The sequence below is a fragment of the Paenibacillus sp. FSL R7-0312 genome (genome assembly GCF_038004445.1).
In the GTDB taxonomy this organism is placed as follows: domain Bacteria; phylum Bacillota; class Bacilli; order Paenibacillales; family Paenibacillaceae; genus Paenibacillus_AQ.
Map to the genome: position 1 here is coordinate 6,512,168 of NZ_JBBORE010000001.1, position 115,343 is coordinate 6,627,510.

The 115,343-nt window shown below is 52.3% G+C and carries 92 protein-coding genes, 3 tRNA genes and 1 riboswitch (2 of these 96 running past the window's edge); of the genes, 18 read left to right on the plus strand and 77 right to left on the minus strand.

Going from position 1 to position 115,343, the window contains the following annotated elements; genetic code table 11:
- The 3 genes from MKX70_RS28385 to MKX70_RS28395 all read right to left on the minus strand — a co-directional run.
- Positions 1 to 309, minus strand: the 5' portion of a protein-coding gene (locus MKX70_RS28385) for a hypothetical protein (RefSeq protein WP_042135502.1). Its footprint begins 135 nt before the window's first position; only the first 309 of its 444 coding nucleotides appear in the window; the start codon lies at positions 307 to 309; its stop codon lies beyond the left edge, outside the window.
- Positions 310 to 362: 53 nt separating this feature from the next.
- On the minus strand, positions 363 to 800 hold the full coding sequence (locus tag MKX70_RS28390) for a LytTR family DNA-binding domain-containing protein (RefSeq protein WP_042234785.1): 438 nt from the start codon (positions 798 to 800) through the stop codon (positions 363 to 365).
- A gap of 230 nt (positions 801 to 1,030) precedes the next feature.
- Positions 1,031 to 2,092, minus strand: a complete 1,062-nt coding sequence (locus MKX70_RS28395) for an alpha/beta fold hydrolase (protein ID WP_340841336.1) — start codon at positions 2,090 to 2,092, stop codon at positions 1,031 to 1,033.
- A 320-nt stretch (positions 2,093 to 2,412) separates the two neighbouring features.
- Between MKX70_RS28395 and MKX70_RS28400 the strand changes: the two genes are divergently transcribed.
- Complete coding sequence (locus MKX70_RS28400) at positions 2,413 to 3,060, plus strand: hypothetical protein (RefSeq protein ID WP_042234781.1); 648 nt, start codon at positions 2,413 to 2,415, stop codon at positions 3,058 to 3,060.
- Positions 3,061 to 3,567: 507 nt separating this feature from the next.
- On the opposite strand, the gene MKX70_RS28405 is transcribed toward MKX70_RS28400, so the two are convergent.
- Together MKX70_RS28405 and MKX70_RS28410 are read right to left on the minus strand one after the other, a co-directional pair.
- Positions 3,568 to 4,470, minus strand: a complete 903-nt coding sequence (locus MKX70_RS28405; protein WP_340788573.1) for a GNAT family N-acetyltransferase — start codon at positions 4,468 to 4,470, stop codon at positions 3,568 to 3,570.
- Between the two features lie 107 nt (positions 4,471 to 4,577).
- Positions 4,578 to 4,853 carry a CD3324 family protein gene (locus tag MKX70_RS28410; RefSeq protein WP_340841337.1) on the minus strand — a complete coding sequence of 92 codons (276 nt, stop codon included), beginning with the start codon at positions 4,851 to 4,853 and terminating at the stop codon, positions 4,578 to 4,580.
- Between the two features lie 407 nt (positions 4,854 to 5,260).
- On the opposite strand from MKX70_RS28410, the gene MKX70_RS28415 reads away from it, so the two are divergent.
- The gene (locus MKX70_RS28415; RefSeq protein WP_340841339.1) at positions 5,261 to 6,952 is read left to right on the plus strand and encodes a M3 family oligoendopeptidase; all 1,692 of its coding nucleotides are present in this window, start codon (positions 5,261 to 5,263) and stop codon (positions 6,950 to 6,952) included.
- A gap of 269 nt (positions 6,953 to 7,221) precedes the next feature.
- On the opposite strand, the gene MKX70_RS28420 is transcribed toward MKX70_RS28415, so the two are convergent.
- The 5 genes from MKX70_RS28420 to MKX70_RS28440 all read right to left on the minus strand — a co-directional run bounded on the left by MKX70_RS28420 (position 7,222) and on the right by MKX70_RS28440 (position 12,144).
- On the minus strand, positions 7,222 to 7,611 hold the full coding sequence (locus tag MKX70_RS28420; RefSeq protein ID WP_340788579.1) for an iron chaperone: 390 nt from the start codon (positions 7,609 to 7,611) through the stop codon (positions 7,222 to 7,224).
- A gap of 16 nt (positions 7,612 to 7,627) precedes the next feature.
- Positions 7,628 to 8,605 carry a phosphotransferase enzyme family protein gene (locus tag MKX70_RS28425; protein ID WP_340841340.1) on the minus strand — a complete coding sequence of 326 codons (978 nt, stop codon included), beginning with the start codon at positions 8,603 to 8,605 and terminating at the stop codon, positions 7,628 to 7,630.
- Between the two features lie 56 nt (positions 8,606 to 8,661).
- Positions 8,662 to 9,573, minus strand: coding sequence for an alpha/beta hydrolase (locus MKX70_RS28430; RefSeq protein WP_340841341.1), 912 nt, complete (start codon positions 9,571 to 9,573; stop codon positions 8,662 to 8,664).
- A 370-nt stretch (positions 9,574 to 9,943) separates the two neighbouring features.
- Positions 9,944 to 11,185 (minus strand): RICIN domain-containing protein, encoded by a 1,242-nt coding sequence (locus MKX70_RS28435; protein ID WP_042234769.1) that lies wholly within the window; start codon positions 11,183 to 11,185, stop codon positions 9,944 to 9,946.
- Positions 11,186 to 11,484: 299 nt separating this feature from the next.
- On the minus strand, positions 11,485 to 12,144 hold the full coding sequence (locus MKX70_RS28440) for a hypothetical protein (protein ID WP_042234767.1): 660 nt from the start codon (positions 12,142 to 12,144) through the stop codon (positions 11,485 to 11,487).
- 173 nt (positions 12,145 to 12,317) lie between these two features.
- On the opposite strand from MKX70_RS28440, the gene MKX70_RS28445 reads away from it, so the two are divergent.
- Positions 12,318 to 13,205, plus strand: coding sequence for a fructose bisphosphate aldolase (locus tag MKX70_RS28445; RefSeq protein ID WP_340841342.1), 888 nt, complete (start codon positions 12,318 to 12,320; stop codon positions 13,203 to 13,205).
- A 394-nt stretch (positions 13,206 to 13,599) separates the two neighbouring features.
- Here the strand turns inward: MKX70_RS28445 and MKX70_RS28450 are convergent, their stop codons facing one another.
- From MKX70_RS28450 to MKX70_RS28540, 19 genes are all read right to left on the minus strand, one after another.
- Entirely contained in the window at positions 13,600 to 14,649 is a 1,050-nt protein-coding gene (locus MKX70_RS28450) for an Atu2307/SP_0267 family LLM class monooxygenase (RefSeq protein WP_340788587.1), read from the minus strand.
- A gap of 133 nt (positions 14,650 to 14,782) precedes the next feature.
- Positions 14,783 to 17,713 carry an insulinase family protein gene (locus MKX70_RS28455; RefSeq protein WP_340841343.1) on the minus strand — a complete coding sequence of 977 codons (2,931 nt, stop codon included), beginning with the start codon at positions 17,711 to 17,713 and terminating at the stop codon, positions 14,783 to 14,785.
- Positions 17,714 to 17,806: 93 nt separating this feature from the next.
- Positions 17,807 to 18,877 (minus strand): dihydrodipicolinate synthase family protein, encoded by a 1,071-nt coding sequence (locus MKX70_RS28460; protein WP_340841344.1) that lies wholly within the window; start codon positions 18,875 to 18,877, stop codon positions 17,807 to 17,809.
- Positions 18,877 to 19,893: an NAD-dependent epimerase/dehydratase family protein gene (locus tag MKX70_RS28465; RefSeq protein ID WP_340790223.1), complete on the minus strand. Its 1,017-nt coding sequence runs from the start codon at positions 19,891 to 19,893 to the stop codon at positions 18,877 to 18,879. The genes MKX70_RS28460 and MKX70_RS28465 overlap by 1 nt, the downstream gene beginning before the upstream one ends.
- A 57-nt stretch (positions 19,894 to 19,950) precedes the next feature.
- Positions 19,951 to 21,813 (minus strand): IlvD/Edd family dehydratase, encoded by a 1,863-nt coding sequence (locus MKX70_RS28470; RefSeq protein WP_340788594.1) that lies wholly within the window; start codon positions 21,811 to 21,813, stop codon positions 19,951 to 19,953.
- On the minus strand, positions 21,764 to 22,603 hold the full coding sequence (locus MKX70_RS28475; RefSeq protein WP_052416209.1) for an amidohydrolase family protein: 840 nt from the start codon (positions 22,601 to 22,603) through the stop codon (positions 21,764 to 21,766). The genes MKX70_RS28470 and MKX70_RS28475 overlap by 50 nt, the downstream gene beginning before the upstream one ends.
- Before the next feature lie 18 nt (positions 22,604 to 22,621).
- Positions 22,622 to 23,383, minus strand: coding sequence for an SDR family NAD(P)-dependent oxidoreductase (locus tag MKX70_RS28480; protein WP_042234758.1), 762 nt, complete (start codon positions 23,381 to 23,383; stop codon positions 22,622 to 22,624).
- 25 nt (positions 23,384 to 23,408) lie between these two features.
- Positions 23,409 to 24,065, minus strand: coding sequence for an RraA family protein (locus MKX70_RS28485; RefSeq protein WP_042234756.1), 657 nt, complete (start codon positions 24,063 to 24,065; stop codon positions 23,409 to 23,411).
- A gap of 48 nt (positions 24,066 to 24,113) precedes the next feature.
- The gene (locus MKX70_RS28490) at positions 24,114 to 25,118 is read right to left on the minus strand and encodes a Gfo/Idh/MocA family protein (RefSeq protein ID WP_340841345.1); all 1,005 of its coding nucleotides are present in this window, start codon (positions 25,116 to 25,118) and stop codon (positions 24,114 to 24,116) included.
- Complete coding sequence (locus MKX70_RS28495; RefSeq protein WP_340841346.1) at positions 25,115 to 26,116, minus strand: Gfo/Idh/MocA family protein; 1,002 nt, start codon at positions 26,114 to 26,116, stop codon at positions 25,115 to 25,117. Before MKX70_RS28495 ends, MKX70_RS28490 begins: the two co-directional genes overlap by 4 nt.
- A gap of 79 nt (positions 26,117 to 26,195) precedes the next feature.
- Positions 26,196 to 27,101 (minus strand): Gfo/Idh/MocA family protein, encoded by a 906-nt coding sequence (locus tag MKX70_RS28500; protein WP_340841347.1) that lies wholly within the window; start codon positions 27,099 to 27,101, stop codon positions 26,196 to 26,198.
- Between the two features lie 354 nt (positions 27,102 to 27,455).
- A complete protein-coding gene (locus MKX70_RS28505) occupies positions 27,456 to 28,520 on the minus strand; it encodes a glycosyltransferase family 4 protein (RefSeq protein ID WP_042234747.1) in 1,065 nt (354 codons plus the stop codon).
- Complete coding sequence (locus tag MKX70_RS28510; protein ID WP_340841348.1) at positions 28,517 to 30,409, minus strand: WD40 repeat domain-containing protein; 1,893 nt, start codon at positions 30,407 to 30,409, stop codon at positions 28,517 to 28,519. The genes MKX70_RS28505 and MKX70_RS28510 overlap by 4 nt, the downstream gene beginning before the upstream one ends.
- Before the next feature lie 2 nt (positions 30,410 to 30,411).
- A complete protein-coding gene (locus tag MKX70_RS28515; protein WP_042234744.1) occupies positions 30,412 to 31,467 on the minus strand; it encodes a zinc-dependent alcohol dehydrogenase in 1,056 nt (351 codons plus the stop codon).
- An 89-nt stretch (positions 31,468 to 31,556) separates the two neighbouring features.
- Positions 31,557 to 32,435 (minus strand): carbohydrate ABC transporter permease, encoded by an 879-nt coding sequence (locus tag MKX70_RS28520; protein ID WP_042234742.1) that lies wholly within the window; start codon positions 32,433 to 32,435, stop codon positions 31,557 to 31,559.
- An 83-nt stretch (positions 32,436 to 32,518) separates the two neighbouring features.
- Positions 32,519 to 33,484, minus strand: a complete 966-nt coding sequence (locus MKX70_RS28525; protein WP_445323686.1) for an ABC transporter permease — start codon at positions 33,482 to 33,484, stop codon at positions 32,519 to 32,521.
- 103 nt (positions 33,485 to 33,587) lie between these two features.
- A complete protein-coding gene (locus tag MKX70_RS28530) occupies positions 33,588 to 35,252 on the minus strand; it encodes an extracellular solute-binding protein (protein ID WP_042234740.1) in 1,665 nt (554 codons plus the stop codon).
- A gap of 531 nt (positions 35,253 to 35,783) precedes the next feature.
- Complete coding sequence (locus MKX70_RS28535; RefSeq protein WP_340841349.1) at positions 35,784 to 37,211, minus strand: extracellular solute-binding protein; 1,428 nt, start codon at positions 37,209 to 37,211, stop codon at positions 35,784 to 35,786.
- A 97-nt stretch (positions 37,212 to 37,308) separates the two neighbouring features.
- Positions 37,309 to 37,674, minus strand: coding sequence for a DUF4180 domain-containing protein (locus MKX70_RS28540; protein ID WP_340841708.1), 366 nt, complete (start codon positions 37,672 to 37,674; stop codon positions 37,309 to 37,311).
- A gap of 126 nt (positions 37,675 to 37,800) precedes the next feature.
- On the opposite strand from MKX70_RS28540, the gene MKX70_RS28545 reads away from it, so the two are divergent.
- Complete coding sequence (locus MKX70_RS28545; RefSeq protein WP_340788621.1) at positions 37,801 to 38,166, plus strand: VOC family protein; 366 nt, start codon at positions 37,801 to 37,803, stop codon at positions 38,164 to 38,166.
- 168 nt (positions 38,167 to 38,334) lie between these two features.
- On the opposite strand, the gene MKX70_RS28550 is transcribed toward MKX70_RS28545, so the two are convergent.
- The 6 genes from MKX70_RS28550 to MKX70_RS28575 all read right to left on the minus strand — a co-directional run bounded on the left by MKX70_RS28550 (position 38,335) and on the right by MKX70_RS28575 (position 47,032).
- Entirely contained in the window at positions 38,335 to 41,790 is a 3,456-nt protein-coding gene (locus tag MKX70_RS28550) for a glycosyl hydrolase 53 family protein (protein ID WP_340841350.1), read from the minus strand.
- Positions 41,791 to 42,069: 279 nt separating this feature from the next.
- Positions 42,070 to 42,142 (minus strand) — tRNA-Lys (locus MKX70_RS28555).
- A gap of 225 nt (positions 42,143 to 42,367) precedes the next feature.
- A complete protein-coding gene (locus tag MKX70_RS28560; protein WP_340841351.1) occupies positions 42,368 to 43,687 on the minus strand; it encodes an APC family permease in 1,320 nt (439 codons plus the stop codon).
- A 50-nt stretch (positions 43,688 to 43,737) separates the two neighbouring features.
- Positions 43,738 to 44,211, minus strand: coding sequence for a GNAT family N-acetyltransferase (locus MKX70_RS28565; protein WP_340788630.1), 474 nt, complete (start codon positions 44,209 to 44,211; stop codon positions 43,738 to 43,740).
- Between the two features lie 132 nt (positions 44,212 to 44,343).
- Positions 44,344 to 46,452 carry a serine hydrolase gene (locus MKX70_RS28570; RefSeq protein ID WP_340841352.1) on the minus strand — a complete coding sequence of 703 codons (2,109 nt, stop codon included), beginning with the start codon at positions 46,450 to 46,452 and terminating at the stop codon, positions 44,344 to 44,346.
- A 160-nt stretch (positions 46,453 to 46,612) separates the two neighbouring features.
- Positions 46,613 to 47,032, minus strand: a complete 420-nt coding sequence (locus tag MKX70_RS28575; protein ID WP_340841353.1) for a DUF1801 domain-containing protein — start codon at positions 47,030 to 47,032, stop codon at positions 46,613 to 46,615.
- 255 nt (positions 47,033 to 47,287) lie between these two features.
- Here MKX70_RS28575 and MKX70_RS28580 point away from each other — a divergent pair, with 255 nt between their 5' ends.
- Genes MKX70_RS28580 through MKX70_RS28595 form a run of 4 tightly spaced genes read left to right on the plus strand, consistent with a single transcriptional unit; the run spans position 47,288 to position 51,111 of the window.
- Entirely contained in the window at positions 47,288 to 48,481 is a 1,194-nt protein-coding gene (locus tag MKX70_RS28580) for a serine hydrolase domain-containing protein (RefSeq protein WP_340841354.1), read from the plus strand.
- The gene (locus tag MKX70_RS28585; protein ID WP_042234729.1) at positions 48,481 to 49,299 is read left to right on the plus strand and encodes an ABC transporter permease; all 819 of its coding nucleotides are present in this window, start codon (positions 48,481 to 48,483) and stop codon (positions 49,297 to 49,299) included. Before MKX70_RS28580 ends, MKX70_RS28585 begins: the two co-directional genes overlap by 1 nt.
- A 28-nt stretch (positions 49,300 to 49,327) precedes the next feature.
- Positions 49,328 to 50,110, plus strand: coding sequence for an ABC transporter permease (locus MKX70_RS28590; protein ID WP_042234727.1), 783 nt, complete (start codon positions 49,328 to 49,330; stop codon positions 50,108 to 50,110).
- The gene (locus tag MKX70_RS28595; RefSeq protein WP_340841355.1) at positions 50,110 to 51,111 is read left to right on the plus strand and encodes an ABC transporter ATP-binding protein; all 1,002 of its coding nucleotides are present in this window, start codon (positions 50,110 to 50,112) and stop codon (positions 51,109 to 51,111) included. The genes MKX70_RS28590 and MKX70_RS28595 overlap by 1 nt, the downstream gene beginning before the upstream one ends.
- 131 nt (positions 51,112 to 51,242) lie before the next feature.
- Here the strand turns inward: MKX70_RS28595 and MKX70_RS28600 are convergent, their stop codons facing one another.
- The 7 genes from MKX70_RS28600 to MKX70_RS28630 all read right to left on the minus strand — a co-directional run bounded on the left by MKX70_RS28600 (position 51,243) and on the right by MKX70_RS28630 (position 64,654).
- Positions 51,243 to 56,843, minus strand: coding sequence for an Ig-like domain-containing protein (locus MKX70_RS28600; RefSeq protein WP_340841709.1), 5,601 nt, complete (start codon positions 56,841 to 56,843; stop codon positions 51,243 to 51,245).
- 376 nt (positions 56,844 to 57,219) lie between these two features.
- On the minus strand, positions 57,220 to 58,050 hold the full coding sequence (locus MKX70_RS28605) for a response regulator transcription factor (RefSeq protein ID WP_340788645.1): 831 nt from the start codon (positions 58,048 to 58,050) through the stop codon (positions 57,220 to 57,222).
- A complete protein-coding gene (locus MKX70_RS28610; RefSeq protein ID WP_340841356.1) occupies positions 58,022 to 59,737 on the minus strand; it encodes a sensor histidine kinase in 1,716 nt (571 codons plus the stop codon). The genes MKX70_RS28605 and MKX70_RS28610 overlap by 29 nt, the downstream gene beginning before the upstream one ends.
- Positions 59,738 to 59,862: 125 nt before the next feature.
- A complete protein-coding gene (locus MKX70_RS28615; RefSeq protein ID WP_042234717.1) occupies positions 59,863 to 61,518 on the minus strand; it encodes an ABC transporter permease in 1,656 nt (551 codons plus the stop codon).
- Entirely contained in the window at positions 61,515 to 62,621 is a 1,107-nt protein-coding gene (locus tag MKX70_RS28620; protein WP_042234715.1) for an ABC transporter ATP-binding protein, read from the minus strand. The genes MKX70_RS28615 and MKX70_RS28620 overlap by 4 nt, the downstream gene beginning before the upstream one ends.
- Positions 62,622 to 62,665: 44 nt before the next feature.
- Complete coding sequence (locus MKX70_RS28625) at positions 62,666 to 63,703, minus strand: ABC transporter substrate-binding protein (RefSeq protein ID WP_340841357.1); 1,038 nt, start codon at positions 63,701 to 63,703, stop codon at positions 62,666 to 62,668.
- Positions 63,704 to 64,177: 474 nt separating this feature from the next.
- Positions 64,178 to 64,654, minus strand: coding sequence for an IS1096 element passenger TnpR family protein (locus tag MKX70_RS28630; protein ID WP_052416203.1), 477 nt, complete (start codon positions 64,652 to 64,654; stop codon positions 64,178 to 64,180).
- A 127-nt stretch (positions 64,655 to 64,781) separates the two neighbouring features.
- On the opposite strand from MKX70_RS28630, the gene MKX70_RS28635 reads away from it, so the two are divergent.
- Positions 64,782 to 65,345 carry a hypothetical protein gene (locus tag MKX70_RS28635; protein WP_042234710.1) on the plus strand — a complete coding sequence of 188 codons (564 nt, stop codon included), beginning with the start codon at positions 64,782 to 64,784 and terminating at the stop codon, positions 65,343 to 65,345.
- 52 nt (positions 65,346 to 65,397) lie between these two features.
- Complete coding sequence (locus MKX70_RS28640) at positions 65,398 to 66,726, plus strand: TerD family protein (RefSeq protein WP_340841358.1); 1,329 nt, start codon at positions 65,398 to 65,400, stop codon at positions 66,724 to 66,726.
- Between the two features lie 113 nt (positions 66,727 to 66,839).
- Here MKX70_RS28640 and MKX70_RS28645 read toward each other — a convergent pair whose 3' ends face one another.
- From MKX70_RS28645 to nrdR, 4 genes are all read right to left on the minus strand, one after another.
- Entirely contained in the window at positions 66,840 to 67,388 is a 549-nt protein-coding gene (locus MKX70_RS28645; protein WP_340841359.1) for a GNAT family N-acetyltransferase, read from the minus strand.
- Positions 67,389 to 67,590: 202 nt separating this feature from the next.
- Positions 67,591 to 67,663: transfer RNA gene (locus MKX70_RS28650), tRNA-Lys, on the minus strand.
- Between the two features lie 6 nt (positions 67,664 to 67,669).
- Positions 67,670 to 67,745 (minus strand) — tRNA-Ala (locus tag MKX70_RS28655).
- Between the two features lie 246 nt (positions 67,746 to 67,991).
- On the minus strand, positions 67,992 to 68,468 hold the full coding sequence (gene nrdR, locus MKX70_RS28660; protein WP_039305242.1) for a transcriptional regulator NrdR: 477 nt from the start codon (positions 68,466 to 68,468) through the stop codon (positions 67,992 to 67,994).
- 164 nt (positions 68,469 to 68,632) lie between these two features.
- Between nrdR and MKX70_RS28665 the strand changes: the two genes are divergently transcribed.
- Positions 68,633 to 68,851, plus strand: a complete 219-nt coding sequence (locus MKX70_RS28665; RefSeq protein WP_039305013.1) for an alpha/beta-type small acid-soluble spore protein — start codon at positions 68,633 to 68,635, stop codon at positions 68,849 to 68,851.
- A 99-nt stretch (positions 68,852 to 68,950) separates the two neighbouring features.
- On the opposite strand, the gene MKX70_RS28670 is transcribed toward MKX70_RS28665, so the two are convergent.
- The 12 genes from MKX70_RS28670 to MKX70_RS28725 form a co-directional block, all read right to left on the minus strand.
- Positions 68,951 to 69,514: a lytic transglycosylase domain-containing protein gene (locus tag MKX70_RS28670; RefSeq protein ID WP_340841710.1), complete on the minus strand. Its 564-nt coding sequence runs from the start codon at positions 69,512 to 69,514 to the stop codon at positions 68,951 to 68,953.
- Positions 69,514 to 70,110 (minus strand): dephospho-CoA kinase, encoded by a 597-nt coding sequence (gene coaE / locus MKX70_RS28675; RefSeq protein WP_042234685.1) that lies wholly within the window; start codon positions 70,108 to 70,110, stop codon positions 69,514 to 69,516. The genes MKX70_RS28670 and coaE overlap by 1 nt, the downstream gene beginning before the upstream one ends.
- A gap of 9 nt (positions 70,111 to 70,119) precedes the next feature.
- The gene (locus MKX70_RS28680) at positions 70,120 to 70,845 is read right to left on the minus strand and encodes a manganese efflux pump (protein ID WP_042234684.1); all 726 of its coding nucleotides are present in this window, start codon (positions 70,843 to 70,845) and stop codon (positions 70,120 to 70,122) included.
- 195 nt (positions 70,846 to 71,040) lie between these two features.
- Entirely contained in the window at positions 71,041 to 71,883 is an 843-nt protein-coding gene (gene mutM, locus MKX70_RS28685) for a DNA-formamidopyrimidine glycosylase (protein ID WP_042234682.1), read from the minus strand.
- A 51-nt stretch (positions 71,884 to 71,934) separates the two neighbouring features.
- Positions 71,935 to 74,607: a DNA polymerase I gene (gene polA, locus MKX70_RS28690; protein WP_042234680.1), complete on the minus strand. Its 2,673-nt coding sequence runs from the start codon at positions 74,605 to 74,607 to the stop codon at positions 71,935 to 71,937.
- A gap of 228 nt (positions 74,608 to 74,835) precedes the next feature.
- On the minus strand, positions 74,836 to 75,495 hold the full coding sequence (phoU, locus tag MKX70_RS28695; RefSeq protein ID WP_039304983.1) for a phosphate signaling complex protein PhoU: 660 nt from the start codon (positions 75,493 to 75,495) through the stop codon (positions 74,836 to 74,838).
- A 123-nt stretch (positions 75,496 to 75,618) separates the two neighbouring features.
- On the minus strand, positions 75,619 to 76,374 hold the full coding sequence (gene pstB / locus MKX70_RS28700; protein ID WP_039304980.1) for a phosphate ABC transporter ATP-binding protein PstB: 756 nt from the start codon (positions 76,372 to 76,374) through the stop codon (positions 75,619 to 75,621).
- 139 nt (positions 76,375 to 76,513) lie between these two features.
- Positions 76,514 to 77,242, minus strand: a complete 729-nt coding sequence (locus tag MKX70_RS28705) for a response regulator transcription factor (RefSeq protein ID WP_039304977.1) — start codon at positions 77,240 to 77,242, stop codon at positions 76,514 to 76,516.
- Between the two features lie 195 nt (positions 77,243 to 77,437).
- Positions 77,438 to 79,231: a two-component system histidine kinase PnpS gene (gene pnpS / locus MKX70_RS28710; RefSeq protein ID WP_042234678.1), complete on the minus strand. Its 1,794-nt coding sequence runs from the start codon at positions 79,229 to 79,231 to the stop codon at positions 77,438 to 77,440.
- A gap of 1,193 nt (positions 79,232 to 80,424) precedes the next feature.
- Positions 80,425 to 84,240: a carbohydrate binding domain-containing protein gene (locus MKX70_RS28715; protein WP_445323687.1), complete on the minus strand. Its 3,816-nt coding sequence runs from the start codon at positions 84,238 to 84,240 to the stop codon at positions 80,425 to 80,427.
- 88 nt (positions 84,241 to 84,328) lie between these two features.
- A complete protein-coding gene (locus tag MKX70_RS28720) occupies positions 84,329 to 87,310 on the minus strand; it encodes a carbohydrate binding domain-containing protein (RefSeq protein WP_340788676.1) in 2,982 nt (993 codons plus the stop codon).
- 398 nt (positions 87,311 to 87,708) lie between these two features.
- Positions 87,709 to 89,400 carry a fumarate hydratase gene (locus MKX70_RS28725; protein WP_340841360.1) on the minus strand — a complete coding sequence of 564 codons (1,692 nt, stop codon included), beginning with the start codon at positions 89,398 to 89,400 and terminating at the stop codon, positions 87,709 to 87,711.
- Positions 89,401 to 89,504: 104 nt separating this feature from the next.
- Here MKX70_RS28725 and yfbR point away from each other — a divergent pair, with 104 nt between their 5' ends.
- Positions 89,505 to 90,131 (plus strand): 5'-deoxynucleotidase, encoded by a 627-nt coding sequence (gene yfbR / locus MKX70_RS28730; RefSeq protein WP_081956451.1) that lies wholly within the window; start codon positions 89,505 to 89,507, stop codon positions 90,129 to 90,131.
- A 98-nt stretch (positions 90,132 to 90,229) separates the two neighbouring features.
- Here the strand turns inward: yfbR and thiH are convergent, their stop codons facing one another.
- From thiH to MKX70_RS28755, 5 genes are all read right to left on the minus strand, one after another.
- Positions 90,230 to 91,351: a 2-iminoacetate synthase ThiH gene (gene thiH / locus MKX70_RS28735; protein ID WP_042234670.1), complete on the minus strand. Its 1,122-nt coding sequence runs from the start codon at positions 91,349 to 91,351 to the stop codon at positions 90,230 to 90,232.
- Positions 91,352 to 91,382: 31 nt separating this feature from the next.
- Entirely contained in the window at positions 91,383 to 92,147 is a 765-nt protein-coding gene (locus MKX70_RS28740) for a thiazole synthase (protein ID WP_042234667.1), read from the minus strand.
- 83 nt (positions 92,148 to 92,230) lie between these two features.
- Positions 92,231 to 92,434: a sulfur carrier protein ThiS gene (thiS, locus tag MKX70_RS28745; RefSeq protein WP_042234665.1), complete on the minus strand. Its 204-nt coding sequence runs from the start codon at positions 92,432 to 92,434 to the stop codon at positions 92,231 to 92,233.
- Complete coding sequence (locus MKX70_RS28750; protein WP_340788680.1) at positions 92,431 to 93,093, minus strand: thiamine phosphate synthase; 663 nt, start codon at positions 93,091 to 93,093, stop codon at positions 92,431 to 92,433. Before MKX70_RS28750 ends, thiS begins: the two co-directional genes overlap by 4 nt.
- A gap of 113 nt (positions 93,094 to 93,206) precedes the next feature.
- Positions 93,207 to 93,309, minus strand: a riboswitch (TPP riboswitch).
- A 195-nt stretch (positions 93,310 to 93,504) separates the two neighbouring features.
- The gene (locus MKX70_RS28755) at positions 93,505 to 94,377 is read right to left on the minus strand and encodes an SDR family oxidoreductase (protein WP_042234663.1); all 873 of its coding nucleotides are present in this window, start codon (positions 94,375 to 94,377) and stop codon (positions 93,505 to 93,507) included.
- A gap of 208 nt (positions 94,378 to 94,585) precedes the next feature.
- Here MKX70_RS28755 and MKX70_RS28760 point away from each other — a divergent pair, with 208 nt between their 5' ends.
- Complete coding sequence (locus MKX70_RS28760) at positions 94,586 to 95,014, plus strand: NUDIX hydrolase (protein ID WP_042234659.1); 429 nt, start codon at positions 94,586 to 94,588, stop codon at positions 95,012 to 95,014.
- A gap of 103 nt (positions 95,015 to 95,117) precedes the next feature.
- The gene (locus MKX70_RS28765; RefSeq protein WP_042234657.1) at positions 95,118 to 96,272 is read left to right on the plus strand and encodes an amidohydrolase family protein; all 1,155 of its coding nucleotides are present in this window, start codon (positions 95,118 to 95,120) and stop codon (positions 96,270 to 96,272) included.
- A gap of 50 nt (positions 96,273 to 96,322) precedes the next feature.
- Here the strand turns inward: MKX70_RS28765 and MKX70_RS28770 are convergent, their stop codons facing one another.
- From MKX70_RS28770 to MKX70_RS28790, 5 genes are all read right to left on the minus strand, one after another.
- Positions 96,323 to 96,496 carry a hypothetical protein gene (locus tag MKX70_RS28770; protein ID WP_156123062.1) on the minus strand — a complete coding sequence of 58 codons (174 nt, stop codon included), beginning with the start codon at positions 96,494 to 96,496 and terminating at the stop codon, positions 96,323 to 96,325.
- A 176-nt stretch (positions 96,497 to 96,672) separates the two neighbouring features.
- The gene (locus tag MKX70_RS28775) at positions 96,673 to 97,098 is read right to left on the minus strand and encodes a hypothetical protein (protein ID WP_042234652.1); all 426 of its coding nucleotides are present in this window, start codon (positions 97,096 to 97,098) and stop codon (positions 96,673 to 96,675) included.
- A gap of 95 nt (positions 97,099 to 97,193) precedes the next feature.
- Positions 97,194 to 98,135 (minus strand): malate dehydrogenase, encoded by a 942-nt coding sequence (mdh, locus tag MKX70_RS28780; RefSeq protein WP_042234650.1) that lies wholly within the window; start codon positions 98,133 to 98,135, stop codon positions 97,194 to 97,196.
- A gap of 165 nt (positions 98,136 to 98,300) precedes the next feature.
- Positions 98,301 to 99,596: an NADP-dependent isocitrate dehydrogenase gene (gene icd / locus MKX70_RS28785; RefSeq protein ID WP_340841361.1), complete on the minus strand. Its 1,296-nt coding sequence runs from the start codon at positions 99,594 to 99,596 to the stop codon at positions 98,301 to 98,303.
- Positions 99,597 to 99,711: 115 nt separating this feature from the next.
- Positions 99,712 to 100,824 (minus strand): citrate/2-methylcitrate synthase, encoded by a 1,113-nt coding sequence (locus tag MKX70_RS28790; RefSeq protein ID WP_042234646.1) that lies wholly within the window; start codon positions 100,822 to 100,824, stop codon positions 99,712 to 99,714.
- A gap of 389 nt (positions 100,825 to 101,213) precedes the next feature.
- Here MKX70_RS28790 and ytvI point away from each other — a divergent pair, with 389 nt between their 5' ends.
- Positions 101,214 to 102,329 carry a sporulation integral membrane protein YtvI gene (ytvI, locus tag MKX70_RS28795; RefSeq protein WP_042234643.1) on the plus strand — a complete coding sequence of 372 codons (1,116 nt, stop codon included), beginning with the start codon at positions 101,214 to 101,216 and terminating at the stop codon, positions 102,327 to 102,329.
- Positions 102,330 to 103,004: 675 nt separating this feature from the next.
- Here the strand turns inward: ytvI and MKX70_RS28800 are convergent.
- Genes MKX70_RS28800 through MKX70_RS28810 form a run of 3 tightly spaced genes read right to left on the minus strand, consistent with a single transcriptional unit; the run spans position 103,005 to position 105,155 of the window.
- Positions 103,005 to 103,403, minus strand: a complete 399-nt coding sequence (locus tag MKX70_RS28800; protein WP_042234641.1) for an FxsA family protein — start codon at positions 103,401 to 103,403, stop codon at positions 103,005 to 103,007.
- On the minus strand, positions 103,400 to 103,939 hold the full coding sequence (locus MKX70_RS28805) for an acyl-CoA thioesterase (protein WP_042234639.1): 540 nt from the start codon (positions 103,937 to 103,939) through the stop codon (positions 103,400 to 103,402). Before MKX70_RS28805 ends, MKX70_RS28800 begins: the two co-directional genes overlap by 4 nt.
- Positions 103,940 to 103,973: 34 nt before the next feature.
- Positions 103,974 to 105,155 (minus strand): MFS transporter, encoded by a 1,182-nt coding sequence (locus tag MKX70_RS28810; RefSeq protein ID WP_042135415.1) that lies wholly within the window; start codon positions 105,153 to 105,155, stop codon positions 103,974 to 103,976.
- 102 nt (positions 105,156 to 105,257) lie between these two features.
- Between MKX70_RS28810 and MKX70_RS28815 the strand changes: the two genes are divergently transcribed.
- Entirely contained in the window at positions 105,258 to 106,001 is a 744-nt protein-coding gene (locus MKX70_RS28815) for a G1 family glutamic endopeptidase (protein WP_231637818.1), read from the plus strand.
- A 167-nt stretch (positions 106,002 to 106,168) separates the two neighbouring features.
- Here the strand turns inward: MKX70_RS28815 and pyk are convergent, their stop codons facing one another.
- From pyk to MKX70_RS28845, 6 genes are all read right to left on the minus strand, one after another.
- The gene (gene pyk, locus MKX70_RS28820; protein WP_042234638.1) at positions 106,169 to 107,593 is read right to left on the minus strand and encodes a pyruvate kinase; all 1,425 of its coding nucleotides are present in this window, start codon (positions 107,591 to 107,593) and stop codon (positions 106,169 to 106,171) included.
- Between the two features lie 340 nt (positions 107,594 to 107,933).
- Positions 107,934 to 108,935 carry an acetyl-CoA carboxylase carboxyltransferase subunit alpha gene (locus tag MKX70_RS28825; RefSeq protein ID WP_042234636.1) on the minus strand — a complete coding sequence of 334 codons (1,002 nt, stop codon included), beginning with the start codon at positions 108,933 to 108,935 and terminating at the stop codon, positions 107,934 to 107,936.
- Position 108,936: 1 nt separating this feature from the next.
- Entirely contained in the window at positions 108,937 to 109,830 is an 894-nt protein-coding gene (accD, locus tag MKX70_RS28830; protein WP_039307665.1) for an acetyl-CoA carboxylase, carboxyltransferase subunit beta, read from the minus strand.
- 84 nt (positions 109,831 to 109,914) lie between these two features.
- Positions 109,915 to 110,103 (minus strand): hypothetical protein, encoded by a 189-nt coding sequence (locus tag MKX70_RS28835; RefSeq protein ID WP_036700684.1) that lies wholly within the window; start codon positions 110,101 to 110,103, stop codon positions 109,915 to 109,917.
- A 148-nt stretch (positions 110,104 to 110,251) separates the two neighbouring features.
- Positions 110,252 to 110,752 carry a phosphatidylglycerophosphatase A family protein gene (locus tag MKX70_RS28840; RefSeq protein ID WP_039307658.1) on the minus strand — a complete coding sequence of 167 codons (501 nt, stop codon included), beginning with the start codon at positions 110,750 to 110,752 and terminating at the stop codon, positions 110,252 to 110,254.
- Positions 110,753 to 110,872: 120 nt separating this feature from the next.
- Positions 110,873 to 114,592 (minus strand): DNA polymerase III subunit alpha, encoded by a 3,720-nt coding sequence (locus MKX70_RS28845; protein ID WP_445323688.1) that lies wholly within the window; start codon positions 114,590 to 114,592, stop codon positions 110,873 to 110,875.
- A gap of 146 nt (positions 114,593 to 114,738) precedes the next feature.
- On the opposite strand from MKX70_RS28845, the gene MKX70_RS28850 reads away from it, so the two are divergent.
- Together MKX70_RS28850 and MKX70_RS28855 are read left to right on the plus strand one after the other, a co-directional pair.
- Positions 114,739 to 115,059, plus strand: a complete 321-nt coding sequence (locus tag MKX70_RS28850) for a YtrH family sporulation protein (protein WP_039309559.1) — start codon at positions 114,739 to 114,741, stop codon at positions 115,057 to 115,059.
- 64 nt (positions 115,060 to 115,123) lie between these two features.
- Positions 115,124 to 115,343 carry the 5' portion of a hypothetical protein gene (locus MKX70_RS28855; protein ID WP_042234632.1) on the plus strand. Its footprint extends 284 nt past the window's final position, so the window shows 220 of its 504 coding nt (coding positions 1–220); it begins with the start codon at positions 115,124 to 115,126; its stop codon lies off the right edge, out of view.

Sequence of the window (115,343 nt, forward strand, 5' to 3'; positions counted from 1 at the left end):
TCCGTTATCGAGCAGCCGGGGACCTGTAGCGAACAGCCACAGCCATAGAATCACAAAAACATCGGCGAGGATAAAACAAATGTAGAAGCTGATTGTCTGTACTTTTTTATCAACCTCATAGGTATTCACCAGTGCATAGCGGAAGCAAGTAAATGCCAAGGCCCCCAGGAACAGCTGCATAAACAGCGAGCCGTTGATCGTCTCCGTAGAACTCAGAGCCAGCACAACCGCCGCAAGTACCGTCAAAAAGCCGCAGGCCGTTAACAGATCTTTCACGAAAAAAGATATATATTTACCGGTTGTAATCATGATATTCCCTCCCGAATATTAAGCATCTCATTTCTTCCAGCACGAATCATCTGCTACAGCCCTAATTTTTGTTTAAGCACAGGAACATACTGTCTGGAGATATAGACCTTTTCACCGTTTTGCAGCAGCGCTTCGTATCTGCCATAGAGTACCGGACTCAGTGATTTGATTTTGGCAATATTCAGGATGGTCGATTTGGATGCTCTGAAAAAGTCGCCATGCTCGAAATCCATTTCCAGCTCATACAGCTTAAGACGGGATTCATACACCTTCTCGTGGCAATAAATGAACACCTTATGATCCACCGCCTCGAAGTAATACACATCCCTTGGACTAATGATATGCAGCTGCAACTCGGTCATCCCGATCAGCTTTCTGGAGCTGGAGTTCACGGAGTAGATTAACCTGAGCAAAGATTCATCCGGGTCGTTGCACCTTAGAATAATTTCAGGCTCACCGCCCTCCGGAACGTTCTCAATTGTAATTTTCATCGCCCATCGCCTCCTGCGCTTCTCCTTACAGTTACAGTATATTTTTGCCAAAAGACTTATACAATGGCCTTTGCGCAAGCTGCGCTACAGCGGCTTCAAGCTGCAATTTCAGCAGGTCAGGATACTGTATACAAAAAGAAACGGCAGCACCGTCCTTTGGATTAGGATAGTACGCCGTTTTCTTCTCAGCTTCCGCTGCAATCGCTAGTGTGCCGCCCAGAGAACGTGCGCTATTGCGGTAATTTAGCCCATGTCTCGTTCAGCCACTGTGCAAACTTCTCTTTCTCTTCGAACTGCGGATAATGCGCCGACTGGTCGAACACCACGAACTCCTTATGCGGCGCCTCCAGCTCGTCCAGGTATTTACGAGCTTCATTCACCGAGGTCATCAGATCGAATTGCCCCATCACGAAATATACGGGAATATCAATCTGATCCACCAGCTCCGTGATATCATGCTCTGTTAACTCTGCCTGCAGGTTAAGCTCCGACATCGAATTCCCCTTGAAGTATCGAATGGCATCAAGCAAATTATACTCTGTACCGAACAGCAATCCCTGGAAGATATCCGCATTATCGTTAATCAGCCTTGCTGAACCGCCGTATTCGCGGATTTTATCCCGGGGGGTAATCTGTCCTCCTTCAGTAATCGGTTCCCTTAGCAGCTCCAGTTCTTCCGCCTCTGCGTCATTACCGGCAAGCCCCGCCTGAGCAATCATGAATTGCAGACTCTCCAGCTCGCTGTTAACCCAATTGGCCGTCTGGCCGATTCCGATATAGGCACTGAACTTGTCCGGTGCCTTGCTTGCCGCCTGTGTGGCTATGTATGTACCATAGGAGTGGCCGATCAGCAGCACTTTCTTCTGGTTGAACTCCTGCTCAAGATAATCCGTCAGCGCCAATAAATCATCTGCCAGCATTTCTGACGACAGATTCGAATAGTCTTCTGAGAAATGATAGGACTTCCCGCTGCCCCTCTGGTCATACTGAACTACGGTGAAATTCTGCTCCAGCAGATCCTGATATTTCCGTACATACGGAGTCTCAGGGACCCCTGGCCCGCCATGCACAAAAATCACCAGCGGATTGCTCCGGTCCTTCCCCCGGATCATCACTTCCTGCTTCGTGCCGTTAATAGTTATCTGCTTAAGGATGCTTACGCTGTTGCCGCCTTTGATGCCTGGAGTCCATGTCGGGAAGACTAATCCGCCTCCTATGAGCAGGACGATTAGCAGCAGGCCAAACCATAATATCCGCAAAGCTATTCTTCGCTTACCTCTGTGTTTCTTCAATCTTGAATCCTCCTCAGTATTTACCAAGCCCTGATTTCCCACCTTATCACATCAATGGCAGATCAATTATGATCCAAGTCGCTTTCTGGCCTGAATATGGGGAGTGTTTCGATGTGAAATAAGATACCCTTGCTGTGCGGTAATACGGTATAATAACCGGTATAGGTCGTGAAGCACACGCCGCCGCAATAGAACGTTTGTCTGGAGCTAACCTTCCAGATACGTTGTATTGCGGCGGCTTTTCTTGTATCGGGATTGGATTGGATCGGATCGTATCAGGTCAGCTCAAGGGTCAAACTACTCGCAAGGGAGATGCGGCAATGTCGAGATTTGAACAGTACTATGATGAATGGCTGCAGGAACAGATTCATGCGGAGACAGGTGCAATTCGCTTGGAGCTGCTCCAAAAAGGTCTAGGGCACGGAACCAGAGAATTTCTTCGCTCTGTCTGGTTTCCCGCTATCGGAAATTTCAATCATCTCTTTCCGGAATGGGAGGTCCGGGATTTCAATAACGGCTACCGCTATTTGGATCTGGCGTATATGCCCGGTGGAGCAAAAGGCGGAATCGAGATCCAGGGCTTCGGCCCTCATGCCAGAGATCTGGATGTCAGAAGATTCAAAGACTTGTGCAGACGGCATTGTTTACTCGCACTGGATGGCTGGACCTTTCTGCCGATCGCTTACCCGTCCATCACGGAAGAACCTCAGCTATGCCAGCAGCTGGTGCTCGCTTTTATTGGCAGATTCATAGCCACGGACGTATCTGCATCCTTATCCTGGCTGGAGGCAGAGACCGTCCGCCTGGCCCGGCGTATGCTGCGGCCGCTGACTCCGCTGGAGCTTGCCCGGCACCTCAAGATATGCGACCGTCAGTCCAGACGCATTCTTCATGATCTCGTTGATCTGCAGATCCTGGATGTCGCGAGTGGTTCCCATCGGGCGCGGACTTACAAGCTTCGGCTGTAACGGAGTGAATCACCTGCAAGCGCAGGAGAGCACCGAGCCGCAATGGATACGACTATGCAATGGGTACAACTAGTAGTAACTAGTAGTAACTAGGGTATCTAGTAATGAGGTAACACTCGAGTAATAGGCAAGAAATTCCCGAGCCGCAATCGAATAACTGTTGAGCAGCGCCTGCACTTTAGGTACACCACTCCAATGAAGCGGACTGAGATGCGCTTATTTTGCTGAAAGTGGGGCTTTTCCAATGGCTCGCGGACTGAGATTCCTCTATTTGCTCCTAAATCACTCCAAAACACCCCTCCGAGCAGAAATAACGGATTTTCAGTCCGCGAACTATCCAAAACCGTCCATAAATCCAAAATAACCGAATCTCAGTCCGCGACTCTCCGCGGCTTTCCGCCATTGTACAAATTCAACTACCGTACTCTCTATATATGAGGAGAGTCCACACTATTCTCCCTAATTTCAATCCTGTATTTTCATTCCCGCTATTTCATTCCCGCATTTTCACCCGCGTTCTTTCTCCCAGATGGTCATCTCTGCCTCCTGCGCAAAGCCAATCCTCCGGTAAAAGGGCTGCATAGGACCCGTATAAGCTTTGACCATGCCCAGCGTCCGCAGGCGGTTCAGGCCTTCATATATCACGGCCCTGCCCAGCCCCTGTCTTCTGTAATTCACATGTGTTCCAACCGGTTCGAGCATGCCGATCCTATTGGCTTCATCCACAAAAATATTGCAGAAGGCCACGACCTCTCCCGCAGCGTTCACCAGCGACAGATCCAGCCCGGGGCGGTACCCCGGTGCTTCACGAAGTCCGCCATAATGCTGCAGCGTCTGCTCTGCTTTCTTCGTGCCTGCATAGTCAAAAGCCATAATATGCCCCTGCGCCTTCGCATGGTCACTGACTTCATCCCCGCAGCAAAGGGTGAATCCATGGGGAAGGTCTGCCCGGAATTCCTGATCCAGCACGACCGAAATGATAGTATCACTTTCATTGCGCAGCAGCTTATATCCCCGGCGGCGCGCCATCGCTTCCAGCGCGGGCATGAATTTCGGAATGGCCAGCTTAGGGCTGTGCGGACTGGAACTCTTTTCTATGAATCCGAACATTTCGCCCAGCAACTCCTCCTGCGGCTCCAGCGTATCCAGCTGAAAATAGTAGTCCCCGTCACGGCAGACAACGGCGGCCAGCTCACCCCCCTCATCTTCCCACAATCCTATATGCTGCTCCCAGCCGGGCAACATGCCCGCTCTCTTCTGAATAAAGAATATTTCAAATTCCCAGCGGGCAATGGACCAGCTGTTCGGCCGTTTCAGCCTGGAGTAGACCCGCGAAATATACTCCCGCACCTTCATCATATCTTGCGGAGTATAGGGTCTATATTCTGCTCTACCTGCTCTCTTAGTCATTTCATCCTCCAGAGGCTCTGTCATACCTTCATTCTACGGAACAGGCAGAGGACATTATATACCAAGCTTTTCTAGAATTGTTTTATCTCACAGCAAGAACCCGCAGATCAGCTCTGCGGGTTCTTGGAATATACAATTTTACGGATGCTGTCTATGGATAATCCATATTGCTCACACAACTGGTTCATGTCCGCACCATCATGGAAACATTTGCGTATCTCATTGTTCCGGAGTCTGTAGAACCCTCTTGCCCCGGAGCTTTCGCCCCATTTTCTGCGGCTGCTCGTACGGGTGGGGATATACAAGGCTTCCCCGTGAATATATTGCTGAATCTCCTTCAGCAGGTGGTCTGGCAATAACGCCGCTGCATTTACACATTTCATCTTTGGCCCGCTCCTTAAAATAAATTGATCTTTTAAGGGCAAAGCCTGTATGAATAACTGTACCTATCTGTTACTACAGGCGAATACTATCCGCTCCATGCCAAGCTTTCGCCTTAGTTATTCCACAGGCTTTGCATGGAGCGTGCCGTTCACATACTGATTCATTCTAAACATGGTCCTTCACCTCCCAGGGCAGCGCTGACCGCCGCCGTATACAGTTACATTTTATGGATGCAGATCATTACTATTCTAAAATAATACTAGCCGCAACACAACGTGGAAGTTTCACTGTCCTTTCGCCTTGAGAAATTAAGTATAATTAAACTTTACTGTCTAAAAGTTGGTTTTTTGCGGGAGTCGATTATATAATGGGGTTTATATGGTAAAGAAAGGGTGCTGATAATCCAATGAAATTCTCAGAATACCGTTATGAACGTCCAGATGTGGAGCAATTTAAGACCGATTTCACAACCTTGCTGAAAGGCCTGGAGAATGGCAGTCTGGAGGAGCAGAAGGCCGCGGTTGCCGCCATGAATGAGCTCCGCAGCAAATTCGGTACGATGGAGACACTGGTCAGCGTCCGCCACTCGATTAATACCGAGGATGAGTTCTACAAGGCTGAACAGGATTACATGGACGAGGTCGGTCCGGTGGTCCAGGAGTACATAACGGATTATTACAGAGCCCTTGTAAATTCCAAGTACAGAGCCGAGTTTGAACAGGAATGGGGAACGCAGCTGCTAAGCTTGGCCGAAATTTCCTTGCGTACCTTCAGCCCTGAAGTTATCGGAGACTTACAGCTTGAGAACAAGCTGTCCTCCGAATACGCCCAATTGATCGCCTCAGCCAAAATTAGATTTGACGGTGAAGAGCGTACCCTGGCCCAGCTGATCCCCTATGATTCATCGACTGACCGTTCTGTGCGCCAGGGAGCTTTTGAAGCCAGATATGCCTTCATGTCAGAGCATGAACCGGAGCTCGACCGGATTTATGATGAGCTCGTTAAGGTACGGGCCAGCATAGCTGCCAAGCTTGGATACAGCAGCTTTGTGGAGCTGGGGTATGAGCGGATGATGCGTACGGATTACAATGCCGGGATGGTTGCTAATTTCCGCAAGCAGGTGCTTGAGAATATCGTTCCTCTTGCAACGAAGCTGAAGCAGCGCCAGAAGGAGCGTCTGGGTCTGGATGAATTGAAATTTTACGATGAGGGCATTAGCTTCAATTCCGGGAATGCTACACCCAAGGGCGATGCTGACTGGATTGTGGCTAACGGAGCGAAGATGTACAAGGAGCTGTCACCGGAAACCGATGAGTTCTTCACCTTCATGCTGGACAACGGGCTGATGGATCTGGTCAGCAAGAAGGGCAAGCAATTCGGCGGTTACTGTACCTACTTCAGCGACTATCAGGCACCGTTTATTTTCTCCAATTTCAATGGAACCTCAGCGGATATTGATGTGCTGACCCATGAAGTGGGACACGCCTTCCAGGTATATTCCAGCCGCAACTCCGGCGTTCCGGAATATGCCTTCCCAACCTTTGAAGCTGCAGAAATCCACTCGATGAGTATGGAATTCTTCGCTTGGCCGTGGATGGACCAGTTCTTCGAACAGGATGCGGACAAATACCGCTTCAACCACCTGGCAGAGAGTCTGTTGTTTATTCCTTATGGTGTCTCTGTCGATGAATTCCAGCATTTTGTCTATGAGCACCCGGAGGCGACTCCGGCTGAACGTAAGCAGGCCTGGCGGGAAATTGAGCAGAAATATCTGCCCCACCGCGATTATGACGGCAACGTCTATCTGGAGCAGGGCGGCTTCTGGCAAAAGCAGGCGCATATCTACCGGTCTCCGTTCTACTATATTGACTATACGCTGGCCCAGCTCTGCGCCTTCCAGTTCTGGAAACGCTCGAATGAGGATTTCACATCCGCATGGTCGGATTATCTGCGCCTCTGCCAGGCTGGAGGAAGCCAGTCCTTCACGAAGCTGGTAGAGCTTGCCGGACTGATCTCACCGTTCGAGGACGGCTGCGTCAGCTCCGTCATCGGGGATATTGAGAGCTGGCTGAACAGCATTGATGATAAGTCGCTGTAAGCAGAGAATCCCCTATGACAGCAAGGCTACTGAACAATTAACTTAAATAAAAGATGCTAAAAACGAGCCTCTGGAATCACTTCCAAGGCTCGTTGTGCATTCCCGGAAAATACAAATCCCCGATGTTTCAGCGGGCCCGGACTTTACTTTACCAGTTCGTATAGGATAATTATTCTGTTCGGTCCATGAAGAGCCTGTTCCTCCTGCAGCTGATTGTGGTAATAAACATAGCTTGCTAACCTCTCTGCCTCCCGGTCTGCCATAAGCACTTATTTCTTCTTCTTCGCCTTACCCGCTGCCTGCTGCTGATTCTCTTCCACTCTGAATTTAACGATCCTCGTAATGAGTTCATAGGGAAGCGGCTCATGAATCGGAAATTGCACAGAGCCTTTGGCCCCTTTATATTTCGCAAGTTCCTCTTTGAACGCTTCAATTCCCTGCGGTGCCGGATAGAATCCAATGTGATTCTTGAATGCGGCGAAATGCACCAGATTCTTATGCAGGAAGAAGGTCGGCATCTGATAGCTGATCTTCTCTTCTGCCTCTGGCGCTGCCTCCCGGATGACCTTGCGCAAGGTCTGCAGAATCTCCTGGACCTCTGGTGCATAGGCCGAAATATATTGATCGACAGATTCATAGGTGACTTTATTCTCTTCCATCGGGGCCCAACTCCTTCTATTTCATACTTAAGTTCGTAAGCCATTGCAGGCAAAGCGGAATGAACGCGTCGTAATCCTTCAGCGCTTGCAGCGTAGGCAGCACCTGGCTTGTCCCAAGCTCCCGCTCCGCTTCATCCGGGCCTTCCAGCCCCAGCGACCGCCGGATGCTGTAATCCATCCAGCCCAGCTTCCCGTGGTAACCGCTGTTTAGCACCTCCGGCCAGGGGTCACGTGTCCCTCCCCCATGATTACGGTAAGCCTGAATCAGCGCACAGAAGGCCTCCTTGCGGATGTGACCACTCTCAAAGTCTGACCAATAGAGTGCCACTTCAACCAGCTCCTGCGCCGGGTTGATCCAGCCCGCAGCCTCCCAGTCAATAATAACGGGCCGGCCGTCATGATCCCACAGCACATTCTTCAGGTCCAGATCCCGGTGGCTGATAATCCTGTTGCCATTAAGGATCGGCATAGCAGCATTCACCAGCTCCTCATAGCGGTAGAGCTTGTCCAGAGCAGCCATAAGGGAAGCGGACCATGGAAGATCCATCGCCTGACCTTGTACGGCATACCCTTTCCAATCGGTCTGCAATTGTTCCGCTGTGCTATCCCTATGGAGCTCATTATGGAGCGGTGAGAAGTCCGTGGCATGTATAGCCGCGAGAGCTTCCCCCATAGTAACGCAGTGCTCCAGCCCCGCGTTGCCTGCAGATATAGAGCGGCCTTCAATCCATGGAAACAGCAGATAATACTGCCCGTCCACTTCATGCATACAGCTCCCCTCATGCAGCAGAGCCGGGAGAGCATTTATTCCATGTCTGCTTGCGAGCTCCGCGGCCTTCTCGGCGGCTATCAGGTTGTTCATCACTGATTCCCGGAGCATAATCTGCGGATTCAGCGCTTTCACTGCGTACTCTGCCTGATCCGTGGTCATCCGGTACATCCGGTGCAGGAACCCGCCGAAGATCCGCTCCGGCTCAGTGCGCAGTGACCCCAAGTTATATGTAGCACATAGCTTTTCAAAATTCAATTTATAATTCGTAAGCATCATCGTCAGTTAGTCCTTCCGTCATAAAAAATCAAGTACTCATCCAAGTGGGCTCTCCAGTACTCCCCGTCATGTTCCCCTGCTCTCAGGTGATATTCAACCGGCACCCCCTTATCCTTAAGCAGTGTATATAATTGCTCTGCACCTTCATAGAACCGGTAGTTGTCCTCTTCCCCGCAATCCAGGTATACTGCCAGATCCCTTAACTCCCTATCCTTCGCCAAAATAAGCGGATCACGCTCCTGCCGCTCTGCTTCTGTCGGATACAGGAATCTGATCAGGCCGTATTCACCGCCGACCGAAGACCAGTCATCCAGAAACAGCGCCGGACTATGCCCGCCTGCCCTGCTGAAGACATCGCTGTGCAGCAGCGCGGCATGCAGGCTTACAAAGCCGCCCATTGAGATGCCGCCAATATAACGCGAATCCCGCTCGGCTAACGTGCTGAAATGCGAATCCACATAATTCACAACATCCTTCACTAGATAATCTTCATACATCCCGTTAGAGGTCGTCAGGGGGTCACCAGGATCATTCGGTGCATATGCAGGAGAAGAATTCAGCCCATAGCTGTTATCCATCTGCGGGGAGACGATAATGAGCGGATTGATCTGACCTGCTTCAATCAGCCTGTCTGCACTGAGATGCAGCCCCAGCCCGGCGATCATATCCGTTTCTTTGCCGCCGTAGCCGTGGATGAAATAGAGGACCGGGTAATGCTGCTTCGCACTGTAGCCTTCGGGCAGGTAAATACTGAGCCGCATCTCCCGATCCAGCGCCTCACTGTGGAACGTTAAATTTTGAATTCCGGGGCTCTGCTGCGGTGCTGCTGACGCAGTCCCTTCAGTTGCGGCTGCGGACGCTTCCGGGGAAGCTGTCTGGACAGCCGCTGAATCTGTACCGGAAGAACAACTCACAAGGGACATACAGCATATTAGCATGATTAGTATTATCAGCATCATTAGGTTAGACCTGGCATTTCCGCGGCTTTGCATAAATCGCCTCCAATATTCCATTTATCCCACCATATAATAACGCTTACAATAAGCATTATCACATCAAAGAATATTTAGGGTATGACTATTCTGCCGGCTGAAGCTGGATCAAGCTGGAACCCAGTCCGCTTCAGCAAGAACATCCGCTTTGAATAATATTATTCTAATATAAGCACGTACAAGCACGAAAGACCGCAGCTTCCGCGGTCTTTCGTCCCTATCTATAAACAATCCCATTCGCATCCCGGTCTGATGAGCGGGAAGATGCTATTAGAGTTAGAGTGAGGCTTCCCTAGTTAATCTTGGTGAGCAGCCACTTCTGGGCATCTGTTCCGTTGTCGGTCCATTGCTGCACTACCGCACCATCCGCTGTAGAGGACGAGGAGACATCCATAGCCAGCCCGCTCGCTTTGGATATAAGCTTATAGTAACCGCCACCTACATCGATGATGCTCCAGCGCTGGGCATTGCTGCCATTGTCATTGGCCTGCTGCAGCTGGACGCCGCTTGCAGTGGAGGCATTCGGAACATCCAGCACCTTACCGCTATGCATCGCAGTAAGCTTGTAGAAGCCATCCCCTGTGCTCTCCACTCTGAACTGCTGGTTGCTGGCAGTATAATTAGTCCACTGGTGCATTTTGGCCCCGTCTGCCGTGGAGACATCCTTCACATCCAGCACTTTGCCGCTTACTTTGGACATTAATGTGTATACTCCGCCGCTGACAATACCGGTCGATGGAGCGCCTGCCTGATACACACGCACATAGTCAACCAGCATTTGTGCCGGGAAGCTGGTAGCACTGTTCGGTGCGCCCGGCCAATTGCCGCCTACCGCAAGGTTCAGCAGCAGGAAGAACGGTTTCTGGAATTCCTCTGTATTGCCTGTTCCGTTCTCAATATAGAATTGATTGAACTGGTTGCCGTCAACGAACCACTTGATATATTTCGAATCCCACTCCACGCTGTACACATGATACTGGGAGAAATCCAGACTTCCGGACACCTGCCCGTATTCGGCATGCCCGCCTGCATCCCAATGCACTGTACCGTTGACGAAGGCGTTATTATTCACCCGTTCCATAATATCCGTTTCCCCGGAGGCCGGCCAGCCGGCCGTGGTGATATTGGAGCCCAGCATCCAGAATGCAGGCCATAACCCCTGACCGGAAGGCAGCTTGATTCTGGCTTCTATTTTGCCATAGGTGAAATTCTTGAGGCCCTGCGTCTTGATCCGTGCTGAGGTATAATTCATGCCGCCATAGGATTCCTTCTGCGCTGTGATTACAAGATTGCCGCCGGTAACCTGCAGATTCTGTGTCCGGTTCGTATAATATTGCAATTCATTGTTTCCCCAGCCGCCGCTACCGGTGCCGGTCTCGGCAGTCCAGTTGGCGGTATTCAGGGAAGAGCCGTCGAACTCATCGCTCCAGGCCAGATTCCAGGTTGATGCTGCGCTGGAATTCCCCGCAGGCACCAGTGCGATCAAAAGCGTGAACAGCAGAAACAAACTTAAGACTTTTCCTCTTCTCAACATCGTTGTCCTCCTCTTTGCTATTCAAGGTTGCCCATCCTATTTCAATGCACGTGTACGTTCGTGCAGTTGAAACCTAACCCAACCGGTTTCGGAAAATGGCATTTGAGAACGTCTTCATCCGCTACACCCCATATATATCGTTTTTACTCCCGGTAAGAACTGTAATTTTGACAATTCAGCGAACCCGGCAGAAACGGAAGGAGAAGTGACCGTATGGACCTATGTACTTTTATCTTTGCAGCAAAAGACCGCTTCCATAGAGGAGCGGCCTGTGCTTATCTTACTCTTTTACCTGCATTTTACTCCATTCCGTGTTCTTCACGGATTTTGTACAAGCCCTGCAGCAGCAGCTCCGAAGGATCGCGGTTCAGCTGTAAATGCGTCAGCAACAGATGAAGCGGAATCGCGCATACGTTGTTCCCGTCAGTGATTGCAGGGAATCCTGCTTCAAAGACCGGTCCGTGCTCCGGGTTAAAGGCCAGGCCTGCATGAACCTGCTCCGGTGCGAATTCTTCACGGACAGCGGCGATGCACATGGGAACCAGTACATTATCAACAACGGCCTTGGCTTCCTCTTCACTCGGAAGAGGCTTAGGCAAGGAGTTGCCTCCCTTGGTCTTCATCAATTCGTGGAAGAAGGAGGCCATCCAGATTTCCGGACTGCTTCCGGACTGGAATCTGCCGGCCAACTCACGAAGGAAGAACCCGCAGTAATAATCATCGTTGGCACTGTCCTTGACACGATACACAAACACCGGGCCGTAAGTATCCAAATTCAGAACCTGGCCTTCCACTTCACTGAAACTCATTTTTAGAGCTACAATGCCGTTATGAAAAACAGCCTTCAGCAGCTCGTTCCATTTCTCTTCGGTCATGACCTTCTCGGCAGCTTCTGCTTCCCCGTTTGTTGCCTCATTGGCGGTCTCATTGGCTGTCTCATTGGTTGTTTCATTTGTCATAATTATTTTCACCCCTCTTCCTATCATACCATCCTATTGAACAAGGTAACATACCATATCTCTCAACTCAAATGGAAAGCTCTGCCGGCTCAAATGTATGTCCCTAATCAAAAGTGCTATACTAAACAGATGGAGTCACCATTTCATTTCGTAGAAGGGAAGGACAAATATCCATGAATACGAAACAATTGGACAGAATTCACACAGGCCAAGGCTTTATAGCTGCTCTGGATCAGAGCGGGGGAAGCACACCCAAAGCGCTGCTGCAATACGGCATTAAGGAGGACCGCTACTCCGGTGACGAAGAGATGTACGCGATGGTCCACGGGATGAGAACACGCATTATTCAGAGTCCCGCATTTAATTCGGAGCATATCCTCGGCGCTATTCTTTTTGAGAACACGATGGACCGTTTCATAGACGGACAATTAACCGCCGATTATTTATGGGAAGAGAAAGGCATCGTGCCTTTTTTGAAAATCGATCAGGGACTGGCCACGCAGGAAAATGGGGTTCAGCTCATGAAGCCCATTCCCGGTCTGGATGACCTGCTGGAACGGGCGGTCAAGAGGAACATCTTCGGCACCAAGATGCGCTCAGTGATCCATGAAGCTAACGCGGAGGGTATCCGGCAAGTCGTAGAACAGCAGTTTGCTGTCGCGGAGCAAATCGCCGGTTACGGGTTGGTTCCGATCATCGAACCGGAAGTAGACATTCTCAGCCCGGACAAAGCAGCGTCCGAGCAGCTGCTGAAGCGGGAACTGGCCGCCCAATTATCCACTCTGGAAGAGGGCGTCAAGGTCATGCTGAAGCTGTCACTTCCGACCGAAGATAATCTGTACAGCGAACTCGCTGCAGACCCGCATGTAGTCCGCATCGTGGCATTATCCGGGGGCTATACCCAGGCAGAAGCGAATGAGAAGCTGGCCCGCCAGCACGGACTCATTGCCAGCTTCTCGCGCGCCCTGTCCCAGGGACTCAGCGATCAGCAGAGTGATGATGAATTTAATAGCATACTTGCTGCGTCCACCCTTGCGATCTACGAGGCTTCCATAACTTGAAGCCTCGCCGCTCTGCCTTTTCTCTTAAGTTTCCACCCAATCTATAGAGTTGCTTGATTAGCAGACGAAGACCCCGGGACTAATGTCCCGGGGTTTCTTGGTTAAATAAGCCAAACATAAGACTAATCCCAAAGCAGTAACCGCCCCATTGCTAAAGGTCCATCGGAACGGAATAATCTAAAATGTTGTAAGGATTGCAACTTGAGTCTGAGATGCCTGGGGCTACGGGTGAATTGTTGTATGAAATACAGGAATTCTCCCGCTAAACCGCTTGGAGAAGGAGTAATGCTGTATTTCATACAACATATTCCATATTAGCACCGGTTAGTGAAGAAAATGTTGTGCTTTTTGCAGGATTTTGCGACCAACGAGAAGTTTCTCGCGGCAACAGCAGCTATACGTTCTTCAAACGCGCGGCTTCCGCCCGCACAATTGGCGCCACTTCAGTTCCGAAGAGGCGGATCGCCTCCATAACCTCCGCATGCGGCATGGAGCCGTGTGGCACATGCAGCAGGAACCGCGTAATCCCCACGTGCTGGTATAGGTGGATGATTTTGCGGGCAACCGTCTCCGGACCGCCGACATATAACGCTCCGTCAAAGCTGCTCGCCGCATCATAATCCGCACGGTGATAAGGCGGCAGCCCCTTCTCCACCGCCCGGACATTCGTCCGCGCGTGAGTGGACGGGAAGAACTTCTCTAGCGCCAGCTCATTGCTCTTCGCAATGAAGCCATGCGAGTGCGAGGCAATCGGCAGCTGTGACACATCATGCCCGGCCTTGGCCGCTGCTTCCTTGTACAGCCGTACATGCGTAGCATAATCCGAAGGATTCACATTGCCGATAATCGCCAGGGCAAACGGCAAGCCCAGTGTGCCGGCACGGACCGCAGACTCCGGACTTCCCGCACTCGCAATCCAGACAGGCAGGGGATTCTGCTCCGGACGCGGATAAATCCCCAGATTATGTATCGCTGGACGGTGCTTCCCGCTCCAGCTCACCTTCTCCGACTCGCGGAGCTTCAGCAATAAATCCAGCTTCTCGTCGAACAGTGCTTCATAATCCTTCAGATCATAGCCGAATAACGGAAACGACTCCACAAACGAGCCACGGCCCACCATAATCTCGGCACGGCCGTTCGAAATCCCGTCCAGTGTGGCGAAATCCTGAAATACACGCACCGGATCAGCTGACGAGAGAATCATGACTGCACTGGTCAGGCGGATTCTGTTCGTCAGCGGTGCAGCAGCAGCCATTAGAACCGCAGGCGATGAAGCTGCAAAATCAGGCCGGTGATGCTCACCTACGCCGTATACATCCAGTCCCACCTGATCCGCGAGCACGATTTCCTCCACCACTTCACGCAGCCGCTGCGCGTGGCTCAGGGTCTCACCGGTATTCACATCAGGCGTTGTCTCGACAAAGGTGCTTATTCCAAGTTCCACTTGTTGTTCCTCCTAAAAGTTATGTTAGCATCTGCTCCATGGGAGTCCCATTCGCAAAACTTGCTTCGAAAGCATACGCCTAGTCGTAATCCTTATATTTTAAATCTAAATAGTTAAATATTCAAAAACTAAATTACTTCACCAGTTCCTCCAGGCTGCCGAAAAGATCCCGGACTGATTTCAGCTTCGACTCGTTACCGACCACACAGAAGTAATTCTGCTGCGTCACTGCCTGTAGTAGGCCGGCATATTGCCTGATATCTTCGGAGGTTGTTGATAGAATTTCATTCCGTTCCTGCTGCAGAGCTGCACCGGTAATCTGCTCGAAATAATACCGGTCCGCCTGCCGGCCCTGTGCGCCGGGACTCAGCGGCTGGTCAACCATCGCCAGCGTGCCGATGATCGCCTTCGTCATCTCCTCTTCATCTGCTGCAAATTCTCCGGCAAACAAATATGCCCGGTCATAAATCTCCAGCGTCTCCTGCAAATTCGGATCACGGTAAGAAGTAAACAGGAGCACACCGTCTCTGCGCAGAACGAGATTGCCGCCATAAGCTCCGCCCTTGACCCGGACAGCATTCCACAGATAGGTCAGGCTGAGGATTCTTTTGAGCACCTGCAGCTTGCCGGAATAAGCAAACCCCAGCTTCGTGAAGTCATATCCTTTGACCACATACTGCACCTGGCTGGCAGACATGAACCCTTCGTTGCCCGCCTGGTCCAGCGCAGGCAGCAGCGGCAAGAACTTAACCTGCTGGTCCCGCAGATCCAGCTGCGCCAGGTGTGCAGTGAATTCCGCATACGTATCCAGCGTTCCGGTTACGGACAGTGTTACATTCTGTGTATTAAACAGAACCCCGCAGATTCCCTTCAGAATATCCGCCAGCTGATCAGCCTCCTGGTCAATCCGGCCGGCCAGCTCTTTGATGAAGCGGTAATAGGCCATACCGCCGAGCTGCTCCTCATACATCCCTCTATCTGTGAAATAAGAGAGCACCCGGCCGGCTGCAATTTCATTGCCTTTCTGGTTCAGCATTGCTTCCATGCCGGAGGCTTCCCGGCGGACAATCTCCTGCAGCTTGGATAAATTATTCAAGCTGCTATTGTAGAGCAGCTCGTGCAGCAGCTTCAGGGAACCGCCGATGTTGCCTTGCATGACCTTGATGCGGGCGCTGAATTTGGGCTGGTAGCTTCCTTCGTCAGCTTTGCCGGCCCCAAATATCTCATTCTGAAACCGGATGCCGCCGGTTGTGATCCCGATTTCACTGGTCAGCTCTTCAATGCTGTAAGCCGCAGTCTCCAGTTGCCCCAGCACCCTCGCCAGCAGTTCCAGATAAGGTATCTGTTCTGCCGCCAGAACCCTGGTGTCCCAATACAGCTTAATATAGGCGATGGTTCCCGCAGCCGCTTCATGATGCAGCACTGTGATTCCATCCAGTCTATGCTCCTGGGTAGCCACCCCTGGCGGAGCGCTGCGGTCAATGTCCTGAAGGGACAGCTTCGGAAGCTTCTGCAGATCCTCCACGGCATCCGGACGGTTCTGCCGGGCCAGCAGCTTCTGCGTATTCAGCACCAGCTCTTCGAGCTGTACCGGCGTCAACGAGGCTTTATATGCAGTCAAACGGCTACGGGCCGCCGCCTCCTTGTCTGCCGCAAGGGTCTGGGAAGGCTTCAGGACAACGACGCTGCAGTGGTCGCTATTCAGCAGGTAGGTCTCGATCAGCCGCTCGAAATACCGGTTTGCACTTTGTTCGCGGATAGCCGCAATTGCAGCTTCATACTCCAGATACGTGGACGGCAAGCCGTCATACAGCCAGGCCTTCATCACTTCCATATTATAGGTCAGGCCCTTCGGGTACTGGTTGAAGTCTGCTTCCCGCAGTTCAAATTCCTTGCTGTTCACCGCGGCCAGCACCAGCTTCTCATCCAGGCCGTCCGCGGCAAGGCGGCTTAACGTCGTTCTGACCAGATTCACGAAGGCCTCTTTGGCGGAGGGATTAGAATGAGTCAAGGCAATGCCAAGCATAGGCTGGACCATACTGTCGGAATAGAAAGAGACCACATCCTTGCCGAGTCCGCTCTCCAGCAGAGCCTGTTTCAGCGGAGCGGCGTTGCTGTCCATCAGCATGCTTTTCAGAATGGCAAAGGCCAGATTTAGCTCCCGGTCCAGGGAGGTTCCGATTACATAGTTCAAACTCACGTATGTCTTATCAGCGGCGGTTTCGGACTCCAGAATGGGATACTCCGCCGTAAGCTCGGTTATTCCTGTCGGCTGCTGCAGGGCAATCCCCGTATCGATATCCTTGCGTTTATAGCGGCTGAGATATTCCTCGTGGATGAATTGCAGCCTCGCTTCGATATTCAAGTCTCCATAGAGATAGAAATAACTGTTGGACGGGTGGTAATAACGGCTGTGCGCCTCCAGGAACTGCTCATAGGTCAACGCAGGGATATGTTCCGGATCTCCGCCGGAGGAATGACGGTATACCGTATCCGGGTAGAGCGACTTTTTGATCCGGTCGATTAATACCGTGACAGGTGAGGAATAAGAGCCTTTCATCTCGTTGTAGACGACACCCTTATAGATCAGCTCATCCCCGGAACGCGGCAGCTCGTAATGCCAGCCCTCCTGCTCAAAAATCTCCCGCTGGCTGTAAATGTTCGGCTGGAACACGCTGTCCAGATAAACCTCCATTAAGTTGGCAAAGTCCTGTTCATTCCGGCTGGCCACCGGATACATCGTCTTGTCGCCAAAGGTAAAGGCGTTCAGAAATGTTTTCATCGAGCCCTTCAGCAGCTCTACAAACGGTTCCTTTACCGGATACTTATCCGAGCCGCACAGGACCGAATGCTCCAGAATATGAAACACTCCCGTGCTGTCCGCAGGCGGAGTCCGAAAAGTGACACTGAACACCTTGTTATCATCCTGATTCTGTACGTATAGCAGCCGCGCGCCGCTCTGCTGATGCTCCATCGTATATACCGAGGATTCGATTTCCCGGATATACTCCTGACGCATGACTTGAAACCCGGAATAGACTTGGCCTGTGATTAAGCTGCTCATAGATTTCCCTCCTTGGTTCAGGACTGGCCTGATGCCATGAGCTTATCATATCCGGGCTTTCGGGTTCCACTGGGGAATGTGCGGACGCCTCTTTTACCGGAGCCATTCCTCCAAATGCGCTGCCACGAATTCATCATCCGTGAGATGGGGATAATCCCTCGTGACTCTGCTGATCTCCTCCAGCTGCCCGGGTGAGAGCTGCTCCTCCGGATTCAGGCACCATAAGCCTTCAAGCAGCCCCTGGCGGCGCAGCGCCTCATGAATGCCCGGAATACAGCCGTGAAATTGATGGGCCGGATCAAACAAAGCCGCGTTGCTGTCGGTCACCTCAATGCCAAGGGTCAGCCAGCTGGATGACAGGGTAGCCTCATTGCGGATTTTTCGGATCGTATCCAGAAGGTGAACCGCTTTGCTTGTCCAGACCGCCCAGTGACCAAGAAGCCCGCCGACAATTTTCTTCTCCATGGGTTCCCCGTTAACCTTGAAGCGGTAGGTGGTGAGCAGATCCGTGACGATATTATCGTCATTGCCGGTATAGAGAGCGATTTCGCTGCTGCGGCTGGACTCCATCACCGCCCGGACCACATCGAGGCTCTGATAACGGTTGAACGGTGCCATTTTGATCGCGATAACGCCTTCAATCTCTGCAAAGCTCCGCCAAAAGTTAACGCTTAAGATCCGGCCGCCTACAGAAGGCTGCAGATAGAAGCCGAAGACAGGAATCACATCCGCCACTCTCCTTGTGCGTTCCAGCAGCTGCGCCTCGCTCCAGTCCTGCAGTCCGCCCATGCTGAGAAGTCCCGCCTCATAGCCCAGACCTGCCGCGAGCTGCGCTTCCCGGACAGCCTGCTCCGTGTCTCCGCATATGCCTGCCACCTTCAGGAAAGGACGGGTAAGGCCGGCACGCTCCACTTCTTCCGCAGCCAGCCTAAGCACCGGCTCCAGCAGCCCGATCCCGGGGTCCCTGATTTCGAACTGCGTGGAATGCACGGCCACAGCAACTCCGCCTGCCCCGGAGGCGATATAATAACGGGTCAATGCCCGCTGGCGGCGCTCATCCAGCTTGCGTTCTGCCGTAAGGGCCAGAGGATGCGCCGGAATCGCCAGACCTTCATGCAGCGCTTCATAGAGCTCCGGAGTTAACGGTTGTCTGCTCGCTCCCATTAATAGTTGCCCTCCCGTTCCTGAAAATGTGTCGGCTTGTTCCAGGTCTCGCTGCCCGCAGCCACCCAGTCCGCGACCCAATCGATCATCTGTGCCAGCGATACCCGGGGATATCCGAAGGAAGCCGCTGCCTTCGCAGCATTGCTCAGCAGGGCTTCCGGGGCTTCTGCACCCGTGAAGACAGGCTCAGTCCCCAGCCTGCGGCCGATTTCCGCGGCCGCCCAGCGCAGCGACACCGTCTCCGGTCCGGTGATGTTCATGACATTCGGCGGCGAGCTGCAGCGGAGCAAGGCGCGCAGGGCAAGCTCATTGGCATCTCCCTGCCAGATGACATTGGCGTGCCCCATCGTCAGATCGATGGGCCGCTGCTCCTTGACGGATCGGGCAAGCTCCAGCAGAACGCCATAGCGCAAGTCTATGGCATAATTGAGCCGGTAGATGAACATCGGCGTATTGTTCTTATGCGAGAAATGCTCGAAGATCCGCTCTCGCCCCAGACAGGACTGTCCATACTCGCCGTTCGCATTCGGTGAGGTGCGTTCCGTTGCTCCGCCTTGGCCCACCGGCGTGAACGGGTAGACATTGCCTGTCGAGAAGACGACAATCCGCGAATCGCGGAAGCGCTCCGCCACACGCCCAGGCAGATAAGCGTTCATCATCCAGGTGAAATGCTCATTGCCTGTTGTGCCGAATTTATTGCCGGCCATGTACAGGATATTCTTCGTGTCAGGCAGTGCCCGCAGCGCGCTGTCGTCAGACAAATCCGCCGCGATCACCTCCACTCCGGCTTCAATTAATTCTTGCTTCAATGCCTCATTCGAGAAGCGGGAGACGCCAATTACCTTCTTGTCCAGCCCGGCCTCCCGGATGGCATTCACGGCCAGCCTGGCCAGGCTCGGGCCCATTTTTCCGCCTACTCCGAGCAGCATGATATCCCCGTCGAGCTGGGCGAGCTCCTCCAGCAGTGCGGCAGACGGACGGGCCAGCCGGTCTTCCAGCTCCTGAACAGACCGGATCACAGCTTGCGTTGGCATTTGCATAAGAATTCTCCTTTAGGTGGATAAAATTTATGGTTAGTCCTGCTTGGCTCCGTCCAGCAGCTCCCGGCGAAGCTCTGCCGGCAGCAGGAAATCGAAATCACAGCCCAGATTCGCCTGCAGCACGCGCTCATGGAACAGCAGGCCGTAGCCTCTGTCATAATGGGGCTCCGGCGCCTTCCAGGCAGCCCGCCGCCGGGCCAGCTCCTCATCCGGCACCTTCAGGACCAGCCTTCTCGCGGCAATATCCAGCTCGATTTCATCGCCGTCCTGTACCAGCGCCAGGGTTCCTCCTACAGCCGCTTCCGGCGCCGCATGCACGATCAGGGCGCCGTAGGAGGTACCGCTGATCCGTGCATCAGAGATGCGGACCATGTCTCTTATGCCGCGCACCAGCAGCTTCTGCGGGATCGGGATCTGCCCGATCTCCGGCATCGCGGGCGCACCTTTGGGGCCGGCGTTCTTGAGCACCAGTACACTGTGCTCATCTACCGCAAGCTCCGGGTCGTCGATCCGCAGCTGGAGATCCGCCGGGCTCTCGAACACCACGGCGCGCCCGGTGTGCCGCTTCAGATGCGCTGATACCGCCGTCTGCTTAATCAGCGCGCCATCCGGGGCCAGATTGCCGCGCAGCACGGCAATTCCGCCCTCTCTGTCCAGCGGCTCCGCCACGCTGCGGATCACCTCCCGGTCCAGCGTGACCGCCTGGACCAGATTCTCCGTAACCGTCCGGCCGGTTACGGTCAGGCAGCCGCCATGCAGCAGCGGCTCCAGCTCCTTCATCAGCGCAGGCACGCCGCCTGCTTCGAAATACTCCTCCATCTGATATTTGCCCGAAGGCCGCAGATTCAGAATGAACGGCGTCCGGCGGCTGATGTCATCGAATGTCTCCAGCGGCAGCTTCCGGCCCAGCCGCTGGGAAATCGCCACCAGATGGATGATGGCATTCGTGGAGCCGCCGCTGGCCATCGTGACCGTGATGGCATTCTCCATTGCCTCTGCCGTCATGATGTCGCGCGGGCGGATATCCCGCCGCACCAGCTCTACAATCTGCTTGCCGGTCCGCTCAGAGAGATGCCTGCGGCGGCTGTCCGGCGCGGGGATGGCCGCGCACCCCGGCAGCGCCATGCCAATGGCTTCGGCAATCGAGGCCATGGTGCTGGCTGTGCCCATCACCATGCAGTGCCCGTCGCTGCGGCAGATGGCGTCCTCCGCCACCGCCAGCTCCGCATCGGTGAGATTTCCCGCTTTATGCTCCAGCGTGAAGCCGTAGCAGTCGGTGCAGGCGCCCAGGCTCCGTCCGCCCAGGCGGCCGTTCAGCATCGGCCCGCCCGTGAGCACAATGGCCGGAATGTTCACACTTGCCGCTGCCATCAGTTGGGCAGGCACTGTTTTGTCACAGCCGCCGAGCAGCACCACCCCGTCTATGGGGTGGCCCTTCATCATTTCCTCCGTGTCCATCGCCATCAGGTTGCGCAGCAGCATCGTCGTCGGCTTGACATAAGGCTCGCCGATCGATATCGTCGGGAATTCCATCGGCACCCCGCCAGCCTGCCAGACCCCGCGCTTCACATAATCCACCAGCTCATTAAAGTGCGAATGGCACTTGTTCAGCTCACTGAAGGTATTGCAGATGCCGATGACCGGCTTGCGCAGATCCTCTTCTGTATATCCCATCGACTTTGTAAACGAACGGTGTATGAAGCCCCACAGATCTTTTTCCTGGAAATAGGCTTCACTCTTCAGTCTGCGTCCGGCGGCACCGCTCCCGTCACTGTCCGCCCGGCTGGTTTCCGTATGCTCCTCCATGCTCCATCTCCCTTTGGCTTCCAGCCTGCTGTTGTACCACTTAGACCAGCCCGAGGATTTCCGGTGTCGGCCGGTGAATAATGTCTTCAATGAAATCCTCCGCTACACGCGGCAGCTTCGTTCCCTCCACCAGATCATTGATCCGGTACAAGGCATCCAGCATCTGCTGCGTCCCGAAGAACGGATAGTCCGAGCCGAACAGCAGCTTGTCCTGCACCCCGTATTCCGCAGCGGAGACCAGTGCATTATAGAATTGCCACGGCCGGCTGCCGAGTGCAGACACGTCCATGTACAGGTTAGGATGCTTGCGCACCAGCGAGATGCATTCATCCACCCAGGGGTGGCCCATATGGGCTACGATCATTTTCAGCTTCGGAAAAGCCCTGGCAATTGGATCAAGCATCGCCGGGCGGGAAGCATCCAGGTACCCCTCTGGGACAAAGGATGTTCCCTGATGCCATAGAACCGGAACGTTCAGTTGCTCCGCCTTAGCATAGAGCGACATATGCTTCGGATCCTCCGGATAAAAGTTCTGATAGATCGGGGCCAGCTTCAGTCCCTTCAGCCCCAGCTCGCGGACAGCCGTTTCGAACTTGCCTACACAGTCCAGATCATTCGGATCTACGCTGGCAAAACCAAACAGCCTTCCCGGGTCCGTCCGGCAGTATTCCGCCACATATTCATTCGGCACCACCAGCCCGGTCGCAGACGCCGCCATCGCCAGTACTATGGCTCCCGAGAATCCTTCCAGGTTGCCCCGGTGCTGCTCCGGTGTAGCCTCAATATTCATATCCGGGCCCCAGGCACGCTTGATCGCCGCATCCGTAGGTCCGGCCACCATTCCCGGTCCAAACAAATGAGTGTGTGAATCAAAAATCATCTCTGCACCTCCTTCAAGCTACAATTCACTTCCGTTAGCCAGATGTCCGCCATCTACACGGACCGTTTCCCCCGTCACATACGCTGCTTCGTCTGAGGCCAGGAAGAGAAACACATTCGCAACCTCCTCTGGAGCCGCTGCCCGTTTCATCGGGGTATGCTCCGAATGGGACGGCAGTCCGCCTTCCTCACGCAGCCTGCGGTCCAGCGGGGTATCCACGAAGCCCGGTGCCACTGCATTGACCCGGATACCATACGGAGCCAGCTCTACCGCCATAGACTCTGTGAGCAGGATAACGGCAGCCTTGGAAGCATTGTAATGCGCAAGCTCCGCGCTGGCCGATATTCCGTTTTTGGAGCTCATATTGATAATTGCACCGCCCCCGCCCTGGCCAATCATCTGCCTGGCGGCCAGCTGTCCAAGCAAGTAGACCGCACGGACATTGATCTCGAAGACTGCGTTCCAGTGCTCCAAGGAAATATCGAGAAAGGATTCCCTATAAGCAATTCCTGCATTATTCACAATGATGTCAACTCCGCCAAAGTGCGCGAAGGCCCTAGCGGCAGACGCCTCAAGCTGTGCCGGGTCGCGCAGATCGCAGACCTCCGTGGTCCAGCTTCCGCTGTAGTCTGCCAGTTCATCAGCGGCAGTAAGCAGCTCTGCTTCGCTGCGGTCCAGCAGGACCACGCGGGCCCCCTCCTCCAGGAAACGGCGGGCAATCGCCAGCCCGATGCCCCGCCCGGCGCCGGTTACCAGCACTCTTTTTCCAGCCAGCCTCATGATGTAGACACCCCGCCTTCATGGTTTAGAGTACTCCGTATTTATCGTAGACCTGCCGCAGTGTGGAGCCCGCCAGCAGCTCATCGCGTGTATGATTCTCGCGTGTCGCCTTATCCGTCGCCAGTGCGAACACTTCATCAATGATGGCGCCCGGTATCACCACGACACCGTCACGATCGCCGAAGATAATGTCGCCGGGATTCACCAGCACACCTCCGCACAGCACCGGAATATCGTAGTCGATAACGATCCCGCGTCCCTGCGAATCTACCGGCTTGGTGCCGGTGGCGAAGACGGGAAAGCCCAGCTCCAGAATTTTGGCCGTATCCCGGATTAAGCCGTCCACAATGGCACCCCGCCCGCCGCGCATCTTGGAGGCCGTTGACAGTAGCTCCCCCCACAGGCCATTCTGCCTGGATTCATTCGTGCAGCCGATCACAATCTCTCCCGGCTTGACGCTGTCTACCGCTTCTATCTCCTTGGCGTAAGGGTCTTCCGGCAGATGATGAATATCCACGGACAGAACGGTTTTGGCACGTCCAGCCACCACCCAGGAGGGATCGACCGGATTGATATTCTCGCGCATCACTTGATTGCGGTAGCCGAGCTGATCCAGCGTATCGGAGATAACTGCCGAATAGAGCGTTTCACACATCGTATCGAATAGCTTCTGATCGTCCATTGTTCATCCCGCCTCTTTAATGTGGTTACATACCTTCAAATCCTGGCGTTACCTGTGCAGCTTAACCGGTTGTCCTTCCTGTACGGAACGATAGGCATTCAATGCGACCTCCGCCGATCTGAGACCATCCAGTCCGGTCACCGGTACAGGCGAGCCTTCCAGCAGCGCCTGCACGAATGCCTGCAGCATTAGTCCGTTCATATCGTCTCCCCAGAAGGACCAGCTGCCTTTGCCGGATGCTCTACCATACACATTGTTCTTCTGATTGAAGGCATCGATGGAGATGACTCCCTCTGTCCCGATGATCTGAAGGGTCACATCCCCCCAGGTGGGAAATCCGGGATTACGCGACCAGCTCGGGTCCAGAACGCCGAACACGCCATTTGCAAAAGTGACATGCACCATGCCGGAATCATCAATTGTCCGCTTGTGCTCAGGATCGAATAAGGTTCCCGCATAGGCATAGACCTGCTCGACCGTAGAGCTGGTGAACCAGTTCATCAGATCCATCACATGAACTGTATGATCCAGCACAGCGCCACCGCCCGAAAGCGAGGGCTCGGCGAACCACGCCGGACCCGGGAACGAACCTCTGTTGGTTCCTTTAAAAGCTATAATCTCTCCGATCTCCCCCCTGTCAAATGCCTCCTTGGCCCGGACCACCGGGGTTAGAAAGCGGCAGGGAAAAGCGGTCATCAGCTGGACCCCCTTGGCTTCACAGTCTGCAATCATCCGCTCCATCTCCCCGGCAGAGAGGCCAAGCGGCTTCTCGCAGAGAACATGCTTGCCTGCTTCAGCAGCGGCAAGGGTATGCTCCGCATGATGAACATTCTCTGAGCATATGATCACCGCATCTATCGACGCATCGGCCAGCAGTTCGCGGTAATCGCTGTAGTAAGGGATGGCATGGCGCATGGCCAATTCCTCTGTCCGCTCCGGCACGGGATCAGCGATTCCGCCTACGGTCACCTCCGGCATCTGCTGAAGACAGGCCAGATAATCATAGGCATGGGCATGGGCGAAGCTGATCATTCCCACATTGAGACGTCTCATAGAATCCCTCCTTTGGCATTGAGCTTAACGGGAAGTCCGGTTGCCCCTGAGCTCACGGCAGCTTCCGCCCAGCGTACAGCCTGAACGGCATCTTCTGCCGTGACCTTAGGCTCCGCACCGCTGGCAATGCACCGCAGGAAATGCTCCAGCTCTTCATAATAGGGATCTTTCAGCAGCACACTTGCCGGGGTCTCCACGAACCCCGGAGCAGACCCCGGGGCAGCTGCCCGCCGGACATGCACGCTCTCCCCGTCCGGTGTTCCGCCCGAGATAATGACTTCCGCACCGGCATATTCGAACGCTGTATGAAACGCGCCCGGATACCCCCAGAAAGCCTCCAGCTGAGCAAGGGTTCCGTTCCCGAAGCGGAAGGTCGCGGAAGCATAATTCATCGACTCCGTCCGATGCTCAAAGGCATACACCTCCTCCGCTTCGCCAAAGGTCCCGCGGATATAATCGATATCGTGAATCATCAGATCCACAATCACGCCGCCGCTCAGCGCCGGGTCTCGGAACCATTCCTGAACCTGGCCGGGATGCGAGCCTGCTCTCTTGGCATGATAGATGCCGCCCCCGCCTCCGCCATGCTGCCTGATCCCTTCCGCAAGCTGGCTGTAGGCGGGGAAGAAGCGGACCACATGTCCTACAAATAACCGGACACCCTTACTGCTGCAGTAACGGACCGCCTCCTCCGCTTCCCTGGAAGTCAGCGCCAGCGGCTTCTCGCAGATCACATGTGCACCGTAGTCCGCTGCCAGCCGTACCATCGGCACATGCAGATAGGTAGGTACAGCTATACTGACCACCTCCGGTTTCTCCCGTTCGAGCATTTCCTGTGCCGTCAGGTAATACTTCACACCTGCCTGCAATCCAAGCCTCTCGGCTGCTTCCCCGTTGATATCGCATACCGCGATAAGCTGAGCCTCAGCCATGGACATATATCTGTCCGCATGAATGTTTCCCATCCCGCCGCAGCCGATCACTGCTGTCTTGAGCATTCCGTTTCTCCCCTTTCCGAATGTAACTCTTTATTACAAAAGAACGGCCTGTCCGTATCTTCGGGTAGAATTAAGCTCCTTACAGAAGCACGGTCTGTCCGGTCTCCCTGCTCTCATTAGCCGCTTCAATAAAACGGATCAGCTCCAGGGTCACCGCCGGGCTTACGGGCGGAAGCGCTCCACCCGCCATCAACAGAAACTGCCTCAGCAGATTCTGATGGCCTGCCTCATAGTGCCTGCCCAGCGCATTCACTGCGGTGCTGCCCCGTTCCCTGTGCAGCACCGCAGTGAAATCGGAGCCGCCGGTCACGTTGCCGCGCAGGGTTCCGATCCGGCCGTCACTCCACTGCCCGACAGCCCATTCCTGGACTTCATTACTCTGGGCTCTCACCGAAATGCAACCTCCGCCAAGTGCCGCGTACAGCATCTCTGCGGTATGAATGCCGTACCAGAAGAATCCCGGCTGGGTCGGCTGCAGCTCGAGCGGACCGCAGCAGTCCGCTCCAACAATGGAGCCTGCACTCTCATCCTTCAGCGCTTCATTCAGCGGGTAGCCGAACCGGACCATCGAGCTGGAGAAAACGGGTGTCCCGCAGCTTGCTGCAAGCTCCATGATGGCCCGGGCATCCGCGCTGGTGACCGCAAGCGGCTTGTCGATGAACACCGGCTTGCCGTAGGGTGCGAGCACCGCGAACTGTTCACGGTGTACTCTTCCGTCTACAGAAGTCAGCAGGACCGCATCTGCTCTCTCGGCTACTTCTGCAATGGAAGACACCAGCTCGACACCGTAGTGCTCCTGCAGCTCCCTACTGATCGCTTCCACCCGTGAGGCGCTTAACGGGAAATCCGCTGAGCCTCCGGCATACCCGCAAGTCAGCCTCCCGCCGGGTACATGCAGCGGATGGGACACATGGTTCAGCAGCGAAGCATAGATTCTGCTGTGTGAGGTATCCATGCCCACCATACCAATGTTCAGCTCTTTCAACTCTGCACCTCCGCCCGCGTAGACTTGGGTTAACTAGTACTTGCAGCAACTGATGTGTTCTGTTCCAAATGGATGTTCAGGGATAGTTATATATAGTTGTATAATGTACAATCAAAAAAGCTCAAAAGGGAGGCTTGCATCATATAACTGCAGTCTGTACAACTAAATTTGCCCGAATGGGCCAGAACTAAGGTAGCGAGGCAGATTAGTTGTACCAAATACAACTAAACGGATCATGGGGTGAAAATCAGACGATTTAGTAGTACAAACTCCCATGACGCCTCTCCGTATATTTTTAAGTTCAATCTATATAGCAGTTAATGAACGCCCCCTTGTGCCTGCGGACAATGTAGATTAACTGTGGTATGCACGTTCCCTTACGCAACGTTCCAGCAGCGCCATGTATGCTTTTCCAACCTCTTCAATGCTATACACCGTTCTTGCCTTCTGCTCGCCCAAGGTCACCAAGCGTTCCCGCAGGGCGTTCTGTTCGAGCAGCAGGGCCACACGCCGGACACATTCCTCTTCATTTCCGGAAGCATACAGCGATACACTCAGCTCATCGTCCAGCAGCTCAGGCAACGCTCCGACCTCCGGCACGACAACCGGACACCGGCAGGCCATCGCCTCAAGCACAGTCATCCCGAAGGATTCATTGCTGGTAGTACTGACATACACCCCGCCACTCCCGGCAACCGCAGAATAATAATGGTGCATCTCTTCATAATCCACTTTGGGCAGCCACTCAAAATGCCGGATTCCCAGCTCCTGCACTCTCGCCCGGAGTTTGCCGGTAATTTCTTCGGGAGCGGTGTAACCGCCGACAAGCAGGAACTGCAGGTCCGGGAATTGCGTATTCAGCCTGCCTGCTATGTTCATGAAGGACTCCCAGTTTTTATGCCGGTCCAGCTTGCCTACCCACAATAGCGTAGGCGGACGCTTACCGGAGAGAGGCTCATATCTGAATAGACCGGTATCCAGGCAGTTGTTAATATGAAAAGCATCTGTAATCCCGATTCCCTCCAGCATTTCCTTCATATAGGTAGAGGGTGTGATGACATAGTGAAAGGGCAGACTGTCCCTGGATTCAGCCAGCATCCGCAAGGGCTCTTCATAGGTGGTGTGCACCTCGTGAATGATCAGCTTCCGTTCTTCCGCCGGTCCCAGCGCTTCATACAGCTCATAGGTATCAATGGTGATGATTACGTCAAAGTCATGCACCTTAATGTAGCTCCTGATTTCATCAGTTGTTCCGAGGATACGGACATGCGCATAGCCTTCAAAAGCGCCGGCCCCGCCGTAGTCCTCAAGAAAAGCAAAATGCACCTCCGCACGGCCGCGCAGAAACTTAAGCCTGTTCGCCAGCTGCGTGGTGACTCCGCCCAGCAGGCAAAATTTGTAGAAATATAGGATTTTCATGATTCCTCCTGACTTGCCGTAAAGGCCTGCATCCGGTACAGCGCGGTTGACCTGGCAAAAAACAGTTCCCCTTCGCCGTCCACCGCAAGCAGCCGGGCATCGTCGTCCAGCAGCTCAAGCCTGTCATGGCGCACATCATATTGGAACAGTATTTTCATTGCGGTCCCATACAATATGCCTTCCCTGTACAGCAGCTCGTTGCCTCCCCGCCAGAAGTGGGTCATTCCTTCCCAATCCGCCGGGCATACCCGAATCATCCTTTCAGTCTCCAGCGTGAACGGATTAAACAGGAAGAGCAGCCCTGCAGTGAGTCCCCATACCTTGCCTTCATCATCCAGCGCCAGCGCCGGGATGGCCTTTTCTCCCGGTACCGGAACGCCCTCCCACACCTTGCGGCGGGTGTTCACATCCCAGATCATCAGGGACGCTTCCGTCCGCTCCGGCGCTATGCCGAGCCCTCCCCAGACAGAGCCTCCGGCGAACAACAGGTCTTTTCCAGCGGCCAATGACACGATGCTCTGCTGCGGCAGCAGCCCTCTGAACACTTCACGCGCCCCGGTTCCGGGATGCAGCAGGGTTAATGCACCTCCATGCCGGCCGTAGGATGGTACGGTTCCGATAGCCAGCTCTTCTCCCGCCCGGGTCCAGGCAAAAGCACGGTCCTGTTCTTCGCCTTGCAGGGAGAAAGCCAGCCTGGGATTAAGGCCGGGATTCCATTCCCGTGACGGGTCATAAGCGAAAATATTCGCTTTGGGGTACACTCCCAGATACATAATGCCGCCGGCTTCCATCATGCCCTCAATCTGCCCGATCCCCCGGCGGGATATGATTTCCGAGGTGGCCGGATCGTAACTGGCCAGTCCGCCGGCGAAATAACCGCCGGTATACAATTTCCCTTCCGGCCCCCAAGCCAGGGACTGCAGGTGAACCGGCTGCCCCTGCAGCATGAAATCCATGACCGTGTGCCGGTCATGCTCCGGATCATAGATCCAGCAGGTCCCGTCCCTGTGCACACCTGCCAGGCAGCTTCCCTGCGGATTCAGCGGATGACCCTCCAGCCAGCCGTAGTCTCCTGCCGGTTCCGGCATGGCAAATGAAGTAGGAGTAAGTATGCCTGTTGCCAATGCATAACGCTGCAGAACATCATCCTTGATGAAATAGATGTTCCCGTGACGGTCAGGCGGTGACACACTGAGTCCACTTACATGATCGATAGAATTCTCCCACCGGCGCAGCTTCAGATCATAGATATATAATCTCGAACTCGGTGTTATCCGAATTATCAGCTTACTGTGTACAATATTCAGATCATACACCAGCTGCTCTGTGCGGCTCTCTTCCGGCAGGCTGATCTCAATCCGTCCACCTGTCTCTGTGTCCAGTTCCACAATATGCGGACACCGGGTTCCGGCCCCCACGTACAGCTTGCCCTCCAAGGCTTGCATGCACCGGGCATATTGCTCTCCGTCCACCATGGCGCCGTAATCTCTGAACTGTCCCGTGGACGGGTTATATTGAAAGACTTTGCCGCCCGGATAGCAGCCTCCATAGATGTTGCCTGCGTTGTCGGCGGCAAGCCGCCAGGTGTAGAACTCGCCTGGAATCATCTCCCCCAGGTTCTCGATGCCCTGTTCATGCGTAAATCTGTATAGAATCCCGCTGCCGCCGATGTAGATTCCGCTGGCCGCCGCAACCACTCCCCAGCAATGATCCGAGCCTTCCAGCGCGAATTGCTGCACCGGCTGGGTACCAGTAGGATCAAGTACAAACAGCATGCAGGGACTGCCGGAGGATACGGCATAGATCCGGTCCTGCCCCTGCCGCTTGCCATAGGCCGATGCCCATACCGCAAGCCCGTTCAGCGGCTCGCCGATCCGCAGCGCCTCCATTATTATTGCCCCTCCCGGGCTTGGGCTGCAGCGGGCTCCGCCTCCTGAACACCGGTTACAGGATAAGCAAGCACCGCCCCCAGCAGCTCTGCCGGAGATTGAGCATACTGTAAGAACGCATCGGCTGAACGCTCCAGGGGGAACACCTTGCTGATCAGCGGTCCAACCTGAATATCGCCTTCAGCGATCAGCCGGATGTATTCCGCCATGTTGCGTCCTTCGGTCCAGCGGACGTAGCCATAAGGATAATCAATCCCTTGCTTTTCATAGACAGGATCGTAACGGCCCGGACCGCCTGCTCTGGAGATCAGTACCTGCGCTTCCTTCCCGAACATCAGCTCCCGCGAGAAGTCCGCCCTCACATCTCCGACCAGCAGCACCTTCCCCTGGTTCCTCACCCATTCCAGCGCCTGATCGACAAGCCCGCCGGACTTGCCCCCGGCACAGATCATTACGGCATCCGCTCCCATTCCCGCCGTCAAATGTTCCAGATGCGAGCTGACCTGCTCCGGACTCACTGCAATGTGGCGGATGCCCAGGCTCTCAGCGATGCTGCAGCGCGCTTCAAGCAGATCATAGACGATGACCCGGCAGCCGGCAGCCCTGGCAATTTGCGCAATCAGCTGGCCGAGAATCCCTGCTCCAATCAGCACCAGCGTCTCGCCGAACTGCAGGTCAGCCTGCCTTACAGCATGCACTGCGATGGCTCCAAGACCCACCGTTGACGCTTCCACCGGACTGACATGCTCCGGAACCGGCACCATTAGATGCTGTGGCATCAGCAGCCATTCCGCGTGTTTCGCATAAGGCCCCCCATAACAGGCCACCCGCTGTCCAACTGGCCAATGCTCCATTCCCCGTCCCCGGGACCGGATGATCCCTACTGCACTATATCCGAGAACTATGGGTTTCGGGCGGTGAGCACCATTCATCATCATTTCTGTTCCGGGACTGATGGCCGAATATTCAGTCTCAACGAGCACGAATCCGTCCTCCAGCACCGGAGCGGGAATATCAGCCACGTTAATTTCACCATTCTGGGATAGTACCGCCTTCATATAGCCTCTCTCCTCCCGACTGCTTCGCGCAGATTACGGTGCGAATGTTGTTTTCTCTATTTATGCTCTGTTTCTGCTCCCTTACCCGTTCACTCTTTCAGTGCCCCGATCATGACGCCTTTGACGAAATACTTCTGCAAAAACGGATAGATCATCAGAATAGGCACCGTTGCGATAATAATCGTCGCGAACTTGATAGATTCACTGATGCGGAACACCTCATCCTGTGTAACACCGGCCAGCATATTCTGCGCGGAGGACTGAATCAGAATTTCCCGCAAAATCAGCTGCAGCGGAAACAGATCACGGTCCTGCAAATAAATCATCGCCGAGAACCAGCTGTTCCAGTGTCCCACCGCATAGAACAGTGTCATTACCGCCAGTACAGGCATTGATAACGGCAGTACAATCCGCAGCAGAATGCGGAAGTCATGGGCACCGTCGATTTTGGCCGATTCCACCAGACTCTCCGGTATGGACTGGAAGAAGGTCCGCATCACGATCAGGTTAAAGGCACTGACCGCACCCGGCAGCAGCAGCGCCCATCTTGTATCGTACATTCCGAGCTCACGCACATTCAGATAGGCAGGAATCAGCCCCCCGCTGAAGAACATCGTAAATACGATGAACGCCATAATCAGGCTGCGCCCCTCCAGATTCCTTCTGGACAGCGGATAAGCTCCAAGTGTAGTTAGAACCAAATTGATAAAAGTGCCCGCGATGACATAAATGAACGTATTCCCGTAAGCAGTCCAGATCCGCTGGTCCTCAAAAACCAGCTTATAAGCATCCACATTGAAGCCCTTCGGCCAGAAGCTGATCTCGCCGGCGGCGATGGCATGCGCATCACTGAATGAGGATACCAGTACATACCACATGGGATACAAGAACAGGAAGGAACAGAAGATTAGGAACAGAACATTGCAGCTGTCAAATATCAGTTCCGGAATGCTGCGTTTGATGACCACTGTCTTCCCTCCTAAGAGTTTAATGGAGCTATACTTCCTGCGTGAACAGCGCAATTAAACTTGCTTCGGAAGCATAGCCCTTCTCACCATAAGCTGCTCTCGGTGGTCTTCCGGCTGATCCGGTTCGCCAGCACCAGCAGCGTAAAGTTGATCACGGAGTTGAACAGTCCCACCGCCGCCGAGAAGCTGTAATCAGCTTCCATAACACCGCGTCTGTAGACAAAGGTGGAGATGACGTCTGCCGTGACGTAGGTTCCCGGATTATACAGCAATATAATTTTGTCCCAGCCCACATTCAGCAGGGTCCCGACATTCAGAATCAACAGGATCAGCACTGTGGGCAGAATTCCCGGCAGTGTAATGTGGGTAAGCTGCTTCCAGCGCCCGGCCCCGTCCACAACTGCAGCCTCATAGAGGCTTGGGTTAATGCCGGACAAGGCTGCAAGATAGATGATAGAGTTCCAGCCCAGGCTCTGCCACATGCCTGAACCGACATAAATGGTGCGGAACCACTCCGGCAGGATCAGAAACTGAATCGGCTCAGAGATGATTCCAATGCCGATCAGCAGGCTGTTGATAATGCCTCCGGGCTTCGTGAAGTCAATAATCATGCCGCAGATGACAATTAATGAAATGAAATGCGGCAGATAAGACACCGTCTGCAGGAAGGACTTCAGCTTTTTGATCCGCAGCTCATTAAGCAATAGGGCGAAGACCAGCGAAGCCGGAAAAATGAACAGCAGCGAATAAAAGCTCATTAGGAAGGTGTTCTTCAGCAAACGGAAGAAATAATAGCTCTCAAAAAACTTCTCGAAATTTTTGAAGCCCACCCAGGGGCTGCCGGCCACACCTGCGAAAGGATTGAAATCTTTGAAGGCGATTATCGCCCCGTACATTGGTTTGTATTCAAAGATGAGGAAATACAGCACAGTGGGCAGCAGCATGAGATAGAGATAACGGTTAGCCATCATACGCTTCAGCGAAAGGGAACTCCGTTTCGTCTGCTGTTTCCTGCTTTTAGCCTTGATTGCATTTACGGGTACTGCCATAGGGGGCTCCTTTCCCGGACAGAGGCGAGGGTACCGGTTATCTTAGTGCCAGGAGGCTGCCGGAATTTCCGCAGCCCGCCCGGCTAAGACAGCCCTGCTCCGCTTATTTTCCTTTAAAACGCTCATATGCAGCCTGGTACTGCTTCAGCACCTCACCAATCCCCATTTGCTCCAGCTGCTTCATGACTTTGTCATAATCATCGAAGCTCTGGCGTCCCATAATCTGGGCATTGATCGTTTCAGCCACATAAGTCTGAATGTCAGCCATAAGCGGAACCACAATTTCATTTTCTTCAGCCGTGAATTGTACGGGCGGCAGCTTCGCGTCAAAGTCAATATAATCCTTGTAAATCTCCAGCGGATTCTCCGTTTGTCCGTTCGCTTCACGGATCTGTTCGGCATAACGGGTATCAGCCACTGTAGCCCAGCTTCCGCCGCCGATGGTATGGTTCAGCAGTTCCTGCGTATTGGTCAACCCGTTGGTAGGATGAGTAACCTCTTCCTTATATACCGGCTCGCCGTTCACCAGATCATAAGACTTGCCTTCCACCCCGAAATTGTTCAGCAGAATGCCTTCTTCAGAATACTGGTAGTCCAGCCACTTCATCACTTCTTGGGGATGTGCAGTCTTCGAAGATACAGCAAGTCCATGGGCCGCAGCCTGCCAGCGGAAGGAGACATGGCGCTGATCACCGCCCGGCCCCTTTGGAGGAATGGCTGCTGCAATTTTGAAGGTGTCATGCTTGCCTTCCATCAGCGTTGTGAAGTTCCCCATGTAGGACCCCGACCAGCCGAACCAGGCACCGGCCACATCCGTAGTCACCTTCTCGGTCAGCGTCTGGAACGTTGTGTCCACCAGATAGTTCGGGTCCAGAAGCTGTTCTTCATATAGACGGTTCAGATAGGCAACCACATCCTTGAACCGCGGATCATTAGGCCCGAATTTCACTTCACCGTTATCCACGAAGAACCCGTATTCAACACCAAAAGCCGGTGCGAACAGCATCATAATGTTCTCCAGATTGACGGTGACGAGCGGAATTTCATCTTTTTTTCCATTACCATTGGGATCCTGCTCCCTAAAGGCTTTAAGCATGTTATACCAGTCTTCTGTAGTTTGCGGCATCTGGAGTCCCAGCTTCTCCACCCAGTCACTGCGGACCTGAGGGAACATTTGGGTCAAATCCTGGGAATCGAGTACGAGGTTCGGCAGATAATAGATATGCCCTTCAGGCGAAGTGATTTGTCCCCGGATATCCGGGTGGTCATCAAGGAGCTTTTTGAAGTTTGGTGCGTATTGCTCAATCAGATCTTCCAGTGGAAGGAGCGCTCCCTGAGCGCCGTATTTGCCGGAGTCCGTCCCCCACAGATCGTTATAGATAATATCCGGAAGCTTGCCGGAGGACATCAGCAGACTGAATGCTTCTGCGCTGGCTTCTGTACTGTGCTGAAAGTTGATATGAATGTTGGTGTTCTCTTCCATTTGCTGAAAGGAGTACTTCTCATTAAAATCGGTTCCCCGGAAATTCCCCCCGCTTGGGGACCAAAGGGACAGCTCCAGCTTGTCCGCCACAATCGGCACCTGGAGGCCGCCAACGGACCGGCTTCCTTCTACAGGAGCAGCCGTCTCACTCTGAGCACCCGAAGAGGCCGATGGTTCAGCGGCGTTGCCTCCATTATTGTTTGACCCTCCACAGGCGGACACCAGTGTAACGAGCAGTGTCAGGACCGGCAACAGCAGAGCTAGCTTCCTTTTAGCAACATTCATAATTCAGCCCCCTATTAATAAGTAAAAGTAAGATAATTCCTATGAGATATTTACTAACACACGATAAGGGAATCAACAGTACATCAACAATTCGTTTTTACAGAATAGCTATCAGCGCCTTTCCTCTTGATTTTCTCCTTCAGCCTGTCCGTTTTTTAATAATTGTGACGTTTTCCTCATTCCTGACTTCTTTTTGATTCATATCCAAGCTGTTCAGATCTATACTTTTGCATTACTGATATACATCTGATGTATTTATTATATTTTCACCTTTCGTTGAAGTCAATTAAATTTTGAATATTTATCAGCGTTTATGTAATTATACATCACATTAATATTTCATCAATCGAATTTATCCTCTTGATATTGTGAAAAAGCTAACATGATTTGATATGGAATGACTCATGGTTTTCATTTCACGTTTTCTTTTTAAACCTTTTCTAGTAGTAAACACAGCAAAAAAAGCGTGATAATAGCAGAATCCTGCTATCACCACGCTTAATCTCCGATCCAGAACCGCTGCAGCCGCACTCAGGCGGGCGTGTCCGTTGCCTTATCCGCCTTCGCCCTGTTTTCTTCTGCAATCAGCCGGCCCATTTCCTCATACATAGAGGTCTCATCAATCATTCTGGACCAATACGCATTCAAAAGCTTGCGGAAGCTTTGCAGCACAGCAATAGGAAGCCCCAGATCTCTGAGGTATGAAAATGTAGGGAATAGCTCTCTGTACATCAGATATCTCGAAGGACGGTTCAGATGATCATCTACGGCCATTTCAGCAATCCGTTTGCGTGCCGGAATACTGACCGAACGTTCGCGGATCATCCGCTGCGCCTCGGCCGAGGCCAGAAAGCTGACGAATTGCCGCGCAGCCTCTTTCTGCCGGGAATTCCTCACTACCGCCGCACCAATGGTGACGAGCAGTGTTTTTTGCGGGTCCCTGGCTTTGAGCGTAGGCAGCGGGGCCAAGTCATAGTCCAGGGATAGGTCCTTGAATTCGTTCAGATTGTAGTAGGTCGCCAGGATCATCGATACCTGCTCCTGGACAAACAGCGATATCGTTTCATCCTCATGATTGCCGGCCAGGTATTTGGGGAAGATCTGATGATTGTTCACCAGCCTGCTGTATATATCCAGACTATTGGCGGTCTCGGGACTCAATGTGGGATGGTGTCCTCCGTCCTCCGTGATCCGGATTCCACTCTGCAGCAGAAACACTGAATAGCGGTTCTCGGAGGCGGGTACAAAATACACGGCATGGCGCCCCCGTTTCTCCGACAGCTGCCGGGCCGACTCCATCAGATCATCCCAGGTCCAGTAACTGTCCGGTTCAGGCAGGTCAGCCTCACGGAAATGGGCTTTGTTATAGCAGAGCACCACCGGCGAGAAGGAAATCGGGTAAGCAAAGAGCTGTCCCTCATGCAAAAAAGCTTCGCTGGTAATCGGATACAGCCCCGGATCAGGCTCCAGCGCCTCAAGCAGCTCGGCGGACCCGTTCTCGGCCATCTCCTGAAACTGGGTGCTGTTGAGGGACAACACATCCAGCATTCCGTTATTCATCAGCTCCAAGGCAGAATTCACATGATCGAAGTCATTCAAGGCGAGCGGCAGAACATGAATCCCGGGATGCAGCCGGTGGAATTCTGCTATGAGATCGTCCAGCTTGAAGTCCTTGGTCAAGGAAGAGCTACAGCCGAAATGGATGCGGATCCGCTCCCTGACCGACTCCATTACCACGCTGCCTACACGGTCAATCTTCAGAATCAGACCTTCTTGTACAAGGACATCCAGTCCTCTGCGGACGGATTTGTTACTGAGCTCAAACTGTTTGGCCAGCAGGCTCTCGGCAGGAAGATACGCTCCCGGCTGCAGAATACCGCTAAGAATATCTGTACGGAGCTTGCTTACCATATAATCCAGTCTTTCCCGGAAGGACTGTCGTCCTGATTTATTATTCATGTATTATTCTCCCTGCACCACTTAAATTTACATCATCACCTTTTTATTGTGCTTCAACATGGAAAGGTTGTCAAACGCAAATCGGGCTGCTCTGATCCTATACCTTACTTAACTGCTCAACCGCCTGCTGCTCATCCGCCAGGAAAAAAATATCTTTCCCGTTATTGCATTCATAGATGAAATCGCGCAGACTCCGGCTGGTATAGCCGCTGAAATCTCCAACCACTGCTGCCTTTACATGATAATTAATAAACTTCTGCAGAATCTCGCCGGCCAGCCGGGTCTTCAAATCAAAAAAGCTTTCGCTGAGCAGAGCTTTATGAAGGACAATCCGGTCACAATCCACTTCATACCGTACCGTTGCCATTAAATCCAGCGCATCCTGAACATCACGGACTAAGGTCTCGCTGCCGCTCACTACGGCTATCGTTTTTCCGCCATGAATTACTTTTGCTATATTCATCATCAGCCTCCGGTGAATAATTAATATCTATTATTGTACTACAACACATGATTCAATTCTGTAAAAGCCTTCATTCGTAGCGTATAATAGACACTACCAAAATTCACAGCAAAGGATCTGAAACGCATGAACCTGAGTATGAACTGGATTACACTCAGAGTGCGCGATCTGGAGGCTTCCCTTGATTTCTATCACAGGATTCTGGGACTTCCGGTTGAGCGCAGATTTGAGAGCAGAGGAAAACAAATTGTGATGCTGGGCGCAGAAGGACAACCGAAAATCGAACTTATCCAGGGAAGTGACACGGCGTTGAAGCCCGAATGCGGTATTTCTGTAGGTTTCGAGGCGGGCTCGCTGGATGAAGCTATGGCAGAGCTCAGTAACAAAGGTATCCCGGTAGCACGCGGACCCATTTCGCCGAACCCTCATCTGCGTTTCTTTTATATTCTGGACCCGGACGGCTTCGAGATACAGATTGCGGAGCACAGCTAAAATGTCAACAGAGCATCGGCTCTCCTGTTATTGGGGAATCACTGCTCTCGCGTTTTTGGTCATTTGCAGCTTGTTTTCTAATAAATGATGGTAATACAAAGAGCTGTCCCAAGCAGCCATTTCCCGGCTTTTGGGACAACCCTTTGTTAAAGATAAATAATATTTCTATTATTTCTTAAGCAGCAAGGACACTACCTTCGCACATTCCGCCCGATTCGCGAATGCCTGAGGCATGTAGAATCCGTAAGAATTACCTTCGAGGAAGCCGAGGGATTCAGCAGCACCAACTGCATCCGCTGCCCATCTATCGATCTTGTCTGCATCGGCAAATGCGGTCAGTGAGACTAACGGCGTTGTAATTCCACTGTGAATCTCGTAGGCCCTCATCAGAATCACCGCCATTTCTTGACGCGTAATCTTTGCTTCGGGTGCGAAATCCCCTCCGGTGTACCCCTTCACCAGACCGGACGCATAAGCTGCAGCAACCTCGCTTGCATACCACTTTGTATTGTCTACGTCACTAAATGGATTAACGTCAGCATCCTTCACTCCGAAGGCGCGGACGAGCATTGAAACAAATTCGGCACGGGTCACTTCTCTCTTAGGTGCGAAGGAGCTCTCACTAATGCCTTCGATAATATGTTTGGCGGCAACTTCCTTAATGACATTGTACGCCCAATACTTGCTGTCAACGTCTGCAAAGGTCTTGTCGTATTCCAGTACAGCATACTTGCTGAAGTGGTTTACTTGTGCGGTCATCCACTCTTGTTCTAGGGTTCCTCCAGCATATTCAAGCTTGCCATCGTCTGCGATATTGTAGATTCCAAGCAGCTGCGGATTCCCGTTGTCCCGGACCTTCAAGCGAAGTGTAACGGGTTCCGCGAATTGCGTCATTGGAGTCCTCGTCCCGTCCGGATTAACGATAGACAGATTGAAGTTATACACATCTCCAGCCAGCTTCAGATCAGCGTCATTCTTGTTATTCGCCTGCTGTAATAGCACAGCATTGTCTTCAGAAGACAGTGCGTTCCATCCAAAGGAAAGCATTCTACCCGAAAGATTCTCTCCAGCCAAAGCTTGGAGCGCCTTCAGAACCTTCCCTGGAATCTCTACAACTGCATCATTAGCTTCCACTCTCAGTACGTTTGTCCCATTGATTGCTGCTGCATTCGCAGGGAGCCGTATTTCTTTAACGCCGTCCGCAATCGAAATTACAATTCGGCTCTCTGCATTCGCTTCCGGGTTAGCCAGGACTTGAATGTCCGGCTGCGGCGTTGGCTGCGGTGTCGCCTGCGGAGCTGTCCACACAGTATTGGAGTCAGGTGTTGCATTAGATACCGGACTCGCTATTGGACTTGTCGTTGGACTTGTCGTTGGACTTGTCGTTGGACTTGTCGTTGAACTTGGCATAGGGGTTCCTGCCGGAGCTGGTGTAGCCTCACCTGGAACCTCAGGAGATGAATCGCTATTGCGCACAAATGTCACATCATCCAGGTAGCCGTAATGATTGTCCGTATTGGTTTTAACATTGAAGCCCAGTAATGCAATTCCGTCATCTCCGACATGTACATGGTTCAGCGTTAACGTCCGGGGATTCTGCCAGGCGCTGCCTGAATATGTGATTGGGACAGAATAGGTCTGCCCCTCTGAAGCGATATACATGATGGAGCCGGATGCCGGTTCGCCTTTATCCCCGAACACTTTTGCTTGCAGCGTATAGGTCCCGGATTCAAGTCCTGAGAAGCTATGTGTAAGCATGAAATCGATCGGCTTATCATCGCCATAATCGAATCCGCCTGAAGCGCTGCTGTCTCCGAATGTCGAAGGCCTGGTTCCATTCAGATACCAGTCGGCAATTGATCCGTTCACTGTGAGGTTCGACGTCTGAACTGCACCAGCTTTCTTAATAAGCTTGAAATCGTCAATATTTCCCCACTGCCCGCCGGAGTATTTCAGATTGGCACCTATGCTGAGAGTTCCGTCTGTTACTTCAATCGTATCGATCGTTGGATTAGACCATTGCTGCCAGCCTGTATTCACAAAACTCTGCTTCTGATCTCCAGCATAAATCTCGGCGATCTCTTCGCCTCCACCACCTGAGACCCAGGCTGATAACTGATACGTTCCATTCTCAAGTCCCTTGATCGTCTGGGATATTTGAATTTCAGCAGCCGGCGCACTCCAGTAATGTAATGCAGAGGACCCCGAATGAACGTCAGAATCTGCACTTACCGCGTCCGCATCACCCGTAAGGGTCCAGGCATTCAAACCATCTTCGAACCCGGGGTTCTGGATGAAGCTCGCACTTGGCACTACAGTAATTTCAGCCGCATCTGTAAATCCGCCGTCGTAAGTAACCGCCGTTACTGTGGCCGTCCCGGCAGCAAGTCCGGAAACTGTCCCTTTATAGGGGTCTACTTTTACAATATTGGGATTAGAGCTTGTAAAGGTTACGCCTTTATAGGTTGCATTATCAGGACTGATCATTGCTTTTATGCTGCCGGTGCCCCCTACTTCAAGCGAATCCGTGTGCTTGTCCAGAGTAAGTGATTGCACTGGATAACGGTTAATTTCAGCAGCCCCGTCAATGAATGCATCCATGGCAAAGGAAGGCGTACCATCCGGGTTCCACGCTGACAGCGGATATCCGAAATATACCCCTTCAGGCGCCCAATAAAAGACACCTGTTCCCTGCCCGTCCGGCACCGCCTTCAACTGATTCTGAACAGCTACGAGCATGTTGTATACATTATCCGCGTTTCTGCTGACGTCCCCGCCAACCTCTACAATCATAACTTCTTTACCGTATTTTTCAGCAATCGTGTTCATGTTGGAGGATAGTTCATTAATGGAGGAAGTGAAGACCGAATCCGGATAATAGGATAGCCCAATGATGTCGTAATCACTGTCCTTAAGACCCGCCCCTGCCAGACCGGCATAGAACGAATCCACACCACTATCTGCACCGTTGGCTCTATGAATGATGATCTTAGCAGCAGGGAAAACCGCTTTGGCCGCACCCGATCCGGCTTGAATTAACTGAACAAGATTAGCGGTATTGCTGTAGCTTCCAAGCGGATGCATCATTCCGTTGTTAATCTCATTGCCAATTTGTACCCACTCCGGAGTTACGCCTGCTGTCTTCAATGCATTCATGACTTCAGAAGTATATTCCGATACATGCGCCTTTAACTGCTCCAGATTGTCAATGGCCCATGCTGCAGGTGTAACCTGTTTCCCGGGATCGGCCCAGGAATCACTATAGTGTAAATCAATCATAATCCTGAATCCGAGAGCGCTTACACGAGAAGCCAGAGCAACGACTTCTTCTGTACTGTTATGTCCATTGGAAGGATCATCCGACGGATTCACAAAAGCCCGCAAGCGTATCGAATCAATTCCATGATCCTTTAAGATCTGAAGAAGATCCTGCTCCGCGCCTTGATCATTGTAGAATTTATACCCCTGGGCTTCCATTTGGGGCAGCCAGCTGACGTCAGCACCTTTAGCGAATGAACCAGGAATGGATGAAGCGTTCACCTTCAAAGGTTGACCCAAGGCCGTCATAGACATAAGGATTGCGATTATAAGAAGTTTAGCAAGTATGCGTTGTCCTTTTTTCATCAAATTTCCTCCTTAATTAATATTTCTTACATCACTGCACCACATAAATAAGCGCTCTCATAAAAATAACCCTCTGATCTTCCTTCAGCTTCTCCCTTCCTCTCACCTTTCTCTGGATAGTATAGACCAACGCAATCCCCGCAGATAATTAGGCAAAACAACGAAAACATATACATATTCAATTTTTTCCTGTATTTTTAACGGATTTCTAATCTCCAGCTTGTTCCTTGTACTTCTCCAGACAGCAAAAAAACGGCATCTCTGCCGTTTCTTGTGTTATGGACTCTCAGGGGCTCGAACCCTGGACAAATAGATTAAGAGTCTACTGCTCTACCAACTGAGCTAAGAGTCCGTATGTGTCTATGTATTCTAATCTACAAGACGATAATCTCTAAGCTGTGAACGACCGCTCAAAAGATACTTTCATAGTATACTTAATATAACTGTCCCTGTCAACAAATAATTATATTTCCTCTTGCTCAGCTGCTAACTGCTGCAGTACAAAGCCCTGAAGCACCTTGTACTGTGCAGTTTATTTCATATCCAGCTTACCCTTCGGCCAATCTGTGAACTTACTCTATACGCGGTTTTTCCGGATCATCATATAATAAATCGGGAGTCCGGCCAGCGTAATGCCGATCCCCACCAGCGAACGCAGCGGATCACTGATGATCGTGCTGGCCAGAATATAGATTCCGCCTGCCACGCCAAGGATCGGGGTGAACGGATAGAGCGGCACGCGGTAGCGGCCTGGTTCATGCGGCATTTTCTTGCGCAGGATGAACACGCCGAACACACCCATCGTAAAGAAAATCCACAGGACAAACACCAGCAGGTCTGTCAGCGTATTGAAGGTACCGGAGAAGATGTAGATCACCGCCAGCACACTCTGAAAAATAAGCGCATTCGCCGGGGTCTGGAACTTCGGATGAATACTGCTGAGTACCCGGGAAAATGGAATCTGCCGCTTCTCCCCCATCGCCTGCGGCACCCGCGCAGCGGTCATCAGGTACCCATTCAGTGCTCCTAATACGGAGACAATGATCCCTGCCGTAATAAAAGCTCCGCCGCCGCTGCCGAACAGCGCTTCTGCCGCATCTGCACCCGGAGTCTGGGAGGAAATAATCTGATCATAGGGCAGCGCTTTGAACACTGCAATGTTGAACAGTACATACACGGCAATTACAAAAATAACGCCGATCGAAATGACCTTTGGCAGCGTTTTGGCCGGATTGTTGATTTCACCCGCCATATTGGTCACGCTGATCCAGCCGTCATACGCCCAGAGTGTGCCCAGAACCGCCGCCCCGAAGCCCGCGCCTGCCGCTGATGCACTGATTCCTCCAAAGCCGGGAGCCAGATCCGAGAACAAACCTACGCCCACGATGCCCGCTACCGGAATCAGCTTACCCACTGTAGCCACAGTCTGGATGATTCCGCCGAACCTTGTGGCGATGACGTTCATCAGCAGAATGAAAGCCAGAATGCCCACGGCCAGCAGCTTCTGCTGCCAGTGATTCAGGGGCAGGAAATAGCCGGAGTATGTGGCAAAAGCAATCGCCAGCGCCGCAACAGAAGCCGGATAAGAAATCACCGCCTGCACCCAGCCGAGCAGATAGCCGAATACCCCGCCATACAATTCACTTAAATATGTATACAAACCTCCTGATTTCGGAATCGCGGCAGCAATTTCCGCCACGCTGAGCGCCGAAGCCAGTGTAATAATCCCCCCGGCGCCCCAGGCCAGGATACTCATCCATGGAGTTCCCGCGTTATTCAGCACAATCCCGGGCTTCAGAAAGATCCCCGATCCGATAATCATCCCGACCACAAGGGCCAGGGCTTGCATGAAGGTGATACTTTTGGTTAACGGCTTCGAATTCATAATGTGATTCATTGTCCTTTCATTCTCAGGTTTTTATTTATCAAACGTCCTCCAGGCTAAGTTCAACGCTGCACTCCCCTATTCCGCAGGACAAATTTCTGATGAGGGTAATTGAATTCTTCCACCAGCTCCGCTTCGGTAAAGCCGATTTTTCTATACAATGAACGCGGGGCAATCCCCTTGCTGTCATTCTCCCTAAAGGTTATTACAGAAATATCCGCATCCTCCGGAAATAACGACAGCATCCGCTGAATCATAGCTTCAGCAATACCTTGTCTCCGGTGTTCAGGATGGACAGCCATACAGGAGAGGCACTTGGCATTATATGAAAATAACAGAAGTCCAACTACCTCATTGGCAAGCTTGGCACACACCGCAGTACGCCTGTTCATATTCTTAATTACCGTCTGCCTGTAGCCTGCCAGTAATTCATCCGTATCTATACCCGGAAAGTTATCGCGAACGATATCAATCATGTGCATCCAGGAATCGAGATCAGTTAATTCAGCTAACTCCACAGTGTATTGTCCCTTCATTCTACATCCCTCCAGAATGGCATTGTCGCATGGAATAATAAGAAATACCATTACAAAGTTAACAGGCCATGTGAAAATTGTCTGCAGCACAAAAAAAGGAGCGAATGAATCGCCCCTTCTCCCTGTATGTTCTTATTGCGGAAGCAGCATGCGGAACAGCAGAGCCGCCATCTCCTGTTTGCTCAGCGCACGTTGTGAACCGTAGTCGGACATGCCGTAAGGCTCCGTAACCTCCGGTCCATGCAGCTTCCAGCTAACGATTGAACGGACAGCATCGGCAGCCCACTTCGACGTACCCGGTGCAAGCACGGCTGTAGAACCCGGTACCCTGATCCCTGTTGCTGTAAGCAGGCGGTAGACGATTGCCGCTGCTTCTTCGCGCAGAATCGGACGGTCCGGCTCGAACAACCCGTTGCCGGTTCCATTCAGCATGCCAGCCTCGACAGCAGCTTGAATATCCTGCCCGTACAGTGAATTACCGGTGTCCTTGAATAAGGACGGATTCGATGACTCCGGGATGCTCCATATCGTATTAAACGTATGGATGAACGCTCCGCGGGTAACTTTTTGCTCAGGCTCAAACGGCTCCGAAAGCTCCTCTGTCAAGAAGCCCAGTGACCGCAGGCTCAGAATATAGCCGGCATACGGATGATTGGCCGGCACATCCGGAAATCCGGCTGGATTCTCCGGGAGTTTGGACGCATAGCTATATAGATTGGAGTATTTCATATAGAGGATATGACCCTCATTATCCGCTTTGAAGGCCAGCGGATTCCCCTCTTCATCCACGAACAGCAGCTCGCTAATCTGCTTCAACTGATGACGGCTGAGCACATCACTCACCGTTAGGGTACCGTCTGCGTTTGCTTGGACTTTCGTCAGCAGTTTAATTCTTAGATCGGAGTACAAGCCCTCGAACCTGGCCAGTTCGTCCGCACCCTGCACCTGATACCCCTGCGGTTCATACGGCGAATGTCCCCCTGCATAATAATGATTCATAAATGCGGTGAACAGATCATTACGCAAATCCTGATTGGTATTGTATGAAACGAAGACTCCAGTACGCCGGTCAGGCAGAATCCACAGCAGAGAGCTATAACCTAGAATGTCTCCGCCTTTGGAGATCACCTTCTCCCCTTTCGTCTGGGCCGGGATTACAGGCGATTCAAAGCCATAGGTCGTATCCGGCAAATCGGGATGAATAACCATCCGGTAGGAAGACATCGCCTTAACCGATTCCCCGGACAGGATTACCGTACCGTCAGCAGCCTTGCCGCCATTCAGAAAAGCTTCCATGAATAGCGCCATATCAGATGCGGTTGATAACATGCTGCCTTCAGGCCACTCCGCTGGAGAGAAGCCGTATAGCGGTATAGCGCTACCCTCCCCGTCATAGGAAGGCACGAGCCGGTCTGCCAATTCAGGAGTTACACTGAAGCTGCTTGAATTCATGCCAAGCGGCTTAAACAGATGGTTCTCCACATAGCTCCCGAAGGATTCTCCGCTTACCTGCTGCACGATATATCCCTGTAGTCTGGAAGCGAAATTATCGTACATGTAAGAGGCTCCCGGCTCGCGGACCACAGGAGGAAAGACATCATAGATGCTTTCCTTTAAAGAAACCGGCTTACGGGAAGTGTCATACAGATAGCTGGCGTCGGAAGGTTCGCGTACTTCAAAACCTGTCGTATGCGTCAACAGATGTTCTACCGTTACCGGAGTATCATAAGGATTCGTTAGCGTGTAGCCGTCCAGGTATGTTTCAATATTGTCCTGAAGTGAGATCTTCCCTTCATCGACCAGCTGCATAATGGCAGCTGCAGTGAATACCTTGGACACGGAGCCGATCCGAAACGTATCCCTGCTTGCATCTACCCCTGACTTCGCTGATTTGCCGGTTACCCCATACCCCTTAGAGATGAGGGTCTCCCCGTCCTGCACGACTGAGACCGCAGCAGCTCCGGCTTTCGCCTTAACATCCGCTCTGGCAAAAAAACCATCCAGAAACGCCTCGACTTCCTTCGCATCATGAGGGCCATTCTGTACATCTGCATCTGCAGCGGCAGCGCTGCTGAGTTCAGCATGCAGTTTGATGGAGGCTGGACTCACTGAAGATTCCGGCTGCTGAGCATAGGCACTTCCTGCATTAACACAACCCAGTATAAGCAGAGCGCTTAGAATGCCGGACTTGATACGGGTGTTATCCCTTTTGTTATTCCTTTTGATATTACCTTGTTTCAACTGCAGCCTCTCCCTAATGTCCTTAAATTTGGAGTTCCCAAGACGGAGTGAAGTGTCCGTTCCAGCCAACTCCTTCATTGTAGGGGGTCGGGTAAGCACTGTCGTGCGATTCAGCTGCTGATTAAGAGGCCTCATGTGACATTGTTGTCACTTGCAGGCTTCAAGCTCCGTGAGTCTCTCTCAAGAACTTCACAGATTGCTCAATGAATTCCTTCAGGACAACGGCATCAATATCGTCCAGCTTGTTTACGTATACACAGGCTTTGCCCGCCTTGTGCTTCCCCAGCCTCTGCAGCAGCTCTTCCCGCTGGGCATCACCCGCTGCAAAGTATAGGCTGATCTTCGCTTTTCTCGGCGAGAAGCCTACCAGCGGTGCATCCCCTTCATGCCCTGTTGCATACTTGTAGTGATACGTTCCGAAACCAATAATGCTCGGTCCCCACATTTTCGCCGGAAATCCGGTCGTTTCGCTGAAAATATCCAGCAGCTTGTACGCGTCCTCACGTTTCTTGAGGCTAGCAATTTGTTCGATGAACTCAATAACGCTGTTATCGGTTACTTTTGTTTTCTGCTCGTACATAAGTGGGTCGCTCCCTCATTAGTCCTTATTTCCCCACCACTATAGCATATACTTGGTACCCAGAACATATCATTAGGTCAACTTTGGTTATAAACAAACTCCACATTGCAGCATCCATTCTCTGGAAATATACTTAGAAGGTATCGTGCCGGAAGCGTTACCATGTAGAACGACACGAACAGGTGAGTCCATATGTAAGCGCTTATACAACACTCAACCTTGTAGGATGCTACTAAATTTAAGGAGGCTTAATTTATGCTGTACACTCCAGGCATTGCCGACTGCTCACCGGCAGAGGTAGGTTATGACGCTTCACGAATCGGCGTTTTGCACACCCATTTCCAGAATCTGATCGATGACAACAAGATCCAGGCTGCGTCTTACTGCGTTTCGAGATATGGCAAGACGTTTATGCATGGTGCCATTGGTCCGCTCTCTTACCGGGAAGACCAGACGGAACCGCTTTTATCGACAACCGCCCACAACATCGCATCTATCACCAAAGCCGTTACCTCAGTAGGCATATCCAAACTGGTCGAGGACGGATTTCTCCGGTTCGACACCCTTGTCGGCACGATCTTGGAGCCATTTAATGTGGGACCCTTCAGCAAAATCGATATCTACAGTCTTCTGACTCATACCTCAGGATTATTTCCCGACTGTGCGGACAACCTGATTCCGTATCACAAATCTTATTGGCAACTCATCGGAGAGTATTTCGATCAATACAAACCTGCGGATGGTGAGCCGGACTGGATCACAGCCGCACTGAGCTGCGGAGTTAATAAAAAGGTTGGCGAGGAGTGGCAATACTGCTCATTCGGCTTCTGTATCCTCGGTGAGATCATTAAGAAAGTCACAGGCATACCCGCTGAACAATACATAGAAGAGCAGATTCTGCAGCCGCTGGGGATGAAGGATACGATGTGGGAACCGACTCCGGAGCTGGCTGCACGCTTCATTATCAGAAACGAACAGTATGAAAAGCGGCTACATGACCTGATTCATGGTATTCAGCCTGAAGTCTCTCCAGCAGAAAGTCTGTGGGAAATGGTTTCCAGTACTGGTGGGGGCCTGGTCTCTACACCGGCTGACCTCATCCGGTTCGCCAATATGCTCCTGGGCATGGGAACGCTAGGTGATACACGGATCATCGGCCGTAAGGCAGTCGAGAAAATCACAACCCGTACTTTATACGGAGTGCCTGATTACTGCTGGGGAAACGATGTCAAAGACCGGAGCTATGGCATTGGTCTCGATATGAGAAGAGGTCCCGCCTTCCTCTACTCAGATTCCAGTTATTTTCATGAAGGTGCCGGAGCCTGCTGTATGGCTATTGACCCCACTGAGCAGCTTGCCGCGGTATGGTTCGTGCCTTTCACCGATGATAACTGGTACGCAGAGGCGTTGTTCAATGTGACCAATATTATCTGGTCTGGACTTATTTAATGAACCGCCTTACGCATAATTGGCTGATTTGCCGCTCAGTAGCAGAAGTAACCTACAAAGAATGGAGTGCCTACCGCACCCATTCCATGGTGTCCGTTATCGTCGGCCCCGTGTATTTCATGGTGCAATATTTCATCTGGACGGCGGTATATGGAGATCACGCTACCCTCGGTGGTATCGGTCTCCCCCAGATGATCCGCTACTTCGGCGCTACTGCACTTATCGGCTACCTGATTATGGATTTTGCCGACTGGAACCTGTCCATGCTTGTGCGCACCGGTAAGTTTCTCACCTTTCATCTGCGTCCGATTCATCACCGTTCCTTCGCCTTGTTCCAGAAGATCGGGCACCGCTTTCTCGGCTTCCTGTTTGAATTTGTGCCCTGCCTGCTGATCTTCATTTTTATTTTTGGAATTGATATGCGGCCGGCAAGCTTCCCATGGACATTACTGTCTGTGCTGCTTGCCTTTCTGATGAATTTCTATGTGAATTATGCAATTGGCCTGACTTCGTTTTGGCTTGTGCAGTCGGGCGGAATACGAAGCGCGTTTATGCTGGTGTCGGCTATTTTTTCAGGGGCGCTCATTCCGCTCGACTTCTTCCCGCACTGGCTTCAGGTGATCCAGTTCTTCCTGCCGTTCCAATACATCGCCTACATGCCGGCAATGGTATTCACCGGCCATTATTCGCTTGGCGGCCTTGAGCTGTCCATTCCGCAGGCTGTAGGCATGCAGGCTGTGGCTGTGCTAATTACCTTCGGACTTAACGAGGTCATCCGCCGCCAGGCTATGAAGCAATTCACTGCTGTCGGTGCGTGAATGCCCCGATGAAAGGACAGTTCTCAACATGAAACGGTATCTGGATGTTTATAAGCAGTGCATGTACTCCGCCGTTCAGTCGGCCGCGGCCTACCGGATGAATTTCATCGTCAGCAGTCTGATTACACTGGTTGGCAACATTCTCTTTCCGCTGGTAACCCTGCTTATTTACAGGGCTGGCACCAGCTTCCCCGGTTGGAGCTTGTATGAAGTATTGTTGATCCAGTCTGTATTCACCATGTCCAGCGGCCTCTCCAGCCTTATATTCGGCGGTGTTCTCTGGACTACCATGTCGCATGTCCGTGAAGGCAGCTTCGAGGTGATTCTGCTCAAACCGCTGAATCCGCTGTTTTTTATTGTGGCCACTACATTTTCTACCGAAAGTGTCGGCCTGTTTCTGGGCGGTGTTGCACTATTCATCTTCTCAGCTGCACATGTAGGCACCATTCCGTTCTTATCCTGGCTGCAGTTTGCCGGGATGTTCATCGCCGGGACGGCAGTCCTGGCCGGATTATCCCTGATGATGGCTGCAATGTCCTTCAAATGGGTGGGCAATTCGCGAATTTCTGAGCTTGCGGACAGTGTGCTGCATGTCGGCAAATATCCGCTGCCCGTATTCCCGAAGGCCGTGCAGGCTGTGGCCACGCTGATCATTCCTGTGGGGATGGTGGGCTTCCTGCCTGCTTCCGCTCTGCTGGGCCGGGTGCAGGCCAGTGATTTCGCGGCTATTGTGCCCTGCTTCTTATTTCTGGCGGCAGGCATATGGGTGTACCGGCATATGATCAGATTGTACGAGGGGGTTGGCGGGTAATGCCGGTTATTGATGTGAAGCATTTGACCAAGACATATACAACCTATAAGCGGGGCGCAGGCATGGGACAGACCTTCCGGAGCTTCTTCCAGCGCGAGGAAGTCGTGGTCAACGCTGTTAACGATATCAGCTTTGCCATTGGGCAGGGGGAAATCTGCGGTATTCTGGGTCCCAACGGAGCAGGTAAATCCACAGCGATCAAAATGCTCTGCGGCGCGCTGTATCCGACCCGCGGAGAAATTCAGGTGCTTGGATATTCCCCTGCCCGGGACAGGAAACATTATGTCGGCAAAATCGGGGCCGTCTTCGGCCAGAAATCCCAGCTGATCTGGGATATCCCGCCGATTGACAGCTTCAACATGAACAAGGCGATCTACGGAATCAGCACTCCGGATTTCAAGAATCGTCTGGACGAGCTGACGGAGCTGCTGGATATTGCCCATGTGATCGAAAAGCCTACCCGCGTGCTCTCTCTCGGCGAGCGCATGAAATGTGAATTCGTCATGGCGATGCTGCACGGTCCGGATATTCTGTTCCTCGATGAGCCGACCATTGGACTCGATGTGATCGCCAAGGTCAAAATCCGTGAATTCATCCAGCAGATGAATAAGAAGCAGAATATGACCTGTATCCTGACCACCCATGATCTTGAGGATGTGGAGGAGCTTGCCCACCGGGTGATTGTCATTAACCATGGGGAGAAGGTATTTGATGATTCGCTTCAACAGCTGAAGCTTTTCCTGGGGGAGAAGAAACAGGTTAGTTTTACTTTTGTAGAATCTGCACAGGACACTGACTTCGACAACACCTACACCAAGGTCATCGAACGGCCGTCTGACTTTCAGATTACGCTTGAAGTGGATACAGCACGGATTTCTATCAGTGACTTCATCGAGAATATCTCCCGGAAGCACCGCTTCTCCGACATCTCGGTCAAGGAGCTGCCCATTCAGCAGGTTGTCATGAATATCTATGAGAATGAAGGTGGGATTAACGCCTGAGTGTTACATTTACAAAAGCGCAGCTTCTTAGAATATCGAATTTTGTTGGTGAACACATGGCTTATGTATTGCGAATATAAAACAGCCCTTCCCCGTCAGCAGACGGACAGGAAGGGCTGTTTTTGTATTGATTATTCTGCTGTGTGATCCACCGATGCCGCTTGGATATTGCCGAATGCCCAGTACTGCGCAGGGACGTCGGACCATCGCGGTGCCGCGCTTGTCAGCGGAGTGATGCCCAGGGCACGGTTGACGATGGTTACGGCCTCCGCACGGGTTAACGTTTGGTTCGGACGGAAGGTTCCATCCTCGTAACCGGTGATCACGCCCGCTTTGGCCGTCATTTCAACGGCTGCCTGTGCCCAGTGGCCGGCAATATCGCTGAAGCTGACTGCATTCCCCTGACCGTTAGTAACCAGACGGGACAGAATTGTCGCCATTTCGGCTCTGGTGATCGTTTGGTTTGGTTTGAAGCTGCCGTCAGCGTAACCTTTCATAATACCGCTTCTGCTCACCAGATTAATTGCATTTGTTGCCCAGTGGCCGGCAGCAAGATCTGTGTATGCAGCGCCGGAAGTACTGGCTGACGGGTTGAAGGTACGGGCAATGATGCTGGCCATCTCTGCACGGGTAATGCTCTTGCCCGGCCGGAAGGTGCCGTCAGTGTAACCCGTCATATAAGCCTTCACTTGTACCGCAGGATCTTGTGCAAGAACCACTGTAAATGTACTGAATTTATTGACATTAAATTGAATCCCGGACTTGCCGGTTTGGCCGAAGGGTACAATTTCACCCCTAACCAGTTCTTTGGTGCCGTCGCTGTGCTCAATGAAGACCGCCAGTGCCTTCAGCTGTTCTGCAGTTAACGAAGTGTTGTTAATCGGCAACACCAGCGTCACCGGACGGCTCTGCAGATTGGTATCAATCGTTACCGGACGGCCTACCAGCGTCACCGCCCCACCGCCGGATAGACTTTGAACCTGTGCTTTTGCACGCGCTCCAGCATCTGCACTCTGCTGCTGCGTTTTTAAGGGTACCAGGTTGAAGTAAATATCTGTACCAAACCCAACCAGAGAGCTTCCCGGCACCTTCACTTCAGCATTAACCGTGAAGATGTCCAGACTGATTTGATTATCGGCAAATTCCTTGCTGGAAGCGGCTGGAATCGTCAGTCTAGTTTCCGCAACCTCATCATTGGCATCAGGAACGATGATTCTGGCAATATTGGAACCAGCCGCCTTAAGCTCATTAATCGCTCTGAGCGCTTGATCTAATGCGAACGTAATAACATCACTTTTCACACCATTTGCATCCTTCGTGCGGCTAACGACAACGGAGGATACGTTGGAGCCTTGGGTTGAGCCGTTCTCAACATTTAGATTAATGGTTTCGGTCTGTGTGCCCGGCGTCGGTATTGCTGCAGGAGCCGCTCCTCCGGAACCTCCAGAACCCGATGCGGGAGGATCAGTTGGCGTGACGGGTACAGGAACGGTTGAGAAGTTCCAGACGGTTTTATCCGCAATCCCCGCAAAGCTGTTCCCTGACTCATCAGTAAATGCACCCGGGTGAATCAATACATAATAGCTGCCGCCCTGCTTCAATAGACCGCCTGTATTAATGCTGATGGTAGCATTCATAATGGTGACAAGCGCCAGATTACCCGCTTTAATCGTCGTTACGATCATATCATCCGCCGCATTCACAAGTTCAATATTGGCATCCCCGGCTAATACATTCTCGTTAAAGGTCAATGAGAGCGCAGCGGATGTGGATACTTGGGTCGCATTGTCTACCGGACTATAGGCTGTCACCAGCGGCGCTGCTGTATCAGGCCCGCTTGCTGTCACAAACCGCCAGGCTGTGATGCCTGCAATACCGGCAAAGCTGTTGCCTGCGTTATCTTTAAATGCGCCTTCTGTAATCCGGACAAAGTAGCTTGTACCATGCTCCAGATTGTCAGCCGGATTAATAGTTACAATATTATTCTGAATCGTTACGATGTCTGATGTGACGGGAATCGTCACTATCGGATGAATCTCATCTGTGCTTTTGAAAATCTCAATGCTGCCTTCCGCTTTCTTTACATTCTCGCTGAAGGTAAGAACCAGATTAGCGCCAAGAGCTACTTCCGTTGCCCAAGGCTCCGGAGAATACGTGCTCACCGTTGGTGAGGTTCTATCTGGTACACCGGTTGTTGTAAAGTTCCATACTCCGCTGCCGGTGATGCCAGCATAGCTGTTGCCTGCAGTATCTTGGAACGCCCCGGTTCCAATCCGTACATAGTAACTTGTACTATACTTCAGATCGTCAGCCGGATTAATCGTCACTACATGATTATGGGTGGTTACATTTCCGGAAGCAGCGGGAATTGTAGCTACCTGGGCATTATTCGCACTATTGTAGATCACAATGTTACCTTCCCCTGCCGTTACATTCTCGCTGAAGGTAAGGGTAAGATTGGCGTCAATCCCCACTTCCGTTGCCCCAGGCTCAGGCGAAAACGCGGTTACTGTTGGTGCTGTCGTATCTGGCGCAGCAACTGTTGTGAACTGCCAGGTTGTGCTGTCAGAGATACCTGCAAAGTAGTTGCCCGATGTATCTGTGAATGCATCGTCCGTGATCTGAACAAAGTAACTTGTTCCATACTCCAGATTGTCTGCCGGATTAACCGTCACTACTTCATTCAGGATGGTCAGGTCACTGGCAGAAATCGTAGCTACCGACTTGTCTGACGCACTGTTGTAGATCACAATGCTGCCTTCACCCGCCGCTACATTCTCGCTGAAGGTAAGCACAAGATCGGCCTCAACGCCTACACCTGTTGCACCGCTAGCAGGTAAATACGCGCTTACGGTTGGTGCAGCCGTATCCGGTTCACCTGTTGTTGTGAAACGCCAGGTTGTGCTGTTCTCGATGCCAGCATAATTGTTGCCGGCCGTATCTTTGAATGCCCCGGGCCCGATCTTCACAAAGTAGCTTGTGCTGTAGCCCAGCTCATCCTCCGGATTGATCGTTACCACATTGCCTTGGACCGTTACAATTTCGGAAGTCACAGGAATGGTCACAGCCGGGGTATTGCTATTCGCACTGTTATAGATTTCAATACTGCCTTCTGCTTTGGTTACATTCTCACTGAAGGTAAGGGTCAGGTTCGCACCAGCGGCAACCTCCGTTGCTCTATCCTCAGGCGAATAAGAGCTCATCACCGGTGGTGTAGTATCCGGCGCCTCGGCTGTTGTAAACTGCCAGGTCTCGCTGTCCATGATTCCGGCATAATAGTTGCCTGCCGGATCAATGAATGAACCATCTCCAATATTCACAAAGTAGCTTGTACTGTATACTAAATCATCAGCAGGATTAATTGTTACCACCTTATCAAGAATCGTTACATAGTCAGAATTAACTGGAATCACCGCTACCGGAACAATGTCATCCGCGCTTTTGTAAATCTCAATATTACCGCTCTCCTTCGTTACATCCTCGCTGAATGTAAGCGTCAGATCCGTGTCAATGGCTACTCCCGTTTCTCCCTTATCAGGAGAATAAGTAGTTACAGTTGGAGCAGTTTCATCCAGCTCGGCTACTGTCGTAAAGCTCCAGTCATCACCTTCAATCGCTACATTCCCACTTTCACTCTCGTTGTAGAACGTATCGCTGTCAATTGTGACTGCATATTTAGTCCCTTTATCCAAATCCTTTTCCGGATTAACCGTTACAGTATTATTCTGTACGGTTACCCTGATGCTGTCGTCCACCGGGATGGTTTCAACCGGAGCTGACATGTCCGAAGCTTTGTAAATGTTAATGTTACCACTGGCTGCCATCACCTTCTGATTGAATGTCAGAACCAGCTCAGCATCGATGGCTATATCTTTCTCAGATATCTCCGGAGACTGACTTATAACCCGCGGAATGTTGAGAACCGGATAGGAAACAATCATCACGCCGAGGTCACCGACTGCGATAAAACGATCTTGCCCGGCAATAAACCCGATGCCATTAAGTTTTTTAGTCGTGCCTGTAGTCTCAGGGTGCCAAGTCTGGCTTGGATCAGCGGTATAGTAGACATTCCCGCTGTCTCCCGTTGCCATAAATACGCCGCTGCCGGATGCAACTCCATTCAGATTCACTTGTCCGTCAATGGTTCTGACCGACCATCTCGAGCTATCCGCAGAGATTACGACCGTTCCGGACGCGCCGACCGCCACGAATAGACCGCTGCCGTAGCTGATGCCGTTCAACAATTTACCACTCGTTTTGGAATCTTCCGATTTCCACTCCGCTCCATTCGAAGAAGTTACGATGGTACCGCCAGCACCTACAGCCACGTATTTGCCGTTGCCATAGGTAACAGCATTTAAGTGATTCAAGGTCTTACTATCGGAGATCCTCGCCCAGTTGACTCCGTCTGAAGACACTACAATTTTCCCGCTATTGCCTACTGCAACAAAAAGGCCGCTGCCGTAAACAATACCATTAAGCGTAATCGTGTCCACCGAGGTTCCGGCTGCCCAACTAGTACCGTTGTTGCTGGAGGTCAGGATTTGGCCGTTCGAGCCGACCGTTACGAACTTGCTGTTGCCGTAAGCAATGCCGTTAATAGCATTAGTAGTGCCGCTAGCAACCTTCGACCAGACCTTACCGTCGGTGGAAGTGCCGATCAATCCATCCGTACCAACGGTAATATAGGTATTATTGGCGTAAGTTACCGTCTTCAGTGCACTGGAGGTGGGGGAGCTGAATTTTTCCCAGCTGCTCGTTCCGCCAGTACTCGCTGTCGCGAAAAATACAGAACCCTCTGAGCCAACGATAAAATAACCAAAATCGGTAGCCTTAATCTTCATCAGATTATCCGTAGTTCCGGCTACTGAAACTGAACTGCTCCAACCGCTCGTTCCGGTGGCTGAATATATCAGTTTGCCTGCATCGCCGGCAATGAAAAATCTGTTGTTTCTATAAGATACAGTATTGAAATCTTCTGTAAGAACGCTTGTCCCCTTTGTCCATGTACCCAAAGTGTTCGAGGCGCTTAATATTTCCCCATCTGCTCCGGCCGCAACAAACACATTGCCGCCATAGCCGATGCCGTTCAAATCATTAGTAGAACCGGAGGTCTGCGGCGTCCAGACCAGCCCATCCGAAGAGTTAATAATTTCCCCGCCATCGCCAACAGCTACAAACTTGCTGTCACCATAAGCAATAGCGTTAAGATCCACACTAACCCCTGAGGTTGATGCAGCCCAAGTGATGCCGCCATCGCTGGACGTAATTATTTTGCCTGAATCGCCGACTGCGACTAAACTGCTGCCGCTGTAAACAACTGCGTTCAAGTTTTCAGATATGCTTTCAGCTATGCCTGTAGTCTGAGTGGTCCAGGATGTACCATCTGTAGACGTTATGACGGTTCCCTTGTCGCCTACAGCAACAAATTTGGCGTTAGCCCCTGAGCCTATATTAATAATATCGTTCAAGTCATTAACTACACCTGAATTACGGATCGCCCAGGTCGTGTAGTTGCTGAACGTACCCACGCTTCCTCCTTCACCTACCACAACGACTGTATTTGCGCCTATAGTTACTCCATTTACTTTGTTGCCGCTTGGCAGCGGGCTGAGGTTCTCCCAGCTTACCGGAGCTGTATTCTCCGTACCTGCAGATGCGGGCAATGCTCCTGTCACAAATAAACAGATTACGAGTAACAACGCGAAATACTTCTTCAATCCCCTGCTCATTAACAATGTATCGCTCCCCCTTATTCATTCATCATTTTCCGTCCGCTGTATAGCAAGCTTTGCTGCAGTTTGTATACGCTCCCTTAGCTCCCGCATTCTCCCTTCATCTTGCGTATCCGCGGACAAAAAACAATTAAAAGCTAAATAGAAATTTTCATATCTGCGGTCCATTCTATCAGACAGCTCTAAACAAACTCTTAACAATTCTCGACAAAAACCGCTTCATCAGGTCCTACATACGGGTAATTTCTCAAAAAAACGAAAAAACCCTGTCCCCCCTCAAAAAAATGTCTAAAACAAAAAAACGCAAGGAGCTTTCGCTCACATGCGCAATTTTTATCGTACATCAAATATCCCTGTTAAACGTAAGGCTGAATTAGCTCCTGTTTTTCATGTCTGAACCACTGGCTGCATCCATATTCTCTTCTCCGAGTCCGTACCGTTCCTGATAATAGCTGGGTGTACATCCTGCGTATTTCTTGAAGATTGCAATAAAATATTTGTAATCCTTATAGCCTACATCTGCTGCAATGGCATACACCTTATCCTCACCGCTGCGCAGCAGATCCATCGCTTTCTGGATGCGGTAACGGTTCAGGAAATCATTGAAGGTATAGGTCGTTTCGCTTTTGAACTTCTGATTCAAATAGGTAGCACTAACGCCTAGGCTCTCCACCAGATCCTTGATCCCGATTTTCTCTGCATAATGCTCCTGGACATACCGGATCATCCTGGACACGTAACGGGAGGACTTGCCGGGAAGCTTAACGATGGATGCCTGGAGAGCTTCCCCGTTTCCGCCACCCGAGGTCAGCATTGCTGTGTATTGCCGCTTCATTTCCAGCTGGCTTTTGGCCCGCTCCAGTGCAGCTAATAACTGTTCCTGCTCCAGCGGCTTCAGCAGATACTCGGTAACCCCCAGCCGGATGGCGTCCTTAGCCAGCCTGAATTCATCATACCCAGACAGGATGATATAGCTGCAATCTGCTTCCTCCACACTCTGTTCAATCATGGAAATCCCATCTATAAGCGGCATATTGACATCAACGATCACGATATCGGGGCGCAGATCCGCAATCTGGCGGAGCCCTTCCTCACCGTTCTCCGCTTCACCCACAACCACGCAGCCGGCTCCCATCCAATCAAATGTAAAGCGTAGCCCTTTGCGGATCATCTCTTCATCCTCGACCAGCAGCACCTTGAACATCCGTCTCCTCCTTCCGGAATGGCAATCTAAATGTAACGGCTGTGCCTTCCCCCTGAGTGCTGTCAATCTGAATACCGTAACGTTCCCCATACATCAGCACAAGCCGCCGATGCAGATTATGCAGGCCGATATGCGGGGCCCGGTTATCCTGCGACCTCATAATAGCACGCACTTCCTCCAGCCGGTCCCTGCTCATTCCTCCGGCATCGTCCCTTACCTCGATGATCAAATCCGTTCCGTCTACCCAGCCAACTACTGTAACCGCTACAGATTGGCGCTGGCGGTAGCCGTATTTAATTGTATTCTCAATTACCGGCTGCAGCATCAGTCTGGGGACAAGTGCCGTCCGGGCCGTTTGATCCACCTCTTCCCTATAGTGGAGCCTGTCTTTGAAGCGTATCTGCTGCAGCTTCATGTAGCCTGCAATATACTCCAGATCATCCCCAAGCACGACATGGTCGCGCTCATTGCCTATACTGTAGCGCAGATGCCGGGATAGTGTAAGCACCATATCCTGGGCAAGCTTATTGTCCACGACAATGGCGTAACGGAGCGTCTCCAGTACATTGAATATAAAATGCGGATGAAACTGCGACTGCAAATGCTTCACTTCAATCACTCTGCGCAGATCGGACAGTTCGATGTTCTGGGTGATCAGCTCATTCAGACGCTGTAGCATTTGATTGTATTGGCTCGCCAGTGTCTCGAACTCATCACCCGTCCCTATGTAAACATAGGAATCCATATTGCCGGACTGGAGCTCTCTGACGGCATAGATCAGCTTGTCTATAGCCCTCGACTGGCGTGTAGAGATAATGCGGGCAGAATATTGAATGACAATCCAGAGCAGCACACTGGCCATTGCAAAAAATACCGCCAGAGACCAATAGGCGCTGCGATTCCCTTCAGCGGCACTTAAAGTATAAACACGCCATTGCGACAGCGGTATGTATGTTTCTTTACTGTAGTACTTTCCTTTATCAATCCATACGTATCCCTTAGAATCACTGGCCAGGCTGTATTTGTTCATCAGCCCCTGGGTCAGATTATTTGTAGTAGCAATGATGGTCCGGTAAGGGTCGGTTACCACGGCGATTTCGTTGTTCTGCACGAAGATCAGCTTCTGCAGATCCAGCTCGTACAGCTGGTAGATCAGATAACCTAGCACAACTCCGCCTTCACGTATTTCTCTGGCAAACGAATATGCTGTGTAGCGGTCATGCGAGAAGCGGATATGGTTAGTCTCGGCTAACTCCTCCAGACCTTGATTATGCATCCGCCGGGCAATCGCCTGCAGTGCAAGATCAGAGGGTTCGGAGTTATAGTTGGCAGACGATGCCATGATATTTCCGTCCGCACTTATGATATACATGATGCTCTTCACCTGCTGGCGGTTATTGAAGTCATAGAACCGCTCAAATACCTCCGGGCCTTGAGTCCGTGATCCTGTAAATGCAACAACAGAATCCAGCGTTGCTGCTTCATTCATTTCCTTAACGTAAGAGCTGTAGACTTCCTCCATCGCCGATTTGATTTTTTTACCCGCATCCGTTGTCTGGTTGATTAGCAGAAACCGCGAATTGATCATCATAAATATCAGGAACAGCACAAATAGAATGGAAATCGGCACAAGGGTGTGCAGCAGAAACAGCCTGCGCAGCGAATCCTTGAAGCTCCTTTTAGCCATTGTGCCTCCCCCTCTCATTAGTCCTACTATCATACACGGGCAGCCGGAATCGGGATACCTTGCAAAATATCGGCAAAAGCCTGATAGACAAAAGCCGGTACCGCTTACGCGGAACCGGTCTTCAATCACATGGTTACTTCTTTTTTACCGGAGAGCTTGAAGAACAGCAGCAGTGAAACCACAGTGATCGCCGTCAGCAGCGTCGATAAGGCAGCAGCAACCCCATAATTGCCGCGGATAACCTCGGTGTACACAGCAACTGTCATCGTCCGGGTATTCCCTGTATACAGAATAATAGAGGTGCTAAGCTCCGTAATAATGCTGATCCAGCTGATGATCGCCCCGGCGAATACACCGGAAATCATCATCGGCACGGTAATCTTGAAGAAGGTCCGCATGGTGGATGCCCCCAGACTGATCGCCGCCTCTTCAATACTGTCGTTCACCTGATGGAGCACGGCGGCACTGGAGCGGATCGTGTATGGCAGCCGCCGGATCACAAAAGCAGCAATCAGAATGACAGAAGTACCACTCAGTACCAGTGGTTCCTTATTGAAGGTAACCAGCAGCGCGATCCCCAGAATGGAGCCAGGTACAATGTAAGGCAGCATCGTGAAGGTATCCAGGACATGGGCAACCGCTCCTTTGCGCTTCACCGTGACATAAGCGATCAGTACCGCAGCCAGCGTAATAATGACAATCGTGATACTGGCCATCATGAAGGTGTTATAAATGGAATCTCCTACTTTGGAAAAGGCCGCGCGGTAGCTGTCCAGGGAGTAACCGTCGACGAATATTTTGCCCGAGGTCTTCAGGAAGGAAGTATAAGCAACATAGACTTGAGGCATCAGAGCCAATAACGTGAACAGATATACGTAGGCATGTGCCGCCAGATTGGCGATTCCCTTCAGCTTTTTCGGTTCAATCGGGTTCAAGGCACTCATACTGTAGGATTTCCGGTTCGCAACGTACTTCTGCAGCAGAAACACGGTGATTGCGAACAATACTACAATTACACTGATCGCTGCAGCAAAGCCGTCATCTCCCCCAACCTCACTGATAAATTCATTGAAGATTAGCACAGGTACAGTTCGGTACCCTTCGCCAATCAGCATCGGTGTGCCGAAATCCGCGAACGCCCGCATGAAGACCAGCAATCCTCCGGCCAGCAGCGTAGGCGTAATCAGCGGCACGAGTATTTTCCACATTTTACGCAGACCCGTACAATTCATGCTCTCCGCTGCTTCCATCAGGGAGTTGTCCACATTCTTCAGCGCCCCTGATACGTACATGAAGATGAGCGGAGACAACTGGAGCGTCAGCACCAGCAGAATGCCGGAGAAGCCGTAAATGTCAGGCATACTGAAGCCGAATACAGTGGACATGAATTTAGTGATCACCCCGCTGCGTCCCAGCAGCAGAATCCAGGCATACGCGCCGATAAACGGAGCGGACATGGACGAGATTAAGATCAGAATGCGCACTGTAGCGCTGCCTTTGATTCTGGCAATGGTCATAATGTAGGCCAGCGGTCCGGCGACCAGGATAGACAGCAGCGTAACACTTACAGTCACCTTAATGCTGTTCCATACAGCGTTCATATAGTAGGCCTTGCTGAAAAATTTATGGAAGTAGGCAAGTGAGAACTCGCCGGTTGTCCCGTCAAAGAAGCTTTTAATCAGCAGCATGAATAGAGGCAAGGCCAGAAACACCAGATATCCGGCAAAAATAATGAAGGTAATCAGCGACCAGATGTCCCAGCGCTTCATGCGGCCGCTCATGAGCCTAGCCCCCGGTTCAGATTACGTTCCCCGGACGCATCATAGACATTGACCGTTCCCGGAAGTATAGCGAGAGCAACCTTCCGGCCAATATCCACCACTTCAGTGGAAGCCGACTGCTGGATGATTTCCACTTCCTGTCCATTCTCAAGCGCTACGACCAGATGCGTATTGAGTCCCAGAAAAACATTGTTCACAACTGTCCCGGCAAGGCCTGTACCGTCCTCTGACAGCACAAATTCCTCCGGCCGGACTGAAATTTTAACCTCCGATGCTCCAGCAGACTTTAATTCTGCCGGCAGCCCCGGCACCGCCAGTAAGTAGCTGCTGCCAATACGAAGAACCGCATCGCCTTCAGCTCCATTCTCCAGCTTCGCCTCAATTACATTGGTCCGTCCGATGAATGTAGCGACGAACAGATTGGCGGGGCGCTGATAAATATCCCGTGGTGTTCCCACCTGCTGGATGATGCCGGACTTCATAACCGCGATCCGGTCGGATACTGCCATCGCCTCTTCCTGATCATGCGTTACGTATACCGTAGTAATTCCTACCTCGCGCTGAATCCGCTTAATGGCATTGCGCATATCCACTCGCAGCTGGGCATCCAGATTAGAGAGCGGCTCATCCATCAGCAGCACATCAGGATTAATAACGATGGCCCGCGCCAGCGCTACACGCTGCTGCTGACCGCCTGACAAATTCTTAGGCATTCTGTTTTTGTATACCTCAATCTGCACCGTATCCAGAATCTCCTCCACTCTTCGCTGCAACTCTCCTTTGCCCACTTTACGGTTCTGCAGCCCGAACGCAACATTCTCGGATACGCTTAAATGCGGAAAGATCGCATAATTCTGAAATACCATTCCGATATTCCGTTTGCCCGGTGGAACGTTATTCATCACTTTATCATTGAAGCCGAGATCCCCGCCTTCAATACTGTTAAAGCCGGCCACCATCCGCAGCAGTGTCGTCTTCCCGCAGCCTGAAGGACCCAAAAGGGTGAAGAACTCACCCTTTTGAATATCCAAAGACAGCTCGGGGATAACGGTAGTATCGCCATATTTTTTGACAATGTCCTTGAAGGATATCGCAACGCTCATGTTATTCACCCGCCTTCTCTCTGATTTACGGTTCTGGTCATGAATTATTCAGCAATATTGGTAAACAGCTCAGTATAACGCTCCACAATAGCTGCCTTATTCTCTGCAACGTAGGCTACGTCCTCATCAATCACCTTGATTTGGTCTATCGGTGTCATGAAGTCTCCGATCGCAGCATCGGTGCGCAGCGGACGGTTGGTCGTTTCTTGTCCTAGCGCATCCTGACCTTCTTTGGAGATCAGGAAGTCGATGAACTTGCGGGCGTTCTCCTGATTCTGAGAACCCTTAACAACGCCGGCTACCGCATCGAGGAACACCGTTCCCTCTTCCGGATATACCACCTTTACCGGCGCACCGTCTTTTACGTAGCTGACTGCCGGATCTTCGTAGGTTAACGCCACTACGTATTCACCATCAGCAACACTTTTGTGCGCTTTGCTGGACCCTCCTGCAATTTTCCCATCCAAATTCTCCAGTAGCTTGGCTACATAATCCCAGCCTGCATCAGAGGTATAATCTCCGCCCATAGCTCTAAGCATATTGGTCAACTGAGCGAACGCCGAGCTGGAGTTGGCCGGGTCCGCCATCGCGATCTTGCCCTTCAGCTCCGGATTGAGCAGATCCTCATAACCGTTAATTTCAATATCACCTGCGAGATTCGTGTTTACTAGCAGCACACTTCCGTCCGATACGTAAGAGGTCATGATGCCAGTCGTATTGGTGTGACCTTCTAATAGGTCCTTATCATTAGGTGAGACATATTCCCCGAACAAATCCGCATTATCGTTAAACAGTGCATAAGCTCCGCCGAACATGACGTCAGCATACGGGTTGGTTTTCTCTGACTGAATCCGTTTGATCAGCTCGCCGCTGCCTGCCGATACCAGCTCCACTGTAACGCCAGTCTGCTTCTCGAATGCCGGGATAAGTGCATTAATCATTGCTTCACTGTTCGGGGTATAGACTACCAGTTTGTTCGAGCTGCCGCCTGAAGCATCTTCATCCGCTTTGTTTCCTCCGCATGCCGAGAGCACAACCACCATCATTGTCATAATAAGTGACACCGTTAACCACTTTTTCATTTCCTCTTCACCCCTTGTCTGGTTATAGGTCTATTTTATCAGCTTGAAATTTCATTAAAATCCTATTATTCGACAAAATCATCTAAAATCCACAACTAAAACAAATGGTCATGTCATATAACGTAACATAAAATACATAAATTGGATCTTTGGTTGTCTTTAACATTTTTCCCGCAGTTAATATCCTTAGACACGGGAGGTGGACTCGTACTTCATTTCATTCCAATCAAAAAACCCTGGAAGTAATCCCAGGGCTGATTGCAAATTCATTTGTGTAGTCCGACTCTTGTCCAAAGGATGCGGTCTATTTCTGCCCGTAGCACCTAAAAGCCTCCGCCCTTAAAAGCGGCTATTGCTCAGAGAGTCGTGTTGACGCACGGCTCTCTTTGCATACTAAATATAAAGTCAAGCGCTCATGTATCGTATGCAGTACAAAACCTGCATTGAGGATTTCGCGCACTACATGCCGCCAAGTTATTCATCTTCGTCCTCATATTCTTCTTCGTCTCCGAAACCTCCATATTGATTAGGCACCTCTCCGTTACTCTCCATAATCATCGGTAATTTCTGACCCGGACTCACCTCTATAGTTCCCAGATACTGAACAATAAAATGCCATTCATCACCGTAGTCGAATAAGAGTAACATCTTTTGTTTAGGAGTATGGAATACTTTATTGATTTTTGCCCTGTTCACGCCGGGGAACTTCGTCTTCTCACCGATATCGGCAAACAGCTCGTAGCCTTTTTCAGAGCGTGTCCAGTTTTTGATATTATCATAGAAGCCAAAGGCGTGATCCAGATCAAAATCAAAGGCTTCAATCGAAATTTCCGCCAGAGCATACAATGAGTCTTCGGCAGCAATAACTATATTACGGAAAGGCCGTCCACGAACCGCAACGTTCCTATCGCTTAAAGTCACTTTAAAAGATTGTGCTTGATTATTCTTCATCGTTGTTCACTCCTATACTAAACTACTAAATTCATTGTAAATAATCAACCGTGCTCTCCCAACATTCCCCATATTCTGCTATGCTAATATAAACCCAAAGAAGAAGATGCAGGAGGCGCGAACTTGAATGGATGCATTTCAATATGAGCTTACTTCAGAGACTACGATTAATCTGAAATATGAGTATGGAGGCGAGTACTTCACGTTCAGCTTGTACCGGGATGACAGAGGCTGGGTGCTTCACCCCTTTGACGGCATTCTGCTGAGGAATCCGGCAATGTGCTCTCTTGTCGCCCAAGAGCTGTTCAAGCACAAGCCTTTTCAGGTCATGCTGGCAAAAGAGGGAATTCTTTTCACCGATATACGTTCCACTGTTAACCTCGATAACGTGAACACTCCGGTTGCCGCGCGCAATGAGCGGGAGTCCTACGATAACCCGGCTGATGACCTGATGGAATTTGTTCAGCAGCACTCGGTGGAAGAGGTCATTGATTACGAATGTAGTCTTGTCGAGAACCGCATCTCCTTTTATAGAGAAATCCTGCAGCGGATGTTCATGGACAATCTGGGCCCCTCGGATCCGGAGTTCCAAAAGGTGCAGGATATTGTACGTATCTACGAACATTCTTTAGACAGGTTATCCAGTCTGAACGGTCCGAATCTTGATGCCGGAAGACGCGACAGATTCTAAGCTCCTTCACGTATTCATTCAATTCTACTAATCTTCTGAAAGGCAGGTTCCAATGACCGTTGAACTGATAAAGGGACAAAAATGCAACTTAACAAAAGATACGCCTCTCCTTACCCGTATCATCGTCGGAATGGGCTGGCACAATACGGGCTCTGCGGTTGAGGTTGATTTTTCCGCCTTTTTGCTTACGCCATCCCAGAGCGTCTCAAAAGATGAGGACCTTATTTTTTATGGCAACGCTTCTACTCCGGACCAGTCTGTAAGTGTATTGCAGTCTGATAAAAAAACTTACGCAGGGTTAACCGACAACACACAAATCGCTGTCAGTCTCAGTAAGATTCCCGCAGAATACGAGCGGATTGCATTTGCACTAACGATTTATGAGGCTGAGAAGCGGCAGCATAGCTTCTCGCTGCTGGATGATGCCTATTTACGGATCATCAACGCTGCTGATGGAACTGAGCTTCTCCGCTACAGGCTGGGTAAAGCGTTCACTGTAGAGACCGCAATTGTAGCCGGAGAAATCTACAGATACCAGAATGAATGGAAATTCAGCGCAGTAGGTTCCGGATATGCAGGCGGCTTAGCTGCCTTATGCCAAAGTTATGGGATTCGGATCAATGACATTCTGCCGTCTGTTCAGCCCGCCAGCCGGGTCGTTCAGCCGCAGCAGTCTCCCCTTATTCTCCCGGAGCTGAGGTCACGGCCGAAACCAGCGGGTCATTTGCCTCCTTCTTCACCAGCTTCACCTCCAGCATCGCCAGCATCACCTCCAGCCCCACCTTTAAATCCGGGTTCCCATCTGCTTAAGCAACGCGGGGAGCGGATCAATCTGCAGAAAGGGGCAGGATCACTAGGCGAGATCCTGATTAACCTGAACTGGGTGCAGACCCAATCATCCGGCTGGTTCGGCAGCAAAGGCATCGATCTTGATCTCGGTTGTCTGTTTGAATTGAAAAATGGGCTGAAGGGCTCTGTCCAGGCACTCGGTGAGTCCTTCGGCAGCTTGAACAGGCCACCCTACATCTCCCTGGATGGGGATGACCGCACCGGATCGATCGCCACAGGTGAGAATCTGCGGATCAACGGCCATTATCTTTCCGAGATCAGCCGGATTGTTGTCTTTGCCTTTATCTATGAGGGAATCACGAACTGGTCGCAGGCTGACGCCCGTGTGACTATCAGGCAGCAGAACGGACCTGAGATCGAAGTCCGGCTGGATGAGCACAACAATAATAAGGGAATGTGTGCCATCGCCATGATTCGTAATCAGCAGGATGAGACCTTCAGCGTGGAGCGGCTTGTAGAATATTTCGCCGGACATGAGGAATTGGATCAGCACTATAACTGGAATCTGAGATGGGAAGCCGGGAGTAAATAGAGCGTTAATCGGATGCCCCGTTTTTCCACTCCAACACTCCAACTGTCTAAGAACATCAAAAGAACGGCAGCTCTGCCGTTCTTGGGGACCATCAAGCCTTTTTAATCCCAGGCCTAATCTGTATATCTCGCCATCGTATATGTACTGTAATATTTCCCGTCTGACAGGATACGGTCCTTCTTCAATATACCTTCGACTTCAAAACCAAGGCTCTTGTACAAGCGGATCGCCTTCTCATTGGTTTCCAGAACGCCGCTTAGAATGATTTTGGTTATTCCGTTTGCGTCAGCCCAGGAAATGGATGCTTGCAAAAGGTTTGCGCCCACTCCGAAGCCCCAATATTGTTTCAAAACTCCTACTCCAAATTCCACTTTGTGCTTAAACCGCTGCAGATCATGTCCTTCACACCGGGAATAACCAATGATTCTGCCGTTCGCTTCCGTAACCAGGCATATATTCCGCGGATGGTTCATGTCCCTCCCGATGATTTCTTCAAATCCGGCTTCATCAATAAAAGCCTCTCCCGGCACCCGGTCCATATGCTCGGTCTCCCCGTCAATCTGAAGCCTTAACCCGGACAGACCCTTCGCGTCTGTCTTAACTGCTGAGCGGATCGTGTAATTCAGACCTTTCACCTTGTATTCCTGCTTGGTAATGATCATGGCTTATATTCCTTTCTTAAAAGAATCAATGACTAGCCGTGAAGAATATACTGCGTGGAAACTCTCCTAGAGTAAAGGGCTAGTGCAACCCAGCCCTTCTTCATCAAACATGAGTTTAATATATAGACGAATACATACTATTTGATTTCCGTCTACTAATGAAAACAGCAAAAAAACGGCATCTCTGCCGTTTCTTCTGTGATGGACTCTCAGGGGCTCGAACCCTGGACAAATAGATTAAGAGTCTACTGCTCTACCAACTGAGCTAAGAGTCCGTAGTATGGTGGAGAATAGGGGGCTCGAACCCCTGACCTCATCGCTGCCAGCGATGCGCTCTCCCAGCTGAGCTAATTCCCCATACGCTTGATTTCGAATCACATTATGTATTCTGAAATCCATTTTGAGCGGTTCACTCAAGTCGCTTTCAAGTTGTTATGTTTCGTAGGCGACTTCTATATAATACAGAAATTCGGGATCAGTGTCAACACTTTTATAAAATTAATTAATTTCTATACAGAAGCGCTTCTCACAGAGGCCAGCCTCACAATATCAAGGCTAGCCCCTTTATGCCAGGAATGACACATTCCCTCTTCAGTAAGCCTCCTACAGCCCGTCCAGCTCCTCAGTCCCCTTAGAGAGCAGTCCCTTCAGTTCCTTCATAAACATGTTGATGTCCTTGAACTGGCGGTACACGGACGCGAAGCGGACGTAAGCTACCTCGTCTACAGGGTAGAGCTGCTCCATGACCAGCTCGCCGATCTGGCGGCTCTCGATCTCGGCCAGGGCGATGCCGCGCAGGCTTTTCTCAACCTCGGATACGATGACTTCCAGGCGCTCTACAGAAACGGGACGCTTCTCACAGGCGCGGATGAGGCCACGGAGGATTTTGTCACGGCTGAACTCTTCGCGGCTGCCGTCTTTTTTGATGACGATCAGCGGGGTTTCTTCAATCATTTCGAAGGTGGTGAAACGGCGGCTGCACAGTTCGCATTCGCGCCTGCGGCGGATGGACTTATTCTCATTGGCTGGACGGGAGTCAAGCACCTTGGTATTGGTGTGATCACAGTAAGGGCATTTCATAAGCTTCATCACTTCCTCATAGTAAGAATGGGTATGCCCCGCTCCTGAATAACCAGGCTAAACGGGGCTTATGTTAATTTCCAGAAATCACCGTTTATTTGTTGTTATGAATATGGCAAGTCCAGCACATAATACAGTTACCAACCGATAGGAGGTGAACAGCAATGAGCCAAAACAACAGCTCCAATAACCTGGTAGCTCCAAATTCACGCGGTGCCTTGGAACAACTGAAATTCGAAGTTGCCCAAGAACTAGGTATCACCCTCTCCCCAGATGGATACCAAGGCAATAAAACTTCTTACGAAAACGGTTCGATCGGTGGTTACATCACTAAACGTCTTGTAACCCTGGCTGAACAGCAATTGGCAGGTCAATACAAATAACCTGTCTCCATAAGCTTGCCTAAAGAAGTATTGAACGGCCTCCGGGCCGTTTGATGCTTCTTTTTATGTCGGCACAAACGCAATATTTAAAGCAGAGCCTCAGAATTCACTGTAGAGCTCTGTGTATTGGTCATAATAATAGATGACACGCTGTACATAGTGACGGGTCTCTCCGAACGGGATATCCTTCACAGACGCTTCTGTTCCGTCCCACCGGCCTTCATCCAGCCAGCTCTGTACTTTGCCGGGTCCGGCATTATAGGCGGCTATAACCGCTGTCCGGTTGCCGTCAAACTGCCGGGAAAGCTTAGACAAATACCAGGTACCCAGTTCGATATTGGAGGATGGCTCTTCTTTTAGCCGCTCAAGCGACACTTCAGGAAGCTTGGCCTTTTCCAGCGCCCACTTGGCGGTATCCGGCATCAGCTGCATCAGTCCGATTGCACCTTTTTTGGATTCGCGTCCGGTCTTGAAATTGGTCTCAACCCGGATAATTGATGCCACCAGGAACGGGTCCATCTCATAAGTAAGGCTGTGTTTGCGGATCTCATCTTTATAATGTATCGGATAAAACCAAGACATCCAATTGGTGCCCAGGAACAGGATCGCTGTAAAGCCAATAAACAGCAACAGCAGTACTCTTTTTTTGCGCAACCACTTCATCATAAGAGGCCCAGCCTGTCCCACAGGCTGGCAACCTGCCGCTCCGTAGCTCCGGGATCACCGCTATTGTCGATCACGTAGTAGGCTTTCCTGCGCTTTAGTTCGATGTCCATCTGCGATTTCAGCCGGTTCTCGGCTTGTTCCAGCGTCATTCCATTCCGCGCCATGAGCCTGGCCAACTGGACTCTGCGGGGCACATATACCACAATAATATGATCGAATAAATTGTCCAGCTGTGATTCATAGAGCAGCGGAATATCCACAATAACCAGCCGCTGCGGATCTTCCTGATCTAACGCATACATACGGTCCTTAATTTCTGTACGGATCGCCGGATGCGTCAGATGGTTCAAGGTCTGAAGTGCTTCCGGATCCCGGAAAACGATCTCCCCCAGCCTCGGCCGGTCCAATGTTCCGTCCGGCTGCAGAATCGTCTCTCCAAAAGCCTGTACAGCAGCGGCCAGCACCGGATGTCCGGGGAGCATAACCTCTCTGGCGATGACATCGGCATCCACCAGAGCAGCTCCCTTGGCGACAAACAGTGCGGACACGGTGCTTTTTCCGGAAGCAATCCCTCCGGTTAAGCCCATAATCATGTACTCACCTCATAATAGCTTCATTATACCCATTGCAATCAATAATAACGCCGGCAGAACAGCCGCATGCTTCATCCAGTAGCTGCCTGACAATCTTAGTCCTGTCTTCATCCCCAGCAGCAGAAATGTTCCGCTGAACACAGCGATCATCAGCGAGGTCGACACCGGGCTGAACCCGAGCAGCGCAGCGCCGAGACCGGCACCGAAGGCATCCAGCGACAATGCAATGCCCAGGACCATGGCTTCCATGGAGGAGATACTCCCGGAAGCATCCATATCGGCGGAAGACGGGGTGCGGAGGATCTGAATGACTACCCCCAGATGCCGGAGCTCCAGCGAGAATACAGCCGGCTTCAGCGGTCCCGCATCTTCCCTAATCGCAGCGGCAGCCGTCTCCAGCAAGGCCTGCCGGTCTGGCAGCCCGTCTCCGGCTCCCAGCTCTGCTTCCCCCTGCTCCTTCTCTTTCTGTGTCAGCATCTGAAATAGTGACCAGCAACCCATCAAGACGAGAATAACCGCTCCGATACTGGAAGCGGCATGCGGTGAGACCACCTTGGCCAGCAGGACGCCGACCTGCATAGACACACAAATGACTACCCCCGAACAGAGCGAGATAATCATAATTGAGAGCAAAGGAATTTTCATTTTACGCAGTCCATATGTAATGCCTACACCAAATCCGTCCAAACTAAGAGCAAACGCAAGCAGCAGCAGTGACAACAATGGGCTAAGCACCCGCAATCCCTCCCGTGAAGAACCGGAACCTGGCGGCCTTGTCAGCCGGGCTCCGTTCGCCTTAATCAGCAATCTTCACACATTATATGGGCGGGACGGGCAGTGAGTGCCTGCCTTTTGATGAAGCATGGACAACACCGTTTAGAATTCCCTTAGAATTTCCTATAAATCCACTTCATACGCCCGGCTGAATGCTTACCTTGTCTGCACCGGTACTGGCTGGCAGCTCGGACAATAATGCGTGCCCCGGCCGCCGACAACACTTTTCTCAATCAACGTTCCGCAGGTAGCGCAAGGCTGATCCTTGCGTCCGTATATGCGGTGCTGATCCTGGTAATTCCCGCTCTCCCCCTGGCCGTTGACATACGACTTCACTGAGGAGCCTCCCGCATTCACCGCCTCTGTCAAGGTTGCAACGATCGCATGATGCAGCCTGGCCAGATGGTCCTCCGAGAGGGAGTTTGCGGTTTCTTCCGGATGAATGCCGGCACGGTGCAGGGATTCATCCACATAAATATTACCGATACCGACGATATATTCCTGATTCAGCAAGAGCGGCTTAATTTTGGTACTTCTCTTCGAGACAATCTGCTTGAAACGCTCCAGGGTGAAATCCGCATCCAGCGGTTCCTGTCCCAGCTTATTCAGCGGCTTCAGCAGCAGATCCTCACCCGGCTGGAACAGATGCATCGTTCCGAACTGGCGCACATCGGTATAACGCAGCTCCGTACCGTCGGAGAAATGGAAAATCACATGAGTATGCTTGTCCAGCGGCTCGCCCTCCCGGTACACCCCGTAACGGCCTTCCATCCGCAGATGGGAGACCATCACAAGTCCATCGAAGACGAACCGCAGGAACTTGCCTCTGCGCTCAACCGTTACTACGCTATGGCCTGCCAGCATATGGGCAAAAGCCTGAATATCATCCGGGCGCTGAATAATCCGCGGCAGCCGGACGGTGACATGCTCTATCTGCTTGCCTGTAATTAAATCATTAAGTGTTCTTCTGACTGTTTCGACTTCCGGCAGTTCCGGCATAATGGCTCACCTCCACTCCATTATACCGGATATCCAGCAGATGCGGGGAGCCTATTTCGCTTCATACCAGTTACTTCCAAAACTTACCTCTGCCTTCAATGGAACGGACAGCTTCAGCGCTCCGGCCATAACCTCCGGCAGCAACAGCTTCATCTGCTCCAGTTCATCTTCCGGCACCTCGAATACAAGCTCATCGTGTACCTGCAGCAGCATACGGCTCTTCAGCCCGCGCTCGTATAGCGCCTTGTCCATGTGAACCATCGCCAGCTTGATAATATCGGCAGCCGTCCCCTGGATCGGTGTATTCATGGCGGTACGTTCGGCGAAGGAACGCAAGTTGAAGTTCTTCGCGTTAATCTCCGGCAGGTAGCGGCGGCGCTCCAGCAAGGTGGTCACATACCCCTGCTTACGGGCCTCTACGACGATATCATCCATATAGCGGCGGACACCCTTGAACACTTCGAAATATTGCTCAATGAACTGGGCCGCTTCCTTGCGCGGAATGTTCAGGTTCTGTGACAGGCCATAATCGCTGATGCCATACACAATTCCGAAGTTAACCGCTTTGGCTGAACGGCGCATATTGCTGTCCACCATATCGGCAGTAACGCCAAATACGTCCATCGCGGTCTTCGTGTGAATATCCATGTCTTCTACAAAAGCTTCCTTCATCCGCTCATCGCCGGAGATATGTGCCAACACCCGCAGCTCAATCTGCGAGTAATCCGCCGCCAGAATCGACCAGCCGGGTTCGGAAGGCACGAACACCTTACGGATCTTGCGGCCTTCTTCCAGCCGGATCGGAATATTCTGCAGGTTCGGGAACTGGCTGCTGAGCCGTCCCGTAGCGGCAATCGTCTGCCGGTAGAAGGTGTGTACCTTCCTGGTCTCCGGCGAGATTTCCTTCAGCAGGCCTTCCACATAGGTGGATTGCAGCTTGGCAATGGAACGGTATTGCAGGATCAGGCGCACAGCGTCATGGTAAGGAGCCAGCTTCTCCAGCACTTCGGCATCGGTGGAATACCCGGTCTTCGTCTTCTTCACGACAGGCAGGCCGAGCTTCACAAACAGGATTTCCCCCAGCTGCTTCGGTGAATTGAGATTGAATTCGGTTCCGCAGATCGAATAGATTTCTCCAACCAGCCTGGAGATCTGTGCTTCGAATTCTTTGCCGAGCTCTATGAGGTCATCTTTGTTAACCGCAATGCCCTGCTTCTCCATATCGGCAAGAATCCGCGAGAGCGGCATTTCCAGATCCTGAAACAGTCCGGTCATCGCGGTCTCTTCCAGCTCCTCCTGCTGCTTCTGCACGATGCCAAGCACAGTTGCGCTCTTGCGGGCTACGTGGTTTCCGAGAATCTCAAGCTCAGGTATTCTATATTTGGCCCCTTTGCCGAATACATCTTCATCCGGTGATAAGCGGGGCAGACCGTATTTGCTCGTGAGATCATTCAGATTCTGGTTCGCTTCCGTCGGATCGAGCAGATATGCGGCAAGCTGGACATCATTAGCAGCTCCGGCAAAAGCAATCCCCTGCCAATGCAGCGCCAGATCGGCACGGTGCAGGTCATACCCGCTCTTCGGCGCTTTGTCATCGCCGAGCCAGTGCCGCAGCGGCGCCGCTGCGGCACTCTTCAGCAGTGCAAACGGCACGAAGTAGTGCTGCTCCGGCGAAGACAGCCCGAGACCAATGACCTCCGCACGGTGCGGATTCTCACCATTCGACTCCACATGCAGCGCCGAAATGCCCGGCAGCGCAGTAATCAGGTCCGCCAGTCCGGCTTCATCCACAATAGTGATATTAAGCGTTGCCGCTTCCACCGCTGCTGGATCGGAACTGCTGCCATCGGCCGTATGGGAATAGGCGCTCAGCGACAGGCGTTCGAGCAGGGATTTGAATTCGAGCTTAGCGAGTGCAGGGCCAGCCGTATCCGTATTAATACCGCTGAAGACCATATCCTCCCAGGCATGCGCCAGCGGAACTTCGCGGTAGATCGTCGCCAGTTTCTTGCTCATGATGGCGCTGTCAGCATGCTCCTCCAGCTTTTCCTTCATCTTGCCCTTCAGCTCACCGGTTCCGGCCAGTACACCTTCCACCGATCCGAACTGCTGAAGCAGCTTAAGCGCTGTCTTCTCCCCTACTCCCGGCACACCGGGAATATTGTCACTGGCATCGCCCATCAGCCCTTTCAGATCGATGATCTGCTCCGGGGTAAGATCATATTTGTCCCGGATCTGCTGCGGCCCGTACAACTCTACTTCCGTAACGCCCTTACGGACCAGCGCGACGGTTGTATGCTCGGACGCCAGCTGTAGCATGTCCTTATCCCCGGACACAATCATCACCTGCCGCCCTGCGGCATCCGCCTCGCGGGAGATGGTGCCGATAATATCGTCGGCTTCATAGCCGCCGATCTCAAACTGCGGCACCCCTAATCCCTGCAGCAGTTCCTTCAGAAGCGGGAACTGTTCAGACAATTCCGGCGGAGTCTTTTGGCGTCCGCCTTTATAGTCTTCATACCCTTCATGCCGGAAGGTAATCTTACCGGCGTCAAAGGCCACAATCATATGACTCGGCTTATGCTCTTCAATCAAACGCAGAAGCATTGTCGTGAAACCGTACACCGCATTCGTTTGCTGTCCTGCTGTATTCGTCAGCGGCGGCATCGCGAAAAACGCCCGGTAAATGATATTATTTCCATCAATCAGTATCAGCTTGTCCACTATAGCACCTCGCCTTTATCTTGCTTACTTCTTATATAGTACCATATGCCCCGCACCAAGTTGAAACATAAGGATGATTGATTCTAGTGAAGCCTATAATGAAGCCGGACGGATTCACACCAGGTCTGCAGCTTCAGGCATTCTAAGCAGGATTTCCAATTAGAAGGCGCTTTAAAACAAAAAAGGCAAGCCTCCGGGGATGAAGGCTTGCTGTCGTGCCTTATGCTTTTATTGATTCAGGTCCGGACGTTTGCCCGTTACAAGATAAACTACGCTTTCGCCAATGTTGGTCGCATGATCCGCGATACGCTCAATATAGCGGCCAACCAGCGTAAGCAGCATAGCCTGATTAACCGACTCAGGCTTCTGAACCATGTAAGTGTACAGTTCATTAATCATTGCACTATACAGCCCGTCGACCTGATCGTCGTCCTGGGCCATTTTGTAGGCCAGATCCGTATTCTCATCCAAATAGGACTGAATTGCCTCTGAGATCATTACCGTAACAATCTCGGCCATCCGCGGAATATCCACAAGCGGTTTAATCAGCTGCTGCCCCTGGATCCGCATCGTTACCTTAGCCACATCCAGTGCCAGATCCCCCATACGTTCGAGGTCACTGGAGATTTTGAAGGCTACAATAATGCGGCGCAGGTCCTTGGCTACCGGCTGCTGGGTGATGATCAGCCGTGAGCCGATCTCCATAATCCGGTCTTCCATCGCATTCAGCCGTAAATCGTTCTTAACAATTTCCTGTGCCCGCACGGTGTCCAGATTCTGCAAAGCGAGTACTGCACCTTCCAGCGCATCCGTAACATGCTCGCCCATCTGCTCCAGCAGATTGCGCAGCTCTTCCAGATCTTTATCGAATTCTTTTCTGCGAATCATATTGAAAACGATCCTCCTCAAAAACATATGGTCATATAGAGTGAACTTAAGAAACCGCCGTCCCTCTTCTTAAGTTCAGCTTATACAGCTGATTTCCTTCCGGAAAACGAATTCCTCTGCCGCTTAACCGAAGCGTCCGGATATATAATCTTCTGTGCGGGAGTCTTTGGGATTCGAGAACAGTAATTCCGTATCCTGAGCCTCCACGATAACTCCGTTCAGGAAAAATACAGTGCGCCCCGACACCCGGGCGGCCTGATGCATATTATGCGTGACCATTACAATCGTATACTTATCCCGCAGCTCCTGTACCAGCTCCTCAATCTTCAGCGTGGACACCGGATCAAGTGCAGAGGTGGCCTCGTCCATCAGCAGAATATCCGGCTGTACGGCAAGGGCTCTGGCGATGCAGAGACGCTGCTGCTGGCCACCGGACAAGCTGAGGGCAGACTTCTTGAGGAAATCCTTCACTTCCTCCCAGAGTGCGGATTGGCGCAGGCTTTGCTCCACAATGACATCAAGCTCGGCTTTGCCCTTCACCCCATGGAGGCGCGGACCATAAGCTACATTGTCATAAATCGACTTGGGAAAAGGATTGGGCTGCTGGAACACCATCCCTACCTGCTTGCGCAGGCTTTCCACTTCAATCTCGTCGCTGTAAATATTTTTACCGCCGATGTTTACTGTTCCTTCAATACGCGTTCCGGGAATCATGTCGTTCATTCGGTTTAGGGTACGCAGCAGCGTGGACTTTCCGCAGCCGGAAGGACCGATAAAAGCGGTAACCTGTTTCTCCGGAATTTGCAGATCCACATTCTTCAGCGCGTGAAATGACTCATAGTAGAGATCAAGTTTCTCTATGTCAATGATGGATTTCATTAGTTTCTATAGTCTCCTTCTCATCATCTTCGTTCCCCATGATAAGCTTTCAGTGTAAATAGAGCTCTAGAGAATTGTTAACGCTGTGTAAAATCAAAATTCAGCAGAACAGGTGTATCAGAAAAAGAACACCGCCATATCAAATGACTGGTGTTCTCTTCTTGTTCACGACCAGCTTATAGCCTACGCCGCGGATGGAATCAATATGCACGGATTCTGGATCAAGCTCAAGCTTCTTGCGCAGCGAGCTGACATGAACATCTACAGTACGCTGGCCGCCGATATAATCGAAACCCCAGACCGCATTCATCAGATCATCACGCGTCAGAACCACACCCGGCTTCCGGGCCAGATACAGCAGGACTTCAAACTCCTTGGGACGCAGATTAATACTCTGTCCACCCAGCGAAACTTCATAACGTTCCGGGTAGATTTCCAGCTGTCCCAGGATAATGGTCGAAGCGGATACCGCCGTTTCCGGGGGGGCTTCCTCGGCAAGCCCCGATATCCGGCGCAGAACCGCGCTGACACGGGCCAGTAATTCGGAGACTCCAAACGGCTTGGTTATGTAATCATCGGCCCCGGATTTCAGGCCCCGGACTACATCCTCTTCGGCATTCTTGGCCGTCAGCACAATGACCGGTGTACGTATGCCCTGTCCACGCAATTTATCCAGAATGTCAATGCCGTTCATGCCGGGCAGCATAAGATCCAGTACGATTAAATCAAAAGGTTCTCTAGTCGCACGGTCATATCCTGCCGTTCCATGATCCTCCACCGTCACTTCATAGCCTTCCTGTGTCAAATTATAAGACAGCAGCCGGGCTAGTGTCGGTTCGTCTTCAATGACAAGCAATCGTTGTGCCATAGGTTCCCCCGTCTTTTCATAGGTTATTAAATTTACAAAACTGCACACATGCACATCATAGCACCACAATGTTAACTTGGTGTAAAATTACGAATTTAATATTACCCCTTTGCCGGCATACAATCAAATCAGGACATACGCCTCTCCACAGGCTTAAGACGGATGTCCTTACAGAATTGAATCCTTGCTGGCAGGTTACTCGTTCTCTTCCTGCAGCAGCGGTAATTCCAGGATAAAAGAGCTGCCAATGCCCAGATCGCTCTCTACCGTAATTGATCCCCTGTGCAGCTCTACCAGATGCTTCACGATGGACAAGCCCAGGCCGGTTCCGCCGGAGCTTCTGGAGCGGGCTTTGTCCACCCGGTAGAAACGCTCGAAGATCCGCGGCAGATCCTTGCGCGGAATCCCCATGCCCGTATCGCTCACGGTAAAGCGCACACTCTCCGTTCCGTCTGCCTTTTGAACATTGGCTACGGTGACCCTTACATTTCCCCCGTCCTGCGTGTAGTTGATCGCATTCGAGAGCAGATTCATGAAGATCTGACGCAGCTTGTCTTCATCTCCCTCGATAAACAGCTCAGCAGGTACATCCGAGCTCAGGGTGATCTTCTTTTTCTCCGCCACCTTGCTGAGTGTTTCCAGCACAGAATCGAAGAACTCGATCAAATGAACCGGCGAGCAGTCTAGCTGGACGCGTTTGGATTCAATTTTGGACAATTCCAGAATATCTCCAATCAGGCGGTTCAGCCGTTCATTCTCATCATAAATAATCTGCAGGAACGAACGTGCCGTCTTCTCATCCGTAACACCCCCGCCGAGCAGGGTTTCGGCGAAGCCTTTTACCGCAGCTACCGGGGTCTTCAGCTCATGGGAGACATTCGCGACGAATTCGCTGCGCATTTTCTCCAGACGGCGGATTTCCGTAACCTCCTGCAGCAGGAACAGCATTCCCCGGGTGGAACCGTCCTGAATCATCGGCACTCCGTCCAGGCGTACAATCCGCTCCACCGGATTATAGATAATACGCTCTTCATGGACCGGTTCATTACGGGATACGCCTTCTTCAATCAGCCGGGTCAGCTCATAATGATGTTTGATCTCTTTGTAGGAATGCCCGGTCATCTCGCTGTTCTTCACATCAAGGAGCCGTTCTGCCGCACGGTTGAGCAGGGCTATCTCCCCCTCAGCGTTAATCATCACGATCCCGCCGGTCATGTTATCGAGTACGCTTTGCAGCAGATCCTCGTTGTCGCGGATGGTCTTCAGCTGGGCCTGGAGACTGTCCGCCATCGCGTTGATCGCTGTCGCCAGCTGACCGACCTCGTCCTTGCGCTTCATCGGCACACGGGCATCGTAATCCAGATCGGTGATACGCCGCGCTACTCTGGTAATCTGCTCTAGGGGTGAGGTCATGCTGGAGGCTACTTTATAGCTCACAAAAGTGGCTGCCATAAACAGCAGCACGAGTCCTCCGGCCATAATCATCCACGCCCGGTTCAGTCCTTCCGTCACCGCATCCAGCCCCATGGAGAGCCGGATATATCCGTCAAAGCCCTGGTCAGAAACTACCGCACCTGCTACATAGAGCATTTCCTGGTCCAGCGTATCACTGTAGCGGATTGCCCGGCCAATCCCCTCTTTCGCGGCGAGCAGTTCCTCTTCCCGGGTGGAGTGGTTGTCCATTTCCAGCGGATTGCGTTCCGAATCACCAATTACCCGGCCTTCCTTCGTAATGAAGGTGATGCGCGAACCTGTCAGTGTGGATATCGTCCGGGCCTGGTCTGTATAATAATCCATGGCGTCCGGACCGTGCATATCCTTGAACGTAAATGTGCCGGAGAGCAGATTTATTTCCCGGGACATGTTTTCTTCCAGTACGGAAATATGTGAGTCCTTAAACAGTTGGGCCATTGTAAGGCCAGCCCCGGTCATGGAGATCCCGATCAGGGCCATGAGTATGAATGTAAGCCTAACGCGGAACGGTTTCATCAGTAGTAGTCCTCTTCCTTATCATTGTGTCCTTGTGAACATCCTACCTCCATTTTCGTCAAAATACCAGTTCCGGCGGCGATTATCAACGGAGTGTAAAATGGGAGTGGATGAATGTTATTTGGTGCTTGGAGTAAAAGCTGCTTTAGCACTTGGATGGACGCTCCGCAAACGGACCGTTGTTCCGATCGCTGTACGAGGGACGTTTGAACTTGCTGTGAACGCTCCGCAAACGGACCGTTGTTCCGATCGCTGTACGAGGGACGTTTGAACTTGCTGTGAACGCTCCGCAAACGGACCGTTGTTCCGATCGCTGTTGTTCCCGGATTTTATTTATTCTCCTTAGCGGTGAAAATCCGGGAACAAAGGCGAACGCTATCGCTTCTCCACAATCAGTCCGTCCGCTCCGCTGTTTAAGAGGGGGAAGTTACGGCAAACCTGTAGACCCTTTAAATCATTGAAAGCTTCAGCCCTCCATTCTTCAATCCTCAATCCTCAATCCTCAATCCTCAATCCTCAATCCTTCAATCCTCAACCCTTCAATCCTCAACCCTCCAGCAATCCCAACACTCTCAACACTCCAACACCTCAACACTCCAACACCTCAACACTCCAACCCTTAATCCTCCCCTCCATAAAATAATAGAAAAAAGAAATCGCCCCTTTTAAATGGCTGGACCACACACCATTTAAAAGGAGCTATTCTTTTAACACACATTATAGTCTATAGATCAATATTCTTCCTTTAAATGGTATTAACCAGCACAAATACCAATGCAACCGCTTATTGTAGCTCAGACTAGATAGGTTTTTATAAAATCCTGCATAAAATACAACATTTTCTCTATTATATTGGTCCAAATACCAAATTGTTGTACCAAATACAGCATTTCTCCTTCTCAAAGAAGTTTTGTGGAAGGATTGTTGTATTTCATACAACAATCCTTCCACACATCCAGATATCTAGGGATCAAAGTTGTAAAACGTACAACAATTATGCCTGCAGAGCTTCTTCAGAGTCTAATTCTGCCGGTAACGAATCAGGTGTGAAGAAAGAAATGAAATATTGCGCGCTAATCCCACCAGCGATTACTGGCAACTTGTGGGGTTGTTAACTAAAGTGTAGTTAGGAGAGAGCATTTTCGCTTCTAATAGTTAAACCAACTTTTGGTGTAAGCACGGAATGCAGCCAGTTACTGATCCTTCCAGCGCTGCACGGTCAGGTTGGCGGTCTGTGCGCCGCCCGCCGGCGTGAGCGCACGGTTCGCAATATCTGCTCCACCGGATGAGGTCTCTACCGTAGCCCAGCTGCCGCGCGTCAGCTTATACGTCACTGCTGTCCCTGCCGGAAGGCTCAGGGTGATGGAATAGACTCCGTCACTGCCCTTGGTCAGCAGGTATGCGGGGTCAGCCGCATTCCAGCTGTTGAACGACCCGGTCAGATAGATAGGCCCGCTCGCTGGAGTGGTGGCCGGAACAGTGACCCGGAAGGTCACGCTGTCCGCTCGAGGTTCTCCGGTGGTAAGACTTCCCCCCACAAGGCTTGAGCTGCCCGCGCCAAAGTGATAATTGCTGCCGCCATTGCTGTCCCAGGTTCCGCTGCCGTTATTGAACGCTGCAGTAAGTCCGGTCGCGGTTCCGAGCTCGATGGTAATCGCTTTGTAGCCGCTGAATGTGGATGCCTGCATCTGCACGCCCGGCGAGGTCGTCCAGGTGCTTGCCCCATCCAGCTTGTAATGGATATAAGAGTTGGTATAGGCCGTATTCTTGTAGTAGATTGTCGCTGTATTCCCTACCGGAGTGGCGGTTGGCACCGGGGTTGCGGTCGGTGTAACCGTTGGTGTCGCGGTCGGTGTGGCTGTTGGTGTTGCGGTTGGCGTTGGTGCCGCTGTCGGCGTAGCCGTTGGCACCGCGGTCGGTGTGGCTGTTGGTGTTGCGGTTGGCGTTGGTACCGCTGTCGGCGTAGCCGTTGGCACCGCTGTCGGCGTAACCGTTGGCGTGGCGGTCGGCGTGGCCGTCGGAACATCCGGGGCGCCCGCCTGGATTTGCCCGGTAGGGGTATAGGTCCAGGTGCCGGTGCCGAACAGATAATTGCTGCCGCCGTTACTGTCCCAAGTACCGCTGCCGTTATTGAAGCAGGCTTCCAGCTGGGTGGCGGAGCCGATATTGATCGTGATTTTGTTATAGCCCGCCATTTCAGCCGCAGGAATCGCTACGCCCGGCGCAGTCGTCCAGGTACCCGCAACCGGACGGTAGTGAATGTACGGTGTGGTGTAGCCCTTCTTGTAATAGATCGTCACATTATTCCCCGCCGGTGTTGTGGCGGATGCAAGCGCACTCAGTCCGGACAGATTGCCCGAAGCATCATAAGCTTTGACCTTGTATTCATACGTCGTAGAGGAGGACAAGCCGCTGTCTGTATACGAAGCAGACGGTGATGTACCGATCTTGATGCCATCGCGATAGATCTCATAACCTGTCACACGGATATTATCGGTAGCTGCATTCCATGTCAGCAAGGCCGAGGAGGCATTGACCACAGCTGCCTGAAGATTAGCCGGCACAGACGGGGCTTCCGTGTCCGGAACTGCAGGCACATCGGTAATAAACGGATGCGTGCCCTCAACGGTTCCCTGCATGCTCTCAGTATATTTTCCGTTTGCCAATGTATATTTTCCTGCTCCGACGTAGACCTGCTGGATATCGCTTTTCGTTACATTACCCTTAGCGTCTTTGGCTTCAATATAGTAGTCCACCAGCTGGTCACGATAATCCGAGATATAACTGAAATACAGATTGCCGATGTCCTTAGCCGGAACCTTCTGCATGATCGCCTTGCTGCTTGGCTGCCAGTCGACCCCGTTGATATCCGTGCTGAGATCGCGGACTGTCATCGGGTATTCCGTCCAGGCACCGACCTTGGCAGGGTCAATATTGGATATTCCTGCTGCAGCCAGGCCCGCCGGGTCATAGACCTTGAAAGTATTGTCCGCAGCATCTGCCGTCTTGTCGCGGTGTGCCCGGACCTTCACCTTGATATCGCTGATTCCGCTGGTGTCGAAAGCGTAGGTATAGATGGAGAACACATTATTGAAATGCTGCAGCGTCCAGCCTTCAGCCTTGCTGACATTGGCGCTGCCCGGATTGTACGGGTAACGCTGCGGCCACCATACGGAGGGGCCGGTTTTGTCTTTGGCCAGCTTTTGTGTAACATAAGGCTTGGAGAAATACAGCGATTGATTGAAGGACAGTGCCGGCTTCACGCTGTCATCCACATTCTCATCGTAATACCCGAAGCCGGAGTCCATCGCCGGGAGCAGGAAATACCAGGCCAATTCAGCCGGATTGGCGCCGCCGGCATAATCGCTTGCGGTGTTCCCTTTTACCGGATAGGAGATCATCCAAGGGTTGAGCTGATTGCCCTCGTAAGTCACCTCACGGTCAATCGGATTAACCGGCTTCCAGTAATTCGGATGCTCATCCAGCCAGATCTGCTCGGCTGTCTTGGCATAATTCAGGGAAGCCTGCAGCAAGGCGAAGTTACGCTCCAGATAATGGTAACCCTTCTCGAAGGATACGGTCATGCCTTCTTCGACACCGGACAGATTCTTCTTCGGCGCATAAGAGGTGCCGTTCACCTGATTGAAGCTGGCAAACTGGCTTTTCCAGATGCCGAACGGCAGATGCCAGTGGTACCAGGTCGGATCAGAGGAGGAATCCCGGGTATCAATCCATGAGCCGTCCTGAACATGGACAACATCGGAGGCTGCTGGTGTATTATTGCGCAGATACTCGTCAATCCCCATTCCGGTTACACCGCTGCTGGCATAGGTGACATTCCCGGCATTGCGCCAGGTCTCCTCGGAGCCGGCCCTACCCGAAGAATTATCCCCGTCATGAGCCACCACAAAAATCTGCTTCTGCGCGACCAGATTCTCATACGGCTTAAGCACATCCGCTTTTACCTGGCCCAAATATCCTTCTTCCCATGACTGCGCCTGTGCAACCGGAACGCCGACCACTTTGGATTCTGCCCCGGTTGCCGGGTCCACATAGCGGACCCAATGGGCTGTGGAGGCAAAAGGATACTTGTTATAGACAACCTGCTGCTCGTTGAACATCGGTTCATTTACCCAGGAGCCTACAGTGCTGACATTCTGCAGATCACTGCGGTTGGGCGGTGAGACCATCGTATCCGTGCCGGGACTGTTCAGCAGCGGATAGTCCTTAAGCGTGCGGGAAAAATGGTTGTTGCCGATAACGGACCACTGGATGCCCAGCTTTTGAAGGACGGGGATTATCCGTTCAGAGAAACCCAGCTCTGTCGGGAAAAACCCTTTAGAGGACTTATAGCTGCTTCCGAGAAAATAAGGCTGAGCCAATGTGGCTCCATGATAGATCATATCCTTGAGCAAATAGTCGTTGCCGACCAGCGGACCCATGGAGTGATGTCCGGAGAAATGGATCAGATCAAGCATGTTGCTGCCATTTGTTGTTTTGAGCTGATCAACGGCGCTCTTCCAGGGGGCACCCCAAGCTGGATTACTGTATCCGCTTACATTACCCTGCTGAATAATACTATTCACGTTATTTACAACCGAGCCGGACATTGTAACATGCATCTGTGCCTGGGGATAATTGCTGTGCAGCGTATTCGCCACGCTCCAGGGCCAGGTTAAGTACGCTCCTGTCTTCGCGTGATGTGAATAATAGGAGACCAGATCATCATGCGGCATCGGGTTGCCGTTCGGCAAATAATAGGTATATCCCGCAGGCGGGTTCTGCTTCAACTGGATGACTTCACCATCATACGTATAGCGGATCGGACTTCCTGCCGGGGCAGCGTTATAGGAGTTCAAATCATAGTACGCCCAGAAATTCGGCATATGGTTATGGTACACATGCGTAGCGGCAATATCTGCCGAGACATTAGTGGCTGCTGCCGGGATCATCAGAAGCACACCAAGCAGCAGGGCTGTGATTTTGCGCCAATACCGGGATGCTCTCATCAGCTTACAACTCCTCTCTCTTCAACCACATCAGCTTATTCAAAAGAACGGGGGCGCCGGAATTCATCCTTCGCCCCCCTGTCATTCCCTATTGATCCTTCCAGCGCTGCACGGTCAGGTTGACGGTCTGTGCGCCGCCCGCCGGCGTGAGCGCTCGGTTCGCAATATCTGCTCCACCGGATGAGGTCTCTACCGTAGCCCAGCTGCCGCGCGTCAGCTTATACGTCACTGCTGTCCCTGCCGGAAGGCTCAGGGTGATGGAATAGACTCCGTCACTGCCCTTGGTCAGCAGATATGCGGGGTCAGCCGCATTCCAGCTGTTGAACGACCCGGTCAGATAGACAGGCCCGCTCGCTGGAGTGGTGGCCGGAACAGTGACCCGGAAGGTCACGCTGTCCGCCTGAGGTTCTCCGGTGGTAAGACTTCCCCCCACAAGGCTTGAGCTGCCCGCGCCAAAGTGATAATTGCTGCCGCCATTGCTGTCCCAGGTTCCGCTGCCGTTATTGAACGCTGCAGTAAGTCCGGTCGCGGTTCCGAGCTCGATGGTAATCGCTTTGTAGCCGCTGAATGTGGATGCCTGCATCTGCACGCCCGGCGAGGTCGTCCAGGTGCTTGCCCCATCCAGCTTGTAATGGATATAAGAGTTGGTATAGGCCGTATTCTTGTAGTAGATCGTCGCTGTATTCCCTACCGGAGTGGCGGTTGGCACAGGGGTTGCTGTCGGTGTAACCGTTGGTGTCGCGGTCGGTGTGGCTGTTGGTGTTGCGGTTGGCGTTGGTGTCGCGGTCGATGTAGCTGTTGGTGTTGCGGTCGGCGTTGGCGTCACCGTTGGTGTCGCAGTCGGCCCGGCCGGCCCCCCTGCCTGGATCGTTCCTGTCGGAATATACGTCCACGTGCCCGTTCCGAACAGATAATTGCTGCCGCCGTTGCTGTCCCAGGTGCCGCTGCCGTTGTTGAAGCAGGCTTCCAGCTGGGTGGCTGCACCGATATTGATGGTGATTTTGTTGTAACCTGCCACTTCAGCCGCAGGAATCGCTACACCCGGCGCAGTCGTCCAGGTGCCCGCAGCCGGGCGGTAATGGATATAAGGTGTGGTGTAGCCCTGCTTGTAATAGATCGTCACACTATTTCCGGCAGGCGTGACGATCAGGGCAGCTGCACTGAAAGCCGACAGATTGGCGGCGGCGTCATACGCTTTTATTGTATACGAGTAGTTTGTACTGCCAGACAAGCCGTTGTCTGTGTAAGAGGTAGTTGCCGAGGTTCCAATCTTGACTCCATTACGGTAAATCTCGTACCCTGTAACTCCGGCATTATCCGTGGAAGCTGACCAGCTTACAATCGCACTGGATGCATTCTGCACAGTGGCTGTTACATTCGTTGGTACAGTCGGAGCCTGAGTATCCACAATAGGCTGTGTCTTCGAATAGATTTTGGCGGAATTCGCACCAAGAGTAACCGTAATCTGTTTGCCGGTCGCGCCGCCTGATTGCACGGTTACCGTGTCAGAGGTGTTCAACTGGTTAATCAGTACCGTCCCTACAGTAAGAGTGCTCTCAGCGCGCAGCGGAATCGTAACCGTCTGCGACCCGCCCGAAGCATTACTGAATGCGGAGATGACTTCCTGTCCCACATGGGTCCCGCTGTCAATCCGGCGGGAGAACGCGTACAGATTCTGGGCAGACCACATTTCACGCTGGGTGCCGGTGCGCAGCGCAGGATTATTTTTGCGGATTTCGTTAAGCTTGGCTACATGCTTGTAGGTGCTGGCGTTCTCATTGAAATAATTCTCCACCACGTTGCCGCTTGCATCACGCTTCACCATGGACCAGCGGTTCCATGTATCGGCAATGCCGCCAGTCATGATCTGGCCGTTCCCGTTGCCTTTGTTCTGTTCTGTCCCCTGGAACACCACCGGGGTTCCGCGCACAGTGAAGATGAAGGACAAGGCATTCTGCAGCTTCTCTACACTGCCTCCGGCTTCTGTCAGGAAACGGTTGCGGTCATGATTATCAATGAAGGTAACCATATGATTCGCATTGCCGTTGTAATAGGAATCGAGAGCCAGTGTACTCTTAACATTAGAATCGAAGGATTGTCCGTAAGCAAAGCTGTTCAAGACAGAGAAGAATAGCGGGAAATCGAGCATGCCCCACTCCTTGCTGCTGCCAACCCAGCGGGAGACAAATTCGGCATTGCCGTCAAAATTCTCTCCGAAGGTGTTCACGCCCAGCAGCGTCTGCAGCTCCCCGATATCCGTCGGCTTCATCAGCTTGGCGGCATCAACGCGGGCACCATCCGCACCTGTATAATCAAACCAGCCTTTAATCGAGCTGAAGATGGCCTGCTTGGCGGCAGGAACATCGAAGTCGATATCATCCAGTCCGCCCAGATCGTGATTCTCCAAATAATCCTGGGCCCACTGATCATATCGTCCGTCTGCCAGCGACCAGTTGATATCCCCGTTATGGTGATACCAGGCCGGATTATTGAAAGGGGCTACCGGCTGCAATGCCGGGATATCATAATAAGCCTGGGTTCCCAGCATATAATCGCCGATATGGTTCGGAACCACGTCGATGATGACCTTGATTCCGAGCGCATGCGCTGAATCAACCAGCTCTTTAAGCTTCTCTTTTGTACCGAAATAAGGGTTGGCCGCATTAGGGTCTTTGACATTGTATCCGTGGTAAGCTGTGTTCTTCCCTGTTCCGTTATTCTCCCGGTTAGTCATCTGCGGTTCGGCAACCGGAGAGATCCAGATCGCCGTATAGCCCATATTATGAATATAGGGGAGCTTATTGATAACTCCCTGCCAGTCTCCACCCTTCATATAGCGGAAATCCTCTTCAGAGGTCTCCCCATAGCGGATGGCGGCTCCTGTGGCATTATTGGAGGAGTCTCCGTCATTGAAACGGTCAACCATAATCTGATAAATCGTGTCATTCTCTGTAACCGTGCCGATACTGGCCGCTTCAACCTTAACTGGAGGCAGAACAAATAAATTCATCGTGATCGAAAGAACCATAGATGTGATAAGGACGGGGATAAGCCAATGTTTACGTTTCATTCTTCATCTCCCTCTCATAAATGCGTATGCACAACACTTTCTAACAAAAAGAACAAGCTACCGTCTAGAGCCTCATCTTACTCACTTCAGGGAAACCGGTTTCCCCACTAAAAATTAACATGGACTTGTATACGCTGTCAAGACTTATAAATTGTTCTTTCTCAGAACCCGTATCCCATATAGGATAACGACTCTGCAATACGCAAAAAATTCCCCGTTTAGCATCAGCGAGCAGCATGATCCTCTGGAACAGGTACCGGTTTCGATTTTTTTCATAGACAGCACCGCAAAAAGACCTCTTTCAACCAAACGAAAGAGGTCTCACTATCACTGAATAAATATACTATTTGATTCATATCATCCAACAAATCACTGTCACAGGGAGATTGCTAAGCTGTTTATTTAAATACCGGCTCCCGGAACTGGGCCAGCTTGGCCGCGGAATCCTTCTCCACATCGGCATGCAGGCTGTTGCCATGCGCATCCATGGTGACGATTGCAGCGAATCCGTCCACCTGCAGATGCCACATGGCCTCCGGAATTCCGAACTCCATGAAATCAACCGCGTTAACCTTCTTAATGCATTCTGCATAGTACTGGGCCGCACCGCCAATGGCGTTGAGATAGACGCCGCCGTGTTCGCCTAATGCCTTCAACGTTTTCGGGCCCATCCCGCCTTTGCCGATTACGGCACGGATGCCGAATTTCTTAATGATATCGCCTTGATAAGGCTCCTCGCGGATGCTGGTGGTCGGACCTGCAGCCTTCACATGCCAGCCCTCCTCATCCTTCAGCATGACCGGGCCACAGTGATAGATGACCGCACCGTTCAAGTCCACGGGGGCGTCGTGATCCATCAGATATTTGTGCAGGGCATCGCGGCCGGTGTGCATCTCGCCGGAGAGAATAACTACATCACCAACGCGCAGGCTGCGGATATCCTCCTCGCTGATCGGTGTGGTCAGGCGGATTTCGCGCGAACCACCCGATGCGGCAGCAGGTTCGATTTCCTTGCCGTTACCGGGGACAACAGCATCAGAAGCAGCTTCCCCAGTTCCTGACAAGATAGCCGGAGCCGCAGGAATCGTTGCATCCTCTGGAATCATGCCCTGCGAAACACCATCAGCAGCAGAGACCGCTACCGGTTCAGCTACTTGCACTAAAGCCTCTTCCCCATCAACAGAAATACCTGTGCCGCTCTCATAGAGCCATTCCTTAATGTCCCCGGTTGCCGGATTCACCAGTATCCCCTGACGGCGGAAGGCCCAGCAATTATAAGCTACCGAGACAAAGAAGCTCGCCGGCAGACGGTTCATAACTCCGATTTTGCAGCCTAACAGCGTAACTTCACCGCCGAAGCCCATCGTGCCGATCCCGAGCTTGTTGGCATTCTCCATGATGTAATCTTCCAGCTTGCCCAGATCTTGGGTGGGATTCACATCCTCGACCTTGCGGAACAGCTGCTTCTTCGCCAGCTCATAACCCGTTGTACGGTCACCGCCGATGCCTACGCCAATGAAACCTGCACTGCAGCCCTGGCCCTGCGCCTGATAGACCGAATGAAGAATACATTTGCGAATGCCGTCTAGATCTCGTCCGGCTTTGCCCAGACCCTCCAGCTCTGCCGGGAGACTGTACTGAATATTCTTATTCTCGCAGCCGCCGCCCTTCAGAATGAGCCTTACATCAATGCCTTCCTCTTCCCACTGCTCGAAATGAATCACCGGCGTGCCTGGACCCAGATTGTCCCCGCTGTTCTCGCCTGTAAGGGAATCTACGGAATTGGGCCGCAGCTTGCCGTTCTTCGTCGCCCGGATTATCGCGCTATGAATATCCTTCTTCATCTCTATCTGATTCACGCCAACCGGCGTATGAATTATAAAAGTCGGCATCCCTGTATCCTGGCAAATCGGCGATACCTGGAGCTCGGCCATGCCGATATTCTGGGCAATCGTGGTCAGTGCCAGTCCGGAACGGGTCGCCCGGTCTTCCAGCGCACGCCCTTTAGCAACCGCCCGGCGTACATCACCCGGCAAATTCGTGGAGGTCTCTACGATCAGATTATAAATGCTGTCTTCAAAATGCTGCATCTTCATTCAGTCTCCTCTCCATCTGTTTCAAGCTGCCCTAACTCTGTTACAATTAGTTATTATCATATCATATTAAGCCGCTCATGAAAGGGGTTACTTAAAAATTGAACTACCATTTCTCTGCCTATCTCTACCGGCTGCAATATATCCAGCGCTGGAGCCTCATGCGCAGCACCGCCCCGGAGAACGTGGCGCAGCATTCGTTCCAGGTGGCCCTGCTGGCGCACATGCTGTGCACCATCGGCAATGTCCACTTCGGCCGGTCGCTGAACGCCGACCGCGCATCCACAATGGCGTTGTTCCACGACGCCACCGAGGTATTCACCGGCGACATCGCCACGCCGGTGAAGCATAACAACCCGCGGCTGCTGTCCAGCTTCCGCGAGATGGAGCGGGTCGCCGCTGAACGCCTCGCGGCGATGATCCCGCCGGAGCTGAGCGCAGTCTATGCGCCGCTCCTGCAGCCGCAGGACAGCCCGCCCGGCTCTGAGGATGCCGGACTGCTGCGCTACGTCAAGGCGGCGGATGTGCTCGACGCATATCTGAAATGCGTCTGGGAAACCGCCGCAGGCAACCGCGAATTCGCGGCCGCCCGGGAGCAGACAGGCGCGAAGCTGCACGGGCTTGCCCTGCCGGAGTTGGAGTATTTCCTAACTCATATGGCTCCGGGGTTTGAGCTGTCGCTGGACGAGCTGTCTTCAAGAATGCGCCCGGAGAAGCCAGCCGACTAGCCGGAGACCGTGCGGCCGCTTGAAGAATGCAGCATCGTACGGACCGCTTCGCCCAACAATGCAAATAACCCGCCGTGAGGCGGGTTATTTGCATCCAGTTAAGGCATGGCTAAAGGCTCATCCAGGATGTCCCAGTCCTTGAACACCGGCTGCAGCCCTTTTGTCTCTAGCATCTCCTTAATCTCATGCACGCTGCGGTTGTCCGAGATTTCAAACTGCGGAGTCCCGCCTTCCAGGGAATGTCCGCCTACTTCGGTGGATACCCCTGCAGACATCTTGGTGATGCCGAGATGGACCAGATGATCGCGCAGGGCTGCCGGCTCCCGCGTGGACAGTGAAATACCGGAACGCGGCAGAAACAGGCGGTAGGCCAGTATAATCTGCACCAGTGCACGGTCGGTTACATCACTCTCTGGATTAAATTCCCCCAGGTACGGCCGAAAACGGGGAATGGACAAACCGATTTCGCACTCCGGATACTTGTCCTGCAAATACCTGGCGTGCAGTGCAGTCGCGAGAGCCTCCTGACGCCATTCGTACATTCCCAGCAGGGCTCCGATATTTACCGAGCGGAATCCGGCCAGGCAGCCGCGCTCGGGCGCATCCAGACGGTTGCGGTACACCCGCTTGGGGCCCTTCACATGCAGCTTGCGGTAGGTTTCCTGATGATAGACCTCCTGATACAGCGTCAGACCGTCTACTCCTGCCTGTCTGAGGTCAGCGTATTCTTTGGTAGTGAGCGGATTCACTTCAATGCTGACTGAAGAGAAATAGCCGCGGAGCACCTCCACGCAGTCTTTCACGTAATTGGCCGGACTTTGATTCCGGGATTCTCCGGTCAGAATCAGAATGTGGCGCAGCCCTGTGGCTGCGATCGTTTCCGCTTCCCGCCGGACCTCCTCCAGTGTCAGTTTTTTGCGCGGAAAATCATAGATAGAGCTAAAGCTGCAGTAGGTACAATGGTTGACGCAGAAATCAGCCACATACATCGGTGTAAACAGCTGCATCACATGACCGAATTGAGCACGTGTCAGTCTATGCGCCTTCTGCGCCATCTCTTCCAGGTAAGGCTCTGCTGCCGGTGACAGCAATGCCATCAGCCCGTCCTCGTCCAACTGCTCCAGACGAAGTGCCCGCTTCACATCGAGCGCAGTATACTGCTTCCATACCCCCTCATAGGAATGCTTGTCCATCCGGTTCAGCCTATCATAAAAGCTCATGTCCTTCCTCCCTCTTCTTAAACAGCATCAGTCAGGCCAGAAATCCGGTCAGCGGCGAAGAAGCTGCGGCTGTCTCTTCCACCGGACCCAGCCCGGCCAGATAGGCCTTCCGCCCCGCCGACACCGCTTCGCGGAATGCCTCCGCCATCAGCTGCGGGTCCCGGGCGGTGGCAATTGCCGTGTTCAGCAGCACAGCGGCTGCGCCCATTTCCATCGCCTCAGCAGCTTCGGAGGGTCTGCCAATACCAGCATCCACGATGATGGGCAGACCCGTTTCTGATATCAGAATCCGGATCAGCTCCTTGGTCTGCAGCCCGCGGTTAGAGCCGATTGGCGCTCCCAGCGGCATGACGGCTGCAGCTCCGGCCGCCTTCAGCCGGAGTGCGGCTGACAGATCAGGACTCATGTAGGGCAGAACAACGAAACCCTCAGCAGCTAAGATTTCCGTGGCTCTGATCGTCTCGGTATTATCAGGCAGCAGATATTTCTGATCATTGATAACCTCAATCTTCACCCAGTCTCCCAGCCCCGCTGACCTTGCCAGCCTGGCAATGCGTACCGCTTCCTCTGCGGTGCGTGCACCAGAGGTATTGGGCAGCAGGGTCATGTGGGAAGGAATATGGCTGATGATATTCTCCTTGCTCTCCGGATCTACCCGGCGCAGGGCAACCGTAATAACCTGTGATCCCGAGCGGGCAATCACTTCGGGAATAAGGGTGTTGCGGCTGTATTTTCCGGTCCCGATGAACAGTCTGCTCGTTATAGTAACTCCTCCAATTACCAATGGATCTTGCATCATATCGCCTCCTGTGATAAGTCACTGCCTTAAGCTAAATTACGTATCTGCATTGTTCCGTCTGCTGCGCGTGCAAGGCCCGCCTAGCCTCCGCCGACAAAATGAACCAGTTCAACATGGTCCCCCTCATCCAGAAAGGTATCTCCATAAGCATCCCTGCCGACAATCTCACCATTCAGCTCCACAATAACCAGCTTCCCGGTCCACTCCGGGCGGGCCAGAAGATCAGCCAGAGTCCGGCAGCTCTCTTCATACCTTCCGCTGCGTCCGTTAACAGTCAAATTCATTCCTGTTCACCTCCTTTGCCCGGTGCGGGGGCTTCATTCAGGACTTCAGCACACGCTGCGGCCTGAACGGATGATCTGTAGGCCTCAGCGGCGCCAGCAGGGTCCGTCGCTCCGCATATCCCGGACATTACGGCTATTCCGGCAGCACCCTTTGACAGAACTGACCTGGTATTGCCCGGTGTGATGCCTCCGATGGCAATCAACGGTATACTGCTGCAGCGGACGGCCACTTCCAACTGCGCCAGGCCCCGTTCCCGCTGTCCGGGCTTGCAGGCCGTGGGGAATACATGTCCATACAGACAGAAGTCCGCTCCCTGCCGTCCAGCGCGTGCCGCTTCCTCCTGGGAATGCACCGACCTGCCCAGCCGCAGGCCCGGGGCAATGCCGCGCGCCCCGGCAGGCGGCAGACTGTGCCAGGCCAATTGGACGCCGGCTGCCCCTGCTGCCAAAGCCACATCTATCCGGTCATTAATGACCAGCTTAGAGGGCGGAACCCCCGCTTGCAGCAACCGCTCTGCGGCAGCCAGAAGCTCCTGTGCGGACAGAGCTTTTTCCCGGAGATGGATATAATCCACCATGGGATGTACAGCAGCAGCCAGTTTGGCATACTGCTCCGGATTCAGCCTCCCGTCCGAGATCAAATGGATTTCTTTCAACACCTTCACCTCCCCCTCTATACGGCATTCCGGAAAATACAAAAAGACCGCCCCCTGTATCAGGAAGCAGTCCGGAATATAAGCAGGAATACCGGGTAAGCCGTTACCCCCGCTGCATTATTCATTCTCCACTTCCCTACGCTGGTATAAACCAGATCAGGTTCAAAGGGTCCGAACAGATATGTTCGTCTCAGCCTTGCGGCACCCCTAGTGATCGTTCATATTCTATTGTTCTTGCAGTTTGTATATTAGCATATTATTCCTGTAAGAGCTATTCTTTAATAGATTCAGTTATTAAATCCAGCAGGTTTAAGCGGCAAAAAAGCCAGCCTTCCGGCTGACTTTTCATCTGTTTGAACCTTTGATGCCTTAAACCTGTATAAACTTATCCGGCTTACAAAGCAGTGCCCATGGTCAGCCGTTAACGATCTCGCCACCGTTCACATGCATGACCTGACCGCTCACATAAGAGGAATCGTCAGAAGCCAGATATACATAGGCCGGCGCCAGCTCTTCCGGCTGTCCCGGACGCTTCATCGGCTGGGTGCCGCCGAATTCACTAACCTTCTTCGCGTCAAACGTAGACGGAATCAGCGGCGTCCAGATCGGTCCCGGTGCTACCGCGTTCACGCGGATACCTTTGTCCGCCAGATTCATCGACAGGGAGCGGGTGAAGCTGAGAATCGCTCCTTTGGTGGACGAATAGTCCAGCAGCTGCGGGCTGCCACGGTACGCCGTAATCGATGTGGTGTTGATGATCGTGGAGCCTTTTTTCAGATGGGGCATCGCTGCCTTGGTCAGATAGAACATGGAGAATATATTCGTCCGGAACGTCCGCTCCAGCTGCTCGGCGGTAATGTCCTCAATCTTATCCTGCGGATGCTGCTCTGCCGCATTGTTAATCAGGATGTCCAGCTTGCCGAGTCCCTCAATGGTTTTATTAATCAGATCCTGACAGAAGGCCTCAACTCCGATATCACCGGAGATCAGAATACACTTCCGCCCCTCCTGCTCCACCTGGCGTTTGGTTTCTTCCGCATCTTCATGCTCATTCAGATAGGATATCACTACATCCGCCCCTTCTTTGGCAAAATGAACGGCGACGGCACGACCGATTCCGCTGTCCCCTCCGGTAATGAGCGCGGCCTTGCCCAGCAGCTTGCCTGCTGCCTTGTAAGCCGAGGTTTCAAACTCCGGAAGCGGGTTCATCTCGCTTTCAATTCCGGGCTGCTGGTCCTGTACCTGTGGAGGCAGGGTTTTGACGGGTTGTTTGCTGGTGTCTGGCATAATCCATTCTCCTTTCGCTGTACCGTTATACTGTTTTACTAATCATGTTAGGATGGCTAAAAGTCTGGTGTTTATGCATCATACTTACCTAGCAAAAAACGCTTTACGTTATTTTACTTACCACATAGGGCAGCCGGCCAAACAGAAAATCTTCAGTCCAACGCGTTCCCCGGTGCATTATAGAGCCTGCAGAAGGAGAGTTATCCTCATGTCCAAAAAATCAAAAACCATCATCGTTGCCGACAAAGGTGTCATCCTGTACCAGGGCAGAATCCTCCTCGTCAAGCGGGCTGCCGCCGATTCTGCAGGTGCCGGAAGCTGGGAATGTGCCGGAGGCAAAATCGAATTCGGTGAAAGCCTGGAGGCTGCACTGGAAAGAGAAATTCTTGAGGAAACCGGACTTTCGTTTACGACAGAACGTATCCTTTACGCGGTAACCCTGCTCACGGACCCTGCAAGACAGGTAGTGATTATCACCTATTTATGCCGTGCAGCCCGTGACGAAATCCAGCTCTCGGAAGAGCATACCGATTACCGCTGGTGCACTTTAAGTGAATTACTCACCCTGCTGACGCCCCAGATTATCACTGACTTTCAGGAACACGGCATTTTTGAGCTGGAAGGGTTGATACGGTAAGTAATGAACGGTTTCTATGAGAATATTATATATATCCGGACATTCTTATATCCTATACTTTCTCTTGGAAGTCTTCAGTCTTCACGGGAGGGTCAGTTCTGCCATGGGAAATGAAAATGAAATTATACGATTGACTAACGCGACGTTAATCGACGGAACCGGGCGTCCGCCGCTGTACAACGCGAGCATTGAAATTGTTAATGGCCGGTTCGGTACGGTTGCCGGGCAAGGGAGCAGCAGGCTGGAGCATAACCCAGTCACGGTGATAGATCTTGAGGGGCTTGTCGTCCTGCCGGGATTTATTCATACCCATGCACACACCGGCTTCAAATTCATTAATAACGAGCCGCTTCACGGGTACCACAAGGAATATTTAGCTGCCTGCCTCTCAGAAGGAATAACCACGATCCGTGACGAGGGGATGACAACTGCAGCAACGCTTGATGACGTGATGGTACATACAAAAGCGCTGGACCGCAGATCTTTTCCCCGAATAATCACAACCGGCAAAGTCTTCACGGCTCCCGGCGGGTATGGCGGGCAGGCCCCTATCGGAGTTGGAAGTGCGGATGAAGCCAGATTGAAGGTCCGCGAGGTATTAGAACAAGGGATACATTGTATCAAAACAGCGCTGGAAGACGGTTATGATCCCGGGACAATCGGACTGCCGCAGCTGAATCAGGAGCTTCTGGAGAGTATCTGCAGGGAAGCCCGGAGCATGGGTGCTTATGTGTCTGCTCATGTAACCAGCTCGCATAACCTTCAGATACTGGTAAATGCGGGAATTAACGATGCTGCGCATATGATTTACGACCGGCTGGACGATGACCTGATCCGGCAAATGGTAGCCTCCAATATCCGGATCGTTCCCACGCTCACTGTAGCGAAGATGTTTCAGGACAAATTCGGCGCTCCGCTGTTAGAACAAGGACAAGATAATGTCCGTAGATTCATCCAGGCTGGCGGAGAGATTGGCCTCGGGGATGATTTTATTGAAGAAATAAGCCCGTGGTACAGGCTTGGAATGCCCTGGGAGGAAATCCGTTTGTTAGGCGAAGCCGGTCTCACCCCGATGCAGATTATCACAGCCGCCACTTCAACCGGTGCGAAGATCTGCAATCTGGCACATGAGATTGGAACAATTGAACCTGGCAAGAAGGCGGATCTGTTTGTGATTGAGGGCGACCCGCTTAAGGATATAGCCAGTCTCCGGAAAGTCAGATTTGTGATGATGGACGGCAGGATCGTATCGAAATAGAGGTATCTCGTTTGATTACAGGCCGCTTTCCACGAGGAAAATGGCCTTTTTTATTTTATATGCCCAGTATGGTTCTCTGCAGTCCTGTCTATAGCTGATCCGCCGCTGCCTTCAATGCAATAATCTTGTTCGCCGCCGTTACCTCCAGCAGGGCCTTCTACGCATCCGTCAGCTACACTTGGCCCGGTTACCTCCACGGAGGCACCTTGTGTTCGATTTTTCACATACATTGTCCCTCCTTTGGCCCATCTTCCGGGGAATTCAGCGGGGGTCCTGAGACAAGAACATATCGTCCTTCAGACGGATCTGATTCAGTGTCATACACAACAAAAAGCCCTGACAGCCTAAGCTGCCAGAGCCTCTGATACTCCCGGTCCTTCCTAATAAATCAGAGCCAGGTTTAAATAAGGCGCCGGTACACCATGAAAAAGATCATGATAACCAGAACGACCATCAGCAGCAGGCTCATGGTCCGGATCTTGGCGGTTTCGGCAGAGACATCACGGTTCTCCCGCATTCCGGCCGCAGCCAGGCGCAGAGGTCTACTCATGATGCCGCCAAGCGCAAACATCGCTAGGAGCAGCACAACTACAACGATCATCCAGGCGACAGAATAGTCACCCTTGGACATCATATAGCCTCCGGTCAACAGCTGGATAACTAGTCCATACTGGGCAAAGCGGTTGAATCCGCCGATGGCACTCAAGGTGCCTTCCTTTGCAGGGGAAGACAGCTTCGCCGTCCCGCTCAGAATAAACGGCAATACCAGATAGAAGCCAAGCGCCAGTGTGCCGATCATATGCAGGAAATAGAAAATACGGTCCATACCAATCTCCTCCGTTTACATTATAGGATTAAGCAGAAGCAAAGTCCCGATTCAGCTTGCAAAAGGGGGCTTCAGCAGCTGCCGGCTAACGTTAGTTACACAGTTACTGCTGATGTGACCGCACGTACAGAATCGGCTGATTTATCCAGAGCCGCCTTCTCTTCTGCCGTAAGCTCCAGCTCGAAGATCTTCTCGATGCCATCTGCACCCAGGAGTGCCGGGATACCCATGAACAAATTATCGTATCCGTATTCACCTTCCAGCAGGGCGATTACCGGAATAATCCGTTTCTTGTCCTTGAGGATTGCTTCCGTCATCTGAACCAGTGACGCTGCAGGCGCATAATAAGCGCTGCCGTTACCCAGCAGGCTGACAATTTCACCGCCGCCGACACGGGTACGCTGCACAATCTCAGCGATGCGTTCCGCTGGGATCAGCGTGTCGATCGGAATACCGCCAACACTGGAATAACGCACAAGCGGAACCATATCATCCCCATGGCCGCCCAGCACGAAACCGCGTACATCTTCAACCGAAACATTAAGCTCCTGGGCGATGAATGTACAGTAACGCGCGGTATCGAGTACGCCGGATTGTCCGATTACGCGATTCTTCGGAAAGCCGAGCGCATTGTAAGCTACATAAGTCATCGCATCGACCGGATTGCTCAGAATGATCACGATAGACTCGGGGGCCACCCGTTTCACGTTCTCGCAGACCGACTTCACGATACCCGCATTGGTGTTGACCAGGTCATCACGGCTCATGCCGGGCTTACGTGCAATCCCTGCCGTAATAATGACGATATCGGAATCGGCTGCATCTTCATAGCTTGAAGTTCCGGTGATCTGGGCATCGAATTTCTGCACAGGCCCGGCTTCCAGCATATCGAGCGCTTTACCCCTGGTCGGATTCTCGAGCTGAGGAATATCGAGCAGCACTACATTGCCAAGCTCCTTCTGGGCAAGCATAAGCGCCGTAGTCGCGCCGGTGAAGCCGGCACCTACGACAGTGATTTTATAACGTTTGATGGCCACAGGAAGACCTCCTAAAGGTTGGATAGCATACACTTCGTTCATTTCACTTCGCAAGACTGCCCCGGAGCATGAACCAATGATGTTGAATGGGCAGGCGGATGCACAAGCATAAGTATAAGCTGCACGTGTGTGCAGCTTATACTTGTTAAATACCGGTTAGTCTGCTTACAGATTGCTGATAATCTCGTCAGCAAAGGCGGAACATTTCAGCTCTGTAGCGCCTTCCATTTGGCGGGCAAAGTCATAAGTAACCGTCTTGTTGTTAATGGCGGTGCTCATTCCCTTGTAGATCAGGTCAGCTGCTTCCTGCCAGCCCAGATGCTCAAGCAGCATAACGCCGGAGAGAATAACCGAACCCGGATTCACAACATCCTTATCCGCATACTTAGGTGCGGTACCATGAGTAGCTTCAAAAATAGCATGTCCCGTAAGATAGTTAATGTTCGCTCCCGGAGCGATACCGATGCCGCCGATTTGCGCAGCCAGTGCGTCGGAGAGGTAATCCCCGTTCAGGTTCAGCGTCGCAATGACATCGAAATCGGTCGGGCGGGTCAATACCTGCTGCAGAGCAATGTCGGCGATAGCGTCCTTGACAATAACTTTGCCGGCTGCTTCAGCTTCCTTCTGGGCAGCATTCGCCGCAGCTTCACCCTCACGTTCCTTGATGACATCATATTGGTTCCAGGTGAAGACCTTGTCGCCGAACTCCTGTTCAGCCACTTCGTAGCCCCAGTTCTTAAATGCGCCTTCGGTGAATTTCATGATATTGCCTTTGTGAACCAGCGTCACACTCTTGCGTCCGTGCTTGATGGCATACTCAACCGCAGAACGTACCAGGCGTTTCGAGCCTTCCTCGGAGACAGGTTTAATGCCGATACCGGAGGTTTCCGGGAAGCGGATCTTGTTCACGCCCATTTCCTTCTGCAGGAACTCGATAACCTTCTTCACTTCAGAGGAACCTTCCTGGTATTCAATTCCGGCATAGATATCTTCAGTATTCTCACGGAAAATAACCATATCCACCAGCTCCGGATGCTTCACCGGTGAAGGAACACCGTCAAAATAACGTACTGGACGCAGACATACATACAGGTCCAGCTCCTGGCGCAGCGCCACATTCAGAGAGCGGATACCGCCTCCGATCGGAGTTGTCAGCGGGCCTTTGATGGCTACAATATACTCGCGGATTGCTTCCAGAGTGTCATTCGGCAGCCATTCACCATATGTATTGAAGGCTTTCTCGCCGGCAAAAACTTCGTACCAGGCAATCTGCTTCGCGCCGCCGTAAGCTTTCTCTACGGCCGCATCCAGCACACGCTTGGAGGCTTTCCAAATGTCACGGCCTGTACCGTCACCCTCGATAAAAGGGATGATCGGCTGATCCGGAACCAGCAGCTTGCCGTCTTCGATTGTAATTTGTTCGCCTTCTGTGGGCAGATCGTACTTTTCCAGTTTCAACATTAGTGGGAATTCCTCCTAAAAGTATGATGTACAAGCAATAATCAATAAGCATTTGCTGCATATATTATAGTTCATTGTACTAAAGGGGTGGAGCGGCCCGCAAGGGGCCGCTTTGTTATCGTTCGTCTACAGGGACGTATTTCATGTCGGACATGCCGGTATATTCGGCGCGCGGCCGGATAATCCGGTTGTCTTCATACTGCTCCAGAATATGCGCAGTCCAGCCCGAGGTCCGGCTGATCGCGAAGATCGGAGTGAATAGCTCCCGCTCAATCCCCAGCTGTGTATAGACGGATGCCGAATAGAAGTCGACATTCGGTTTGAGCCCTTTTTGTCCGGTAATCAGCTCTTCAACCTTGACCGACATGTCATAGAGTGTAGTGTCATTCTTCATCGTGCCCAGCTCATAGGACATCTTCATCAGATGTTTGGCCCGCGGATCGCCGTTCTTGTATACCCGGTGTCCGAAGCCCATAATCTTCTCTCGGCGTTCCAGCTTGCCTTGGATATACGGCTCAACGGCATCAAGCGTGCCGATTTCCTCCAGCATCTTCATCACGGCTTCATTCGCACCGCCATGCAGCGGTCCCTTAAGCGCACCTATAGCCGAAGTAACTCCGGAATAGATATCTGAAAGTGTAGCGACAGTTACCCGCCCGGCAAAAGTAGAAGCATTCAGCTCATGGTCTGCATGCAGCACGAGGGCAGTATCCAGCGCTTTGACGGATATGATATCCGGCTGTTCTCCCCACAGCATGTAGAGGAAGTTCTCGGCGATGGTCAGGCCTTCTTTGGGCGCTACCGGCTCAAGTCCCTTACGGATGCGCGCCAATGCGGCAACCACAGTCGGAATCTGTGCCTGAAGCTTCACAGCTTTGATCTGATTCGCTTCACGGCTCATATCATCCGCAGCCTCGTCGTACAGTGCCAGGGCGGATACGGCAGAGCGCAATGCCGCCATTGTGTTCGCTTCCTTCGGATACAGCTTCATCTGGGCAAGCACCTGATCCGGAATCTGGGCTGAAGCACTCAGGTCGCGGCGCAGCGATTCAAGCTCCGGTACTGTCGGCAGATTGCCGAACCACAGCAAATAAGCAGTCTCCTCAAAGGTCGCATTATCCGCCAGATCATCAATATCATAACCGCGGTAAGTGAGCACTCCATCCACAATGGAGCTAATCGATGAGGTCGTTGCAACGATGCCTTCAAGTCCTTTAGTAGCTGTCATAGTATCTCTCTCCTTTTCCAACAAGGGTATATAATGCTGGTTCAAACCTCATGAAAACATTTACATTTCTAAGTATTTTAATACTCCGCAAAAGGCGTCAGGACAAGAGCTGAAGATTGCAACTATATTTCTGCTGTTTAACCTGTAATAATCATACCGGATTTTGACGGTTATGTGAACAACGTGGGAGCTTTGTAGTGGATCAAATGATTTTATCGGAGAGATAGAAAAAAACTAACGAAAAAACTGTTTCATGATTGCGCTTTCAGGTTAATAGGCTACTCCATTCAACTCTTTTCCGGCCCTGCTAGTCTTTTCGCATGCTCTATGAATATACATAAGACGAGCAGTTATTCCTTGTACACCCGTTAGAGTAGGAGGGACCGGATATCGATACACTTGTGCTCAAAAGAGTGCTGCGCGGCCTGTGGGTCGTGCTTGCTGCCGCCGTGATCCTGCTGGCTGTTTATGTACTGCTTCCGCTCCTCTATCCCCTGCTGCTGGCTTGGCTGCTGGCTTACCTTATACATCCGCTGGTGCTGATCCTGCGGGGCCTGAAGCTCCCGGGCTGGCTGGCAGTGGCCCTCTCACTGCTTTTTTATATTGGAGGTACGGCTCTTGTACTGACCGCGCTGATCACCCGGCTGGTGAAGGAACTCATTGTGCTGCTCCAGACGTTTGACCTCCATACAGACCAATGGCGCGAGCTGCTGCTGAAGGTTAGCCGCAATGCCAGCATTCAGAATATTATTAACCAGATCAACCAGTTTTACCACGACAATCCGGGTTACCATGCCACGATTGACAGCAACATCAGCAGAACTACGGAAACTGTAGGCCACGCCATGACACAGCTGATCACCGGATTCTTCAACATGATTCTTGGGCTGATTTCCTCCCTCCCGAGCCTCGGCACGATTCTGATCGTGATCGTACTGGCCGCCTTCTTCCTCAGCACCGGCTGGGAACGGCATAACGCCAAGCTGCTCTCTCTCCTCCCTGCTCCGCTGCTGCGGCCGGTCTCGGAGATCTGGAAGGACCTGCGCAAGGCGTTGTTCGGCTACCTCCGTGCCCAGCTCGTGCTGATCTCCGTAACTGCGGTGATCGTAATCATCGGCCTGCTGCTGCTGGGCGTAGACTCTGCCTTCGCCATTGGCCTGACCATCGGCATCGTTGATCTGGTGCCTTATCTCGGGGTTGGCATCGTGATCCTCCCCTGGGCGCTGTATTCTTACATGACCGGGAACCTGGCTCTGGCGGTCGGCCTTCTGGTGCTGTATGGCATCATTCTGATCACCCGGCAGGTGCTTGAGCCGAAGGTGCTGGCCAGCAGCATAGGACTGGACCCGCTCGCCATGCTGATCGGCATGTTCGCCGGACTTCAGCTGTTCGGTATGCTGGGCCTGATCCTCGGCCCGGTGCTGCTCGTCATTCTGGACGCGTTCAGCCGGGCCGGCGTGTTCCGCGCGCTGCGCAGCTACATCCTCAGCGGCCGGCTGCATTAACTTTATACGCCAACACCTCACAAGCTCCTTAAATGCCAGTAGAGCAAATATCCGGCTACGGTCTGGACCTCCGTCCCCATACACCGAGCCCGTTTGCGCTATCCGCCGCACATTTTATTCGGTTTTCTGTGAAAATACGTCTGGCACTGCGATAAACGCACGGCCTACGCGGCGCACCCAGTCCAATTGTGTTCGGTTTTTCGATTACATTTGGCCTACGCGGCGCACCCAGTCCAATTGTGTTCGGTTTTTCGATTACATTTGGCCTACGCGGTGCACCCAGTCCAATTGTGTTCGGTTTTTCGATTACATTTGGCCTACGCGGTGCACCCAGTCCAATTGTGTTCGGTTTTTCGATTACATTTGGCCTACGCAGTGCACCCAGTCCAATTGTGTTCGGTTTTCCGTTAAAATATGTTAATAAATGAAAAGACGATGTTCTGTTTTTTAGCCACGCTGCTCATTTTCATGCTGGAGTTGTGCCTTGGAAGACATGATTGTTTTCGCATACATTGGGCCCGTTCCTCGTCCATCGCATTTCCCACCGCATACTCCTGCATAATCTGCAACATTTCGCTAAATCTGTTTCGGCTACAAGTAGAAAAGCGCTCAGCCGCATCAACCCGCAGCCGAACGCTTTTTACAAACCTCAATGTCCTTGCGGCACCGCCGGCTCTACCTGCGGTAGAAGGTGAAGTTGCCGTTTTTCATCTTCTTCTCGATCCATTTCAGCAGAAAAACCCGATATAGCGGCCGGGTTAGCGGGAATACCAGTGTAAAGCCGATCAGATCCATAACGAATCCCGGCAGGATGAGCAGCAGACCGCCAAAAAAGATACACAAGCCGTCCAGCATGGTCCGTCCGGGCACCCGTCCTTCCTGCATATGGGTTCTGCTGTCCTGCAGCACTTTTTTGCCTTCAAACCGCATCATGAGCAGACCGATGACCGAAGTGGCCAGCATGATCAGCAGGGTCTTGGGCGCTCCAAGAAAACTTGAGACATAGATGAAACCGAATAATTCCACGGCCGGGACGGCGAATAATGCAGCCCACAGCCATTTGTTCCTGATCATACTGCTCCTCCTTCTTCTTCCTTAAGCGCCGTAGTGATAGCGCGGAACAGCTCAGGCTGCGCCCTGTCGATACGTACAGGCTTCCATTCCTTGTTCAGCCAGACATGGCTCGTCGTGCCGCTGACCAGCAGTTCGCCGGGAAGAGGTTCACTGGCCCCCGGACGCGCCTTATTGATTCCGGACGCTCCGATCACTCCGCCTTCTCCGTGCGCTTCCGCCACACGGCGAATTTCATATTCATAGACAACCCTTAAGGCCGAGAAGGTTGTTAACCGTGCATATACGGCAATAAGATCATCATATCGCGCCGGGCTTTTAAATTGCAAATCTGCAGAGGTCACAGGCAATAACAACCCCAGGCTCTCAAGTGTCCGGTAGGCAAAGCCCAGTCCGCGGAACATCTCCGTACGCCCGCTCTCAAACCAGGTCAAATAATTGGCATGATAAACCACACCCATCTGATCGGTTTCCTGATAACGCACACGAAATGAAGTCTCATGCCAGCGACTGGACCACCCCGGTTTGTGTGAATTCATATTCATGCTCCTTTCTGTAATGGCACGCGGGCAGCTAAGCGCTGACTCCGCCGGAAGAGGCCTTCAGCGGCAGCTTGCTGCGTGAGCTCCGGGCGACATAGAACAGCAGAGCCGCGCCGGCCGCCGCACTCAGCATACAGGACAGATTCATAAGGCCGACCCCGCCCTGATTCAGCAGCATTCCGTTCAGCAGATTGCCCAGAATACCGGCAAAGCCGGAGAATACGATGTTAAATACGCTTTGTCCCGTCGCCTGCATCTCCGCAGAGGTAATCTTCGATACATATTCAACTGCAGCAATATAAAAGAAGCCGAAGGATAGGCCGTGCAGCACCTGTACCCCAATCATGACCGATGGATACGGGAAGGCCACCTGAATCCCCCAGCGCAGCACATAGATCAGCGCACCCAGCAGCAGCGTCCGCTCCATACCCAGCCTGCGTATAACCTTGGAGGCAAAGAACATGGAAGGTACGTTAGTGATCGACGCCAGAAACAGGGCGATCCCGGCATAGCTGGTCGATCCGCCAACCGATTGGAAGGCAAGGACGAAATAAGTACCGAACGCCGTCATCGTCTGGTTCACCAGGAAGCTTCCCCCGAGAAAGGCCAGGAATATTCGGTTGCCCAGCAGCTTTTTGACACCCTGGGAAAAGGACTGGCTCATCATGTGATTCTCTTCCGCCTGCTTCGGCAGGGTGAAGGCAATCGCCACTGCAACGGCATTCAGCAGCAGAAACGGCAGCCAGATCGTGGATACCGAGAATTTAGAAACATATTGCCCCCCGGCTATGGCTCCTACAGCGGCTCCTATGCTCATCATCATCCGGATGCTGCCGTAAGTCGATCCGGCTCTGTTCGCCGCTGCAATAGCGTAAGAGTCGGCAATAGGAGCCTGTGTGGAGGAGAAGATCGTGGATACCGTGTACACCAGCATCAGCACAATGAAATACTCTGACCGGTACAGCACCGCAAGCAGCGCCGGAACCGCCACACTCAGAAGGAGCACCAACCGCGCCTGGTTATATCTGTCAGAGATCACTCCCCATAGGGGCTGGACACAGATCGCGATCAGTGTGCCCGTAGCCATCAGCATGCCGATCTGGCTGACGTTAAGTCCGTTCGATTTGAGCAGCAGTGACAGATAAGAGCCGAAGGAGCCCCCGGCGAGTCCCAGAAACAGATAAAACCCGCGCAGCTTCGATATTTTTTCCATTGGAGTTATAAGTCCTCTCTCTTCCTTTTTAACAGAATACCCAACCTTAAGAGCCTCTTACTGCATTAAATAGAGCAGAACATATTGTGAGGCGGTGGACAAGTGGGCCAAGTCAATAGATTGATAAGCAGTAAACCCTGTCTGAAAGATAAACTCAACACAGGCAGAGCCGTCAGCTCAGGCTTCGGCTGGACATCCAGCAACTGGAGCGGTTATGCCATCTCGGGCAAAAAAGGCACTTACCGGCGGATATCGGCCGACTGGATCGTCCCTTATGTAAAACCTACCGTCAAAGCCACGTATTCTTCGGCCTGGATCGGCATCGACGGCTTCCGAAACAGCAGCCTGATCCAGACCGGAACCGGCCATGAATCGGTAAACGGAACCGTCCGGTACTATGCCTGGTGGGAAATTCTTCCTGCTGCCGAGACCGTTATCCCCTTGCCTGTATCTCCCGGAGACCATATGCGCGCTTCCATCGTCAAGCTCAGTCCGGGAAAATGGTGCATCACTCTGCGCAACCTCAGCAAAAACTGGGTTTTCCGTACGATCCAGCGCTATCAAGGGCCACAAACCTCTGCCGAATGGATCATGGAAGCTCCCCAGCTGGGACAGAATATCGCACCGTTGTCCAAGGTATCGCTGGTAAGATTCACCTGCTGCCGGGTTAACGGATCCAGTCCCAGGCTCAAGGCTCAAGACGGCGGCATTATGGTCCAGAACAAAACGCTACTGGCCGTGCCGTCTCTGCCGGGTCCCCGCGGCGATTCCTTCTCGGTCCGGCGGATCTACCGCAAAAGCCATCCTGCTGTCTACTCCAGAAACCCTATATTTACAAGAACCTGATTGCCCGGTTTCTCAAAACTCTCAATTCAATATATACATTTGTATCGTTTATATCAACCCGCAAGTGAAAACGGCTTTGCCTTCCTGAAAATAAAAAGAGCAGCGGCTAAGAAGGCCACTGCTCTAATAGGTGTATTCTGTTATTGCTGCAGAACCTCTTCCAAATCCTAGTCGGCTGGAATCGTATCTACCTTCACCAGGTTAGTGGAACCGGAACGTCCCAGCGGGATACCTGCAGTGATTACAACCAGATCGCCGGCTTTAACCAGACCGGAAGCTTTACCACCGTTAATTGCAGTTTCCAGCAATTCATCAGTTGAAGTAGCTTCAGGACCGAATACAGGAGTTATACCCCAAACCAGCGCCAGCTGACGCATAGTTCTTTCCTGGGTAGTTACAGCAATGATTGGTGATTTAGGACGGTATTTGGAAACCACGCGTGCAGTGTGGCCAGTTACAGTCGAAGAAATGATAGCTTTAGCATTCAGATCCAGAGCGGAAATCGCTACAGATTGGCTGATCGCTTCAGTTACCGTAGTTTCCTGAGCAATTTGCTGCTTCATGAAGATTTCACGGTGGTTCAGGGCAGATTCCGCCTTCTCAGCAATGCGGGACATTGTGAGTACGGATTCTACCGGATATTTTCCGGCAGCAGTTTCACCAGACAGCATGATTGCATCGGTTCCGTCGAAGATAGCGTTCGCTACGTCACTCGCTTCAGCGCGGGTAGGACGCGGGTTGCGCTGCATGGAATCCAGCATCTGGGTAGCAGTGATAACTGGTTTGCCAGCGATGTTACATTTCTGAATCATCAGCTTCTGAGCCAGAGGCACATCTTCAGCAGGAATTTCTACGCCAAGGTCGCCGCGGGCAACCATGAGGCCGTCGGAAGCTGCCAAAATTTCATCAAGGTTATCGACACCTTCTTGGTTCTCGATTTTGGAGATGATTTGGATGTGGGAAGCGTCGTGCTTCTCAAGCAATGCACGGATTTCCTGAACGTCGCTGGCTTTGCGAACGAAGGAAGCGGCGATAAAATCGATGTCCTGTCCGATCCCAAAAACGATATCATTGGTGTCTTTTTCCGTAATACCCGGCAGGGAGATAGATACTCCTGGTACGTTAACGCCCTTCTTGCTCTTGATTGTACCGCCGTTAACAATACGGGTCTTGATTTCGGTGCCTTGAATGTCGACAACAGTAAGACCGATAAGGCCGTCGTCGATCAGGATAGTCGATCCTACTTGAACATCGTTAGGAAGGTTGTTATACGTGATGGAGATACGGTTCTGGTCGCCCAGGATTTCTTCCGTAGTCAATGTCAGGTATTCGTCCTGAACCAGTTCAATCGGTTCTACTTCCAGCTTGCCAGTACGAATCTCAGGTCCTTTGGTGTCGAGCAGAATGGCAACAGTCTTGCCAAGTTCTTTGGAAGCTTGACGGATCGTGTTGATCCGGGCACCGTGCTCTTCAAAATCGCCGTGGGAGAAGTTCAGACGGGCCACATTCATACCAGCCAAAATCAATTTTTTGATATTCTCCAACGATTCACTTGCAGGTCCGATCGTACATACAATTTTACTTTTCCGCATTAGGTTTTCCTCCGTTTTTTCGTTCTCTCTGTCTCACTTTTTCCAACTACAAAATCTACTATAAGGCTTGCTCTCTGTATAGGAACTTTATCACATGTAGTCACATGTACCTTTTATTGCGCCCTTATGAATATTACTGCAAGTTGAAGACAAAATCAATGTTAGTGCCTGTTTTTGCTGTAAATTAAAGTCGAATTTTATAAGAAAGCCGTCAAAATAAAAATCACCCCGCAAAGTCTGCGGGATGAATAGGGTGGGAATAAATGGTTAAAGTATTCCGAGCGGCTTACGAACAGGAACAGACTGGAATATGTCAGAAAGTGCAAATGATAAGTGTGGATTACTCTACAATCTGCACTTCTTCTTCAAGCGTATCCTGTTCCTGGAGGGACTCCGAGAACTCGCCGATTTTGCGGAATTTAAGGTAACGGTCTTCCTTGAGTTCTGCCGAATCCATCACGGATATCTCCTGTAAATGACGCCATACCGCATCCTTGATTGCTGCTGCCGTTGCCTCGTAGTCACGGTGTGCCCCGCCTTTGGGTTCTGGAATGATCTCCTCGATCACTTCCATCTCCAGCAGGTCAGACGCCGTAATCTTCATCGCTTCAGCTGCCTGCTCCGCTTTGGTGGCATCCTTCCACAGAATGGACGCCGCCCCGTTGGGGGAGATCGCTGAATAGATGGCATGCTCCAGCATCAGGACCCGGTTGCCCACGGCCAAAGCCAAGGCACCGCCGCTGCCGCCTTCGCCGATAACGACGCAGATGACCGGTACGGCCAGCTGGGACATCTCGTACAAATTGCGGGCGATCGCTTCGGACTGTCCGCGTTCCTCTGCCGTATTGCCGGGATAAGCCCCTTTGGTATCCACAAACGTTACGATAGGACGGCCGAATTTCTCTGCCTGCTTCATCAGACGCAGCGACTTGCGGAAGCCTTCCGGATGCGCGCTGCCGAAGAAACGCAGAATGTTCTCCTTCGTATCCTTGCCGCGCTGCTGTCCGATTACGGTGACCGGACGGCCGTTCAGCTTGGCGATTCCGCCGACTACGGCAAGATCATCACCATACAGGCGGTCGCCATGCAGCTCCATGAAATCGGTGAAGATCAGTCCGATCAGATCCAGTGAGGTCGGACGGCCGTGATGCCGGGCCAAATGCATCTTCTGGGCCGGGGAGATATCCGAATATACTTCATTCTCAAGGATGTGGTAACGCTCCTCAAGACGGGCTACCTCATCTTTGAAATCAATACCCTTCTCTTCGCCAAACTGCTTCAGTTCAGCAATTTTCTTGCGCATTTCTACCAGAGGCATTTCAAAAGGCAACTCTCCTGCCAACCTAAAATCCCCCTTTCACATCATGCAGCTCCAGCAGCTTAGTTAACGTGGAGCGCATTTCCTTGCGGTGCACAACCATATCCAGCTGGCCGTGCTGCAAATTGAATTCCGCTGTCTGGAAATCTTCCGGCAGCTTCTGGCGGATCGTCTGTTCAATCACAATCCGTCCGGCAAAACCGAATACCGCACCGGGCTCGGCAATAATAATATCACCCAGGCTGGCGAAACTCGCCGACACCCCGCCTGTGGTCGGATCAGTAATTACGGAAATATACAGGCCTCCGGCTTCACTGAACCGGGCCAGTGCGCTACTTGTCTTCGCCATCTGCATGAGACTGAGGATGCTCTCCTGCATTCTCGCTCCGCCCGAAGTGGAGAAGATCAGCATCGGAAGTCTCCGCTCTGTTGCTTCTTCAACCGCTCTGGTAATCTTCTCGCCGACTACGGACCCCATGCTCCCGGAGAAGAACTCAAAGTTCATCACCGCAACAATAACCGGATGGCCGCCAATAGTGCCCTGGCCGGTGATTACAGCTTCAACCTGTCCAGTTTTGGACTGCTGTTGTTCCAGCTTAGAGGCATAGCCGGGGAACTGCAGCGGATCAACGGACGCCATTTCGCTGTCAAACTCAATGAACCCTTCAGGGTCCAGCGTCATCGCAATCCGTTCCGAAGCGTTCAGGCGCATATGATAGCCGCAGGATGGGCATATTTTCAAATTCTTCTCCAGTTCCTTGCTGTACTGGATCGTTCCGCATTTGTTGCATTTGTTCATAAGTCCTTCTGGAATCTCACGTTTGGGGCGCTCGCCTTCCGCCGGTCCGCCGCTTCGCTCCAGACGCTCTGAAGGAATGATCGCGTACTTCCGTTTTTTCTGAAATAAATCTTTGAACAAGGGTCGCACCTCTTCAGCCGTTTATTTGCGTAGATAGCAGCTTGCCGCTGTCATGACCGCTCATGTATCTCTAAGTTGTAATTCTCAAGGATGCAGAATCAGATTCAGGACCTCCTGCACTTCTTCAAGCTCTCCTGAAGGAACCAGAATCTCAAACTGCTGCTTGGACATATTAATCGGACGGCATTTTATCAGAAATCCTTCTTCCGTAAGCTTCCTCTGAATCATCTCCGCCACTTTGGCGGTCGGCGCTATATAGATTACCGTCCACATGCCCTGCAAGGCCTCCCTAATCTCAAATCCCAGCCGTATCCTGTATATAATGGAATCATGATAACACAGTTTTCTTTTTTCCCGCAACAGGCTCGGCAGGATGGCTGCTGGACCGGGAGGCCGCTTCCAACAAATGCAAGAGCTGCAATTATGCCTCTCCGGAGGCAGGAGAATAGACCTTCGCCCCTTCGTGGCGGTGGGCAATTCTGGCCGATGCCGCAGCTGCAATCCCGGCTACCAGATCATCAAGAAATACATGAATGCTACCCTTATCATCATTCAATTTGCCGATAATTCCAAGCTTTATTTTGTCCAGATAACCGAAACCTGTCAGCCCGATCATCCCGTATACACCCGTGATGCCTAGCGCCAGAGTCTCGTCTGCCCCGTAGAGCGATTCATCCGCCTCCAGCACTGCCTGAAGCGGCTGCGGCAGCAGCTTCTTCTCCGCCAGCTCATCCAGCGCGACACCTGTCATCAGCGTGTACTGTACTTCTCTTTTGCCCAGCACCGCCTTGACGCTTACGAGGCACTCTTCCTCAGTCAAATCGGGATAATAGGCCGATTGCAGAATATATACGATCTCAGCGATAGAATCAAGCGAAACTCCCCGGCGCTCCAGCAGGTCTGCTGCCAATTGATAGGACATGATGTGATTCCCCTTTCCGCACGGGACAATGCCCTGTGGTTCCCTAATGTATGCGGAAAAGGGCGGAAATGTGCTTATTTTTCTACCTGATTCTGACGGTTCCGGCTCCCAGCATGCTCTCTATTGCCGCAAACAGCTCCTCCGAGGGCTCGATCCGGTAGCTGTCGCTGAGTGCCAGCACCTTCTGGTTGCGCTCATAGAACAGCAGCGTCGCGGCTGGTCCCGGATGGGTCTGCAGCAGCGCCTGGAGGCGCGGCAGCAGACCTTTGAGCTCAGCACCCGGCGTGATCTTGATGAAGACACGCTGGGTGCTCTGCGCTGAGCTTGCGGAGCGCTCAGCAGAAGCGGGCTGCCCCGTGCGCAGCGGGGCAGGGCTTCCCGGCCGCGTATCTGACGCGGCCGGGGCCTTAGGCGCGGCCTGCGCAGCGGCCGCGTTAGCGCGCGCACCGGGCGGCTGTGCCGCCGGTGTGCGCGTGCCCGGTGCAGCGGCTGCGCCAGCTGCACTGCCGCTGCGGGCGCCGGGGCCAGCGGCGCCCGTACGGGCTGCAGGAGCTGCCGCAGGCGCTCCTGCGGGGCGTTCCGGCCCGCGTAGGCGGGCCGGGCGCCTGCGGCGCTGCGGCGCTGCAGCAGGCCGCGCACGCTGTCCGAGGTGAGCGGGGCCACCTCCTCGGCCAGCAGCTTGAAGCCCTCGTCCTCCTGCTGCACCTTGGCGCGCAGGGCCAGCAGCGCGCCCTTCTCGATCAGGCCGCGGCTGCGTTTCCACACCTCAGGGAAGAGTACGACCTCGCAGCGCTCGATCTGGTCTTCCCATTCGACAAAGGCCATCGCCTTGCCGGCCTTTGTCGTAATTTCCTTAAGCGACACGACCATGCCGGCCGTCACCGTCATGCTCTCGTCTGCCATTTCGCCAAGATCCATCAGCTTCTGCATCCCCGGCTCCTCCAGCAGGGCCGAGCTGTCATCCAGCGGATGGCCGGACAGGTACAGACCCAGCAGCTCACGCTCCAGCTCCAACTGCTGGGTCACGGAGAATTTCGGGATATCCGGATAACGGATTTCCCAGTTCGGCGTCTCAATCAGATCATCGAACAGCTGGATCTGCAGCTCATCGCGCTCTTTGCGCCACTTCGCCGCTGCATCGACTGTCTCATCCAGCATTGCCAGCAGCTGGGCCCGGTGGCCGGGAAGCCGGTCGAAGGCGCCTGTCTGCAGCAGTGATTCAATCACGCGCTTGTTGCAGACACGCAGATCGACACGGCGGCAGAAATCAAGCAGGCTGTCGAACGGACGCTCCTTGCGGACCGCCATAATATTCTCCACCGCCAGCGTCCCGACATTCTTAACCGCAGCCAGTCCGAAGCGGATATGCCCGCTGCCTTCGCCGGGTACAGGGGTGAACAGCACGCCGCTCTCGTTAACATCGGGCGGCAGCACGCCGACCCCGCTGCGGCGGCATTCCAGCACATACTCTGCCACCTTGCGGTGGGTTCCCATGACCGCGGTCAGCATTGCTGCCATGAACTGCACAGGATAATGCGCCTTGAGATAAGCAGTCTGGAACGCCAGCACGCCATAGGCGGCAGCATGGGCACGCGGGAAGCCGTAGTTGGCAAACCGCACGATCATGTCATACACCTCATTGGCATCCGCCTCCTGATAGCCCTGCTTCAGACTGCCCTCCACAAAGTGGCTGCGTTCCTTGTCCAGCGTCTCCCGCTTCTTCTTGGACACCGCACGGCGCAGCAGATCCGCTTCGCCAAGCGAGAACCCCGCCATCAAGGAGGCGATCTGCATGATCTGCTCCTGATAGACGATGATCCCATAGGTATCGGCCAGAATCGGCTTCAGATCAGCATGAGGATACACGACCTCGAACTCCCCGTGCTTGCCCCCGATGAATTTCGGAATAAATTCCATCGGACCCGGACGGTACAGAGCCACCACGGAGACAATATCCTCAAAACCGCTGGGCTTCAGATCCTTCAGTACCCGCCGTACGCCTGCAGACTCCAGCTGGAATACGCCTGTGGTCTCGCCTGCCCCCAGCATCTCATAAGTCAGCGGATCATGATCCGGGATGAAGCGGAAATCAGGGACGCTGCCGGTCATTTCCTTCACCCAGTTCATGCAGCGTTCAATAATCGACAGGGTCCGCAGCCCCAGGAAGTCCATCTTCAGCAGGCCTACACTCTCCAGATGCTCCATGGAATACTGGGTCAGCGCTGTACTCTCACTGCCGGCCTGGAGCGGAACGGCATCGGTCAGCGGCCCCTTGGAGATGATCACTCCGGCAGCATGCGTTGAGGCATGACGCGGCATGCCTTCAACCTTCATCGCCATATCAAGCAGCGCTCTGGTCTTCGGACTGGTATCATACAGCGCCTTCAGCTCTGGCGTGCTCTCCAGCGCCCGGGTGATGCTGATGCCGAGCTGGCCCGGAATCAGCTTCGCCGCCTTGTCCACCTCGTTATACGGCAGATTCAGTGCACGGCCTACATCCCGTACAGCTGCTCTTGCTGCCATCGTTCCGAAGGTAATGATCTGCGCCACATGCTCCTTGCCATATTTGTCCACGACATAGGCAATAACCTCATCGCGGCGTTCGTCACTGAAGTCAATATCAATATCGGGCATCGTAATCCGCTCCGGATTCAGGAAACGCTCGAAGAGCAGATTATATTTCAGCGGATCTACATCCGTAATCTTCAGCGTATATGCTGTAAGACTGCCTGCCGAGGAACCACGGCCCGGGCCGGTAACAATCCCGCTCCGGTGGCAAAAAGCGATGAAATCCCAGACAATCAGGAAATAATCGCTGAACCCCATGCTCTCAATGACGCCCAGCTCATAGGCCAGCCTTTTCTCGGCCGTTTCCTTCTGCTCCGGAGATGCCCACAGCGGCGTATCCGCGTAGCGCTCCTCCAGCCCGCTGCGGCACAGCTCACGCAAATAAGCGGCGGCATCCAGCCCTTCCGGCAGAGGGGAATACTCCGGCAGAATATGATTGCCGAACGTCAGCTCCAGATTGCAGGCTTCTGCAATCCGCAGCGTGTTCTCCAGCGCCTGCGGCACATGCGGGAACAGCGAGGCCATCTGCTCGCCGCTCTTGAAGAACAGCTGATCCGTGCCGATCTTCAGACGGTCCTCATCATCCACAGATTTGCCTGTGCCAATACAGATCAGCACATCCTGAACCTCGGCATCTTCCTTGTCCATATAATGCACGTCATTCGTAGCCACCAGGGGAATATCCAGCTCGGCAGCAAGCTGAATCAGCTTCGGATTCACCCGCTTCTGTTCAGGCATCCCATGATCCTGCAGCTCCAGGTAGAAGTCCGCGCCAAAAATCTCCTTGTAACGCAGCGCCGCCTTGCGCGCATCCTCCTCACGCCCGTGCAGCAGATGCTGCGGTACCTCTCCGCCAAGACAGGCGCTGAGGCAGATGATTCCCTCGGCATGCGCCGCCAGTGCTTCCATATCAATCCGCGGCTTGTAATGCTGGCCCTCCAGATGGCCGATGGAGATCAGCTTCATCAGGTTCCGGTAGCCGATCTCGTTCTTCACCAGCAGAATCAGGTGATAGATCGGCTGATCCTTGCGGCTGCCCCGCTCACGGCGCGAACCTGCGGTTAAATAAGCCTCACAGCCGATAATCGGCTTGATGCCGTTCTCCTGGCAAGCTTTATAGAAAGGGATTGCCCCGTACATCACTCCATGATCCGTCAGCGCCAGCGATTTCATGCCGTATTCGCCGGCCCGGCGCACCAGGTCCGTAATACGCGCCGCCCCGTCCAGTAAACTGTATTCGCTGTGCACATGCAAATGCACGAAAGGGCTCATTATCCCCACTTCCCTTCAGTTCCAAAATCAAAACATAAGATGAAACTATTTTATCATATTAGAGGGGGAACCGCCCATAGAATGGATTAAGCGCATAAGGACAGGCAGCGGATAAGCAATTGCCTGGACCGGGAAGGAGCCTTATGATGAATATTTTCCTGAGCAAAGCCGTCCTCGACTTCTTCATCGCCTTCGGCATTGTATTGGGCGGTTCCCTGCTGGGCGGGATCGGAGCCGTGGTCTCTCTGCAGCCGCCTACGCACACCATGCTGGATATCGCCGACCGGATCAAAATCTGGGCACTGGCTGCCGCCGTCGGCGGAACGATCGACCCGATGCGGGTCATTGAGAGCAATATGCTGGGAGGTAACCTCTCCCCCGCCATCAAGCAGATTCTCTATCTGGTCTTCGCTTTTCTGGGCGCTCATATGGGCAGTGAGTTAGTCAAATGGGTGTGCGGCAAGTAGAAACAGAAGGATAATGGATAGCGCTGAGCAGATACATTCTTATATTTAAAGGGGTGATGAATCCATGCGCCTGCCGCCGTTTCACCGCTACCGGCGTTTCTCGCAGATTGCTGCCGTTTTTGTGCTGGGAATGATTGTGGGCGCCGTGGTATATAACGCCATTTATCATATGGGATACAACGTGCTCTGGCTAAGCAATCAGGAGCTCCGGATACAGATCGAGGAGTACCGCAATGACATTGACACGCTCAAAAAATACAACAATACCTCCACCGTAATCCGGG

Excerpts from the sequence above, each read along its gene's own strand:
- MKX70_RS28390 (WP_042234785.1), bottom strand. The coding sequence starts at position 800 with ATGAAAATTACAATTGAGAACGTTCCGGAGGGCGGTGAGCCTGAAATT.
- MKX70_RS28400 (WP_042234781.1), top strand. The coding sequence starts at position 2,413 with ATGTCGAGATTTGAACAGTACTATGATGAATGGCTGCAGGAACAGATT.
- MKX70_RS28405 (WP_340788573.1), bottom strand. The coding sequence starts at position 4,470 with ATGACTAAGAGAGCAGGTAGAGCAGAATATAGACCCTATACTCCGCAA.
- MKX70_RS28410 (WP_340841337.1), bottom strand. The coding sequence starts at position 4,853 with ATGAAATGTGTAAATGCAGCGGCGTTATTGCCAGACCACCTGCTGAAG.
- MKX70_RS28415 (WP_340841339.1), top strand. The coding sequence starts at position 5,261 with ATGAAATTCTCAGAATACCGTTATGAACGTCCAGATGTGGAGCAATTT.
- MKX70_RS28420 (WP_340788579.1), bottom strand. The coding sequence starts at position 7,611 with ATGGAAGAGAATAAAGTCACCTATGAATCTGTCGATCAATATATTTCG.
- MKX70_RS28435 (WP_042234769.1), bottom strand. The coding sequence starts at position 11,185 with ATGTTGAGAAGAGGAAAAGTCTTAAGTTTGTTTCTGCTGTTCACGCTT.
- MKX70_RS28440 (WP_042234767.1), bottom strand. The coding sequence starts at position 12,144 with ATGACAAATGAAACAACCAATGAGACAGCCAATGAGACCGCCAATGAG.
- MKX70_RS28445 (WP_340841342.1), top strand. The coding sequence starts at position 12,318 with ATGAATACGAAACAATTGGACAGAATTCACACAGGCCAAGGCTTTATA.
- MKX70_RS28455 (WP_340841343.1), bottom strand. The coding sequence starts at position 17,713 with ATGAGCAGCTTAATCACAGGCCAAGTCTATTCCGGGTTTCAAGTCATG.
- MKX70_RS28460 (WP_340841344.1), bottom strand. The coding sequence starts at position 18,877 with ATGGGAGCGAGCAGACAACCGTTAACTCCGGAGCTCTATGAAGCGCTG.
- MKX70_RS28475 (WP_052416209.1), bottom strand. The coding sequence starts at position 22,603 with ATGATTTTTGATTCACACACTCATTTGTTTGGACCGGGAATGGTGGCC.
- MKX70_RS28480 (WP_042234758.1), bottom strand. The coding sequence starts at position 23,383 with ATGAGGCTGGCTGGAAAAAGAGTGCTGGTAACCGGCGCCGGGCGGGGC.
- MKX70_RS28485 (WP_042234756.1), bottom strand. The coding sequence starts at position 24,065 with ATGGACGATCAGAAGCTATTCGATACGATGTGTGAAACGCTCTATTCG.
- MKX70_RS28490 (WP_340841345.1), bottom strand. The coding sequence starts at position 25,118 with ATGAGACGTCTCAATGTGGGAATGATCAGCTTCGCCCATGCCCATGCC.
- MKX70_RS28495 (WP_340841346.1), bottom strand. The coding sequence starts at position 26,116 with ATGCTCAAGACAGCAGTGATCGGCTGCGGCGGGATGGGAAACATTCAT.
- MKX70_RS28505 (WP_042234747.1), bottom strand. The coding sequence starts at position 28,520 with ATGAAAATCCTATATTTCTACAAATTTTGCCTGCTGGGCGGAGTCACC.
- MKX70_RS28510 (WP_340841348.1), bottom strand. The coding sequence starts at position 30,409 with ATGGAGGCGCTGCGGATCGGCGAGCCGCTGAACGGGCTTGCGGTATGG.
- MKX70_RS28515 (WP_042234744.1), bottom strand. The coding sequence starts at position 31,467 with ATGAAGGCGGTACTATCCCAGAATGGTGAAATTAACGTGGCTGATATT.
- MKX70_RS28525 (WP_445323686.1), bottom strand. The coding sequence starts at position 33,484 with ATGGCAGTACCCGTAAATGCAATCAAGGCTAAAAGCAGGAAACAGCAG.
- MKX70_RS28530 (WP_042234740.1), bottom strand. The coding sequence starts at position 35,252 with ATGAATGTTGCTAAAAGGAAGCTAGCTCTGCTGTTGCCGGTCCTGACA.
- MKX70_RS28535 (WP_340841349.1), bottom strand. The coding sequence starts at position 37,211 with ATGAATAATAAATCAGGACGACAGTCCTTCCGGGAAAGACTGGATTAT.
- MKX70_RS28540 (WP_340841708.1), bottom strand. The coding sequence starts at position 37,674 with ATGAATATAGCAAAAGTAATTCATGGCGGAAAAACGATAGCCGTAGTG.
- MKX70_RS28545 (WP_340788621.1), top strand. The coding sequence starts at position 37,801 with ATGAACCTGAGTATGAACTGGATTACACTCAGAGTGCGCGATCTGGAG.
- MKX70_RS28550 (WP_340841350.1), bottom strand. The coding sequence starts at position 41,790 with ATGAAAAAAGGACAACGCATACTTGCTAAACTTCTTATAATCGCAATC.
- MKX70_RS28560 (WP_340841351.1), bottom strand. The coding sequence starts at position 43,687 with ATGAATCACATTATGAATTCGAAGCCGTTAACCAAAAGTATCACCTTC.
- MKX70_RS28565 (WP_340788630.1), bottom strand. The coding sequence starts at position 44,211 with ATGAAGGGACAATACACTGTGGAGTTAGCTGAATTAACTGATCTCGAT.
- MKX70_RS28575 (WP_340841353.1), bottom strand. The coding sequence starts at position 47,032 with ATGTACGAGCAGAAAACAAAAGTAACCGATAACAGCGTTATTGAGTTC.
- MKX70_RS28580 (WP_340841354.1), top strand. The coding sequence starts at position 47,288 with ATGCTGTACACTCCAGGCATTGCCGACTGCTCACCGGCAGAGGTAGGT.
- MKX70_RS28585 (WP_042234729.1), top strand. The coding sequence starts at position 48,481 with ATGAACCGCCTTACGCATAATTGGCTGATTTGCCGCTCAGTAGCAGAA.
- MKX70_RS28590 (WP_042234727.1), top strand. The coding sequence starts at position 49,328 with ATGAAACGGTATCTGGATGTTTATAAGCAGTGCATGTACTCCGCCGTT.
- MKX70_RS28595 (WP_340841355.1), top strand. The coding sequence starts at position 50,110 with ATGCCGGTTATTGATGTGAAGCATTTGACCAAGACATATACAACCTAT.
- MKX70_RS28600 (WP_340841709.1), bottom strand. The coding sequence starts at position 56,843 with ATGAGCAGGGGATTGAAGAAGTATTTCGCGTTGTTACTCGTAATCTGT.
- MKX70_RS28605 (WP_340788645.1), bottom strand. The coding sequence starts at position 58,050 with ATGTTCAAGGTGCTGCTGGTCGAGGATGAAGAGATGATCCGCAAAGGG.
- MKX70_RS28610 (WP_340841356.1), bottom strand. The coding sequence starts at position 59,737 with ATGGCTAAAAGGAGCTTCAAGGATTCGCTGCGCAGGCTGTTTCTGCTG.
- MKX70_RS28615 (WP_042234717.1), bottom strand. The coding sequence starts at position 61,518 with ATGAGCGGCCGCATGAAGCGCTGGGACATCTGGTCGCTGATTACCTTC.
- MKX70_RS28620 (WP_042234715.1), bottom strand. The coding sequence starts at position 62,621 with ATGAGCGTTGCGATATCCTTCAAGGACATTGTCAAAAAATATGGCGAT.
- MKX70_RS28625 (WP_340841357.1), bottom strand. The coding sequence starts at position 63,703 with ATGAAAAAGTGGTTAACGGTGTCACTTATTATGACAATGATGGTGGTT.
- MKX70_RS28630 (WP_052416203.1), bottom strand. The coding sequence starts at position 64,654 with ATGAAGAATAATCAAGCACAATCTTTTAAAGTGACTTTAAGCGATAGG.
- MKX70_RS28635 (WP_042234710.1), top strand. The coding sequence starts at position 64,782 with ATGGATGCATTTCAATATGAGCTTACTTCAGAGACTACGATTAATCTG.
- MKX70_RS28640 (WP_340841358.1), top strand. The coding sequence starts at position 65,398 with ATGACCGTTGAACTGATAAAGGGACAAAAATGCAACTTAACAAAAGAT.
- MKX70_RS28645 (WP_340841359.1), bottom strand. The coding sequence starts at position 67,388 with ATGATCATTACCAAGCAGGAATACAAGGTGAAAGGTCTGAATTACACG.
- nrdR (WP_039305242.1), bottom strand. The coding sequence starts at position 68,468 with ATGAAATGCCCTTACTGTGATCACACCAATACCAAGGTGCTTGACTCC.
- MKX70_RS28665 (WP_039305013.1), top strand. The coding sequence starts at position 68,633 with ATGAGCCAAAACAACAGCTCCAATAACCTGGTAGCTCCAAATTCACGC.
- MKX70_RS28670 (WP_340841710.1), bottom strand. The coding sequence starts at position 69,514 with ATGAAGTGGTTGCGCAAAAAAAGAGTACTGCTGTTGCTGTTTATTGGC.
- coaE (WP_042234685.1), bottom strand. The coding sequence starts at position 70,110 with ATGATTATGGGCTTAACCGGAGGGATTGCTTCCGGAAAAAGCACCGTG.
- mutM (WP_042234682.1), bottom strand. The coding sequence starts at position 71,883 with ATGCCGGAACTGCCGGAAGTCGAAACAGTCAGAAGAACACTTAATGAT.
- phoU (WP_039304983.1), bottom strand. The coding sequence starts at position 75,495 with ATGATTCGCAGAAAAGAATTCGATAAAGATCTGGAAGAGCTGCGCAAT.
- pstB (WP_039304980.1), bottom strand. The coding sequence starts at position 76,374 with ATGAAATCCATCATTGACATAGAGAAACTTGATCTCTACTATGAGTCA.
- MKX70_RS28705 (WP_039304977.1), bottom strand. The coding sequence starts at position 77,242 with ATGGCACAACGATTGCTTGTCATTGAAGACGAACCGACACTAGCCCGG.
- pnpS (WP_042234678.1), bottom strand. The coding sequence starts at position 79,231 with ATGAAACCGTTCCGCGTTAGGCTTACATTCATACTCATGGCCCTGATC.
- MKX70_RS28715 (WP_445323687.1), bottom strand. The coding sequence starts at position 84,240 with ATGAGAGCATCCCGGTATTGGCGCAAAATCACAGCCCTGCTGCTTGGT.
- MKX70_RS28720 (WP_340788676.1), bottom strand. The coding sequence starts at position 87,310 with ATGAAACGTAAACATTGGCTTATCCCCGTCCTTATCACATCTATGGTT.
- MKX70_RS28725 (WP_340841360.1), bottom strand. The coding sequence starts at position 89,400 with ATGCAGCATTTTGAAGACAGCATTTATAATCTGATCGTAGAGACCTCC.
- thiH (WP_042234670.1), bottom strand. The coding sequence starts at position 91,351 with ATGAGCTTTTATGATAGGCTGAACCGGATGGACAAGCATTCCTATGAG.
- MKX70_RS28740 (WP_042234667.1), bottom strand. The coding sequence starts at position 92,147 with ATGCAAGATCCATTGGTAATTGGAGGAGTTACTATAACGAGCAGACTG.
- thiS (WP_042234665.1), bottom strand. The coding sequence starts at position 92,434 with ATGAATTTGACTGTTAACGGACGCAGCGGAAGGTATGAAGAGAGCTGC.
- MKX70_RS28755 (WP_042234663.1), bottom strand. The coding sequence starts at position 94,377 with ATGCCAGACACCAGCAAACAACCCGTCAAAACCCTGCCTCCACAGGTA.
- MKX70_RS28760 (WP_042234659.1), top strand. The coding sequence starts at position 94,586 with ATGTCCAAAAAATCAAAAACCATCATCGTTGCCGACAAAGGTGTCATC.
- MKX70_RS28765 (WP_042234657.1), top strand. The coding sequence starts at position 95,118 with ATGGGAAATGAAAATGAAATTATACGATTGACTAACGCGACGTTAATC.
- MKX70_RS28775 (WP_042234652.1), bottom strand. The coding sequence starts at position 97,098 with ATGGACCGTATTTTCTATTTCCTGCATATGATCGGCACACTGGCGCTT.
- icd (WP_340841361.1), bottom strand. The coding sequence starts at position 99,596 with ATGTTGAAACTGGAAAAGTACGATCTGCCCACAGAAGGCGAACAAATT.
- MKX70_RS28790 (WP_042234646.1), bottom strand. The coding sequence starts at position 100,824 with ATGACAGCTACTAAAGGACTTGAAGGCATCGTTGCAACGACCTCATCG.
- MKX70_RS28800 (WP_042234641.1), bottom strand. The coding sequence starts at position 103,403 with ATGATCAGGAACAAATGGCTGTGGGCTGCATTATTCGCCGTCCCGGCC.
- MKX70_RS28805 (WP_042234639.1), bottom strand. The coding sequence starts at position 103,939 with ATGAATTCACACAAACCGGGGTGGTCCAGTCGCTGGCATGAGACTTCA.
- MKX70_RS28810 (WP_042135415.1), bottom strand. The coding sequence starts at position 105,155 with ATGGAAAAAATATCGAAGCTGCGCGGGTTTTATCTGTTTCTGGGACTC.
- pyk (WP_042234638.1), bottom strand. The coding sequence starts at position 107,593 with ATGCGGAAAAGTAAAATTGTATGTACGATCGGACCTGCAAGTGAATCG.
- MKX70_RS28835 (WP_036700684.1), bottom strand. The coding sequence starts at position 110,103 with ATGTGGACGGTAATCTATATAGCGCCGACCGCCAAAGTGGCGGAGATG.
- MKX70_RS28840 (WP_039307658.1), bottom strand. The coding sequence starts at position 110,752 with ATGTCCTATCAATTGGCAGCAGACCTGCTGGAGCGCCGGGGAGTTTCG.
- MKX70_RS28845 (WP_445323688.1), bottom strand. The coding sequence starts at position 114,592 with ATGAGCCCTTTCGTGCATTTGCATGTGCACAGCGAATACAGTTTACTG.
- MKX70_RS28850 (WP_039309559.1), top strand. The coding sequence starts at position 114,739 with ATGAATATTTTCCTGAGCAAAGCCGTCCTCGACTTCTTCATCGCCTTC.